The organism is Nocardioides sediminis (genome assembly GCF_003047295.1).
GTDB lineage: Bacteria > Actinomycetota > Actinomycetes > Propionibacteriales > Nocardioidaceae > Nocardioides > Nocardioides sediminis.
Genome location: NZ_PZYZ01000007.1, coordinates 224,785 through 307,240 on the forward strand (window position 1 = coordinate 224,785; position 82,456 = coordinate 307,240).

At 72.4% G+C, this 82,456-nt stretch carries 84 protein-coding genes and 1 tRNA gene; 53 read left to right on the plus strand and 32 right to left on the minus strand.

Going from position 1 to position 82,456, the window contains the following annotated elements:
- Positions 1 to 276: 276 nt before the first annotated feature.
- Both DAI17_RS16770 and DAI17_RS16775 read right to left on the minus strand, forming a co-directional pair.
- A complete protein-coding gene (locus DAI17_RS16770; RefSeq protein ID WP_107774350.1) occupies positions 277 to 1,686 on the minus strand; it encodes an HNH endonuclease in 1,410 nt (469 codons plus the stop codon).
- A gap of 93 nt (positions 1,687 to 1,779) precedes the next feature.
- The gene (locus tag DAI17_RS16775; RefSeq protein WP_159081603.1) at positions 1,780 to 2,256 is read right to left on the minus strand and encodes an NUDIX domain-containing protein; all 477 of its coding nucleotides are present in this window, start codon (positions 2,254 to 2,256) and stop codon (positions 1,780 to 1,782) included.
- A 106-nt stretch (positions 2,257 to 2,362) separates the two neighbouring features.
- Here DAI17_RS16775 and DAI17_RS16780 point away from each other — a divergent pair, with 106 nt between their 5' ends.
- On the plus strand, positions 2,363 to 2,665 hold the full coding sequence (locus DAI17_RS16780) for an MmcQ/YjbR family DNA-binding protein (RefSeq protein WP_107774352.1): 303 nt from the start codon (positions 2,363 to 2,365) through the stop codon (positions 2,663 to 2,665).
- Between the two features lie 22 nt (positions 2,666 to 2,687).
- Here the strand turns inward: DAI17_RS16780 and DAI17_RS16785 are convergent, their stop codons facing one another.
- The 3 genes from DAI17_RS16785 to DAI17_RS16795 are packed head-to-tail and all read right to left on the minus strand — an operon-like array spanning position 2,688 to position 6,853.
- A complete protein-coding gene (locus tag DAI17_RS16785) occupies positions 2,688 to 3,053 on the minus strand; it encodes a cupin domain-containing protein (protein WP_107774353.1) in 366 nt (121 codons plus the stop codon).
- Entirely contained in the window at positions 3,054 to 5,825 is a 2,772-nt protein-coding gene (gene cphA / locus DAI17_RS16790; protein ID WP_107774354.1) for a cyanophycin synthetase, read from the minus strand. It abuts the gene before it with no gap.
- The gene (locus DAI17_RS16795; RefSeq protein ID WP_107774355.1) at positions 5,822 to 6,853 is read right to left on the minus strand and encodes a cyanophycinase; all 1,032 of its coding nucleotides are present in this window, start codon (positions 6,851 to 6,853) and stop codon (positions 5,822 to 5,824) included. Before DAI17_RS16795 ends, cphA begins: the two co-directional genes overlap by 4 nt.
- A 42-nt stretch (positions 6,854 to 6,895) precedes the next feature.
- Between DAI17_RS16795 and DAI17_RS16800 the strand changes: the two genes are divergently transcribed.
- A complete protein-coding gene (locus DAI17_RS16800; protein WP_234412570.1) occupies positions 6,896 to 7,426 on the plus strand; it encodes a SixA phosphatase family protein in 531 nt (176 codons plus the stop codon).
- A gap of 43 nt (positions 7,427 to 7,469) precedes the next feature.
- The gene (locus tag DAI17_RS16805) at positions 7,470 to 8,216 is read left to right on the plus strand and encodes a putative protein N(5)-glutamine methyltransferase (RefSeq protein WP_407669747.1); all 747 of its coding nucleotides are present in this window, start codon (positions 7,470 to 7,472) and stop codon (positions 8,214 to 8,216) included.
- On the opposite strand, the gene serB is transcribed toward DAI17_RS16805, so the two are convergent.
- Entirely contained in the window at positions 8,194 to 9,414 is a 1,221-nt protein-coding gene (gene serB / locus DAI17_RS16810; RefSeq protein ID WP_107774356.1) for a phosphoserine phosphatase SerB, read from the minus strand. The two genes, DAI17_RS16805 and serB, sit on opposite strands and share 23 nt — an antisense overlap.
- 35 nt (positions 9,415 to 9,449) lie before the next feature.
- Entirely contained in the window at positions 9,450 to 10,184 is a 735-nt protein-coding gene (locus tag DAI17_RS16815; RefSeq protein ID WP_107774357.1) for a hypothetical protein, read from the minus strand.
- A 61-nt stretch (positions 10,185 to 10,245) separates the two neighbouring features.
- On the opposite strand from DAI17_RS16815, the gene DAI17_RS16820 reads away from it, so the two are divergent.
- From DAI17_RS16820 to DAI17_RS16835, 4 genes are read left to right on the plus strand one after another with little or no spacing between them, the layout of a single operon-like run.
- A complete protein-coding gene (locus tag DAI17_RS16820) occupies positions 10,246 to 11,046 on the plus strand; it encodes an ABC transporter ATP-binding protein (protein ID WP_107774358.1) in 801 nt (266 codons plus the stop codon).
- Between the two features lie 29 nt (positions 11,047 to 11,075).
- Positions 11,076 to 11,537, plus strand: coding sequence for an NfeD family protein (locus tag DAI17_RS16825; protein WP_107774359.1), 462 nt, complete (start codon positions 11,076 to 11,078; stop codon positions 11,535 to 11,537).
- Positions 11,538 to 11,576: 39 nt separating this feature from the next.
- The gene (locus DAI17_RS16830) at positions 11,577 to 12,761 is read left to right on the plus strand and encodes an SPFH domain-containing protein (RefSeq protein ID WP_456093756.1); all 1,185 of its coding nucleotides are present in this window, start codon (positions 11,577 to 11,579) and stop codon (positions 12,759 to 12,761) included.
- Positions 12,758 to 13,516, plus strand: a complete 759-nt coding sequence (locus DAI17_RS16835) for a sulfite exporter TauE/SafE family protein (RefSeq protein WP_107774360.1) — start codon at positions 12,758 to 12,760, stop codon at positions 13,514 to 13,516. The genes DAI17_RS16830 and DAI17_RS16835 overlap by 4 nt, the downstream gene beginning before the upstream one ends.
- Before the next feature lie 9 nt (positions 13,517 to 13,525).
- On the opposite strand, the gene DAI17_RS16840 is transcribed toward DAI17_RS16835, so the two are convergent.
- Positions 13,526 to 14,482, minus strand: coding sequence for an alpha/beta hydrolase (locus DAI17_RS16840; protein WP_107774361.1), 957 nt, complete (start codon positions 14,480 to 14,482; stop codon positions 13,526 to 13,528).
- 69 nt (positions 14,483 to 14,551) lie between these two features.
- On the opposite strand from DAI17_RS16840, the gene DAI17_RS16845 reads away from it, so the two are divergent.
- The gene (locus DAI17_RS16845; RefSeq protein WP_159081604.1) at positions 14,552 to 15,655 is read left to right on the plus strand and encodes a PP2C family protein-serine/threonine phosphatase; all 1,104 of its coding nucleotides are present in this window, start codon (positions 14,552 to 14,554) and stop codon (positions 15,653 to 15,655) included.
- Between the two features lie 7 nt (positions 15,656 to 15,662).
- On the opposite strand, the gene DAI17_RS16850 is transcribed toward DAI17_RS16845, so the two are convergent.
- The gene (locus DAI17_RS16850) at positions 15,663 to 16,625 is read right to left on the minus strand and encodes an ABC transporter ATP-binding protein (RefSeq protein WP_234412549.1); all 963 of its coding nucleotides are present in this window, start codon (positions 16,623 to 16,625) and stop codon (positions 15,663 to 15,665) included.
- 133 nt (positions 16,626 to 16,758) lie between these two features.
- Between DAI17_RS16850 and DAI17_RS21075 the strand changes: the two genes are divergently transcribed.
- The 4 genes from DAI17_RS21075 (at position 16,759) to DAI17_RS16870 (ending at position 19,734) form a co-directional block, all read left to right on the plus strand.
- Positions 16,759 to 17,520: a hypothetical protein gene (locus DAI17_RS21075; RefSeq protein WP_159081605.1), complete on the plus strand. Its 762-nt coding sequence runs from the start codon at positions 16,759 to 16,761 to the stop codon at positions 17,518 to 17,520.
- A gap of 113 nt (positions 17,521 to 17,633) precedes the next feature.
- Positions 17,634 to 18,257, plus strand: coding sequence for a class F sortase (locus tag DAI17_RS21600; RefSeq protein WP_234412550.1), 624 nt, complete (start codon positions 17,634 to 17,636; stop codon positions 18,255 to 18,257).
- A gap of 158 nt (positions 18,258 to 18,415) precedes the next feature.
- Entirely contained in the window at positions 18,416 to 19,033 is a 618-nt protein-coding gene (locus tag DAI17_RS21080; protein ID WP_159081606.1) for a hypothetical protein, read from the plus strand.
- 53 nt (positions 19,034 to 19,086) lie between these two features.
- Positions 19,087 to 19,734 (plus strand): class F sortase, encoded by a 648-nt coding sequence (locus tag DAI17_RS16870; protein ID WP_234412551.1) that lies wholly within the window; start codon positions 19,087 to 19,089, stop codon positions 19,732 to 19,734.
- A gap of 25 nt (positions 19,735 to 19,759) precedes the next feature.
- Here DAI17_RS16870 and DAI17_RS16875 read toward each other — a convergent pair whose 3' ends face one another.
- From DAI17_RS16875 to DAI17_RS16890, 4 genes are all read right to left on the minus strand, one after another.
- Positions 19,760 to 20,299, minus strand: a complete 540-nt coding sequence (locus DAI17_RS16875) for a CAP domain-containing protein (protein ID WP_159081607.1) — start codon at positions 20,297 to 20,299, stop codon at positions 19,760 to 19,762.
- A 171-nt stretch (positions 20,300 to 20,470) separates the two neighbouring features.
- Positions 20,471 to 21,307 carry an ABC transporter permease gene (locus DAI17_RS16880; RefSeq protein WP_107774366.1) on the minus strand — a complete coding sequence of 279 codons (837 nt, stop codon included), beginning with the start codon at positions 21,305 to 21,307 and terminating at the stop codon, positions 20,471 to 20,473.
- A complete protein-coding gene (locus DAI17_RS16885; protein ID WP_107774367.1) occupies positions 21,300 to 22,097 on the minus strand; it encodes an ABC transporter permease in 798 nt (265 codons plus the stop codon). The genes DAI17_RS16880 and DAI17_RS16885 overlap by 8 nt, the downstream gene beginning before the upstream one ends.
- A gap of 66 nt (positions 22,098 to 22,163) precedes the next feature.
- Positions 22,164 to 22,685 (minus strand): YbhB/YbcL family Raf kinase inhibitor-like protein, encoded by a 522-nt coding sequence (locus tag DAI17_RS16890; RefSeq protein ID WP_107774368.1) that lies wholly within the window; start codon positions 22,683 to 22,685, stop codon positions 22,164 to 22,166.
- An 85-nt stretch (positions 22,686 to 22,770) separates the two neighbouring features.
- Here DAI17_RS16890 and cobA point away from each other — a divergent pair, with 85 nt between their 5' ends.
- Entirely contained in the window at positions 22,771 to 24,009 is a 1,239-nt protein-coding gene (gene cobA / locus DAI17_RS16895; protein WP_107774369.1) for a uroporphyrinogen-III C-methyltransferase, read from the plus strand.
- On the plus strand, positions 24,002 to 24,805 hold the full coding sequence (locus DAI17_RS16900) for a TrmH family RNA methyltransferase (protein WP_107774447.1): 804 nt from the start codon (positions 24,002 to 24,004) through the stop codon (positions 24,803 to 24,805). Before cobA ends, DAI17_RS16900 begins: the two co-directional genes overlap by 8 nt.
- Before the next feature lie 73 nt (positions 24,806 to 24,878).
- Here the strand turns inward: DAI17_RS16900 and DAI17_RS16905 are convergent, their stop codons facing one another.
- Positions 24,879 to 25,673 carry a TrmH family RNA methyltransferase gene (locus DAI17_RS16905; protein WP_234412552.1) on the minus strand — a complete coding sequence of 265 codons (795 nt, stop codon included), beginning with the start codon at positions 25,671 to 25,673 and terminating at the stop codon, positions 24,879 to 24,881.
- Entirely contained in the window at positions 25,670 to 26,284 is a 615-nt protein-coding gene (gene def / locus DAI17_RS16910; protein ID WP_107774370.1) for a peptide deformylase, read from the minus strand. Before def ends, DAI17_RS16905 begins: the two co-directional genes overlap by 4 nt.
- 96 nt (positions 26,285 to 26,380) lie before the next feature.
- On the opposite strand from def, the gene DAI17_RS16915 reads away from it, so the two are divergent.
- Both DAI17_RS16915 and DAI17_RS16920 read left to right on the plus strand, forming a co-directional pair.
- Positions 26,381 to 27,760, plus strand: a complete 1,380-nt coding sequence (locus DAI17_RS16915) for an acyl-CoA dehydrogenase family protein (protein WP_107774371.1) — start codon at positions 26,381 to 26,383, stop codon at positions 27,758 to 27,760.
- A 55-nt stretch (positions 27,761 to 27,815) separates the two neighbouring features.
- Positions 27,816 to 29,030: an acyl-CoA dehydrogenase family protein gene (locus DAI17_RS16920; RefSeq protein ID WP_107774372.1), complete on the plus strand. Its 1,215-nt coding sequence runs from the start codon at positions 27,816 to 27,818 to the stop codon at positions 29,028 to 29,030.
- A gap of 130 nt (positions 29,031 to 29,160) precedes the next feature.
- Here DAI17_RS16920 and DAI17_RS16925 read toward each other — a convergent pair whose 3' ends face one another.
- Positions 29,161 to 29,451, minus strand: coding sequence for a YiaA/YiaB family inner membrane protein (locus DAI17_RS16925; protein WP_107774373.1), 291 nt, complete (start codon positions 29,449 to 29,451; stop codon positions 29,161 to 29,163).
- Positions 29,452 to 29,548: 97 nt separating this feature from the next.
- Between DAI17_RS16925 and DAI17_RS16930 the strand changes: the two genes are divergently transcribed.
- From DAI17_RS16930 to DAI17_RS16940, 3 genes are read left to right on the plus strand one after another with little or no spacing between them, the layout of a single operon-like run.
- A complete protein-coding gene (locus DAI17_RS16930) occupies positions 29,549 to 31,042 on the plus strand; it encodes a pyridoxal phosphate-dependent decarboxylase family protein (RefSeq protein WP_199905173.1) in 1,494 nt (497 codons plus the stop codon).
- A gap of 15 nt (positions 31,043 to 31,057) precedes the next feature.
- On the plus strand, positions 31,058 to 31,672 hold the full coding sequence (locus DAI17_RS16935; protein WP_107774374.1) for a hypothetical protein: 615 nt from the start codon (positions 31,058 to 31,060) through the stop codon (positions 31,670 to 31,672).
- 11 nt (positions 31,673 to 31,683) lie between these two features.
- On the plus strand, positions 31,684 to 33,120 hold the full coding sequence (locus DAI17_RS16940; RefSeq protein ID WP_107774375.1) for a GuaB1 family IMP dehydrogenase-related protein: 1,437 nt from the start codon (positions 31,684 to 31,686) through the stop codon (positions 33,118 to 33,120).
- Positions 33,121 to 33,162: 42 nt separating this feature from the next.
- Here DAI17_RS16940 and DAI17_RS16945 read toward each other — a convergent pair whose 3' ends face one another.
- Positions 33,163 to 34,950 (minus strand): BCCT family transporter, encoded by a 1,788-nt coding sequence (locus DAI17_RS16945; protein WP_107774376.1) that lies wholly within the window; start codon positions 34,948 to 34,950, stop codon positions 33,163 to 33,165.
- Between the two features lie 107 nt (positions 34,951 to 35,057).
- On the opposite strand from DAI17_RS16945, the gene DAI17_RS16950 reads away from it, so the two are divergent.
- Positions 35,058 to 35,612: a nucleosidase gene (locus DAI17_RS16950; protein ID WP_107774377.1), complete on the plus strand. Its 555-nt coding sequence runs from the start codon at positions 35,058 to 35,060 to the stop codon at positions 35,610 to 35,612.
- On the opposite strand, the gene DAI17_RS16955 is transcribed toward DAI17_RS16950, so the two are convergent.
- Positions 35,596 to 36,174, minus strand: coding sequence for a LysR substrate-binding domain-containing protein (locus tag DAI17_RS16955; RefSeq protein WP_234412553.1), 579 nt, complete (start codon positions 36,172 to 36,174; stop codon positions 35,596 to 35,598). The genes DAI17_RS16950 and DAI17_RS16955 overlap by 17 nt on opposite strands.
- 23 nt (positions 36,175 to 36,197) lie before the next feature.
- Here DAI17_RS16955 and DAI17_RS16960 point away from each other — a divergent pair, with 23 nt between their 5' ends.
- Together DAI17_RS16960 and DAI17_RS16965 are read left to right on the plus strand one after the other, a co-directional pair.
- A complete protein-coding gene (locus DAI17_RS16960; RefSeq protein ID WP_107774378.1) occupies positions 36,198 to 36,812 on the plus strand; it encodes an HAD-IA family hydrolase in 615 nt (204 codons plus the stop codon).
- A gap of 30 nt (positions 36,813 to 36,842) precedes the next feature.
- Entirely contained in the window at positions 36,843 to 37,034 is a 192-nt protein-coding gene (locus DAI17_RS16965) for a hypothetical protein (RefSeq protein WP_107774379.1), read from the plus strand.
- A 12-nt stretch (positions 37,035 to 37,046) separates the two neighbouring features.
- On the opposite strand, the gene DAI17_RS16970 is transcribed toward DAI17_RS16965, so the two are convergent.
- Positions 37,047 to 37,886, minus strand: a complete 840-nt coding sequence (locus DAI17_RS16970; protein ID WP_107774380.1) for a slipin family protein — start codon at positions 37,884 to 37,886, stop codon at positions 37,047 to 37,049.
- Between the two features lie 192 nt (positions 37,887 to 38,078).
- A tRNA-Leu gene (locus DAI17_RS16975) sits at positions 38,079 to 38,164 on the minus strand.
- A gap of 78 nt (positions 38,165 to 38,242) precedes the next feature.
- On the opposite strand from DAI17_RS16975, the gene DAI17_RS16980 reads away from it, so the two are divergent.
- Entirely contained in the window at positions 38,243 to 39,592 is a 1,350-nt protein-coding gene (locus DAI17_RS16980; RefSeq protein ID WP_107774381.1) for a M20/M25/M40 family metallo-hydrolase, read from the plus strand.
- A gap of 46 nt (positions 39,593 to 39,638) precedes the next feature.
- Here DAI17_RS16980 and DAI17_RS16985 read toward each other — a convergent pair whose 3' ends face one another.
- Complete coding sequence (locus DAI17_RS16985; protein WP_107774382.1) at positions 39,639 to 39,866, minus strand: DUF5703 family protein; 228 nt, start codon at positions 39,864 to 39,866, stop codon at positions 39,639 to 39,641.
- A complete protein-coding gene (locus tag DAI17_RS16990; RefSeq protein ID WP_107774383.1) occupies positions 39,866 to 40,813 on the minus strand; it encodes an aldo/keto reductase in 948 nt (315 codons plus the stop codon). The genes DAI17_RS16985 and DAI17_RS16990 overlap by 1 nt, the downstream gene beginning before the upstream one ends.
- 77 nt (positions 40,814 to 40,890) lie before the next feature.
- Here DAI17_RS16990 and DAI17_RS16995 point away from each other — a divergent pair, with 77 nt between their 5' ends.
- On the plus strand, positions 40,891 to 41,712 hold the full coding sequence (locus DAI17_RS16995) for an undecaprenyl-diphosphate phosphatase (protein WP_107774384.1): 822 nt from the start codon (positions 40,891 to 40,893) through the stop codon (positions 41,710 to 41,712).
- Here the strand turns inward: DAI17_RS16995 and DAI17_RS17000 are convergent.
- A complete protein-coding gene (locus DAI17_RS17000) occupies positions 41,687 to 42,946 on the minus strand; it encodes an MFS transporter (RefSeq protein WP_107774385.1) in 1,260 nt (419 codons plus the stop codon). The two genes, DAI17_RS16995 and DAI17_RS17000, sit on opposite strands and share 26 nt — an antisense overlap.
- Entirely contained in the window at positions 42,937 to 43,914 is a 978-nt protein-coding gene (gene corA, locus DAI17_RS17005; protein WP_107774386.1) for a magnesium/cobalt transporter CorA, read from the minus strand. The genes DAI17_RS17000 and corA overlap by 10 nt, the downstream gene beginning before the upstream one ends.
- A 76-nt stretch (positions 43,915 to 43,990) precedes the next feature.
- Between corA and DAI17_RS17010 the strand changes: the two genes are divergently transcribed.
- Genes DAI17_RS17010 through mshC form a run of 4 tightly spaced genes read left to right on the plus strand, consistent with a single transcriptional unit; the run spans position 43,991 to position 47,389 of the window.
- Positions 43,991 to 44,719, plus strand: coding sequence for a histidine phosphatase family protein (locus DAI17_RS17010; RefSeq protein WP_107774387.1), 729 nt, complete (start codon positions 43,991 to 43,993; stop codon positions 44,717 to 44,719).
- Between the two features lie 10 nt (positions 44,720 to 44,729).
- Positions 44,730 to 45,311 (plus strand): DUF3090 domain-containing protein, encoded by a 582-nt coding sequence (locus DAI17_RS17015; protein ID WP_107774388.1) that lies wholly within the window; start codon positions 44,730 to 44,732, stop codon positions 45,309 to 45,311.
- 7 nt (positions 45,312 to 45,318) lie between these two features.
- Positions 45,319 to 46,131 carry an SCO1664 family protein gene (locus DAI17_RS17020; protein ID WP_234412554.1) on the plus strand — a complete coding sequence of 271 codons (813 nt, stop codon included), beginning with the start codon at positions 45,319 to 45,321 and terminating at the stop codon, positions 46,129 to 46,131.
- Between the two features lie 19 nt (positions 46,132 to 46,150).
- Positions 46,151 to 47,389, plus strand: a complete 1,239-nt coding sequence (mshC, locus tag DAI17_RS17025) for a cysteine--1-D-myo-inosityl 2-amino-2-deoxy-alpha-D-glucopyranoside ligase (protein WP_107774389.1) — start codon at positions 46,151 to 46,153, stop codon at positions 47,387 to 47,389.
- Between the two features lie 10 nt (positions 47,390 to 47,399).
- Here the strand turns inward: mshC and DAI17_RS17030 are convergent, their stop codons facing one another.
- Positions 47,400 to 48,245, minus strand: coding sequence for a PAC2 family protein (locus DAI17_RS17030; RefSeq protein WP_107774390.1), 846 nt, complete (start codon positions 48,243 to 48,245; stop codon positions 47,400 to 47,402).
- A gap of 416 nt (positions 48,246 to 48,661) precedes the next feature.
- Between DAI17_RS17030 and metH the strand changes: the two genes are divergently transcribed.
- Positions 48,662 to 52,345 (plus strand): methionine synthase, encoded by a 3,684-nt coding sequence (gene metH / locus DAI17_RS17035; RefSeq protein WP_234412571.1) that lies wholly within the window; start codon positions 48,662 to 48,664, stop codon positions 52,343 to 52,345.
- Here metH and DAI17_RS17040 read toward each other — a convergent pair.
- The gene (locus DAI17_RS17040) at positions 52,327 to 53,028 is read right to left on the minus strand and encodes a histidine phosphatase family protein (protein WP_107774391.1); all 702 of its coding nucleotides are present in this window, start codon (positions 53,026 to 53,028) and stop codon (positions 52,327 to 52,329) included. The two genes, metH and DAI17_RS17040, sit on opposite strands and share 19 nt — an antisense overlap.
- A 90-nt stretch (positions 53,029 to 53,118) precedes the next feature.
- Here DAI17_RS17040 and DAI17_RS17045 point away from each other — a divergent pair, with 90 nt between their 5' ends.
- Positions 53,119 to 53,370 carry a three-helix bundle dimerization domain-containing protein gene (locus tag DAI17_RS17045; protein ID WP_159081608.1) on the plus strand — a complete coding sequence of 84 codons (252 nt, stop codon included), beginning with the start codon at positions 53,119 to 53,121 and terminating at the stop codon, positions 53,368 to 53,370.
- A gap of 59 nt (positions 53,371 to 53,429) precedes the next feature.
- On the opposite strand, the gene DAI17_RS17050 is transcribed toward DAI17_RS17045, so the two are convergent.
- Positions 53,430 to 54,626, minus strand: a complete 1,197-nt coding sequence (locus tag DAI17_RS17050) for a hypothetical protein (protein ID WP_107774393.1) — start codon at positions 54,624 to 54,626, stop codon at positions 53,430 to 53,432.
- A 335-nt stretch (positions 54,627 to 54,961) separates the two neighbouring features.
- Between DAI17_RS17050 and DAI17_RS17055 the strand changes: the two genes are divergently transcribed.
- Positions 54,962 to 55,621, plus strand: coding sequence for an HAD family hydrolase (locus tag DAI17_RS17055; protein ID WP_234412555.1), 660 nt, complete (start codon positions 54,962 to 54,964; stop codon positions 55,619 to 55,621).
- Here DAI17_RS17055 and DAI17_RS17060 read toward each other — a convergent pair.
- Complete coding sequence (locus DAI17_RS17060) at positions 55,608 to 56,513, minus strand: RecB family exonuclease (protein ID WP_107774395.1); 906 nt, start codon at positions 56,511 to 56,513, stop codon at positions 55,608 to 55,610. The genes DAI17_RS17055 and DAI17_RS17060 overlap by 14 nt on opposite strands.
- 55 nt (positions 56,514 to 56,568) lie before the next feature.
- Here DAI17_RS17060 and DAI17_RS17065 point away from each other — a divergent pair, with 55 nt between their 5' ends.
- The 4 genes from DAI17_RS17065 to DAI17_RS17080 all read left to right on the plus strand — a co-directional run bounded on the left by DAI17_RS17065 (position 56,569) and on the right by DAI17_RS17080 (position 60,445).
- Positions 56,569 to 57,729, plus strand: coding sequence for a site-2 protease family protein (locus DAI17_RS17065; RefSeq protein ID WP_107774396.1), 1,161 nt, complete (start codon positions 56,569 to 56,571; stop codon positions 57,727 to 57,729).
- Between the two features lie 40 nt (positions 57,730 to 57,769).
- Positions 57,770 to 58,873 (plus strand): lysylphosphatidylglycerol synthase transmembrane domain-containing protein, encoded by a 1,104-nt coding sequence (locus DAI17_RS17070; protein WP_107774397.1) that lies wholly within the window; start codon positions 57,770 to 57,772, stop codon positions 58,871 to 58,873.
- A gap of 171 nt (positions 58,874 to 59,044) precedes the next feature.
- Positions 59,045 to 59,950 carry a hypothetical protein gene (locus tag DAI17_RS17075; protein ID WP_107774398.1) on the plus strand — a complete coding sequence of 302 codons (906 nt, stop codon included), beginning with the start codon at positions 59,045 to 59,047 and terminating at the stop codon, positions 59,948 to 59,950.
- 21 nt (positions 59,951 to 59,971) lie between these two features.
- Positions 59,972 to 60,445, plus strand: coding sequence for an HNH endonuclease signature motif containing protein (locus DAI17_RS17080; RefSeq protein WP_107774399.1), 474 nt, complete (start codon positions 59,972 to 59,974; stop codon positions 60,443 to 60,445).
- Positions 60,446 to 60,664: 219 nt separating this feature from the next.
- Here the strand turns inward: DAI17_RS17080 and DAI17_RS17085 are convergent, their stop codons facing one another.
- Positions 60,665 to 60,961 carry a hypothetical protein gene (locus DAI17_RS17085; protein ID WP_159081609.1) on the minus strand — a complete coding sequence of 99 codons (297 nt, stop codon included), beginning with the start codon at positions 60,959 to 60,961 and terminating at the stop codon, positions 60,665 to 60,667.
- A 125-nt stretch (positions 60,962 to 61,086) separates the two neighbouring features.
- Between DAI17_RS17085 and DAI17_RS17090 the strand changes: the two genes are divergently transcribed.
- The 4 genes from DAI17_RS17090 to DAI17_RS17105 all read left to right on the plus strand — a co-directional run bounded on the left by DAI17_RS17090 (position 61,087) and on the right by DAI17_RS17105 (position 64,833).
- A complete protein-coding gene (locus tag DAI17_RS17090) occupies positions 61,087 to 62,070 on the plus strand; it encodes a tRNA (adenine-N1)-methyltransferase (RefSeq protein ID WP_107774401.1) in 984 nt (327 codons plus the stop codon).
- Positions 62,067 to 62,615, plus strand: coding sequence for a GrpB family protein (locus DAI17_RS17095; RefSeq protein ID WP_107774402.1), 549 nt, complete (start codon positions 62,067 to 62,069; stop codon positions 62,613 to 62,615). Before DAI17_RS17090 ends, DAI17_RS17095 begins: the two co-directional genes overlap by 4 nt.
- 116 nt (positions 62,616 to 62,731) lie before the next feature.
- The gene (gene arc, locus DAI17_RS17100; RefSeq protein ID WP_107774453.1) at positions 62,732 to 64,486 is read left to right on the plus strand and encodes a proteasome ATPase; all 1,755 of its coding nucleotides are present in this window, start codon (positions 62,732 to 62,734) and stop codon (positions 64,484 to 64,486) included.
- Complete coding sequence (locus tag DAI17_RS17105) at positions 64,483 to 64,833, plus strand: hypothetical protein (RefSeq protein WP_107774403.1); 351 nt, start codon at positions 64,483 to 64,485, stop codon at positions 64,831 to 64,833. The genes arc and DAI17_RS17105 overlap by 4 nt, the downstream gene beginning before the upstream one ends.
- Positions 64,834 to 64,977: 144 nt before the next feature.
- Here the strand turns inward: DAI17_RS17105 and DAI17_RS17110 are convergent, their stop codons facing one another.
- The gene (locus tag DAI17_RS17110; protein ID WP_234412556.1) at positions 64,978 to 65,640 is read right to left on the minus strand and encodes a class I SAM-dependent methyltransferase; all 663 of its coding nucleotides are present in this window, start codon (positions 65,638 to 65,640) and stop codon (positions 64,978 to 64,980) included.
- Between DAI17_RS17110 and dop the strand changes: the two genes are divergently transcribed.
- The 4 genes from dop to prcA all read left to right on the plus strand — a co-directional run bounded on the left by dop (position 65,639) and on the right by prcA (position 69,338).
- Complete coding sequence (gene dop / locus DAI17_RS17115) at positions 65,639 to 67,150, plus strand: depupylase/deamidase Dop (protein ID WP_107774404.1); 1,512 nt, start codon at positions 65,639 to 65,641, stop codon at positions 67,148 to 67,150. The two genes, DAI17_RS17110 and dop, sit on opposite strands and share 2 nt — an antisense overlap.
- Before the next feature lie 82 nt (positions 67,151 to 67,232).
- A complete protein-coding gene (locus DAI17_RS17120) occupies positions 67,233 to 67,430 on the plus strand; it encodes a ubiquitin-like protein Pup (protein WP_107774405.1) in 198 nt (65 codons plus the stop codon).
- Between the two features lie 26 nt (positions 67,431 to 67,456).
- On the plus strand, positions 67,457 to 68,257 hold the full coding sequence (gene prcB, locus DAI17_RS17125; RefSeq protein ID WP_107774455.1) for a proteasome subunit beta: 801 nt from the start codon (positions 67,457 to 67,459) through the stop codon (positions 68,255 to 68,257).
- Between the two features lie 34 nt (positions 68,258 to 68,291).
- On the plus strand, positions 68,292 to 69,338 hold the full coding sequence (gene prcA, locus DAI17_RS17130; protein WP_107774406.1) for a proteasome subunit alpha: 1,047 nt from the start codon (positions 68,292 to 68,294) through the stop codon (positions 69,336 to 69,338).
- 20 nt (positions 69,339 to 69,358) lie between these two features.
- On the opposite strand, the gene DAI17_RS17135 is transcribed toward prcA, so the two are convergent.
- Positions 69,359 to 70,831, minus strand: coding sequence for an FAD-dependent oxidoreductase (locus tag DAI17_RS17135; protein ID WP_107774407.1), 1,473 nt, complete (start codon positions 70,829 to 70,831; stop codon positions 69,359 to 69,361).
- Positions 70,832 to 70,922: 91 nt separating this feature from the next.
- Here DAI17_RS17135 and pafA point away from each other — a divergent pair, with 91 nt between their 5' ends.
- The 9 genes from pafA to DAI17_RS17180 all read left to right on the plus strand — a co-directional run bounded on the left by pafA (position 70,923) and on the right by DAI17_RS17180 (position 80,892).
- On the plus strand, positions 70,923 to 72,284 hold the full coding sequence (gene pafA, locus DAI17_RS17140; RefSeq protein WP_107774408.1) for a Pup--protein ligase: 1,362 nt from the start codon (positions 70,923 to 70,925) through the stop codon (positions 72,282 to 72,284).
- Positions 72,285 to 72,409: 125 nt separating this feature from the next.
- Complete coding sequence (locus DAI17_RS17145; RefSeq protein WP_159081610.1) at positions 72,410 to 73,375, plus strand: FKBP-type peptidyl-prolyl cis-trans isomerase; 966 nt, start codon at positions 72,410 to 72,412, stop codon at positions 73,373 to 73,375.
- 64 nt (positions 73,376 to 73,439) lie between these two features.
- Complete coding sequence (locus DAI17_RS17150) at positions 73,440 to 74,459, plus strand: helix-turn-helix transcriptional regulator (protein WP_107774456.1); 1,020 nt, start codon at positions 73,440 to 73,442, stop codon at positions 74,457 to 74,459.
- Complete coding sequence (locus DAI17_RS17155; RefSeq protein WP_234412558.1) at positions 74,456 to 75,457, plus strand: helix-turn-helix transcriptional regulator; 1,002 nt, start codon at positions 74,456 to 74,458, stop codon at positions 75,455 to 75,457. The genes DAI17_RS17150 and DAI17_RS17155 overlap by 4 nt, the downstream gene beginning before the upstream one ends.
- Positions 75,458 to 75,497: 40 nt before the next feature.
- Positions 75,498 to 75,779 (plus strand): twin-arginine translocase TatA/TatE family subunit, encoded by a 282-nt coding sequence (gene tatA, locus DAI17_RS21605; protein WP_234412559.1) that lies wholly within the window; start codon positions 75,498 to 75,500, stop codon positions 75,777 to 75,779.
- A gap of 22 nt (positions 75,780 to 75,801) precedes the next feature.
- Complete coding sequence (tatC, locus tag DAI17_RS17165) at positions 75,802 to 76,638, plus strand: twin-arginine translocase subunit TatC (protein WP_234412560.1); 837 nt, start codon at positions 75,802 to 75,804, stop codon at positions 76,636 to 76,638.
- Between the two features lie 19 nt (positions 76,639 to 76,657).
- Complete coding sequence (locus tag DAI17_RS17170; RefSeq protein ID WP_107774410.1) at positions 76,658 to 77,074, plus strand: hypothetical protein; 417 nt, start codon at positions 76,658 to 76,660, stop codon at positions 77,072 to 77,074.
- 43 nt (positions 77,075 to 77,117) lie between these two features.
- Complete coding sequence (locus DAI17_RS17175) at positions 77,118 to 78,023, plus strand: diacylglycerol kinase (RefSeq protein ID WP_107774411.1); 906 nt, start codon at positions 77,118 to 77,120, stop codon at positions 78,021 to 78,023.
- Between the two features lie 76 nt (positions 78,024 to 78,099).
- On the plus strand, positions 78,100 to 80,892 hold the full coding sequence (locus tag DAI17_RS17180; RefSeq protein ID WP_107774412.1) for a DEAD/DEAH box helicase: 2,793 nt from the start codon (positions 78,100 to 78,102) through the stop codon (positions 80,890 to 80,892).
- On the opposite strand, the gene DAI17_RS17185 is transcribed toward DAI17_RS17180, so the two are convergent.
- Positions 80,882 to 81,802: a 5'-3' exonuclease gene (locus tag DAI17_RS17185; protein ID WP_107774413.1), complete on the minus strand. Its 921-nt coding sequence runs from the start codon at positions 81,800 to 81,802 to the stop codon at positions 80,882 to 80,884. The two genes, DAI17_RS17180 and DAI17_RS17185, sit on opposite strands and share 11 nt — an antisense overlap.
- A gap of 64 nt (positions 81,803 to 81,866) precedes the next feature.
- Between DAI17_RS17185 and DAI17_RS17190 the strand changes: the two genes are divergently transcribed.
- A complete protein-coding gene (locus DAI17_RS17190; RefSeq protein ID WP_107774459.1) occupies positions 81,867 to 82,313 on the plus strand; it encodes an Lrp/AsnC family transcriptional regulator in 447 nt (148 codons plus the stop codon).
- Positions 82,314 to 82,456: the final 143 nt, after the last annotated feature.

Sequence of the window (82,456 nt, forward strand, 5' to 3'; positions counted from 1 at the left end):
TCGACCCGAGACGGGGGGGTCTCAGGGGCGACGGTTGGCGAGGAGAGGGCAAGACGTCCTCACCTGACACATGCACGGGACGACAGGCCACGTCGAGCTTCTGTGCAGCCACGACACGCCTCCGGGAGGGGGACCGGACGGCGTCGACCTGGGCGGCCACGTCACCGCGCATGCCGTCAGAGCCGTCGCGGGTGTCTGTGACCGACGCCTGCGGTGGGCTTGGACATGCCTGTGGCCCCGCCGGTTGTGCTGGTGGCGGGGTGTGGGGCGTGGTGGCTACTGGTCGGGCGGGTGCAGGTCCGGCTTGCCGCGCTGCGGGTCGCCGCTGTCGGCGCCGGGTTCGGGCCAGGCGCGTCCCGTGCATCGACTGCCGGTGTGGTCGCGTCGGTAGGCCCAGCCCAGCGGACTGGTCCACTCGAACACACCCGGCTCGGTCATCCGGTACCGCCAGCGGCCCTTGGTCTTGAGCCGATGGTGCCGGCGGCACAGCGCGGCCAAGTTGTCGGTGCTCGTCTGGCCGCCGCGATCGGGATGCTCGTGGTCGTAGGGGACGATGTGGTCGATGTCGCCGTGCCGGGCGTTGCGGCCGCACCACGGGAAGACGCACGTCCCGTCGCGGACGATCACGTACTCCCGCATCCTCGCGGTGGGCGTGTAGCCCTTGGTCTCCAGCCGTTCACGGAGGTCGATCACCGGCTTGACGACCACCGCGGCGTCGGGACGGCCGCACCAGGCACGGACCTGCTCCACCGACAGCAGCCGCTGGCCGGCCTGCTCCACGCGGGCGCACAGTGCCTCGCCGGCCACGTCGCCGGTCGGGTCCTGGAGGCCGGTGATGGCATCGGCGGACAGGTGGGCGTAGATCACGATCTGCGTCACCGGCGTGGCCGGAGCCGGCGGCTTCGAGGTCTCGACCGCCGAAGAATCCTCGTCGTCGAAGCCGAGGGTCAGCTGGCGGCGGGCGAGGTCGCCCAGCGCGGTGGCCCGGCGGCCGTCGACGGTGTCGGTCGAGCCGAGCCTGGCGAGGTGCTCGGCCCCCGAGGCGACGGCCTCGCGCAGGGCGAGGGCGTCGGGGATCTCCAGGTCGGCCTCGAGGTGCATGGTGCCGTCGAAGGAGACCTGCTGGGTGTCGAAGGTGACGTTGCGCTTGTCCGCCGACTTCTCCAGCGCCTTCTCCACGGCCTCGGGCATGTGACGCACCCGGGCCTCGTCCACCACCCTGCCCAGCGCGGAGGGAGTGAGCCGGTTGGCGCACCAGAACACCTGCGAGTCCACGTACGTCGCCGCTTCGAGCGTCAGGTCCAGGGTGGTCTGCGCGATCACCCGCGCCCGCCAACCCGCCACCAGCCCCGCCTGGACCGCACCCCACAACTGCGGGAGCCGGTAGGCCACCTCCACGCACTCGGTCAGGAACCGCCCCGCACTGTCGCACGTGCGGCCCAGCATGGTCGCGAACTCCGGGACGCAGAACTCATCGATCGACGGGGACCCCTCACCTGCGAAGGTCTTCGGCGAGGTGAAGCACGCCTCCGCGTGCTCCGGGTCGGCCAGGTGCAGGTCGGCCCAGTGCACGCCCAGCCGCATCATCTCGACGTCCTCCGCGGCGGCCCGATCGCGCGACTCCTTCACCGCACGCAACAGCTCGGCCGGGGTGTCCGGCAGAACGGGAGCGGCGGTGTTGGGCATGTACCCATCCCAGCAGGGACCACCGACAACGCAGCCCCGGAAACCGGCCTCCTGTGGACACGAGGTCGAGGAGATCTCCGAGGTCCGCCCTGCTCACAGCGTCAGGGGCGCGCGGCTCATTGCCTCGAAGCGGTCCTGGACGAAGAGGTCCCGCATCAGGCGAGGGAACGCGCGAGGAGCGAACAGGATCGACTCCCGGTGGGCCGCCTCGACGTCCTCGACGGACCACCAACGCATGTCCAGCACGCCGTCCTCGCGAGGGTGGTCGGCCGCGTCCGCCAGCGAGCCCGCCTCCCTCGTGAACGCGCTCAGCGGCACGACGTAGAAGTGGCCGACCACGCCGGAGTAGCCGTGCGGTTCCATCTCGGGGAACCTGTTCGTCTGCGTCCACACGAGGGATGGCGCCGTCCGGTCCTCAAGCACCAGGCCGGTCTCCTCGGACAGCTCACGCGCGAGGGCCTCGACGAGTGTCTCGCCGTCCTCGACTCCGCCACCCGGTCCCACCCATACGGTCGTCCCCTCGTTGATGCGGTGCCGGGCCAGCAGGACCCGCCCCTCACCGTCGAGCACGAGACCACGACACGAGTGGCGCAGGGGCAGATCCGATTCGTTTCACCGCGTCACCATCCCACGTCGGACCGGCATCCTCCGGCGGGCGCGGCCTACGCTGCGATGCATGAGTCCGGACGAGGTCGGTCGCTACGCCGAGTCGCTGCCGGGGGTCAGACGCAAGGGGACCGCGTCGCGTCCGGCCTGGTACGTCCGGGACCGGCTGGTGGTCCGACTGCACGACCCGGACACCCTGGTGGTCCGCGTCCCCCTGGACAGGCGGGAGGCGCTGCTCGAGAGGTTCCCGGACAGCTTCGGCGTCCCACCTCGCATGGAGGCCCACCACAAGGTCGAGGCCTACCTCGATCGCGCACAGCCGGACGCGGTTCGCGCGGCCATCGACCTCGCCTGGGAGATGCAGCAGCGCTGACTCCCGAGCGGGGTGCAACAGATCAGGTGTCGCCCGGGTCCACCTGCTCGCCGGGTGCGGCGAGGTCGAGGTCGCCCTCCACGATCATCGCCAGCAGCCCGGTGGGCGAGCGGGTCTCGTGCATCTCGCCGGGCTCCCAGACGGCTGCCTCGCCGGGCCCGAGGCGGCGTACGACGCCGTCGTGACCAGACACCTCGGCCTCCCCCGAGAGCACGACGAGCAGCTGCCGCCCCGAGGCCGGGTGGCGCCCGACCACGCCGCCGCGGGCCAGCGAGACCGCGACGAGGTGGGCGTCGGCACTGATGCCGAAGGCGCCCACCGAGAAGCCACGGCTCCCGTGCGCCTCGACCGGCCGGTGCGGCAAGTCCGCCAGGGAGATGACCCGCACTCAGGACTCCGTGGGCGGGGCGTAGTCGGGGTCGGCCGCAGGGGTCTCGGACGAGGCGCCGGCGCCGGCCTGGGCCTGCGAGGACCAGTTCTCCAGCTCGGTCATCACCTCGGCGTGCTTGTCCACGCAGACCACGACGAGGTCGCCGCGGTTGGCGCGGTTGAGCGCGTGGCGCACGGCGGAGATCTCGTCGAGCACCTCCTCGGCCTGCTTGCAGCGGGATCCCTCGGCCATCGCCTGCCGCACGCCCTCCAGCACCAGGCCGGCGACCTCGCCGCGCTCGCGGCCACGCAGGGCCACGTCCTCGCGGACGATGCAGACGTCGAAGTGCTGCGCGGCGATCTGGCCCAGCTCGCGCATGTCCTCGTCGCGCCGGTCGCCCGCGGTGGCGATGATGCCGATCCGCGACGGCCGGGCCAGGTCGTGGGAGGACTCCAGCGAGTCGCCGACCCGGTCGACGAAGTCGCCCAGCATCCGCATGCCCGGGGCGTTGTGGCAGTAGTCGACGATGACGTTGACGCCGTTGACCTCGACCTCGTTGAGCCGGCCGGGGGAGAGGTAGTAGTTGGTCGAGAAGGTGCGCAGGCCCTGGCGGATGTCGTGCAGGGGAGCGCCGGCCGCGAAGGCGGCAGCGGCGGCGGCGAGCGCGTTCTGGACGTTCATCCGGGCCTTGCCCCCGAACGTCGCCGGCAGCAGGTGCGTCCACGCGAGCTGCATGTCGCGCCGCCCGTGCCGTACGACGATCATCTCGCCGCGCTCGGACGGGTCGAGGACCAGCGCCTTGCCACCCCGGCGGCAGTGCGCGTCGATCATGTCCCGGGCCTCGGAGCCGGGCTCCTCCATCGAGAACCACACGACCTGCCCCGAGCACCGCCGGCGCATCTCGCGCACCAGCGGGTCGTCGGCGTTGAGCACGGCGTGGCCGTCGCGCGGCACCGCCTCCACGATGACCGCCTTGACGTCGGCGAGCTGCTCGACGGTGTCGATGCCGCGCAGGCCGAGGTGGTCGGGCTGCACGTTGAGCACCACCGCCACGTCGTTGCGCTCGTAGCCGAGGCCCTCGCGCAGGATGCCGCCACGTGCGACCTCGAAGACGGCGGTGTCCACGCGCGGGTTCTGCAGCACCATCCGGGCCGAGCGCGGACCGGAGGCGTCGGCGCGGATGACGAGGCGCTCGTCGATGACCACCCCGTCGGTGGAGGTCATGCCGACCTTGCGCCCCATGCCCTTGAAGATGTGGCTGATCATCCGGCTGGTGGTCGTCTTGCCGTTGGTGCCGGTGACCGCGATGATCGGGATCCGCGAGGTGGCGCCGGGCGGGAAGAGCATGTCGACCACCGGCTTGGCGATGAACTGCGGCTCGCCGATCGTCGGGTGGGTGTGCATCCGGAAGCCGGGCGCGGCGTTGACCTCGCAGATCGCGCCGCCGGCCTCGCGCACGGGCTCGGTGATGTCCGGGCAGATGAAGTCGATGCCCGCGATGTCGAGGCCGACCATGCGGGCCGCCTCCTCCGCGATCTCGACGTTCTCCGGGTGCGCCTCGAAGGTGCGGTCGATCGAGATGCCGCCGGTGGACATGTTGCCGGTCAGTGCCAGCTTGACCATCTCGCCCTCGGCGGGGACCGAGTCGAGCGAGTGACCCTGGGAGGCCAGCACCTCGAGGGCGGCGGCGTCGACCTTGATGCGGGTCAGCACCTTCTCGTGGCCGACGCCGCGGCGCGGGTCGGCATTGGTGAGGTCGACGAGCTTCTCGACCGTCGAGGTGCCGTCACCGGTGACCGACGCCGGGACGCGCTCGGCGATCGCGACCATCCGTCCGTCGATGATGAGGCACCGGTAGTCCTTGCCGGTCACGAAGGTCTCGACGATCACGATGCCGCGCCGCGACTGCTCGCGCGCGATGTCGAAGGCGGCGCGGACGTCCTCCTCGGACTGCAGGTCCAGGCACACGCCCCGCCCGTGGTTGCCGTCCAGCGGCTTGACCACCACGGGGTAGCCGATGCGACGGGCGGCGGCGACCGCGCCGTCGGCGGAGCGCACCGACTCCTGCTTGGGCACCGGGAGGCCGGCCGCACCGAGGAGCTTGGTGGTGAGGTCCTTGTCCGAGGCGATGTCGACCGCGATGGAGGACGTCTCGGAGGTCATCGTGGCCCGGATGCGCTTGGCGTGGACGCCCTGGCCGAGCTGGACCAGCGAGTACTGGTTGAGCCGGATCCAGGGGATGTCACGGGACACGGCCTCGTCGACGATCGCCTGGGTCGAGGGCCCGAAGGCCGTCCGCTCGGCGCGCCGGATGAACGCGTCGCGCTCGGTCTCCCAGTCGAAGTCCGGGTCGCCCTGCACCAGGTGGTTGACCAGCCGCACCGCGAGCTTGCCGGCCTCGAGGCCCACCTGCTCGTCGACGTACCCGTAGATGATGTTGTAGCGGCCCTTGTGGCCCTTGACCGACCGGGTCTTGCCGCGCCGGATGTCGTGCCCGACGACCTGCTGGAGCGCCAGCGCGACGTGCTCGGCGACGTGGCCCAGCCAGGTGCCCTCCTGGAGCCGCTCGAGGAAGCCGCCGCGTCGGCCGCGCGAGCAGGAGTGCTCCCGCAGGCCCGGGAGCATCGAGACCAGCTCGTCGGTGAACCCCGGGAGCGTGTTGGTCGGGAACTCCTCCAGGGAGCCCAGGTCGACGACCAGGTGGACCGACTTGTCGTAGGACCAGACGTTGGCGCCGCGGTAGACACGGGTCTCGACGATCGTCAGGTCGGGGGTCGGGCGCTCGCTCATGCAGGGTCTCCGTCTCGGTCAGGGGCAGGGAGAGGGGTGGTGGCACCGGGGTCACCGGGTGCACCGGTGCGCGGGACGACGGTCTCGGTCGCCCGGCGCGCGCGGGCCAGCCGGCGACGCAGGTTGCTCGGCGAGACGTCACCCGCCGCGATGTCGCGGGCCAGCTTGCGCAGGTCGCGCCCGGCCTCGGCGATCTCCTCGGCCTCGGTCTCGTCGACGACGGGCGGGAGGGGCACGAGCGTCCGGGTGGTGAGGTCGTACGACGACCCGGCCGGCAGGACGTGCAGCGTGACGCCGCTGGCCAGCAGGGGAGCGGAGCGCCGGGCCTCGTGGGCGTTGGACACCATCCGGGCCGGGTCGAGGATGGTGACCGCGCCGCGACCGGCGACGCGGAGCACCTCGTGGCCGTCGACGACCTCGACGACGGCCGCGGTGTCCTCGTCCACGCCGATGCCGAGCAGCTGCGGGCTCTGCGCCACGATCATCAGCAGCCGGCCGTAGCGGTTGCGCTGGTCGAAGTGCTGGTCGATCACCGTGGAGCCGACCAGCCCGAGGCCGGCTGCGACCTGGGTCATCCGTTGCTTGGGGGTCGCCCCGCCGGACCCGAAGGCCACCATGTGCGAGGACTGGATGCTGGCGCCGGCGGAGGTCCCGGCCACGACGGCGCCGCGCCGGTGGGCCGCAACGATGGCGTCGCCGAACGGCGTGCCGCACACGACGCCGGAGAGCTTGAGCTGGTTGCCGCCGGTCATGAAGATGCCCGTCGCGCCCTCCACGGCCGCCACCAGCTCGGCGTCGTGCGCCTGCTCGCGGCTCTCGGGACGGGCCGCGCGCACGTGGCCCGCACCGAGCTTGCTGAAGAGCGCCTCGTAGACCTCCACGATCTCGGGTCCGAGCGACGAGGCGGTGGGGATCACGAGGATGCGGGCGTCGCGGCCGCCGCTCGCGGCGACGAACTCCTTGAGGATCCCGCGCTTCCCGAGCTTGTCCTCGGCGCCGCCGATGATCATGAGGGGTCCAGAGGGCATGACAGGCAGGCTATCGGCTGCGACAGTGTGCCCGTGCAGGAGATGCGAGCCACCCAGACGACCACCATCCGCAGGCTGGTGGTCATGCGCCACGCCAGGGCCGAGTCGTGGGGGGAGTCCGACCAGGGACGCACCCTGGAGCCTCGTGGTCACGGCGATGCGGCCGCCGCCGGACGCTGGCTCGCCGACCTCGGCTTCGTGCCCGACCACGTGCTCGTCTCCACCGCCGTCCGCACCCGCGAGACCTGGGAGGCCGTCGCTCCCGCCGCGGGCTGGGAGCTCGAGCCCGCCTTCGACACCGGCCTGTACGCCGCCGGCCCGGAGGCCGCCCTCGACCTCATCCGCGAGGTCCCGCCGGACGCGACCTCCGTCCTGGTGATCGGCCACAACCCGACCATCGCCTACCTCGCCCAGCTGCTCGACGACGGGGCGGGTGACTCCGAGGCCGCCGAGCGGATGGCGGCCGGCTTCCCGACCTCGGCGCTCGCGGTGCTCGCCGTCGACGGACCATGGGCCGAGCTGGAGCTCGCGGGCGCGTCGCTGGTCGGCTTCCACGTCGGCCGCGCCGAGTGAGGCGACGCTGACAGCTCCCGCGCCGGCCGACCTCGTCCAGCGGCTGAGGACCGCCGGCTGCGTCTTCGCCGAGGACGAGGCCCGCCTGCTGCTCGGGACCGGCCGCACGGGCGCGGCGCTCGAGGACCTGGTGGCCCGACGGGAGGCCGGGGAACCGCTCGAGACCGTGCTGGGCTGGGTCGAGCTCGCCGGCCGGCGGCTCGCCGTCGCCCCGGGGGTCTTCGTGCCGCGGCGCCGCACCGAGCTGCTCGTCCGGGTGGCGGCGTCGTACGCCGGTCCGGGCAGCATCCTGCTGGAGCTCTGCTGCGGGGTCGCGCCCGTCGCGGCGCTCGTCCCGGCGGGCGAGGTGCACGCCAGCGACGTGGACCCTGCGGCGGTGGCATGCGCGCGACGCAACGTCCCGCACGGCACCCTCCACCTCTCCGACCTGTACGACGACCTCCCGGGCTCCCTGCGCGGGCGCATCGACGTGCTCGCGGCCAACGCGCCGTACGTGCCGACCGACCGCGTCCCGCTGATGCCGCCGGAGGCCCGGGACCACGAGCCGACCACCGCGCTCGACGGCGGCCCGGACGGCGTCGGCCTGCACCGGCGCATCGCCGCGGAGGCACCGGAGTGGCTGGCTCCCGGCGGCGTGCTGGCCGTGGAGACCAGCCAGGTCCAGGCGCGCCTCACCGCCGCGGCCATGCACGACGCCGGCCTGGCCACCCGGGTCGAGAGCGACGACGACCTCGCCGGCTGCGTGGTGGTGGGCCGGCGGCGGGGCGTCAGACCGGGGGAGCGGGCGTGACGATCCCGTCGGCCATGTCGGCGGCCTCGATCTCCTCCCGGGAGATGCCCAGCAGGTAGAGGATCGTGTCGAGGTAGGGCACGTTGACCGACGCGTCCGCGGCGTCGCGCACCACCGGCTTGGCGTTGTAGGCGATCCCGAGACCGGCGGCGTTGAGCATGTCGAGGTCGTTGGCCCCGTCGCCGATGGCGATGGTGGCGTCGACCGGCACGCCGATGTCGGCCGCGAACTCCCGCAGCGCGGTCGCCTTGCCGGCCCGGTCCACGACGTCGCCCAGGACCCGGCCGGTGAGCCGGCCGTCGACGATCTCGAGCTCGTTGGCCCGGGAGTAGTGGATGCCCAGCTCGTCGGCCAGCCGGCTGGTGATCTGGGTGAAGCCGCCGGAGACGATCGCGAAGCGGTAGCCGAGGCGGCGCAGCACCCGCACCATGGTCCGCGCCCCCGGCGCCAGCGCGATGGACTCGTAGACCTCGTCGAGCGCGGCGGCCGGGACACCCTCGAGCAGCGCGACCCGCGCCCGCAGGGACTCCTCGAAGTCGATCTCCCCGCGCATCGCCCGCTCGGTCACGGCCGCGACCTCGGCCTCGCACCCCGCGTGGGCGGCGATCATCTCGATCACCTCCCCCTGGATGAGCGTCGAGTCGACGTCCATCACGATGAGCCGCATCGACCGGCGCAGCAGGCTGGCCGGCTGGACGGCGATGTCGATGCCCTGGTTGGCGGCCTCGGCGGCGAGCAGGGGGCGCAGCACCTCCGGCTCCACCCCCGAGATGGCGAGGTCGATGGCCGTGACCGGGTAGCGCGCCATCCGCTCGATGCGGTCGATGTTGGCGCCACAGTCGGCGATCCGGCCGGCGATCGCGGACATCGCGGACGCCTTGAGCGGCGCGCCGAGGACCGTCACGTGGGACCTGCCCGAGCCCCGCTGCCGGTTGTCGCCGACACCGCGGTCGACGTCGACCTGCATGTCCAGGGAGGCGGCGGTCTCCTCGATCGCGGCCCGCAGCTTCTTCCAGTCCCGCGGCGCGGTGATGAGGACCCCGAGCACGAGCCGGCGCCGCAGCACGATCTGCTCGATGTCGACGACCTCCACGCCGGCGGCCGACAGGGTGGCGAACATGGCTGCCGTGACACCGGGCCGGTCCTTGCCGGTCAGGGTCACGAGGAGGGTCCGGGGCTGCTCGTCGACGTCGCTCATCTCGGGGCCGAGGCTATCCCCGCCGGAGGGGGTGGTCAGGACTCCGGCCACACCTCGGGCGAGCAGGCCGCCACGACGGCGCGCCGGGACGCGCGCTCGAGGGGTGCCAGCGCGTCGCGCCGTCGCGCGACCTCGTACGACGACAGGGCGCCGCCGTCGTCCTCGAGCGCCAGGTCGACGATCGCCCACCCCTGCAGGCCGCGGGACGCCAGGTCGGTGCACCGGTGCGGGACCCCGAGCGGGGCCTCGAGGGACGGACGGTGCCGCAGGTTCATCAGCCGGTCGGCGACCTCGGGCCGCCACCGCGCCACGTCCAGGTCGGCGAGCAGCCCGGCCGCCTCGACGAGCGTGGCGCGCATCCCGCGGTCGGCCTCGCCCACGTCGGGCAGCTGGCGCGGCGCCGACGGCAGCGCCCGCCACCGCACCACCTCGCCCACGACCGACGGCACGAGGGCGAAGGACGCCAGCACCACCGCCTCGCCGGAGTCCAGGGCCGCATCGTTGAGGTCGCGCGGCCCGCCCAGCCCCAGCAGGTCACCCTCGACGGGGAGCGCGAGCCCTGCCCGGTCGGCGCCCGCCCGGCGGGCGGCGAGGAAGACGTCGAGCAGCGTCGTGCCGGACGTCCCGGTGACCTCCTCGAGGCCGTCGACGGCGTGCGCGAGGTCGCCGTGGGTGACGGCGTCCAGGGCGTGGTCGGTGACCTCGTCGCCACGCAGCCAGGCGGTCAGCCACCAGGCCAGGCGAGCGGAGAGGGGGAGCTCGAGTGACACGGCTGTCGAGGATACGTCGGGGTCGTCGGGACGCGGGCGCCCGCTGGATAGGGTGAGTCGCATGAGCGCCGTGATCGAGTGTGCAGGCCTCACGGTGCGCCGTGGCACGGCGACGTTGCTCGACGACGTCGACTGGACCGTCGAGGAGGACGAGCGCTGGGTGCTCATCGGTCCCAACGGCGCCGGCAAGACGACGCTGCTGCAGGTCGCCTCCGCCCAGCTGCACCCGACCGCGGGCGTGGCGGGCATCCTCGGCGAGGTGCTGGGCACCGTCGACGTGTTCGACCTGCGTCCGCGCATCGGCCTGACGAGCGCCGCCCTCGCCGACCGCATCCCGCGCGGCGAGCTGGTGCAGGACGTCGTCGTCTCGGCGTCCTACGGCGTGCTGGGACGCTGGCGCGAGGAGTACGACGGCCTCGACCACGACCGCGCCGCCGCGCTGCTGGCCGAGGTGGGGGCGGCCCACCTCGTCGACCGCACCTTCGGCACCCTCAGCGAGGGCGAGCGCAAGCGCGTGCAGATCGCCCGGGCACTGATGACCGACCCCGAGCTCCTGCTGCTCGACGAGCCCGCCGCCGGCCTCGACCTCGGCGGTCGCGAGGACCTCGTCTCCACGCTCAGCGTGCTCGCGCTCGACCCCGACTCGCCGGCCACCGTGCTGGTCTCCCACCACGTCGAGGAGATCCCGCCCGGGTTCACCCACGCGATGCTGCTGCGCGCAGGACGGGTCGTGGCCCAGGGCCCGCTGGAGCGGGTGGTGACCGAGGAGGCGCTCTCCGAGACCTTCGCGATGCCGCTGCAGCTCAGCGTGGAGGACGGCCGGTACGCCGCCCGGCGACGCACCCGGTCGGCTGCCCTGTGACCCTGCGCACCACCGGATAGGGTCGGCGCATGGACTGGCTGCTGCGACACCTCTGGGAGGCCTGGCTGGGCCTGGCCATCGTGCTGGGCGTCGCCGAGATGTTCAGCCTCGACCTGATCCTGGGAATGCTCGCGATCGGCGCCCTCGTCGGCATGGTGCTGGCCATCGCCGACGTCAACGTCGGCCTGCAGGTCCTCGGTGCGGCCGGTGCCTCGATCGCGATGCTGGCGCTGGTGCGGCCGTCGATGGTCAAGCGGCTGCACTCCGGGCCCGAGCTGATGCTGGGCCACGACAAGCTCGTCGGCACGCAGGGGATCGTCACCAGCGAGATGAGCGGCCTGACCACCGGCCGCATCAAGATCGGCGGGGAGGACTGGTCGGCGCGTCCCTACGACGAGACCATGACCATCCCCGCGGGCGAGACCGTCGAGGTCCTCGCCATCAAGGGCGCGACGGCCTTCGTCTACCCGGTCGCCCGGCTCGAGTCCTGACCGCCCACCAATCATCACCATCCACGGGGGAGACACACATTGCCCACAGCACTCTTCGTCCTGTTCGTGCTGCTCGTCCTGTTCGTCGTCGTCATGCTCGCCAAGACGGTCCGGATCGTGCCGCAGGCGCGGGCCGGGATCGTCGAGCGGTTCGGCAAGTACAAGGGGACCTTGCCCGCAGGCCTCAACATCGTGGTGCCCTTCATCGACAGGGTGCGCTACCTCATCGACCTGCGTGAGCAGGTCGTCAGCTTCCCGCCGCAGCCGGTGATCACCGAGGACAACCTCGTGGTCTCCATCGACACCGTCATCTACTTCCAGGTGACCGACCCGGTCGCGGCGACCTACGAGATCGCCAACTACATCCAGGCCGTCGAGCAGCTCACCATGACCACGCTGCGCAACATCGTCGGTGGCATGGACCTCGAGCAGACGCTGACCTCCCGCGAGGAGATCAACAACGGCCTGCGCGGCGTCCTCGACGAGGCGACCGGCAAGTGGGGCATCCGCGTCAACCGCGTCGAGATCAAGGGCATCGACCCGCCGCCGTCCATCAAGGACGCGATGGAGAAGCAGATGCGTGCCGACCGCGACAAGCGGGCACTCATCCTCTCCGCCGAGGGCCAGCGCCAGTCCGCCATCCTCACGGCCGAGGGCAACAAGCAGTCGCAGATCCTCAACGCCGAGGGTGACCGCGAGTCCCAGATCCTGCGCGCCCAGGCCGAGCGGGAGGCGCAGATCCTGCGTGCCCAGGGTGAGGGGCAGGCCATCCAGACGGTCTTCCAGGCCATCCACGACGGCCAGCCCGACCAGTCGCTGCTGGCCTACCAGTACCTCCAGATGATGCCCAAGATCGCCGAGGGCGACGCCAACAAGGTCTGGGTCATCCCCTCGGAGATCACCAAGGCGCTCGAGGGCCTCGGCTCCTCGATCCACGAGATCGCCGGCATCCCCAAGGACGCCACGCCCCGCACGCGGGTCGACATGGGGCCGTCCGAGCCCCAGCTGCCCGGCGGCTCCCAGGACTCCGAGCTGCGGCACACCAGCCAGGCGGTGCAGGAGGCCATCGCGGCCGCCGAGTCCGCCGCGCGTCCGGCGCGGTCCTCGAGCGGGTCGTCGGCCCCGGCGGGCGGAACGACCCCGCCCGTGTCGTCCGAGCCGACCGACCCCACGGTCGGCGAGGGCCCGGTCGACCCGAGCGCTCCGGGGGCTGCCCCGGCGTGAGTCCTGTCGAAGCCGTGCTGATCGCCCTCGCGGGGGTGGCGGCCGGCACCATCAACACCGTGGTGGGGTCGGGGACGTTGATCACGTTCCCGACCCTCCTGGCGTTCGGCGTACCCCCCGTGACCGCCAACGTCTCCAACTCGATCGGCCTGGTGCCCGGGTCGGTCACCGGCGCCGTGGGCTACCGCCGCGAGCTGCGTGGCCAGCGGTCGCGCCTGCTGCACCTGGCCAGCGCCTCGGGGCTGGGCGGCCTGCTCGGCGGGGCGCTGCTGCTGTGGCAGCCCGGCGCGTTCGAGTTCGTGGTGCCCGCCCTCATCCTGCTCGGCCTGCTCCTGGTGGTCGCCGGCCCGCGCATCTCGCTGTACGTCGCCCGGCGCCACGAGGCCAGCGGGGGACTGCCGCACCGCGGCGCGTGGTGGGTGTGGCCCGGGATGTTCGCCTGCGGGATCTACGGCGGCTACTTCGGCGCCGCGCAGGGCGTGCTGATGATGGCGGTGCTGGGCATCGGCATCGACGACTCCCTGCAACGGCTCAACGGCGCCAAGAACGTCCTGGCCGCGCTGGTCAACGGGATCTCGGGCGTGCTGTTCGTCCTCATCGCCGACGTGGACTGGCAGATCGTCGGCCTCATCGCGGTCGGCGCGGTCATCGGCGGCGTGCTCGGGTCCTCGGTCGGGCGTCGCCTGCCCGCGCCGGTCCTGCGCGCCTTCATCGTCGTGGTGGGCGTGGTCGCGCTGGTGGCGTTCCTCGTCTGAGCAGGGCTGTCACCCGCCCGGCACGTAGGCCTCGAGCCAACGGCCGATCTCGTCGTAGACCTGCGCCCGCACCTCGGGCAGCGACAGCACCACGTCGTGGCGCGCGCCGTCGACGGCGATGCTGGTGACGTGGCGGCCCAGGCTGGAGGCCCAACGACGGATCTGCTCGACGTCGAGGACGACGTCGTTGCGGTGCACGTCGTCGCCCATGGTGGTCGGCCAGGCCGACGTCGACGACGAGAGCACCAGGCACGGTGCCGGCACGTCGAGGCCGCGGTGCAGCTCGGCGTGGCCGCGACGGATCGCGCGCAACCACCCGGCGTACACGGCGAAGGACTCGACCGGCTTCCACTCGAGGTTGAAGTCGAACTCGCCGTGGTGACCGACGTGCAGCGACTGGGTGTAGACGCCGCTCACCTTGCGCGGGATGAGCCGCCGGGGCTGGCGTGCGCCCATCCGGTCGAGGGCCAGCCGGGCGGCCGGGGTCCGCAGCCAGGCCGACCCCTGCAGGTCGAACCACGGCGAGTTGAGGAACACCCCGGCCAGCGCCTCCGGGCGCCGGTGGTGCAGCCACAGCGGCAGGGTGAGCCCGCCCGTGGAGTGCGCGGTCGCCACGACCCGCGAGTGCGTGGCGGCGATCCGCTCCCAGGCGGCGTCGAGGTCGGGGAAGTACTCGCCGATGTCCTCGACGTAGTTGGGCGTCTGGTGGTCCAGGATCGAGCGGCCGTACTTGCGCAGGTCCAGGGCGTAGAAGTCGTAGCCGCGGTCGGTCCACCACTCGGCGTACTCGGTGTGGAAGAAGTAGTCGGCGAAGCCGTGCACGTGCAGGACGGCCCGGTCGCCCGGGGTGTCGGCGGGCCGGTGCACCAGGGTCGCGACGACCGGTCCCTCGCTGTCCTCGCCGAGGTCCAAGACCTCCACGGTGTACGGCCGGCCGAGGACGTCGTACGTCGGGTCGCTCGCCATGGCGCGCACGATACGACGACATCGCGCGATCCGCCGACGAAGGCCTCCACCGCGAACTACCCTCTCGTCGTGTCGACTGCTCTCGGGACCGTGCCGCGCCGTGTCGCGACGCACGTGCACGCCCGGGTGGAGGGCTGGCGCACCGGGTCGCGGGAGAGCCAGGCCTACGTCCTGGGCGTCCTACTCGGCGCCTCGGCGGTCAGCCTCGGGGCGTCCTGGGTGGCCTACGACCTCGTGCCGCCGACCGTGTGGTTCGTCTGGTTGCTGCTCGGCGTCCTGCTGCTGCGCACGCTGCCCTTGGCACTCCTGTCGGTCGTCGTCCTGCTCGCCGCCGGGGCGGCGACCGTCCGCGACGGCCTCGACGGACCCGCCGTGGCGGCGCTGGTCACGCTCGCCCTCTCGGTCGGGCTGGCGGTGTTCCAGTCGAGCCGGCAGCGCTCAGGGCTGCCCGTCGCGCTGAGCGAGCCGATGCTGGCGCAGCTGCGCGACCGCCTGCAGCGGCAGGGCGTCGTACCGGCGCTGCCCGAGCCGTGGCACTCGCAGTCGGCCATGCTGAGCGCACACGGGACCGGCTACGCCGGCGACTTCCTCGTGGCGGACCTGCGCGACGACCGGCACCTGGAGATGGTGCTGGTGGACGTGTGCGGCAAGGGCGCATCGGTCGGCCCGCAGGCACTGCAGTTCGCCGGGGCGCTGGGCGGGCTCCTCGGCGCCCTCCCGCCGGACGCGCTGATGCGCGCCGCCAACGCCTTCCTGCTCCGCCAGGAGTCGGACGAGTCCTTCGCCACGGCCGTCCACGTCCGCGTGGACCTGGACACCGGGGACTACACGATCACCAGCGCCGGACACCCGCCGGTGCTCCACTGGCACCCGGTGCGCGGCGCGTGGGACGTCGACAACGCGCGAGGAACCGCGCTGGGCGTCGTCCCCGACCCCGAGCTGACCGCGAGCGAGGGGCGGCTCGGCCCGGGGGAGGCACTCATGTTCTACACCGACGGGGTCATCGAGACCCGCGGCCGCGACCTCGACGACGGGCTCGCCTGGCTGCGCGGGGTGGCCCGCAGCGCGGTGCTCGCCCACGGGTTCCCCGGCGTCGCCCGCGCGGTGCTGCGCCGCGTGCCACGAGGCAAGGACGACCGGGCGGTGCTGGTCCTCGACCTCCGCGACGACTGACGCCGCGTCACACGGTGCGCGAGTAGAGGTCGCGGATGACCTCCTCGATGTCCGGCTCCTGGATCGACAGGTCGGCCACGTCGTACGACGCCGCGACGGCGGCGACGATCGGGGCGGCACTGGCCTCGGCCGGGAAGGACAGCCACTGGCGCGGCCCCTCCACGCGGCGCACGACCGCTCCGGGCACCTCGATGGCCGGCGCCTCGTCCACCAGGTCGACCACCAGGGTGCGGGTCGAGCCGCCCCGCGCGTGCAGACCGGCCAGCGGGCCGTCGAAGACCGCCGTCCCGTGGTCGATCACGATGACCCGGTCGCACAGCGCCTCGATGTCCTGGAGGTCGTGGGTGGTCAGCAGGAGCGTGGTTCGCCGCTCGGCGTTGAGCGCCCGCAGGAACTCCCGCAGCCTGCCCTTGGAGACGACGTCGAGGCCGATGGTCGGCTCGTCGAGGTAGAGGATCTCCGGGTCGTGGAGCAGGGCGGCGGTGATGTCGCCGCGCATCCGCTGCCCCAGGCTGAGCTGGCGCACAGGGGTGTCGAGCTGCCCGCGCAGGTCGAGCAGCTCGACGAACCGCTCGAGGTTGGCGCGGTAGCGATCGGGCGGGATGCGGTACATCTTCTGGAGCAGCTCGAAGGAGTCCCGCAGCGGCAGGTCCCACCACAGTGTGGTGCGCTGCCCGAAGACGACGCCGATGCGCCGGGCGAGCTCGACCCGGTCGCGGCTCGGGTCGAGCCCGGCGACGCGCAGGTGACCGCTGGTGGGCACGAGGATCCCGGTCAGCATCTTGATCGTGGTCGACTTGCCGGCGCCGTTGGGACCGATGTAGCCGATCATCTCACCCGGCTGCACGCTGAAGCTGAGCTCGCGGACCGCCCGCACCTCGTCGCGCACCCGGCGGCGGCCGCCGTCGACCTTGCGCCGGACCACGAAGGTGCGTTCGAGGTCCTGCACGTCGATCAAGGGGTCGGGCACCGCTGGAGCGTACCCGCTAGACCACCCCCCAACATTTGGGTACGTCGTCGTCGATCTCACCCTCGCCAGTGGTGCGTTCATAGCCTCGTGACGGCCGTCTCGGGTGATCGACCACCGACCGAGGGGTTCCGCCATGAAGACACAGAGCTACGCCGCCGCCCTCGCTGTCACCGGCGTGCTGTCCCTCGCCGGCGCCGTCGCCGCGCCGGTGTGGGCCGACGGGCACGGCAACGGCGGTCAGGACAAGGTGGGCGTCTGCCACCGCACTGCGTCGGAGTCCAACCCGTACGTCCACATCTCGGTGCCCGCCGACGAGGCCAACGGCCACATCACCGGCACCGACAAGCAGCACAACCAGCAGGTGACCTGGAAGACCGACGGCACGTGGCGCGGCGTCCCGCACCAGGCGGGCGACCTGCGGCTCGACTACCTCGCGTCCAGCGCGCACGACTGCGAGGACACCACGCCGACGACCACGCCGACGACGACGCCCACCACCTCGCCTCCGACGACCACGACGACCACCCCGACGACGACGACGCCGACGACGGCCGCGCCCACCACCACGCCGCCCGCCACCGCGGCACCGACCACCGCGGCACCGACCACCGCCGCGCCCTCCGCGACGGTGAGCCCGTCGACCGCGGCGACCACGAGTCCCGGCGGGGGCAACGGAGGAGGCGGCGGGGACGGCGGCGGGGACGGCGGGGGAGCCGTCGAGGTCCTCGGACAGCAGGCCACGACGGGCGTGACCGAGCCACAACCGGTACCGTCCGCGATCAACGCCGGCGCCGGCGCGAGCACCACCTGGGACGAGCTGCTCCTTCCCGTGGGCCTGGCGACGTTCGGTGTCCTGTGTAGCCTCCTCGCCGTCGCCGTACGCCGCCGGGTGTGACCGGTCGGCACCGAGCCTCAACGGGGCTCGCGGGCGGGCGGCACCGGGCCCCGACGGGGCTCGCGGGCGGGCGGCACAGGATCTCGAGAGGACGGGACCACAGGCGCGTCCGCGTGCCCGCGGCCGCCCTGGGCGTGCTGTCGTTCGCCGCGGCCGCCGTCACGTGGCCGGAGGGGCCGCAGGCCGAGGACCGGGACTCGGCGGACCGCGCCTCCGCGGTCGCCGCGGTCCTGGCGAGCAGACCGGCCGGTGACGCGCGGACGGCACGACACCCACCTCCGGCGCCCGCCGCGCTTCCCGGGGCAGGCGTGCCGACCCGCGTGGTCATCGAGGCGCTGGGGGTCGACGCCCCCGTCCTGTCGGTCGCGATGCAGGGAAGGAGCCTGGACCCGCCGCCCGACCCACAGGACCTGGGGTGGTGGGCGGCCGGGGCCCGGCCGGGCGACGCGAGGGGGAGCGCCCTGGTCACCGGGCACACCGTGCACGACGGGGGCGGTGCCCTCGACGACCTCGAGGAGATCGTGCGTGGAACCGAGATCCGCGTCCGCACCTCGGGCGGTACCGTCCGCTACGTCGCCGAACGGATCGCCGTGCTCGACAAGCGGGACGTGGCCCGGAGCGCGCCGCAGCTCTTCAGCCAGGAGACCGGGGGACGGCTCGTGCTCGTCACCTGCGAGGGCTGGGACGGCACGGGCTACCGGAGCAACGTCGTCGTGGTCGCCAGCCCGGTCGCCTGACGCACCCGACGCCGGCGGCGGACGCCTCCGAGCGATCCCGTGCGTATCCCCTGAGATGGGGATGTCCGTGACCAAACCGGGTCTCGGCACCGAGCAGCCGCTTTCACTGTGCCGGTAGTGCCGTCGACATCGGGTCACATGCCTTGGGGGGCAGCCACATGAAGATCACCAACCACCTCGCCGCGCTCTCGGTCGTTGCCGTCCTCGCCGTTGCCGGCACGGCCACGTCGCCGGTGTGGGCCAGCGACGACCACGACGACGAGTGCGTCCCGTCGCTGACCTCGCGGAGCCACGACCCGTACTGCCCGGACGACACCGAGCCGCCGTACCCCACCGACACGCCGACGGAGACGACGACGCCCACGCCGACGCCGACGCCGACGCCCACGCCGACGCCCACGCCGACGCCCACGACGCCGCCTCCGACCACCCCCACCCCCACGACGCCGCCTCCGACGACACCGGTTCCCACGACACCGGTTCCCACGACGCCGGCTCCGACCACGCCCGTCGCCACGACGACACCGACCACGACGGTCAGCCCCTCGACGGCGGCGACCAGCTCCCCGACTCCTGAGGTCGAGACCCCGAGCCCCGAGGTCGAGCTGGAGGAGACGTCCAACGTGCCGGTCGTGCAGAACGAGGCCGTGCCCACCTCGATCAACGCCGGCGCCGCCGAGGAGCCCGACGGCCTGGTGGGGCTGCCGCTGGGACTGGCCACGCTGGGAGTGCTGCTGGGGTTGTTCGCCCTCGTCGTCCGACGCCGGCACTCGTGAGTCGCAGGCCCCGACCCGACAGCCCGGAGCGGTCCGGCCGCAGGCGCCTGTGGGTGCCTGCGGCCGTCCTCTCCGTGATGTCGCTGGCCGGGGCCGCCGTCATCTGGGCCGTCGAGCACCCGCCCGTCGGCACGTCATCGGGGTCCGAGGTCCGGACGGGCTCGCCGGCGGCACCGGTCACCTCGCGCCGGGCCGAGAGCGAGCCGGCGACCTCGGCGAGCCAGGGGCAACGGCACCGGACGGCACGCCCCCGTGCCCTGCCGGCCGCTGGAGTCCCGCGGGCGGTGGTCGTCGAGGCCCTCGCGATCGACGTGCCGGTGCTGCCGATCGAGAGCCAGGGGCGCGCCCTCGAGCCGCCCTCCGACCCCCAGGTGCTGGGCTGGTGGTCCGACGGGGCCAGACCCGGATCCGTCCGGGGCTCCGCCCTGGTGACGGGGCACACGGTGCACGACGGTGGGGGAGCGCTCGACGACCTCGAGACGCTGCGGGCCGGGGCCGTCGTGCGGGTCCGGACCGATCGCGGGTCGATCCGCTACGTCGTCGACTCGGTGAGGGTGCTCGACAAGGACACCATCGCCCGCCAGGCGCCGCAGCTGTTCAGCCAGCAGGTGCACGGACGGCTCGTCCTGGTCACCTGCGAGGGGTGGGACGGCACCGGCTACCGGAGCAACGTCGTGGTCACCGCGACGCCGACGTCCTGAGTCGCTCCGGCGCGCTCGGTCGGACTCAGCCGGGGTCGGTGACGTTGAGCACGCCGACGTACTGGCCGCGACCGTCGCGCGCGAAGGCCACGCCGGCGAGGCGGGCGCGCGGCTTCATCATGATCTCGCGGTGGCCGGGCGAGGCGAGCCACGCGTCGACCGCGCGAGCCGGCGTGAGGCGAGTGCCCTTGACCAGGTTCTCACCGGCCCAGCTCTGGCTGCAGCGCCGGAGCACCTGGTCCTGGTTGCGGTGCTCGAGGACGCCGCGGCTGGCGAGGCGGCCGGCCCACTTCTCGGCCATCTTGTCGACGCAGGAGTCGAGCCGGGCGATCTTGCGCAGCCCGGACTGTGCCCGCACGTCGTTGATCCGGTCGAGCACCCGCAGCTCGAAGGACGCGAAGCTCTTCCGGGGGCTCACGTCGGGGCTCGACGCCGGACGGGGCTCGGGCCCGGCGTGAGCGGGGGCCAGGGGAGCCAGCGAGGTCAGGACGACGGCGACCGCGATCAGGCCGGCGGTCAGGCCGGCTGTGAGGCCGGCGGTCAGGCGGGCAGGCAGGAACGACATGGGGACACACTCCAGTTCACGCATCGGGGGGGCTGCGCGGGACGCGACACTAATGGTGGTAGAGGGGCGCCTCCAAACCATCGGCCGCCCGTGTCGAGTCGACTAGTCCGTTGTGACCACGGCCCCGCCGCCCGCACAGCGGGGGAGTGATGGCCCGCTCGGCGGGGTGGGTCAGCTGCCGGTGGAGGTGTAGTGGCGCACCCCGCCGCGCCACACGAGCAGGGCCGCGCCGACCGTCACCACCGCGGCCACCGGCGAGGCGAGCTGGAGCCACTCCGGCATCCCGAACGGGTCCTCGCGGCCGAGGATGTAGAGCGCTGGGTACCAGTTGGCGAAGGCGACCGGCACGACGACGGTGAGCGCGACGACGACCTCGCGCGTGAAGATGCTCAGCGGGTACTGCGTGACGGTCGCCCCGCCGTAGGTGAAGGCGTTGGCGAACTCCGAGGCGTCCGTGGTCCAGAACTGGATGCAGGAGAAGCCGACGAAGAGCCCGAAGAAGATCGCCGCGCCGCTCAGCACCATGGAGACGGCGACCAGCACCCGCAGCGGGGTCCACTCGACGTACGTGCAGGCCCAGCCGAACACCACCGAGGCCTGGGTGATCCGGCCCAGTCGGCGCAGCGTGAACTGGTCGGCGCAGACCTGCACCAGCAGCGGGACGGGCTTGGTCATCATCTGGTCGAGCCGGCCGGTGCGGACGTAGGTGCCGATGCGCTCGACGCTGCCGATCGCGGTGTCGGCGATGCCGAGCCCGAGCGACCCCGCGCCGTACAGCAGGGCGACCTCGTGGAGCGAGAACCCGGCCAGGTCGTCGAGGTGGGCGAACATGATCCACAACCCCACGAAGTCGAGGGCGGTGATCATGCCGTTGCCGACGGCGAGCAGCACGAAGGACAGGGGGTACTGCCAGGCGGCGCGGATCCACAGCCAGGCGATCTGGCCGTAGGTGCGCAGGTGGCCCGCAGCGGGAACCGGTGCCGTCGGGCGCGTCCGGACGTCAGCCACCCTGCACCACCACCTTGCGGGTCGCGGCGCGCAGCAGGGCGTGGCAGCACCCGAGCAGCACCACGATCCAGAACACCTGGAAGGCGAGCGCGGCCAGCAGGTCACTGCCGGTGTGCTTGCCCAGCCAGATGTCGGCCGGGACCTGCACGTACGACGCCCAAGGAAGCGCGTTGGCCAGCGTCCCCAGCCAGCCGGGGAACAGCACGAGGGGGAGCATCATCCCGCTGAAGAAGATGGCGAACGCACCGCTCATCACCTTGACCCCGGACTGGTCGAGCAGCCAGAAGGCCGTGCCGGCCACGAGGAATCGGATCGCGAAGCTCACGACGACGGCCAGCACCAGCGACACCGCGAAGCCCAGGGCAGCGGCGGGCCCGGCCGGGAGCCGGATGTCGAAGAGGAGGAAGCCGATCACCGTGGGCCCGATCCCGCGGGTCAGGAAGTGGTACGCCGCCCGGCCCAGGTCCGAGGCGAGGTACCACCCGACCAGCCCCACCGGCCGGTACAGGTCGATGGCCACGTCGCCGGTGCGGATCCGCTCGGCCAGGTCGTCGGTCGTGCCGCCGCCCCACAGGGCGATCGTCATGAGCAGCGCCTGGCCGAGCCAGACGTAGGTCACCGCGTCGACCTGGTCGTAGCCGCCCGCCGTCGGGTTGGCGTCCCACAGCGCCAGGTAGGCGAAGGAGTAGATGACGCCGAAGACCGAGTTGGTGAAGATCCCGGCCAGCGTGGCCGCCCGGTAGGTGGAGTAGCGGCGGAACGCACGCGTCGCGATGGCGACGTACAGCATCCCGGCCTCCCCGGATCGGCGACCGGGATCCTCTCACACGTCAGCGCTCTGGGGAGCCGGGTCCACTCAGTGCTGGTAGGTGCCGTGGATGACCGCGCGTCCCAGCGTCTTGAAGGCCAGGTTGAACGACACGACCGCGTTGGAGGCGTCGGCGTCGACGCCGAGGGTCTCCTCGCGGACGGCGTGCACCACGAAGAAGTAGCGGTGCGGGTGGTCGCCCTGCGGGGGAGCGGCCCCCATGAAGCCTGCCTCGCCACCGTCGTTGCGGACGTGGAAGGCCTTGCCCGGGAGGTCGCCGGACGCGGCACCCGTGTCGAGCGACGTCACGTCGGCGGGGATGTCGACCAGGCACCAGTGCCAGAACCCGCTCGGGGTGGGGGCGTCGGGGTCGAAGCAGGTGACGACGTAGCTCTTGGTGCCCTCCGGGGCACCCTCCCAGCTGAGCTGGGGCGAGGTGTTGCCGTGCGCGGCGACCTGGTCGTCCTTGAGTGGCCGGCCATCGGTGACGTCGGTGCTGGTGACGGTGAAGGACGCGACCTGCGGGAGGTAGTCGTAGGGATTGGGGGCGACGGGGCGCTCGAGGCTCATACCCCGAACCTAGGAGTCGCACGGTGGGCGTTTCAAGGATGGAACGGCCGCGTCGCCGGTCCCGGGGCACGGGAGGATGGCGTCCATGAACGAGCCCACGCCGTACCTCTCGGGACTCATCCTGCGCGACCGCCGGGTCGTGGTGGTGGGCGGCGGCCACGTGGCGCAGCGCCGGGTGCCGGTGCTCATCGCCGCGGGCGCGCGCGTCTCCGTCGTGTCGCCCGAGGTCACGCCGGCGCTGGAAGGGATGTCCGGGGAGATCGACCTGGTCCTCCGCCGCTTCGAGCCCGGCGACCTCGACGGCGCGTGGTACGTCATCGCGGCCACCGACGACCACGCCGCCAACACCCTGGTCTCCGAGGCGGCGGAGGAGCGGCGCATCTTCTGCGTGCGCAGCGACGACGCCACCGCGGCGACGGCCTGGACGCCCGCCGTCGGCCGGCACGGCACGGCGACCATCGGGGTGCTGGGCAACCGTGAGCCGCGCAAGTCGGCGACCCTGCGCGACGACATCCTCACCGCGCTGCGCGACGGGCACCTCACCGCGTCCGATGCGCTGGACCGCTCGCCGGGGGTCGTCCTGGTCGGCGGCGGCCCGGGTGACCCCGAGCTCGTCACCGTGGCCGCCCGGCACGCGCTCGCCTCGGCGGACGTCGTGGTGGCCGACCGGCTCGCGCCGCGCGAGCTGCTCGACGAGCTCGACCCCGGTGTCGAGCTCATCGACGTCGCCAAGCTGCCGCGAGGTCGCTCGGCGCTGCAGGAGCACATCAACGACGTGATCGTGGAGCGGGCCCGGGCCGGCAAGCGGGTGGTGCGCTTCAAGGGCGGGGACAACTTCGTCTTCGGCCGCGGCTACGAGGAGGTCATCGCCTGCGAGGCCGCCGGCGTCCCGGTCACCGTGATCCCGGGCCTGTCGTCCTCGGTCGCCGTCCCGGGCGTGGCGCAGATCCCGGTCACCCACCGGGGCATCACCCACGAGTTCACCGTCGTGTCCGGGCACCTGCCTCCCGGCCACCCCGAGTCCCTGGTCGTGTGGCCGGCCATCGCCGCGCTCCGCGGCACGGTGGTGCTGATGATGGCGGTGGAGAACGCCCCGCACATCGCCGCCGCGCTCGTCGAGGGCGGCCGTCCCGCCGACACGCCGGTCGCCGTCGTGGTCGAGGGGACCATGCCCGAGGAGCGCACCGTGCTGGCCACCCTGGGCACCTTGGCCGAGGAGCTCGACGCCCACCGCGTCCAGCCGCCGGCGATCATCGTGGTCGGTGAGGTCGTGGCGGTCGCGCACCCGGCGCACTACGGGCGAGATGCTGCACCCCGTGGCTGACCTGATCGAGATCACCGACCCCGCCGACCCCCGGCTCGCGGACTACCGCGACCTGCGCGACGTCGAGCTGCGCAAGCACCTCGAGGCAGAGCACGGGCTCTTCCTCGCCGAGGGCGAGAAGGTCGTGCGCCGGGCGGTCGAGGCCGGCTACGCGCCGCGGTCGCTGCTGATGGCGCCGCGCTGGCTCGACGGGCTCGCCGACGTGCTGGCGACGACCGACGCGCCGTGCTTCGTGCTCTCCGAGGCGCTGGCCGAGCAGGTCACCGGGTTCCACGTGCACCGCGGCGCGCTCGCGTCGCTGGAGCGCCGCCCGCTGCCCTCGGTGGCCGAGGTCCTCGACGGTGCCCGGTCGGTGCTGGTCCTCGAGGACCTCGTCGACCACACCAACGTCGGCGCCGTGCTGCGCAGCGGTGCCGCGCTCGGCTTCGACGCGGTGCTCCTCTCGCCCCGCTGCGCGGACCCGCTCTACCGGCGCGCCATCAAGGTCGCCATGGGGGCGGTCTTCACGCTGCCGTGGACCCGCCTGCCCGACTGGTACGACGCCCTCCCGGACCTCTCGGCCGCGGGCTTCACCACCGTCGCGCTCACCCTGGCGCCGGACTCGACCCCGATCGAGGAGGCGGTCGCCGGGCTGGACCGGATGGCACTGGTGCTGGGGTCGGAGGGACACGGGCTCTCGGCGCGCTGGGAGCAGTCGGCAGACCGGCGGGCGATCATCCCGATGCGCGAGGGCATCGACTCCCTCAACGTCGCGGCCGCCAGCGCCGTCGCCTGCTACGTCGCGGCCCACCGCTGACCGGGCGCTTTCGTCGCGCTGGAAGCTGCCGACCGGGCGCTTCCGTCCCGTTCGACGACCGACGAGGTGGTGGCTACGCCGGGGACCGGCGCTGCCGCGACACCTCGTCGAGCACGATCGACCCTGCGACGGCGGCGTTGAGCGAGCTCGCCGAGCCGGCCATCGGGATGGACACCAGCTCGTCGCAGGCCTCGCGCCAGGCCGCGGTCATCCCGGTCGTCTCGTTGCCGACCACGACGAGCACCGGGCCGGTCAGGTCGGCCGCGCGCAGGTCGACCGTGCCCGTCTCGTCGGTGCCCACGACGCGTACGCCGGCCGGTCGCGCCCAGTCCAGCACCTCACGGTGGGAGGGGGCCCGCACCACCGTGAGGGCGAACAGCGAACCGGTGCTGGCCCGCACGGCGCGGGGGTCGTAGGGGTCGGCGGCGTGCCCGGTGACGACGAGGCCGCTCGCCCCGAACGCGTCGGCCGAGCGGGCGAGGGTCCCGATGTTCCCCGGCTGGGTCGGCCGGTCGAAGACCACGGTGACACCCGCCGGGTCGAGGCGGGTGAGGTCGTCGGCGGGCAGGGCGACGATCGCCAGCAGCTCGGCGGGCTCGTCCTTCTCGCTCAGCTCGGCGACCAGCTCGGGCGCCATCACGACCCGCTCGGCGTCGGTGGACCCCCACAGGCCCGCCGCCCACGCCGACATCCGGGGTCGCCCGTCCGAGACCAGCGCGCGGATCGTCCAGCCGTGCTCGACGGCCAGGCTGACCGGCCGCACGCCCTGGACCACCATCTCGCCCAGGCGGTGCCGCTTGGTGCGGTTGTGCAGCAGCGACTCCCACTGCTGGAACCGCGCGTTGCGGGTCGTGATCCGGACGGTCACGACCCGGCCGGCCAGTCCAGCGGGTAGTCGTCGGCGGCCTTGTCGTGCTGCTTCTGCAGCTTCTTGCGCGCCTTGGTGGGCAGCCGGTCGCCGAAGACGGTGCCGAGCGTGTGGTCGGTCTCGTGCTGCAGGCACCGCGCGAGGAGGCCGTTGCCCTCGAAGTGCACCGGCTTGCCGTCCAGGCCGGTGCCGTCGACCGCCGCCCAGTCGGGTCGCGGGCACTCGACGAAGGCGCCGGGGAAGGACAGGCAGCCCTCGTCGCCGTCGTCGAGGCTGCGGTCGCGCCCCTCGGGCATCGTCAGCACCGGGTTGCAGACGACGCCCGCGGTGTGCGCCCCGCTCTCGTCGGGGCAGTCGAAGACGAACATCGCCACGTCCTCGCCGACCTGGCACGCGGCGAGGCCCACGCCGTCGGCGGCATACATGGTGGCGACCATGTCGGCGGCCAGCCCGCGCAACGCGTCGTCGTACTCGGTCACCTGCTGCTGCGGGCGGTGCATGACCGGGGTGCCCCAGCGGGTGATCGGGCGGATGCTCCCGCCGTCGGGGAGCGCACCGTGCGGCGCGTGGACGGGAGGGCCCGAGGGGGCGGCTGGCACGTCGTTCGACATGCCGCAGATCCTAGTGACGTACGCCGCGACGGCCGACACGCCGACGGGTCCGGGAGGACTGTGGCGCATGGTGTAACTCAGAGTTACATTAGGGCTATGTACCTCACCGCAGACTTCCTCAGGCGGAGGCTCCGACCGGGAGGCCGGCACGGCCTGGCCTCCCACGAGCAGCGCGACCCCATCGGACTGGCCGTCGCCGGGCTCAACCGGCTGGCGGCGAGCGAGGTGCTCGACCGCCTCGGACTGCGCAGGCAGACCGAGCAGGCGGTCCTCACCCTGACGCGCAACGGGTTCCGCACGGCGACGGCAGCCGGGCGGCAGTTCACGCGGGCCGGCAGCCGCGGGACGCCGGGCACGCGGCCGGAGTCGGCCAGGACCGACGGCACCTTCGACCTGACGCCGACCGAGGACGAGCAGATGCTCGTCGACGTGGTGGGGGAGTTCGCGGAGGAGGTCCTCCGCCCCGCGGCCCCGGCTGCCGACGAGGCGTGCGCGGCGCCGGACGACCTGCTGCGCGCCAGCCTGGAGATCGGACTGCCCATCCTCGGCCTGCCCGAGGCGCTCGGCGGCGTCTCCGAGGAGCGGTCGGCGATGGCCGGCACGCTGGTCGCCGAGGCCCTCGCCAAGGGAGACATGGGGCTGGCCGTCGCGGCGCTCGCCCCCGGAGCGGTCGCCACCGCCCTGGGGCTGTGGGGCACCGACGCGCAGCAACGGACGTACCTCCCCGCCTTCACCGGTGACGACGTACCGGCGGCCGCGATCGCGCTCACCGAGCCGACGGTGCTCTTCGACCCGCTCAGCCCCGCCACCACGGCACGACGCGACGGCGACGGCTTCGTCCTCGACGGCCTCAAGTCGGCCGTGCCCCGCGGCGCGGAGGCCGAGCTCTTCGTCGTCGGCGCCGAGCTCGAGGGCCGCCCGGTCCTCTTCCTCGTCGAGTCGTCCGCCGAGGGGCTCACCGTCGAGGCCGACCCGTCGATGGGCATCCGCGCCGCGTCCCTGACCCGGCTGGGCCTGACCGGCGTCCGCGTCCCCGCCGACGCCGTCCTCGGCGAGACCGACGGCTCGACGTACGCCGAGTGCGTGCGGCTCTCGCGCCTCGCCTGGTGCGCGCTGGCGGTCGGCACGGGGCAGGCCGTCCTCGACCACGTCACGGCGTACGTCAACGAGCGCGAGGCCTTCGGCGAGCCGATCAGCCACCGGCAGGCCGTCGCGTTCATGGTCGCCGACATGGCGATCGAGCTGCAGGCCATGCGGCTGGTGACCTGGAAGGCCGCGTCGCGCGCCGCCCGGGGCAAGGACTTCGCCCGCGAGGTCGCGCTCGCGCGCTCGCTGTGCGCCGACAAGGGCATGCGGATCGGCCTCGACGGCGTCCAGCTGCTCGGCGGCCACGGCTTCGTCAAGGAGCACCCGGTCGAGCGGTGGTACCGCGACCTGCGTGCCGTCGGCATCATGGAAGGGACGGTTCTGGTCTGATGAACCACCCCATTCGAATGCTCACTTCGTTCCGCTCCGAACGGGGGCCCCGGTCATGATCAACCTCGAGACCCCCAGGAAGCACCGGACGCTGGTCGACCAGGCCCACCAGGTCGCGATGAACATGCTGCGGCCCATCTCGCGCAAGTACGACCGCGAGGAGCACGCCTACCCCAAGGAGCTCGACATGCTCGCGGCGATGATCGACGGGCTCTCCGAGTCCGGGTCGTCGGAGGGCGCGGGTGCGTCCGGCGTACGTCGCGACGAGGACGAGGTGGACGACGGCGGCGTGCGCAACGGGGCCAACCTCGCCTCGGTCATGTCGGTCGCCGAGATGTGCTGGGGCGACACCGGGCTGCTGCTGTCCATGCCGCGGCAGGGCCTCGGCAACTCGGCCATCGCGTCCGTGGCGACGCCGGAGCAGCAGGAGCGGTACGCCGGCACCTGGGCCGCCATGGCCATCACCGAGCCGACCACCGGCTCGGACTCCGCCAGCATCTCCACGACCGCCCGCCTCGACGGCGACGAGTACGTCATCAACGGCGAGAAGATCTACGTCACCTCGGGCGAGCGCGCCGACAGCGTGGTCGTGTGGGCGACGCTGGACAAGTCGCTGGGTCGGGCGGCGATCAAGTCGTTCGTGGTCCGCAAGGACAACCCGGGGATGAAGGTCGAGCGGCTCGAGCACAAGCTCGGCATCCGCGCCTCCGACACGGCGGCCATCACCTTCACCGACTGCCGCGTGCCGGCCGAGGACCTGCTGGGCTCACCCGAGATCGACGTGAAGCAGGGCTTCGCCGGGGCGATGGCCACCTTCGACAACACCCGCCCGCTGGTGGCCGCGATGGCCGTCGGCTGCGCCCGGGCCTCGCTGGACCTCACTCGCGACCTGCTGGAGCAGGCGGGCGTGAGCGTGGACTACGACCGGCCCGCGCAGGTGCAGTCCGCGGCGGCCGCCAGGCTGCTGCAGCTCGAGGCCGACTGGGAGGGCGCCCAGCTGCTGATGATGCAGGCGGCCTGGATGGCCGACAACCGCAAGCCCAACTCGCTCGAGGCGTCGATGGCCAAGGCCAAGGCGGGGCGCGTGGGGTCCGACGTCACGCTGTCCTGCGTGCAGCTGGCCGGGTCGCTGGGCTACAGCGAGGCCGAGCTGCTGGAGAAGTGGGCCCGGGACTCCAAGATCCTCGACATCTTCGAGGGGACCCAGCAGATCCAGCTGCTCATCGTGGCCCGGCGGCTGCTCGGGCTGACCAGCGCCGAGCTGCGCTGAGGGCGCCCGGGTCGGAATCACCGCTGCAGCGGTGATTCCGACGCATGCTGGCCGATGCAGCGGCCAGCATGCGTCAAGGTCGGCCAGCCGGTGGTGCCGATGGTGCGACCCGCGGTCGGCGCCCGGGGCGTCAGGCGGAGCGGTAGGGGTCGTGCTGGGCGAGCGCCTTGTCGAGGCGGGCCTGGTCGAGGCGGTGCATGACGGTGCTGTCGTCCTGCATGTCCCGCACGACCTTGGCCAGGGTGAAGGTCGAGGTGGTGAGGTAGAGCGTCCCCAGGGCGAGGAAGCCCTTGATCCAGGGGTCGGCGTCCATGAAGTAGACGGCGACGAGCATCGCGAAGAGCGACGCCCCGAAGGAGATCGCGGCCTGGGCAGCGAAGGCGGTGGTGTTCTTGGCGGTGGTGCTGACTGGATTCGGCATGGCAGGAGCCTGCTCCTCGCAGCGCGGCCGGGAACCTGTCGCGCTACCCGATCCGGCCTGAGTACGACGGCTCAGCCGCGGGCAGTACCTTCGGGCCATGCCCGAGAGCCCGACGCCCGAGAGCCCGAGACCCGAGAGCTCCCTGCCCGACGACGGCCCCCACATGTCCCCGGAGGAGTTCCGGCGCCACGGGCACGCGGCCATCGACTGGATCGCCGACTACTGGGCCTCGCTCGACGACCTTCCCGTGCTCGCGCAGGTCGCGCCCGGCGACGTACGACGCTCGCTCCCGGACGCCCCGCCCGAGCAGGCCGAGGACTTCGACGCCCTCCTCTCCGACCTCGACGAGATCGTGGTGCCGGGACTCACGCACTGGCAGCACCCGCGCTACTTCGCCTACTTCCCGGCCAACTCCTCGCCCGCGGCGATCCTCGGGGACCTCCTCTCCAGCGGCATCGGCGCGCAGGGGATGATCTGGGCCACCAGCCCCGCTGTCACCGAGGTCGAGCAGGTCGTCGTCGACTGGCTGGCGCAGGCTCTCGGGCTGCCCGAGCAGCTCCGCCACGCCGCTCCCGGCCCGGGCGGCGGCGTCATCCAGGACACCGCGTCGACGGCGACCTTCACCGCCCTGCTGGCCGCCCTGCACGCCGCCAGCGGCGGCCGGGTGCGCGACGCCGGGCTGGGGGACACCCGCTGGACGGTCTACGGCTCGTCGCAGGCGCACTCCTCGCTGGTCAAGGCGGCAATGATGGCCGGCCTCGGCGCCGAGTCGGTCCGGATGGTCGACGTGGACCCGGCCACCCAGGCGATGGACGTGCGCAGCCTCGAGCGGATGCTGGCCGAGGACATCGACGACGGGTGCCGGCCGGTCTTCGTGCAGGCCTGCGTCGGCACCACGTCCACCGGCGCCGTCGACGACGTGCAGGCGATCGCCGAGGCGCTCGACGGCGTCGGCGCCTGGCTGCACGTGGACGCGGCCTGGGCCGGGGTGGCGGCCGTGTGCCCCGAGCACCGCGAGCACCTGACGCGCGGCCTGCACCTGGCGCAGTCGATCGTCACCAACCCGCACAAGTGGCTGCTCACGACCTTCGACTGCAGCGTCCTGTGGGTGCCCGACCGCGGCTCCCTGACCGGCGCCCTGTCGCTGACCCCGGAGTACCTCCGCAACGCCGCGTCCGACTCCGGCGAGGTGGTCGACTACCGCGACTGGCACCCCCAGCTCGGTCGCCGGTTCCGCGCGCTCAAGCTCTGGGCCGTGATGCGGACCTACGGGTTGGAGGGGCTGCGCGAGCACGTGCGCCAGGGCGTCGAGCTGGCCCGCCGGGTCGAGGAGCTCGTGGAGGACGACGACCGCTTCGAGCTCGTCACCCCGCGCAGCCTCAGCCTCGTGGTGTTCCGGGCGGTGGCCGGCGACGACGCCACGATGGCGCTGATGGACGGCGTCAACGCCTCGGGCGTGGCCTACCTCAGCCACACCCGGGTCGAGGGGCGGGCCGCGATCCGGTGGGCCGTCGGCGGCTGGCGCACCACCGCCCCGGACATCGACCGCACCTGGGCGGCCCTCACGGAGGTGGCCGAGCGGGCCGGGTGATGCTCGGATGGGGGCATGAAGCTCTACGCCGACGCCCCCGGACGCCGTACCGCCCAGATCGTCGCCGACCTGCTGGTCGTGGCCTGGATCGTGCTGTGGGCCTGGGCGGGCACGGCCGTCCACGACGGCACCTCGGCCCTGGCCGCCCCCGCCCGACAGACCGACGAGTCGGCGACCGCCATGGCCGGGCAGCTCCGGGACGTCGGCGGCCGGATCGAGGAGGCCCCGCTGATCGGTGACGAGCTGGCGACGCCCTTCGACCGGGCCGCCGACGCCTCGGAGGGCATCGCGGCCGCCGGCCGGTCCTCGGTCGAGGCAGTAGAGCAGCTGGCCGTGGTGCTGGGCCTGACCACGGCGCTCGTCCCGATCCTCGTCGCCCTCGCCGTCCACCTGCCGCGGCGGTGGCGGTTCGCCCGCGAGGCCACGGCGGGCGCGCGCTTCATCGACTCGGCCGACGACCTCGACCTCTTCGCGCTGCGGGCGCTGGCCAACCAGCCGATGCGCGTCCTGGCCGCGGTGAGCGACGACCCGGCGGGGGACTGGCGGCGTCAGGACGCCGCCGTCGTACGCCGTCTCGCCGAGCTCGAGCTGGCGGACGTCGGACTACGCCCGCGCCACCGACTGACGTAGATTCCCGCTCCGTGCGTTTCCTCCACGACGCGGCCCCGCCGCACGACCTGACCTACGACGACGTCTTCATGGTGCCGCGCCACTCGGCCGTGGCCAGCCGGTACGACGTCGACCTCGCCACCCACGACGGGACCGGCGCCACCCTGCCGCTCGTGGTGGCCAACATGACGGCCATCGCCGGCAAGCGGATGGCCGAGACCACCGCGCGTCGCGGTGGCCTCACGGTCATCCCGCAGGACATCCCGCTCCCGGTCGTGGCCGAGGTCGTGCGGTGGGTGAAGCAGCGCCACCACGTCTTCGACACGCCCATCGAGCTCGTCCCCACGCAGACCGTCGCCGAGGCGCTCTCGCTCATCCCGAAGCGGTCGCACCGGGCCGCCGTCGTCGTCGAGGACGGTCGTCCGGTGGGCGTCGTCTCCGAGGCGGACTGCGCCGAGGTCGACCGGTTCGCGCAGGTCGGCGCGGTGATGCGGCGCGAGCTGGTCACCGTCTCCGCCGGCGCTGACCCGCGGGTCGTCTTCGACCGGCTGGACGCCGCCAAGGCGCCGATGGCCGTGGCCGTCGCCGACGACGGGTCGCTGGTCGGGGTCCTCACCCGGCTCGGCGCGCTCCGGGCCACGCTCTACACCCCCGCGGTCGACGCGGACGGCGGCCTGCGCATCGCGGCGGCGGTCGGCGTCAACGGCGACGTCGCGGGCAAGGCCGAGGCGCTCCTGGCGGCGGGGGTCGACTGCCTCGTCGTGGACACCGCGCACGGACACCAGGACCGGATGCTCGAGGCGCTGCGCGCCGTGCGGTCGGTGTCGCCGGACGTGCCGGTGGTGGCGGGCAACGTCGTCTCCGCGGAGGGGACCCGGGCGCTCGTCGAGGCGGGCGCCGACATCGTGAAGGTCGGCGTGGGCCCGGGGGCGATGTGCACGACGCGGATGATGACCGGGGTCGGTCGTCCCCAGTTCAGCGCCGTGCTCGAGTGCGCGGCCGCGGCCCGCGAGCTGGGCCGCCACGTGTGGGCCGACGGGGGAGTGCGGCACCCGCGCGACGTGGCGCTGGCGCTGGCCGCCGGGGCAAGCGCGGTGATGATCGGCTCGTGGTTCGCCGGCACCCACGAGTCGCCGGGTGACCTGATGCACGACGCCGACGGCCACGCCTTCAAGGTGTCGTTCGGGATGGCCTCCTCGCGGGCCGTCGCCAACCGCACGTCGTCGGAGTCGGCGTACGACCGGGCCCGCAAGGGCCTCTACGAGGAGGGCATCTCCTCGTCGCGGATGTACCTCGACCCGGCACGGCCCGGCGTCGAGGACCTCATCGACCAGATCTGCTCGGGCCTGCGGTCCGCCTGCACGTACGCCGGCGCCTCGACGCTCGAGGAGCTGCACGAGCGGGCGGTGGTCGGCCTCCAGTCCGCGGCCGGCTTCCACGAGGGACGGCCGCTGAGCACCTCCTGGTAGGAGGCGCCCAGCGGCCGCCGGGTCACGCGGGTCGGGCCGGGGTCAGGCCCTCGGGGTCGTTCCGTTGCCGGACCCGTTGCTGGAGGTGCTCGCCGGCCTGTCGTCGGCGGCCGGCTCCTGCTCGACCGCGAGCCGGAAGTCGTCACCGTGCTCGGTGACACCGGCGATGACGGCCTCGTGCACGGCCTCGCGGGCCACGCGCGTGCGGACGATCATCGAGTCCTGGCTGAGGTCCTTCACCAGGGACACGCACAGGCCGATCATGACCAGCACGAACGGGACGGCCGCGACGATGGTGATCGTCTTGAGCCCGTCGAGTGCTGTGTCGCCGCCGACGAGCAGCATGACCGCGGCCACGCCACCGGTCGCGACGCCCCAGAAGATGACCGGGGCACGGCTCGGCTCGATCGCGCCGTTCTGGGACAGCGAGCCCATCACGATCGACGCGGCGTCGGCACCGGAGACGAAGAAGATCGCCACGAGGACCATGACCAGGACGCTGGACACCGTCGCCAGCGGGAACTGGTCGAGCATGGTGAACAGCTGGTCCTCGAGCGCACCGGCGCCGTAGATGTCGGTGCCGTCCATCTGCAGCTTGATCGCCGAGCCGCCGAAGATGGCGAACCAGACCAGGCTCACGAGGCTGGGCACCAGGAGCACGCCGGTCACGAACTGCCGGATCGTGCGACCGCGCGAGATGCGCGCGATGAACATGCCGACGAACGGGGTCCACGAGATCCACCAGGCCCAGTAGAAGACCGTGTAGCTGCTGAGCCACGCGGCCGCGGCCTCGCCGTCGGCGTTGGTGCGGCCGGTCATGGTCGGCAGGTCGCCCACGTAGGAGGCGACCGAGGTCGGGATGATGTCGAGGATGAACATCGTCGGGCCGACGACGAACACGAAGACCGCGAGCAGCAGCGCCAGCACCATGTTGATGTTGGAGAGCCACTGGATGCCCTTGGCGACGCCCGAGACGGCGGAGAGCACGAAGCAGACCGTCAGGACGGCGATGATGCCGACGAGCACGGCGTTGCCGACCTCACCGATGCCGGAGACGATGCGCAGCCCGCTGGAGATCTGAATGGCGCCGAGGCCGAGCGAGGCGGCCGAGCCGAACAGCGTCGCGAAGATCGCGAGGATGTCGATGACCTTGCCGGCCGGGCCACGGGCGTGCTTGCCCAGCAGCGGCTCGAACGCCGCGCTGATCAGCTGCAGACGGCCCTTGCGGTAGACGCCGTACGCGATGGCGAGGCCCACGACGGCGTAGATCGCCCACGGGTGCAGGGTCCAGTGGAACAACGTGTGCGCCATGGCGCTCTCGGCGCGCTGCGGGTCGGCCAGGCCCTCGGTGCCGGGAGGCGCGTAGCCGTCGGTGTCGGCGAAGAACGTGAGCGGCTCGTTGACGCCGTAGAACATCAGGCCGATGCCCATGCCCGCGGAGAACATCATCGCCACCCAGGAGGTGGTCGAGAACTCCGGCTCGTCGCCGTCGCGGCCCAGCGGGATGTTGCCGTACTTGCCCAGGGCGAGCCACAGGGCGAAGACGACGAAGCCCGACGCGGCCAGCACGAACAGCCAGCCGAGGTACTTCATGGTGCCGGTCAGGGCGGTCCCGGACGCGCTCGCCAGGGAGGCGGTGTCGAGGAAGCCCCAGAGCAGGAACGCGACGGCGATCACGGCGGTGACACCGAAGACGACCTTGTCGAGGACCTGGGGCCGCTCGGACTCCGCGCGGGGCTCGACGTCCAGGGCCGGGTGGGGGATCACGCTGTCGGTGGGGCTCTTGAAGCTCTGCTGGATCGTGTGGTCGTTCGGTGGAGCCTGGGTCACGAGCTCGTGACACCTCCTGAGGTTGCTCGAGGGTCGAGTGGACAACCGTTCGACCCTAGGGGGAAGACGTCGGCGTCTGCCAACTCCGGACCGGTTAGCGTGACGAGGTGCACACCCTCGTCGTGGCCGCGACCGCGGCCGAAGCCGCCCACGTCCCCGCCGACCTCCCGCTCGTCGTGACCGGTCTCGGCAAGACCGCGGCGGCCGTCGCGACCGCCCGCGCGCTCGCGGCGTACGACGACCTGTCGGGCCTGACGGTCGTCAACATCGGCACCGCGGGGTCGCTGCGCGACGAGCTCACCGGCCTGCACGAGCCGGGGGTGGTGCTCAACCACGACATCAACGCCGACATCGTCCGGTCGCTCGGCTACGACCCCGAGGAGCGGCTGGTGGTGGGGGAGTCCGACGTCGTGCTCGCGACCGGGGACGTGTTCGTCACCGACCCGCTGGTGCGCGACCGGCTGGCGCTGGCCGCGCACCTGGTCGACATGGAGGGGTACGCCGTCGCGTTCGCCGCGCAGTCCTTCGGCGTGCCCGTGCGGCTGGTCAAGCACGTCAGCGACGCGGCCGACGAGTCCGCGATGGACTGGCCGGCCATGGTGGAGGCCAGCGCGCTGGTGCTCGGCGTGTGGCTGGAGGAGTGGCTCAGCGCGAGCTGTTGACCCGGCGCCCGCGCGCGACGCCCACGAAGGCCTGCGTGACGTCGTCGTCGCGGTCACGCAGCCACACCAGCGCGACGGTGGTGGGCTCGAGGTCGACCACCGGTCGGGTCACGACGTCCTTGCGGTGGTGCAGGCGGGCCACGCTCATCGGCACGATCACCACGCCGGTGCCGGACGCCACGGTCTCGATGGCGTCCTTCTCGCTCATCGGCGGCCAGTCGAGCTGGTCGGCGGCGGGCGTCCACCCGCTGGCGTGCGGGCGCACCAGCTGCTCGTCGGCCAGGTCCGCCAGCTCCACCTCGTCGACCGCGCCGACGACGTGCTCGAGGCCGGCCACGACGACCGGGACCTCGTCGTACAACCGGACGCAGTGGAGGCCGTCGGTGTCGATCGGCAGGCGCACCAGGGCCATGTCGAGGCTGCCGTCCCGGACGCCGCGCAGCTGCTCCGCCTCGTCGACGGGGACCAGCTCGAGCGGCTCACGGCGGCGCTCGCGCCAGGCGCGCGCCCACTTGTCGGGGGTCGCGCCGGTCACGAAGCCGACACGCAGGGGGGCGATCACCCGGCGAGCCTAGGGTGAGGCCCGTGATCACGCACGTGCTGCTCGACGCCGACGGCGTCCTCCAGGACCTGCCCGGCGGGTGGTACGCCGCGATGGAGCCCTTCCTCGGCGACCGGGCGCGGGAGTTCCTGCACCGGACGTGGGCCGACGAGCTGCCCACCCTCGCCGGCGACGGCGACTACCTGCCGATGCTCGAGGCGAGCCTGCGCGAGTACGGCGTGACCACCCCCGTCGCCGAGGTCTACGCCGGCGTGTGGCACCGCATCGACGAGGTCGCCGCTTCGTTCGAGGTCGTCGCAGCGCTGCGCCGGGCCGGGTACGGCGTGCACCTCGCCACCAACCAGGAGCGCCACCGGGGCACCTACATGCACGACGTGCTGGGCTACCGGGACCGCTTCGACGTGAGCGCCTACTCGTGGCAGGTCGGCGTGGCCAAGCCGGACCCCGAGTTCTTCCGCCGCGTGGTGTCGCTGATCGGGGTGCCGGCGGGCGAGGTGCTCTTCGTCGACGACAGCGCAGCCAACGTGGAGGGGGCGCGGGCCGCCGGCCTGGTGGCCGAGCACTGGCACTTCGAGCGCGGCCCCGGCTCGCTGGTCGACCTCCTCGCCGCGCACGGGGTCCGGCTCGACACGCCGTGACCCCGGTCCCCGCGTCGTAGTGTCCGACCCATGCTCTGGCTCCTGCTCGGCGCCCTGGTGGTCTTCTTCACGTGGTTCGGCGTGCTCCTGGAGCGCCGTTGGCGCCACGACCCCGACGGGCCCATGACCACCGACGCCCCCGGGGTGCCGGGCCTGGGCGAGGCGCCGGCGGGTGTGCACCACCGGATGGGCCCCTCGGGCCGGCCGCGCCGCGGCAGCTGACCCTGCCCCGTCTCAGAGTCCCGGTCGTGACGACGGCACGGGCGCCCCGTCGCCGGGCGCGGGGTGTCCCTCGCGAGCGGCCGTGGTCTCGTGGCGCAGGAACGTGCCGATCTCCTCGATCGTGCTCATGAGGGGTGAGGGAAAGACGACGGTCGTGTTCTTGTCCACCCCCAGCTCCAGCAGGGTCTGGAGGTTGCGCAGCTGCAGGGCGAGCGGGTGGGCCATGATGATGTCGGAGGCCTCGCCGAGCCGACTGGCCGCGAGGTGCTCACCCTCGGCGTTGATGATCTTGGCCCGCTTCTCCCGCTCGGCCTCCGCCTCGCGCGCCATCGCCCGCTTCATCGTGTCCGGCAGCTGGATGTCCTTGAGCTCGACCAGGGTCACGTCCACGCCCCACTCGGTCGTCGTGCGGTCGAGGATGAGCCGGATGTCCTCGTTGATGCGGTCGGTCTTGGCGAGGCACTCGTCGAGCGTGTGCTGCCCTACGACGTTGCGCAGCGTCGTCTGCGCGATCTGGTTGATGGCGACCTCGACGTTCTCGATCGCGACCACCGACTTCACGGCGTCCACCACCCGGTAGTAGGCGACCGCGGCGATGTCCACGCTCACGTTGTCCTTGGTGATGATCCCCTGGGACTGGATGGGCAGCGTGACGATGCGCAGCGACACCTTGGTCAGCCGGTCGGCCACCGGGACGATCAGGTTGAGCCCCGGCCGGCGCTCCCCGCGCAGCCGCCCGAAGCGGAACAGCACCCCCCGCTCGTACTCCTTGACGATCTTCAGCGCGGCGGCGAGCACGGCCACTGCGACCACCACCACGACGGCGAGGACGAGGAGTCCCGTGGCGCTCATCGCCGCCTCCCTTCGTCCCGTCCGGTACGACGGCGCGCCCACGGGCGCCCGTCCCCTCGAGTCTCGGCGCGTGGGGGCGAGGTGGCACAGGGTCCAAGGACCCGCGGGGGAGGGCCCGGCGGCACCGGCCGGTCGGTCCCGGGACGGCCCCCGAAATGAACAAAAGGCCCCGTGGAGCCGGGGCCTTCTGAGTGTCCGAGGGGGGACTTGAACCCCCACGCCCTAATACGGGCACTAGCACCTCAAGCTAGCGCGTCTGCCAATTCCGCCACCCGGACGAGTGCTGGAGAACCGTAGCAAAACGCCCGGCCAACTCTCGAATCGGGGTGCCCTCGTCGCTGGGGCAGGATGGGGTCATGGCTGACAACGTCTCGGACACCCCTCGCGACCCCGCCCACGACCCGGCCCACGACCCCGCGTCGGAGGTCGTCGACCTGTGTCGCGAGCTGATCCGGTTCGACACCTCCAACTACGGCGAGGAGGAGGGTCCGGGCGAGCGCAAGGCGGCGGAGTACTGCGCCACGCTGCTCGGCGAGGTCGGCATCGAGTCGCGCCTCTACGAGTCCGAGCCGGGGCGCACGTCGCTGGTCGCGCGGTGGGGCGGGGCGTCCGGGTCGGGCAAGCCGCCGCTGCTCGTGCACGGCCACCTCGACGTCGTCCCCGCCGCGGCGGACGACTGGCAGGTCCACCCGTTCTCGGGCGAGGTGCAGGACGGCTTCGTGTGGGGTCGCGGCGCGGTCGACATGAAGGACTTCGACGCGATGCTGCTCAGCGTCGTACGCGCACGGGCCCGGGCCGGGCGGCTGCCCGACCGCGAGCTGGTCATCTGCCTCACCGCCGACGAGGAGGCGGGCGGGCACAAGGGGGCGCAGGTCATCGTCGAGCAGCACCCGGACGAGATCGCCGACTGCACGGAGGCGATCGGCGAGGTCGGCGGCTTCAGCGCCACCGTCCGCGGCCGCCGGGTCTACCTCATCGAGGCCGCCGAGAAGGGGATGGCCTGGATGCGCCTCACCGCCCGCGGCCGGGCCGGGCATGGCTCGATGATCAACACCGACAACGCCGTCACCCGCCTCAGCGGCGCGGTCGCCCGGATCGGCGCGCACGAGTGGCCGGTCCGACTCACGCCGACCATGGAGGTGCTGCTCGCCAGCGTGGCCGACATCGCCGGCACCGAGGCGACGCCGGACAACGCGGCGGAGCTCATCGACGAGTTCGGCAGCGCCGCCCGCATGCTCGGCGCGGTCATCCGCAACACCGCCAACCCCACCATGCTCGGTGCCGGCTACAAGGTCAACGTGATCCCGACCGAGGCGACCGCGCACGTGGACGGCCGCTTCCTGCCTGGTTACGAGGACGAGTTCTTCGACACCCTGCGCGAGCTGTGCGGCGAGGGGATCGACATCGACTTCCTGTCCCACCAGCAGCCGTGGGAGATGCGCTACGAGGGCCACCTGGTCGACGCGATGACGCGCTCGCTCCTGGCGGAGGACCCGGACGCCGTGGTCGCGCCGTACCTCATGAGCGGTGGCACGGACGCCAAGCACTTCACCAAGCTCGGCATGAGGTCCTATGGCTTCGCGCCCCTGCGCCTGCCCGCGGACCTCGACTTCACCGCCCTCTTCCACGGCGTGGACGAGCGGGTGCCCGTCGACGCGCTGGAGTTCGGGGCGCGCGTGTTCGACCGGTTCCTCGACGAGCTCTGAGCACTGGGTGTGGGATCAGTGCCACCAGGTGACACCGATCCCACACTCAGCCGGCCCAGAGGGTGAGCCGCTGGCGGATGATCTTGCGGCGCAGCACCACGCGGCGTACGCCGTCGTTGCCGATCCGCAGGCGGTCGAGCTCCCAGCCGCCGTGCTCGGCCCGGTCCACGAGCAACCGGGTGACGACGCTGCGGGAGAAGTCGCGGGGGAGGGTGAGGGTCTCGAACTCCCACTCCACCCCGTTCCGCGGCGGACGGCGGTGCACGCGGGTCATCAGTCGCCGCTCACGTCGTCGAGTGCCTCCACGATCTCGCGGGGCAGCGTGAGCTCCTCGACGCCGAGGGCGCCCTTCAGCTGGGTGCCCGTGCGGGCACCGACGATCGGGGCGGTCACGCCGGGGCGGTCGCGCACCCAGACGAGGGCCACCTCCAGCGGGCTCCAGCCCAGCCCGTCGGCGGCACGGGCCACGGCCTCGACGATGCCGCGGGCGCGCTCGTCGAGGTAGACGCCGACGAAGCGCCCGAAGTGCTCGGTCGCGGCCCGGGAGTCCGAAGGGGTGCCCGAGCGGTACTTGCCCGTCAGCACGCCCCGGCCGAGCGGGGACCACGGCAGGACGCCCAGCCCGAGGGCCTGCGCTGCGGGGACGACCTCGTGCTCGACGGCGCGGTTGAGCAGGGAGTACTCGACCTGGGTGGAGGCCAGCGTGGCCCGACCCGGCACCGCACGCTGCCAGGTGGCGGCCTGCGCGGTCTGCCAGCCGGAGTAGTTGGACACCCCGACGTACGACGCCCTGCCGGACGTGATCGCCAGGTCCAGGGCGGTCAGGGTCTCCTCGATCGGGGTCTCGTCGGTCCAGACGTGCACCTGCCACAGGTCGACGTGGTCGACGCCGAGCCTCTTCAGCGATGCGTCGAGCGAGGTGAGGAGGTGCCCGCGGGACGTGTCGGTGACCCGCTCACCCGTGCGCCGGGAGATGCCGGCCTTGGTCGCCAGCACGACCTCGTCGCGCGCCACCACGTCACCGATGAGGGTGCCGATCAGCTCCTCGCTGGCGCCGTCGCCGTAGCCGGCCGCCGTGTCGACCAGCGTGCCGCCCGCCTCGGCGAAGGCGATGAGCTGGTCGCGCGCCTCGTGCTCGTCGGTGTCGCGTCCCCAGGTCATCGTGCCGAGACCGAGCCGGGAGACCTTCAGGCCGGTCGAGCCGAGCGAACGCTGCTGCATGCGGCAGAGATTAGTCATGGCCGCCTCGGCGGGGCCTCCGGCTCGCCGCAGGCGGCGCCCCCGTAGGCTCCTGCGCCGTGGATCTCATCAAGGCCGTCGTCCTCGGCACCATCCAGGGACTGACCGAGTTCCTGCCGATCTCCAGCAGTGCGCACCTGCGCATCTTCCCCGATCTCTTCGGCTGGGGCGACCCGGGCGCCGCCTTCACCGCGGTGATCCAGATCGGCACCGAGCTGGCCGTCCTCATCTACTTCCGCAAGGACATCTGGCGCATCGGCCGGGCGTGGGTGCTCTCGCTGTTCAAGCCCGAGTGGCGCGGCCAGTTCGACGCCCGGATGGGGTGGTTCATCATCATCGGCTCGCTGCCGATCGTGGTGCTGGGCGTGCTGCTCAAGGACATCATCGAGGACGACTTCCGCAACCTGTGGATCATCGGCACCACGCTGATCGTGATGGGCATCGTGCTGGGCCTGGCCGACCGCTTCAGCAGCGACGACCGCGAGATCAGGCAGATCACCATCAAGGACGCCGTCCTGATGGGCATGGCGCAGGCGCTGGCGCTCATCCCGGGCGTCTCCCGCTCCGGGGCGACGATCTCGATGGGCCGCGTGCTGGGCTTCCAGCGCGAGGCCGCGACCCGCTACGCCTTCCTGCTCGCCATCCCCGCCGTCGTCGGCGCGGGCCTGTTCGAGCTCAAGGAGATCCCCGGCGGGGACAACGCCTACGGCTGGGGTCCGACGATCGTGGCCACCGTCGTGTCGTTCCTCGTGGGGTACGCCGCGATCGCCTGGCTGCTGCGCTACGTGTCGACCAACTCCTACACGCCGTTCGTGATCTACCGCGTCGCCCTGGGCACCGCGACGCTCCTGCTGGTCAGCGCGGGCGTGCTGACCGCCTGAACGTCCGCACCAGCAGCACCAGGGCAGCGACCTGGCTGACGGCCACGACCACCACCAGCGCGGTGAGCGACCGGTCGTAGAGCCAGCCCGCCCCGGCACCGCCCACGATCGCGAGCAGGCCCTGGATGCCGGCGAACACGCCGTACGCCGTCGCCCGGCGCGGCGCGTCCACGAGGTCGGCGACCGCCGCCTTGACGGTGGAGTCCTGGACGCCGTGGGCGAAGCCCCACACGACGACGCCGGCGACCACGAGGGCCGGCGTGGGGCCGAGGGCGAGGGCCGGCACGAGGGCGACCAGCACGGGCACCACCAGCAGGATGCGGGCGCCGAGCCGGTCGTAGGTCCAGCCGACGAGCAGCGCGGCCACGGCCTCGACCGCCATCGCGCCGGCGTAGACCAGGGGCACGGCCGCGACCGGGACGATCCCGTCGACCGTGAGGTGGTAGCCGATGATGCCGAAGGTCACCAGGGCGCCGGTCGTCAGGGACGCGGCGACCGCGTAGGCGAAGAAGTCGCGCGGCAGGCCGGCCCCGACTGCGTCGGCCCACCACCCCCGGGACGGTCCGGCGGCCGGGGCGGTCCCCTGCGTCGATCCCTGCGTCGATCCCGGCGTGGCGTCGTACACCGACGGGTCCGGGACCTTCAGCCGCAGGGCGAGCAGCAGCGCCATGGCGACGGCGCCCGGGATCGCGAGCACCGCCATCCCGGCCCAGAGCGTCGACGCCGCCACCACGGCGGCCACCAGCAGCGGTCCCGCGAACGCGCCCACCTGGTCCAGCGCCTTGTGCACCCCGAAGCCGCGCCCCCGTCCCACGGCGCCGGCCACGTGGGCGAGCAGCGCCGACTTCGAGGGCGACCGCACCGCCTTGCCGAGACGCTCGAGCAGGATCATGGTGACCGCGAACGCGAGGCCGGCCGCGCCGAGGCGGGGGCTCAGGAAGAGCAGCGGCACGCACACCGCGGTGAGCCCGTAGCCCACGATCGTGAGGGTCCAGTAGCGCCCCGTCCGGTCCGCCACCGGCCCGAAGACCAGCCGCAGCACCAGCGCCATGGCCTCGCCCGCGCCGGTGACCAGGCCCACGACTGCCGCCGAGGCGCCGAGCGCGGCCAGCACCGGCCCGTACATCGACCGGGCGCCCTCGTAGACCATGTCGGCGGCCAGGCTGACGAACCCGAACCACCACACCACCCGCCAGGCGCCGAGCCGGGGCGGCGACGTCTCGCTCAGAGCCATCCCGACTTCTTGAAGAACCACAGCAGCACCGCCGAGACCCCGACCATCAGCGCGAGGGCGAACGGGTAGCCGTAGGTCCAGTCCAGCTCGGGCATGTGCGTGAAGTTCATGCCGTAGATCCCGGCGATCAGGGTGGGTACGACGACCAGTGCGGCGCCGGCGGAGATCTTGCGCATGTCCTCGTTCTGCTGCACCGAGATGCGGGCCAGGTGGGCGTCGAACGCGGTGGACAGCAGGACGTCGAGGTTGTCGATGACCTCCGAGACGCGCTGGAGGTGGTCGGCGACGTCCCGGAAGTAGGTGGCGGTCTCCTCGTCGATGCCGGTGACCTCTGCCGTGGCGAAGCGCCGCATCGGCTCGCGCAGGGGCATGACGGCGCGGCGCACCTCCGCGATCTCGCGCTTGAGGACGTAGATCCGTGAGGAGTCATCGGTGCGGGCGGGGGAGAAGACCGACTCCTCGACCTCGTCGACGTCGATCTCCAGCGACGCCCCGACCTTCTCGTACTCGTCGACCACCCGGTCGCAGATCGCGTACATGACCGCCATCGGACCGTGCTTGAGCACCTTGGCCCGCTGCTCGAGGTCGCGACGCGCGGTGGCCAGGTCGATGCCCGCGCCGTGGCGGACGGTGACCACGAAGTCGGGTCCGACGAAGAGGTTGATCTCGCCGGTCTCGACCGCGTCCTGCTCGTCGACGTACCAGAGCGTCTTGAGCACGAGGAACAGCGTGTTGCCGTAGCGCTCGACCTTGGGACGCTGGTGGGAGTCGCCGGCGTCCTCGACCGCCAGGGGGTGCAGGTCGAAGGTGGCGGCGATCTGCCGCAGCTCCTCGCCGGAGGGGTCGTGGATCCCGACCCACTGGAAGTCGCCGACGCCGCACGGCACGCGGGCGTGCCCCAGGCTGGGGTCCCCGTCCCCGAGCGGGACCCGGACGCCCTCGTGGTAGAGCGCGTTGTCGACGATCACTGCGTCAGGCTAGTGGCAACGGGCCCTCGAGCGAGCGCCACGGCTCCGCCGCCACGCTGCCGCTACTGTCACCGGCATGGCCACCGTCATCCTCGTCCGCCACGGCCGCACGACCGCCAACGCCACCGGCGTGCTCGCCGGTCGGCTGCCCGGCGTCAGGCTGGACGAGCGGGGCACCGAGCAGGCGGCCGCGACGGCCCAGCGGCTCGCCTCCGTGCGGCTCGTGGCGGCGGTCTCCAGCCCGCTCGAGCGGTGCAAGCAGACGACCCGGGCGATCACCGCCGCGCAGGCCGGCGAGCTGGCCGTCACGACCGACCGCCGGATCAGCGAGTGCGACTACGGCGAGTGGCAGGGGCGCGCCCTCAAGGACCTCGCCAAGGAGCCGCTGTGGAAGGTCGTGCAGTCGCACCCGTCCGCGGCGGCCTTCCCCGGCGGCGAGTCCATGCGCGCCATGCAGGACCGCGCGGTGGAGGCCGTGCGCCGGCACGACCGGCTGGTCGAGGAGGAGCACGGCCCGGGCGGCGTGTGGCTGGCGGTCAGCCACGGAGACGTCATCAAGGCGATCCTGGCCGACGCGCTCGGCACCCACCTCGACCTGTTCCAGCGCATCCAGGTCGACCCCGCCTCGGTCTCCATCGTGCGCTACACCGAGTCGCGCCCCTACGTGCTCGGCACCAACACCTCAGCGGGGGACCTCTCGTGGCTCACGCCCCCGGCCAGGAAGCGGTCCTCGAGGCGCCGTCGTACGTCGGACGCACCGGTCGGCGGCGGTGCCGGACCGGACACGTCCCCGGCCGGGTCCTAGGGTGAGTGGCATGCCTCTCGTCCACGCCTTCGACCCGCCCGAGCGCTTCGTCGCCGGGACCGTCGGCGAGCCCGGCCACCGGACCTTCTTCCTGCAGGCCCGCGACGGCGCCCGCCTCACCAGCGTCGCCCTGGAGAAGCAGCAGGTCGAGGCGCTGGCCGAGCGCGTCGACGAGCTGCTCGACGAGGTGATGCAGGCCTCCGGCGGCAGCACCGTCGTGCCGGCGGTGGCTCCCTTCGACCTGGTCGACAACGACCCCCTCGAGCAGCCCATCGAGGAGGAGTTCCGCGCCGGAACCATGACGCTGTCGTGGGACTCCAGCACCGAGCGCATCGTCATCGAGGTGTTCCCCTTCACCGAGGCCGCCGTCGTCTCGCCCGACCAGCTCGACGAGGACCTCGAGGAGCCGGAGCCGGACGAGATCTTCCTGGTCAGGCTCACCGCCGGCGCCGCCCGCGCCTTCGTCGGCCGGGCGCGGACCGTGCTCGGCGCCGGCCGCCCGGACTGCCCGTTCTGCGGCAACCCGGTGGACCCCGAGGGGCACCTGTGCGTGCGGGCCAACGGCTTCAAGCGTCGAGACCCCCAGGCCTGATCCTCCGGTGTCCGAGCCGACCGTGACCGAGCCGACCGGTGAGCCGACCGGTGAGCCGACCGGTGAGGCCGTGCTGGCCGGGGAGATCACGCTGCACGGACGGGTGCTGCCCGCCTCTAACGCCACCTTCGTCGGCGAGGTGAGCGGCGTCCGCTGCGTCTACAAGCCGGTGCGGGGCGAGCGACCGCTGTGGGACTTCCCCGACGGCACCCTGGCGGCGCGCGAGGTGGCGTCGTACGCCGTCTCCGAGGCCTTCGGGTGGGACGTCGTCCCGCTGACCATCCTGCGCGAGGGTCCCCACGGGCCTGGCATGGTCCAGCTGTGGCGGGAGCCCGACCCCGCGCAGGACGCCGTCGACCTAGTGCCCGCCGGTCGGGTGCCCGCGGGGTTCCGGCACGTCTTCGACGGGCTCGACGAGTCCGACCGTCCCATCTCGCTCGTCCACGAGGACACCGACGGGCTGCGCCGGATGGCGGTCTTCGACGTGGTGGTCAACAACGCCGACCGCAAGGGCGGCCACGTGCTCGCGATGCCGGACGGCCACCGCCACGGCGTCGACCACGGCGTCACCTTCCACGTCGAGCACAAGCTGCGCACCGTGCTGTGGGGCTGGGCGGGGGAGCCGCTCACCGAGAAGGAGGTCGCGGGCCTGGAGAAGGTGCTCGACGCGCTCCGCGGCGACCTGGGCCAACGGCTCGAGGAGCTGCTCGACCCCGACGAGGTCGAGGCGACGCGGCGACGGGTCCAGCGCCTGCTGCGCACGGGGACCCTGCCCGACCCGCAGGGGTCCTGGCCGGTCATCCCCTGGCCGCCGTTCTAGGCCGGATAGGCTGCGGGACATGCGCAGCTGGTCCTCTCCCGACGTCCCCGCCCTCCCTGTCGTCGGGCCCGTCGTGCGGGTGCACGACACCGCGACGGGCGAGCTCGTCGAGACGCGTCCCGAGGGCCCGGCCCGCCTCTACGTCTGCGGGATCACGCCGTACGACGCCACGCACATCGGCCACGCCGCGACGTACGTCGCCTTCGACCTGCTCAACCGCGCGTGGCGCAACGCGGGCCACGAGGTCACCTACGTCCAGAACGTCACCGACGTCGACGACCCGCTGCTCGAGCGGGCCACCAAGGTCGGCGTCGACTGGGTCGAGCTGGCCGAGCGCGAGACCGAGCTCTTCCGGCACGACATGGAGGCGCTGCGGGTGCTGCCGCCCGCCGCCTACGTCGGCGCGGTCGAGTCGATCCCGCTGGTCATCGACCTCGTGCAGCGGCTCCAGGAGCTCGGAGCCGTCTACCAGGTCGAGACCGACCTCTACTTCTCCGTGACCGCGGACCCGGCCTTCGGCGACATCTCCGGCTGGGACCGCGAGACCATGCTGCGGGTCTTCCCCGACCGGGGCGGCGACCCGGAGCGGCCGGGCAAGAAGGACCCGCTCGACTGCATCGTGTGGCGCGGCGAGCGCGAGGGCGAGCCGTCCTGGGACAGCCCGTTCGGCCGCGGTCGCCCGGGCTGGCACATCGAGTGCAGCGCCATCGCGATGGAGCACCTCGGCGCCGCCTTCGACGTGCAGGGCGGCGGCAGCGACCTGGTCTTCCCGCACCACGAGATGTCGGCCGGGCACGCCCAGGTCGCGTTGCCGGGGGAGCCGCTGGCCCGCGCCTACGCGCACGCGGGGATGGTGGGCTACGACGGCGAGAAGATGTCGAAGTCCCGCGGCAACCTCGTCTTCGTCTCGGCCCTGCGCAACAGCGACGTCGACCCGATGGCGATCCGCCTGGTGCTCCTGCGCCACCACTACCGCAGCGACTGGGAGTGGACCGACGCCCAGCTCTGGGACGCCGTGGACACCCTCGACTCCTGGCGCAAGGCGTTCAGCCTCGGCGCCGGCGCCCCGGCCGCCCCCGTCGTGGAGGCGGTGCTGGCGGCGCTGGCCGACGACCTCGACGCCCCGACCGCGGTCGCGGCGATCGATGGCTGGGTCGCCTCGACCCTGGGCGACCTCGGCCTCGCCGACACCAGCGACCGCGACGCGGCGATCACGCTGCTGCCGGTGCTCGACGCGGCCCTCGGGATCGTGCTCTGAGGGGTCTCCCTCAGTCCTGGTCGCGGCGCTTGAGGTAGCGCTCGAACTCCCGGGCGATCGCCTCGCCGCTCGCCTCGGGCAGGTCGGCGGTGTCACGGGTCTCCTCGAGCGCGCGGATGTAGTCCGCCACGTCCTCGTCCTCCTCGGCGAGCTCGTCGACCCCGCGCTCCCAGGCCTTGGCGTCCTCCGGCAGGTCCCCGAGCGGGATGCTGCACTCCAGGAGGTCCTCGAGGGCACCGATCAGGGCCAGCGTCGCCTTGGGGCACGGCGGCTGGGCGACGTAGTGGGGCACCGCCGCCCAGTAGGAGGCCGCCGGGATGTCGAGCTGGATGCACGCGTCCTGGAAGACGCCGACGATGCCGGTCGGACCCTCGTACGTCGACTGCTCGAGCTTGAGCCGGTCGACCAGCTCCGGCTCGGTCGCCGTGCCGGTGACGGGGATGGGCCTGGTGTGGGGGGCGTCGGCCAGCAGCGCCCCGAGGGTCACCACGAGCTCGCCGCCCAGGTCGTCGCAGGCCGCGAGCAGCTCGGCGCAGAACTGGCGCCACCGCATGTTGGGCTCGATGCCGCGGACCAGGATGACGTCGCGGTGCAGGCCCGGGGGAGAGGCGATGGCGATCCGCGTCGTGGGCCAGGTGAGCCGGCGATGGCCGTTCTCGTCGGTGCCGACCATGGGGCGGTTGACCTGGAAGTCGTAGAACTCCTCGGGATCGATCGCCCCGATGACCGTCGCGTTCCACACCGTCATCAGGTGGTCGACCACCGACGAGGCTGCGTCGGCGGCGTCGTTCCAGCCCTCGAAGGCCGCGATCACCACGGGGGACACCAGGTCCTGGACGTCGTCGAACTCGATCACGCTTCCAGCGTAGTCCGGGTTCGTGCCCCACGACGGTGCACGACACCGCCGAGCTGCCGGACCCGCGAGCGCCGCCGCCCCCGTCACGGCGGCGATCGCTCCCCCTGGATCCTCGGCGCCGGGTCCGGCGAGACTCGGCACCACCGACGCTAGGCGCCGTGGCCCGGGATGGGGATCACCCGATGGGAGGGAGTTGGACCACCCGTACGGGCCATGGCGCCCTGCCGTCCGACCGGGGTCGGCCCGCGCCGGGATTTCTGGGGCGTACCCAATGAGTGTCACGATCTGGGAATGCTGTCCACACGGTGGAACGCCGTACCTAGGGTGGCAGTGAGCCGAGAGGAGCCGAGAGGCCTGTGAGTCCCGAGTCCGCGATCCAGCACCGTCCCGACGCCACCGAGGAGCTCGCCGCCGCCATGCGCGAGCGGATCCTGGTGATCGACGGCGCCATGGGCACGGCCATCCAGCGGGACCGGCCCGACGAGGCGGGCTACCGCGGAGAGCGCTTCGCCGACTGGGACAGCGACCTGGTCGGCAACAACGACCTGCTCACGCTGACGCAGCCGCACATCATCGAGGGCATCCACCGCGAGTACCTCGAGGCCGGCGCGGACCTCATCGAGACCAACACGTTCAACGCCAACGCGATCTCGTTGTCGGACTACGGCATGGCCGAGCTGGCCTACGAGCTCAACCTCGAGGCCGCGCGCCTGGCGCGCCGGGTCTGCGACGAGGTCACCGCGGCCGACCCCGGCCGGCCCCGCTACGTCGCCGGCGCCCTCGGGCCCACGACGCGCACGGCGTCCATCTCCCCGGACGTCAACGACCCGGGCGCCCGCAACGTGAGCTACGACGAGCTCGTGGCGGCCTACACCGAGGCGACCCGGGGGCTGCTGGACGGCGGCGCCGACCTGGTGATCATCGAGACGATCTTCGACACCCTCAACGCCAAGGCGGCCATCTCGGCGGTCGACCAGGTCTTCACCGACCTGGGACGCCGGTGGCCGGTGGTCGTCAGCGGCACCATCACCGACGCCTCCGGCCGCACCCTGTCGGGCCAGACCACCGAGGCGTTCTGGAACTCCGTCCGCCACGCGCGGCCCCTGCTGATCGGCCTCAACTGCGCCCTCGGCGCCCGCGAGATGCGCCCCTACGTCGCGGAGCTGTCGCGGATCGCCGACACCTTCGTCTCGGCCTACCCCAACGCCGGGCTCCCGAACGCCTTCGGTGAGTACGACGAGGCGGCCGAGGAGACCGCGGCCGTCGTCGCGGAGTTCGCCGAGAGCGGCCTGGTCAACCTCGTCGGCGGCTGCTGCGGCACGACGCCGGCCCACATCCGCGCCATCGCCGGCGCGGTCGAGGGCAAGGCCCCGCGGGTCCCCGCGGAGGTCGAGCCGGCCATGCGCCTGTCCGGCCTCGAGCCGTTCACGATCAACTCCGAGAGCCTGTTCGTCAACGTCGGCGAGCGGACCAACATCACCGGCTCCGCGCGCTTCCGCAAGCTCATCAAGGACGGCGACTACGACACCGCGCTCTCGGTGGCCGCGCAGCAGGTCGAGAACGGCGCCCAGGTCATCGACGTCAACATGGACGAAGGGATGATCGACGGCGTCACGGCCATGGACCGCTTCCTCAAGCTCATCGCCTCCGAGCCCGACATCAGCCGGGTGCCCGTGATGGTCGACTCCTCCAAGTGGGAGGTCATCGAGGCCGGGCTCAAGTGCGTGCAGGGCAAGGCCATCGTCAACTCCATCTCCATGAAGGAGGGGGAGGACAAGTTCCGCGAGCAGGCCCGGCTGTGCCGGCAGTACGGCGCGGCCGCGGTCGTGATGGCCTTCGACGAGGACGGCCAGGCCGACAACCTCGAACGCCGCAAGGCGATCTGCGAGCGGGCCTACCGGATCCTCGTGGACGAGGTGGACTTCCCGCCCGAGGACATCATCTTCGACCCCAACGTCTTCGCGGTGGCGACCGGCATCGAGGAGCACGCGTCCTACGGCCTGGACTTCATCGAGGCGACCCGCTGGATCAAGCAGAACTTGCCCGGCGCCAAGGTCAGCGGCGGCATCTCCAACGTCTCGTTCTCGTTCCGCGGCAACAACCCGGTGCGCGAGGCCATCCACGCCGTCTTCCTCTTCCACGCCATCGACGCGGGGCTGGACATGGGCATCGTCAACGCCGGCGCGCTGACCGTCTACGACGAGGTCGACCCCGAGCTGCGGGAGCGGATCGAGGACGTCGTCCTCAACCGTCGCCCCGACGCCGCGGAGCGGCTGCTGGAGATCGCCGAGGAGCACAACCGCGCCGGCCAGGCGGCCGAGGTGACCGAGGAGGAGTGGCGTGCCCTGCCGATCGGGGAGCGGATCACGCACGCCCTGGTCAAGGGCATCGACGCCCACGTCGAGGCGGACACCGAGATCCTCCGTGCCGAGATCGCCGAGCGCGGCGGCCGACCGATCGAGGTGATCGAGGGTCCGCTGATGGACGGCATGAACGTCGTCGGCGACCTGTTCGGCGCCGGGAAGATGTTCCTCCCGCAGGTGGTCAAGAGCGCCCGGGTGATGAAGAAGGCGGTCGCCTACCTCATCCCGTTCATCGAGCAGGAGAAGCTCGACAACCCCGAGTACGCCACCGCCAAGGACACCAACGGCACGATCGTGATGGCCACGGTCAAGGGCGACGTCCACGACATCGGCAAGAACATCGTCGGCGTCGTGCTGCAGTGCAACAACTACGAGGTCATCGACCTCGGCGTGATGGTGCCGGCGCAGAAGATCCTCGACACCGCCGCCGAGGTCGGCGCCGACATCATCGGCCTCTCGGGCCTGATCACGCCGTCGCTGGACGAGATGGTCATGTTCGCGACCGAGATGCAGCGCCAGGGCCTCGAGATCCCACTCATGGTCGGCGGGGCCACGACCTCGCGCGCCCACACCGCGGTCAAGGTCGACCCGCGCTACGACGGGCCGGTCGTCTGGGTCAAGGACGCGTCCCGCTCGGTGCCGACGGCGGCCGCGCTGCTCGACGCGAAGCAGCGCACCCGGCTGATGGCCGACGTCAAGGCCGACTACGACTCGCTGCGCACCCGCCACGCGGCCAAGCACGACCGGCCGATGGTGACCCTCGAGGAGGCCCGGGCCAACGCGACGCCGATCGACTGGAGCGACCACGAGCCGGTCGCCCCCGCCCGGTCCGGCGTCCACGTGCTCGACGACTACGACCTCGGCGAGCTGCGCGAGTTCATCGACTGGCAGCCCTTCTTCAATGCCTGGGAGATGAAGGGCAGGTTCCCCGACATCCTCAACAACCCCACCACGGGGGAGGTCGCGCGCAAGCTGTACGACGACGCGCAGGCCATGCTGGACCGCGTCGTGGCGGAGGGGTGGCTCACCGCCCGCGGCGTCTACGGGTTCTTCCCGGCCAACGGCGTCGGGGACGACGTGGAGCTCTACACCGACGACTCGCGCACCGAGGTCCGCACGACCCTGCACCACCTGCGCCAGCAGGGCCAGCACCGCTCCGGGGTCCCCAACCGGGCGCTCAGCGACTTCGTGGCGCCCCGGGAGACCGGGCTCGCGGACCACGTCGGCGGGTTCGCCGTCACCGCGGGCCACGGCACCGCCGAGCGGATCACCAAGTTCAAGGCCGAGCACGACGACTACTCCGCGATCCTGCTCGAGTCGCTGGCGGACCGGCTCGCCGAGGCGTTCGCCGAGCGGCTGCACCAGCGGGTGCGGACCGAGTTCTGGGGCCACGCCGCCGACGAGTCCATGTCCAACGACGACCTCATCGCCGAGCGCTACACCGGCATCCGGCCCGCCCCGGGCTACCCCGCGTGCCCGGACCACACCGAGAAGCTCACCCTGTGGGAGCTGCTCGACGTGGAGGCGCGCACCGGGATCGAGCTCACCGAGTCGATGGCCATGTGGCCCGGCGCCGCGGTCTCGGGCTGGTACTTCTCCCACCCACAGTCGCAGTACTTCGTCGTGGGCCGGCTCGGGCGTGACCAGGTCGCCGACTACGCCGAGCGCAAGGGCTGGACCCTGGCCGAGGCCGAGCGGTGGCTCTCGCCCAACCTGGGCTACGACCCGGAGGACTGAGCCCGGTCGGTGGACTCCTCCGCCTCGTCGGGGTCGAGGTCGCCTCCGGTCGGGTCGGGAGCGGACTCGTCGTCGAGCCAGGCGCCGCCGATGGGCTCGCGGTGCCAGGACGCGATCGTCCACCCGTCGTCGGGGTTGCCGTCCAGGGTGATGCAGCCGGTGTTGTGCAGGCCCTCGTGGATCGGGGCGTGGTCGCCGCTGGCCCGGTGCGTGACCCACGTCCGGATGGCGGCGCCGTGGCTCACGACGAGTGTCACGTCGGCCCCGCGCCGGCACACGCGCTCGACCGCGGCGTCGTACCGGGCCAGGAACTCGGTCCCCGTCTCGCCGCCCGGCATCCGGCGGCTCAGGTCACCCTCGAGCCAGGTGCCGATCGTGCCGAGGAAGCCCTCGAGCGCCTCCTGGTCGCTGCGCATCTCGAAGTCGCCCGCGGCGATCTCGCGCAGGCCGTCGTGCCGGACGGGCGTCAGGCCGAGCGTGCGGACGAGCGGGCCGGCCGTCTGTGCGGTGCGGATCGCGGTCGACACCGCGACGAGGCCGATGCCCTCCGTGGCCAGCGCCCGGACGGCCGCGTGCGCCTGCCGGACCCCGAGCTCGGTGAGCTCGTGGCCGGGGGCCGCGGTGTCGAGGGCGGCGGTCGTGTTGGCGACCGTCTGGCCGTGGCGGAGGAGCAGGAGGCGCATGCGGCAAGGCTAGGCGGGCGCCCCTCGTCGGGCGCACCTCACCCGTTCCGGACGATGCGGCGCCGCGGCGACGCCCTCATCGTGGCGGCCATGACGTTGGAGCTCGAGCAGCCGGGCCCAGGGATCGCGCCGGCCCGGCCGGCCGACGAGCTCCCGGTGATGGCGGCCGTCGCGCTCGAGCTCCACGGCAAGTTCCCATCGGTCCCGCTCGAGCAGGTGTCGATCCTCGTCGAGTGCCTGTGGTCGCACTACGACGGCGCCCCGGTCCGCGACTTCGTCGCGCTGCTGGTCCGCAAGCAGGCCTGGGAAGAGCTCTCCGACCACGTCGGTCCGCAGGCGTGATCTGCCGCGCTGCGTCGCCGGCAAGCCCCCTCGAGCCGGCCGGCGACCGTCGACTCACCTCACGGCGCGTGCCCCTGCTCCGCCGCGACGCGGTCGGCCCCGCGGACGCTGTCGAGCACCGTCTGTCCCTGGCGATCCACCAGTCGGGTGAAGAGCTGCTGGGCATACCCGAACACGAGCGCCCACGCCAGGATCTGGGCGGACGTGTCGAGCGCGCTGAGACCTGGCACGAACTGACCGCGCATGAGCAGCAGGCCGAGAAGGGCCGTGATCGCTCCCGTCGGCAGCTTGAGCACGGCCATCGCGACAGGTAGCCCGTAGCGCTCGGAGGAGCCGCGGATGCCACGGATGGCCCCCGCGGCGGCCACCGCTGCGGCCGCCAAGCCAGCGAGCTCGACCACGAACAGGTCGAAGCTCGTCACCGTCTCGGTGACCGCGTCGTCGATGTCCTGCATGACCGCCGCAGAGTCGGCGTCAGCGCCGGCCCGCGCCGAGGGAACGGGGAAGGGGTCGGACTGTGCCGTCGGGCAGACGACCACCGCCTCGTCCCCGCTCTCGGGCGCGAAGCACAAGGGGATGAGCGTCGGACGCCATGCACCGAGGAGCGCCACGGCGATGGCGAGCAGGGTCATGAGGAGAGTCGTCACGACCAGGACGTTGCGGAAGCTGCGTACCCGGATCTGCTCCCGCACCGCCGCCGAGCCCGCCGCCCGGACCGCGGTGGCGATCTTGCCGCGTTCCTCCTCGATCATCTCCAGCTTGCGGGATCGGTCGAGCCGGGTCGACGAGTGGGATCCGGGTCGGAGGCCCGGAGCGACTCCCAGGGCGACGGACAGGCGTTCGAACTCGATACGACGGACGTCGTCGGGGACCAGGTGCCGCTGGACGTGGGCGAGCAGACCCGGGAGCTGGCCCAGGATCATGGCCGGGGGCGCGAAGTTCAGCAGCTGCGACTCCGCGGCGTCGAGGTTGCTCATCGCGCGCTCGCGCAGCGAGCCGCCACGCCACCGCGGGAACCGCTGCCGCGGATCGGACCTGTCCGAGCGAGCCGCGGCCCGGGCGGCATCGAGGTGGGCCTGAAGGGCCATGGCGAAGATGTCGCTCTCCGGGCTCGTGGACTCCCGCACCGCGTAGGCGCACAGCGTGTCGAGCTCGAGCGCCCGGGTGAGCGTCCCCTCACGCCATCCGGCGGACAACGGTCCGCCCACGCGGTACCGCGACACCAAGGGACTTGCCTGGTCCTCGTCCCCGTTCATGCCCGCCCCCTTGCTGCCGCGGCGTCCTGTCGCACGGACGTCAGGTGGTTTGCACGGTCAGCACCACGAGGCGGTGTCCGTGTCGGAGATCCCCGTGGCCGGGGCCCGGCCGTCGGAGCAACAGGGAGATGTCCGATCCCCCCGAACCAGACGCGTCGTAGCTGCCATCGTGTTCGCGTCGCGACGAACGTGTCAAGGAGCAGTTCCGGTCCCGCAGGCCCTGGAGCAGGGTGACTCGAGCATGCCCGGGCGGTGTGTGGCGCTCGCCACGCGCGCGGCGTACCGGCCTCCGGCGATGCGGGAGGCACCCGCCTCCGCGGATACGCTCGACGACCGTGAGCGCACACCCGGCAGCAGTCCTGTGGGACATGGACGGCACCCTCGTCGACACCGAGCCCTACTGGATCGCGACCGAGTACGCGATGGCCGAGAAGTACGGCGGCACCTGGTCCGACGAGCACGCCCTCAACCTCGTCGGCAACGCGCTGATCGACTCGGGCGCCTACATCCGCGAGCACATGGGGATCGACCGCACGCCCGAGCAGATCGTGGACGAGCTGCTCGACGGCGTCGTCGAGCGCGTACGCCGTGAGGTGCCGTGGCGCCCTGGCGGCCGCGAGCTGCTGGAGGACCTCCGCGCCCACGGCGTGCCCTGCGCGCTCGTCACGATGTCGTGGGTGCGGTTCGTCGAGCCGATCCTGGAGCACCTCCCCGAGGGCACGTTCGCCACCGTCGTCACCGGCGACCGGGTCGAGCTCGGCAAGCCCCACCCCGAGCCCTACCTCAAGGCCGCCGCGGACCTCGGCGTCGAGCCGGGGGAGTGCCTGGCCATCGAGGACTCCAACACCGGCGCCACGTCGGCCGAGTCGGCCGGCTGCACGGTCCTGTGCGTGCCCAACCACGTGCCGATCCTCGAGGGGGAGCGGCGGGTCTTCGCCGACACCCTGGTCGGCCTCGGCGCCGCGGACCTGGGGGGCTTCGTCAGCGAGCGGTGACGCCCTCGTCGGTGTCGAGGTCCCCGGAGGGGTCCGGCACCGGCACGCGCTCGGGCAGCGGCGGGGGAGTGCCGCCGTACGACGGGCAGTAGGGCTTGTAGCTGCACCAGTCGCACAGCCGCGAGGGGCTCGGGCGCCAGTCGCCGGTCCGCTCGCACTCCTGGATCGCGCGCCAGACGGCCTCGACCTTGCGCTCGGTGGCGAGCAGGTCGGCCTCGTCGGGCTCGTAGCGCAGGATCTCGCCGTTGCCGAGGTAGACCAGCTGGAGCACGCTCGGCAGGACGCCGCGGGTACGCCACAGCACCAGGGCGTAGAACTTCATCTGGAAGAGCGCCTTGGCCTCGAAGCCGACGGCGGGAGACCTCCCGCTCTTGTAGTCCACCACCCTGACCCTGCCGTCGGGGGCGACGTCGAGGCGGTCGACGAACCCCCGCAGCAGCAGCCTGCTGTCGAGGACCGTCTCGACGTAGAGCTCGCGCTCGGCGGGCTCGAGGCGGCGCGGGTCCTCGAGGGTGAAGTAGCGGTCGAGCACCTGGCGGCACGACGTCAGCCAGGACGCCACGTCCGGACCCTCGTCGCCGAACATCCCGGCGACCTCCGGCGACGCCTCGAGGAGGGCCTCCCATGAGGGGACCAGCATGTCCGCCGCGACGTCGGGCGTGCGGTCGGGCGCGGGCAGGTCGAAGAGGTCCTCCAGCACCTTGTGCACGACGGTGCCGCGGACCGCGTCCGGTGACGGCTCCTCGGGCAGGCGGTCGATGGTGCGGAACCGGTACATCAACGGGCAGGTCATGAAGTCGCCCGCGCGGCTGGGGGAGAGCGCCCCCAGCACCTCGACGCCGTCGACCGCGGTGGAGACGCGATCGGCGGGGGAGGCAGCGGGAGAGCTCATGCGCCGCACCCTAGGGGAGGCCACCGACACCGGGTGCCGCGGCTAGGCTCGTGGAGTGACCGAGACTCCAACGCCGGCGGATCGACACCGGGGGGACCGCCAGCGGGCCCCGGGGACGTTCCGGGTCGGTTCCGTCTCGGGCATCGACGTGCTCGTCACCAGCTCCTGGTTCCTCGTCGCCGCGCTGATCGCCTTCGCGATCGCCCCGCGGATCGAGCAGGCGGAGCCCGGACTCGGCCTGTTCAAGTACGTCGCCGGGCTGATCTTCGCGGTGATGCTCTACCTGGCGGTGCTGCTCCACGAGGCCTCGCACGCCCTGGTGGCGCAGCGCTTCGGGTACGTCGTCAACTCCATCACGCTGCACTTCCTCGGCGGGATGACCGAGATCGACGGGGCCGCTCGCAAGCCCCGACAGGAGTTCTGGATCGCGGTGGTGGGCCCGCTGGCGTCGATCGCCGTCGGGCTGGTGGCCCTCGCCGCGTGGTTCGTGGTCCCGGAGGGACTGGTCCAGGTGACGATCGAGGGCCTCGCCGGCGCCAACCTGCTCATCGGCGTCCTCAACCTCGTCCCCGGCCTGCCGCTGGACGGCGGGCGCGTCCTCAAGGCGTTCGTCTGGGGCGTCTCCGGCAACGAGCACCGCGGCACCCTGGTCGCCGGCTGGGGAGGTCGTCTGACCGCGCTGGCCGTGCTGGCGTGGCCGCTGGTCCAGCGCGAGGCCTTCGACGTCGAGCCGACGCTGTTCGACTACGCCCTGGTCTTCGTGCTCGCCGTGTTCCTGTGGACCGGGGCGACCGCGGCCATGTCACAGGCGCGCATGCGGCGCCGCCTGCCGTACCTCGTGGCGCGGCCGCTCGCGCGACGTACGCTGTCGGTTCCCGAGGACCTGCCGCTCGCCGAGGCCGTGCGCCGGGCCCAGGAGGCCGGAGCCGGGAGCATCGTCACCACCACGAGCTCGGGCCGCGCGACCGGCATCGTCAGCGAGGCAGCTGTGCAGGCGACGCCGGTCGAGCGTCGCCCCTGGATGGCGGTCTCGGCCGTCGCCCGCACCCTCGAGGACGGGCTGTCGCTGCCGGCCACGCTGGCAGGCGAGGACCTGATCCTGGCGATCAGCCGGCGTCCCGCGGAGGAGTACCTGCTGCTGGAGGAGGACGGCCAGATCTGCGGCGTCCTCGTGACCGCCGACGTCGACCGCGCCTTCCGGGAAACCCCCCATTGACGGTGAGGTGCCCGGCGCAGTGCGGGCCTAGCCTCGAGACGTGAGCGAACCGGACCTCCCGGCGTCGCCCGAGGGCGACCCCGGCAAGCGCATGCCTCCGATGCTGGAGCACGAGGCGACCTCTCCCCGGCAGCGGGCCATCCGGATCACCCTCACCCTGCTGCTGCTCTACCTCATCTTCGGTGTCGTGATCCCGAGCTTCGCCTCGTACGAGGACGTCTGGGACGCGCTCACGTCGCTCGACCCCGTCACGCTGCTCCTCCTGACCGCGCTCACGTTCGTGGTGGAGGGGTGCAAGGCCGGCGCCTTCGCCGTCATCATCGAGCGCCTCCGGTTCCCGGACGCCTTCCTCGCACAGGAGGCGGCCGCCGTGGTCTCGAACACCGTGCCGGGACCCTCCGGCACGGCCGCGCGCTACGTGACCTACCGCAAGCTCGGCATCAGCACCGAGGACTTCGCGACGTCGTACGTCGTCAACAGCTCGGTCAGCTACGTGATGCCGCTCCTCCTGCCGTCGATCGGGCTCATCCTCCTCTCCACGCAGTCCGACGTGCCCGGAGCGGTCTGGACGCTCGCCCTCATCGGCCTCGGTGTCTCCGTCGCGCTGCTCGTCCTCGCCTTCCTCATCATGCGCAGCGAGCAGTTCGCGAGGCGCTTCGGCGCGCGGACGGGCCGGTTCCTCGACTGGTTCCGGGGGATGGCCCGCAGGCCCCCGGGCGCGGACCTCGGGGTGATGGTCGTCGAGTGGCGCAGCGACGTGGTCGAGATCTTCCGCCGGTGCGGGCTGGGCCTCGTCGGCCTCTTCGTCCTCCGCGAGGTCGCCACCTACCTGATCCTCCTCGCCTCGCTCCGCGGGCTGGGCGTCGGGAGCAACGTCCTCACCCCCATCGAGGTCTTCGCGGTCTACACGGTGGTGCGGCTGGCGACGCTGGTGGAGATCACGCCGGGCAACGTCGGCATCGCGGAGGCGCTCTACATCAGCGCGCTCAACTGGGCGGCGGGCGGCCGCGACGCCGACGCCATCGTCGCAGCGGTGTTCGTCTTCCGGATGTTCACCTATCTCGGGCCCATCCTCATCGGCGGCGTGTGCACGATGCTGCTCTCGCGGCGGTTCCGGAAGGCGGGGACGGCGTCGGTTCCCTGATGAGCCGACGGTCCGGTGGCTGAGGCGCGAGCGCAGCTCGCCTGGCTCCGTCCGGTGGTTCAGGTGCGAGTGCAGGGAGGCTCGAAACCCGTCGAAAGTCGTGTCCACAGTGTGGTCGGGAGGCCGGTTTCCGGGGGTCCGTTGTCGGTGGTCCCTGATGCAATAGGACCCATGAAGACGCCCGCCGCTCCCGCTCTGGACACTCCGGCCGAGCTGTTGCGCGCGGTGCGTGAGCGCAAGCAGGCGGCCGACCGCAACGACGTGGAGATGATGCGGCTCGGCGTGCACTGGGCCGACCTCCACCTCGCGGACCCGGAGCACGCGGAGGCGTGCTTCACCTCCCCGAAGACCTTCGCCGGTGAGGGGTCCCCGAGCATCGATGAGTTCTGTGTGCCGGAGTTCGCGACCATGCTCGGTCGCACGTGCGACTCCGCGGGGCGGTTCCTGACCGAGTGCGTGGAGGTGGCCTACCGCCTCCCGCAGCTGTGGGGTGCGGTCCAGGCGGGCCTGGTGGCGGGGTGGCGGGCCCGGGTGATCGCGCAGACCACCCTCGACCTCACCCTCGAAGCCGCGACCTACGTCGACTCGCAGGTGTTCTGGTGCGCCAACCGGCTCACCCCCTCCGCCCTGGGGCGGGTGGTGGACGAGGCCCGGGTGCGCCACATGCCCGACGCGCTCGAGAAGGCGCTGGAGAAGTCGGCGGACAAGCGCAACGTCACCTTCGACACCCAGCAGGTCTCCTTCGACGGCACCATGCACCTCGAGGCAGACCTGGAGATCCCCGACGCCCTCGCCCTGCGCGAGGCCGTCGCGTCGGGCGCGGAGCACCTCGCCAGGCTCGGCTCGACCGACACGGTCGACGGACGTCGGGCCACCGCGCTGGGGGACCTGGCCCGCCGCCAGCTGACCATCGGCTTCGACGACGAGTCCTCGACGGTCGAGACCTCGAAGCCCACGACTCCGGCCACGCCCGTGACGCAGATCGTGATCTACGCGCACCTGTCCGCCGATGCCATCACCGGACTGGATGGGACAGGGTCTGGGACCGGGGAGGCACTGTGTGCGCGGGTCGAGTAGGCCGGCCAGCGGCTCCTGTCGGTGGAGCAGGTCCGCGCCTGGTGCGGCCGTCCCGACGCCGCGGTGGTCGTCAAGCCGGTCATCGACCTGCGCGAACGGTTGGAGACCAAGGGCTACACGCCCACCGCCGCCATGCGGGACTACGTGATCGTCCGCGACGGCACGTGCGTCTTCCCGTGGTGCGGCCGCAACGCCCGCCTCGGCGACATCGACCACATCGTCCCCTACGACCACCAGCATCCCGACCGCGGCGGACCCACGAGCACCGACAACCTCGCCGCCCTGTGCCGCCGGCACCATCGGCTCAAGACCAAGGGCCGCTGGCGCTACCGGATGACCGAGCCCGGGGTGTTCGACTGGACCAGCCCGCTGGGCTGGACCTACCGCCGCGACCACACCGGCAGCCGGTGTACCGGCAGAGCCTGGCCCGGGCACGGGCACGCGGCTGGATCAGAGGAGACGGGCGTGCCTGACCTGCACCCGCCCGACCGGTAGCCAGCACGCCCCACACCCCGCCACCAGCACCCCGGCGGGGCCACGGGCATGTCCGGAGCGGGTTGCTCGTGTGTGCCGGTCGGTCTGGGCGAGGTGAGCGATACTTCCGACGGTCGTGGACGCGATCCGCTGGATCGATGCACCGATGCCCCCGGTCGCGAGCACCTCCGTCGTCCATGAATCGCGGAAGGCGGCAGATCCCGACAGGCAGACGACGACTCAGCTGCCGGCGTCACCGCCGGTGACCTCGACGCCACCGCCCTCGAAGCCGCCTCGCATGCGCTGTCTGCCGTGCAGCTGATCGGGCAGCGGCGAGACGACCGAGTACATCAGCGCGGCTGCGATGCCGACCACGATGAAGCCACCCATCAAGACCAGGCCTGCGCTGGTCGTGCCGTTCGACCGGAGCGTCGCGAAGACGCACGCGCCCACGGCAGTTGCGGCGACAGCCCAGAAGATCGACCACGACCGGCGAAGACGCCACGTGGTTCTGCTGGCGAGTGAGCGTACGGGCATGACGTGAGTGTGCCGCAGCGGCGGCCTTGAGGCATCAGGACTGGAAGAAGCGCTCGTCGCCCGGTCGGGTGGCTGGCGTCGCCGCCGTTTCCGCGCTGACATCCGCCCCGCACTAGGGTTCGCGCATGCCCGAGCAGACCGAAACCGCACCCTCCCCAGACGTCCCCCGAGAGGCGTGGTCGGGTGTCCACCGCGGCCCGCTGCGCGAAGGGGAGTGGGTGCGCCTGACGGACCAGAAGGGCCGTCGCCACAACTTCGAGCTCACGGCCGGCAAGCGGTTCTTCTCCAACCGCGGCCACATCGAGCACGACGAGCTGATCGGTCGCGACGAGGGCTTCACGGTGGTGTCCTCCGCGGGCGGGCAGTACCTCGTCTTCCGGCCGCTGCTCACCGAGTTCGTCGTCTCGATGCCCCGCGGTGCCGCCGTCGTCTACCCCAAGGACGCGGCCCAGATCGTGTCGCTCGCCGACATCTTCCCCGGCGCCCGGGTCGTCGAGGCCGGCGCCGGCTCCGGCGCCCTGACCTGCTCGCTCCTGCGCGCCGTCGGCCCCTGGGGACGCGTCACGTCCTTCGAGCTGCGCGAGGAGTTCGCCGACGTGGCCCGTCGCAACGTCGACCAGTTCTTCTCCGCCCCCGAGGGCCAGACGCACCCGGCCTGGGACCTGCGCCTCGGCGACCTCAAGGAGGGCCTGCCGCAGCTCGAGGGGCAGGTCGACCGCGTCATCCTGGACATGCTCGACCCCTGGAACTGCGTCGACGCCGTCGCCGACAAGCTCGTCCCGGGCGGCATCGTCTGCGCCTACGTCGCGACGACCACCCAGCTGTCGCGCGTCGTCGAGACCCTGCGCGCCCACGGCGGCTTCACCGAGCCGCAGCCGTGGGAGTCCCTCGTGCGCGACTGGCACGTGGAGGGCCTCGCGGTCCGTCCCGGCCACAAGATGATCGGGCACACGGCGTTCCTGGTCACGGCCCGCCGCATGGCGCCCGGGGAGAAGCCGCCGCGCAAGACGCGCCGCCCGGCGCCCGGGGCCTACGGACCGGACTACGCCGGACCGCGTCCCGCCGACATCCCCCCGCTGCCGGAGCCCGAGAGCGCCGACGAGGCGTGAGCATCGAGGTCGTCGACTGGTCCCCGGACTGGGCCGCGCAGTTCGACGAGGTCGCCGCCGTGCTCCGGGAGGCCGTCGCCGGCATCCCCGGCGCCCGCGTCGAGCACGTCGGGTCGACGTCGGTGCCGGGACTCGCCGCCAAGCCGGTGCTGGACATCGACGTGATCGTCGACGAGGCCCACCTGCCGTCCGCCGTCGCGGCACTCGAGCGCGTCGGCTACGTCCACCGCGGCGACCTCGGTGTCGCCGGTCGGGAGGCGTTCCGCGCGCCCGAGGACCGGCCGCGGAGGAACGTCTACGCCTGCGCGGCGGGCACGACCAACGTCCGCAACCACATCGCCGTACGCGACGTGCTGCGACGCCGTGATGACCTGCGGGACGCGTACGCCGCGGTCAAGACCGCGCTCGCCGCCGACCCCGACATGGACATCGACACCTACCTGGCGGGCAAGTCGGCGGTCCTCCAGGAGGCGCTCGCCGCCTCGGGGGAGTTCACCGACGCCGAGCTGCGTGCGATCCACCGCCTCAACGATCCCGCGGCCTGACCAGTCGCGGGCCTCCGATGCCGGCCCGCGACGAAATCGTGACCAACACGGTGGGTTATCCACTTCCGTCCCTCCACGACATGGGTAGTGTCCGAAGGACCAAGGAGGTGACGCACATGTCCGAATCGACATCCACGCCCGCCGGAGCAGGTCGCACGCCCGACGAGCTGGTGCAGCAGGTGCGCTTCCTGGAGGCCGAGGTCGGAGACCTGCGTCGCCGGCTCACCGAGGCGCCCGGGCAGTCGCGCGGCCTCGAGCTCCGGCTCGCCGACACCCAGCGATCCCTCGCCGCCGTCACGAGCCAGAACGAGCGGCTCGCCCAGACCCTGCGCGAGGCCCGCGACCAGATCATGAAGCTCAAGGAGGAGGTCGACCGGCTCGCCCAGCCGCCGGCCGGCTTCGGCACGTTCCTCGCCCGCAACGAGGACGACTCGGTCGACGTCTTCACCGGCGGCCGCAAGCTGCGCGTCAACGTCAGCCCCGCCGTGGACCTCGACGAGCTCGTCAAGGGCCAGGAGGTCATGCTCAACGAGGCCCTCAACGTCGTGGCCGCGCTCGACTTCGAGAAGGTCGGCGAGGTCGTGATGTTCAAGGAGCTGCTCGAGGACGGCGAGCGCGGCCTGGTCATCGCCAACGCCGACGAGGAGCGCGTCGTACGCCTCGCCAAGCCCCTCTTCGACGAGCCGCTGCGCGCCGGTGACTCCCTCCTGCTCGACGCACGAGCGGGCTACGCCTACGAGCGGGTGCCCAAGTCCGAGGTCGAGGAGCTCGTCCTCGAGGAGGTCCCCGACATCGACTACAGCCGGATCGGCGGCCTGATCACCCAGATCGACGCCATCCGCGACGCCGTCGAGCTGCCCTACCTGCACCCCGAGCTCTTCAAGGAGCACCAGCTCAAGCCGCCGAAGGGCGTCCTGCTCTACGGTCCGCCCGGCTGCGGCAAGACGCTGATCGCCAAGGCGGTGGCCAACTCGCTGGCCAAGAAGGTCTCGGAGAAGACCGGCGCCTCGGGGAAGTCCTACTTCCTCAACATCAAGGGTCCTGAGCTGCTCAACAAGTACGTCGGCGAGACCGAGCGCCACATCCGGCTCGTCTTCCAGCGCGCCCGCGAGAAGGCCTCGATGGGCACCCCGGTCATCGTCTTCTTCGACGAGATGGACTCGTTGTTCCGCACCCGCGGCTCGGGGGTGTCCTCCGACGTCGAGAACACGATCGTGCCGCAGCTGCTCAGCGAGATCGACGGCGTCGAGCTGCTCGAGAACGTCCTGGTCATCGGCGCCTCCAACCGCGAGGACATGATCGACCCCGCCATCCTGCGACCGGGCCGTCTCGACGTGAAGATCAAGATCGAGCGCCCCGACGCGGAGTCCGCGCGCGACATCTTCAGCAAGTACCTCACCGCGGACCTGCCGCTGCACGGCGACGACCTCGCCGAGTTCGGCGGCGACCGCGAGGCGTGCGTGGCCGGCATGATCCGCGCGACGGTCGAGCGGATGTACTCCGAGTCGGAGGACAACCGCTTCCTCGAGGTCACCTACGCCAACGGCGACAAGGAGGTCCTGTACTTCAAGGACTTCAATTCCGGCGCGATGATCCAGAACATCGTCGACCGCGCCAAGAAGATGGCGATCAAGGACTTCCTCGACCACGAGCAGCGAGGCCTGCGGGTCCAGCACATGCTCCAGGCGTGCGTCGACGAGTTCAAGGAGAACGAGGACCTGCCCAACACCACCAACCCGGACGACTGGGCGCGCATCTCGGGCAAGAAGGGCGAGCGCATCGTCTTCATCCGCACGCTCATCACGGGCAAGCAGGGCACCGAACCCGGCCGCTCCATCGACACCGTCGCCAACACCGGGCAGTACCTGTGACCCCAGCCGACGACGAGCTGGGGCACGGCGACATCGAGGCGGCACTCGCGACACGTCGCGAGCTCGGGGCCCGCTACGACGCGGAGCTCGTCGACGGCTTCGCCGAGCGCATCGAGCGGGCCGTCGACCGCCGCGCCGCCGAGCAGGTCGCCCTCGCGCACCGGCGTACGGCGGCCGTGGCGGGGGCCGGTGCGCGGCAGCTCGCGCTCGGCATCGTCTCGCTGGTGGCCTTCATCCCGATCAGCATCGTGCTGGGCGTCAACGACCAGTTCCTGGCCCTGCTGGTGACGCTCGCTGGGATCGTCGGCGTCAACGTCGCGCACGCCTGGCAGTCCCGTCAGGCCTGAGCCGAGCGACACCCCCCGACGGGGCTACGCACCGACTCGTCGCGGGGCTAGGTTGGGGCCATGAGAACAATCCTGATCATCGCCGTCATCGTCGTCCTCGTCCTCGTCGTCATGGGGATGCTGCGCCGCCGCCGCTGACCGCGGTCACACGGCGGTGACGACACCCATCGTCAAGTAGGTCCACGGCCTTCCGACCGCCGGTCCGGGCAGGTAGTCCTGCTCCGTCCACACCGTCGCCCAGCCCGTGTCCCGCACCATCGCAGGGACGTCCCGGGTGAGGTGGCACCCTCCGAAGACGCGCCCCTGCGCCGGCTCGAGGCGATGCTGCCACCGCCGGACACGCGCCTCCGGCGCCAGGCCGTGCTCGAGGAGGTGCAGGCGGCCCCCCGGGCGCACCACGCGGCGCACCTCCTGCAGCGCCAGCTCGGGGTCCTCGATGGTGCAGAGGCTGAAGGTCACCAGGCCGCCGTCGTGCGAGGCGTCCGGCACCGCGAGGCGCTGTCCGTCCAGCCCCGCGCGCTCGACGGGAATGCCGCTGACGCGCCGCCGCTGCTCCGAGAGCCGCCAAGCGACGTCGGACGGCTCGACGGCGCTCACCGAGGTCACGGTCGTGGGGTAGACGGGCAGGTTGCGGCCGCTGCCGAAGCCGATCTCCAGGACCCGCCCCTCCAGGCCCCGGCACACCCGCTCCCGCAGCCGCGTCACCTCGGCGCTGCGCAGCCCGGCGTCCGTCAGGTGGGGCACGACGCGGTCGTTCCAGACGCCCATCTCGGCCTCCTCGGGTCCGGCCTCGTACGCTCGTCCCATGAGCGTACGGCGGATCATGGGCACCGAGGTGGAGTACGGCATCTCGGTGCAGGGCCAGCCCGCCGCCAACCCGATGGTGGCCTCGTCCCAAGTGGTCAACGCCTACGCCACCTCCACGATCAAGGCGCGCCGGGCACGGTGGGACTTCGAGGAGGAGTCGCCACTGCGCGACGCCCGCGGCTTCGACATGTCACGGCAGGTCGCCGACCCCAGCCAGCTCACCGACGAGGACCTCGGCCTCGCCAACGTGATCCTGACCAACGGAGCGCGCCTCTACGTCGACCACGCGCACCCGGAGTACTCCACGCCCGAGGTCACCACACCGCTCGACGTCGTGCGGTGGGACAAGGCGGGGGAGCAGGTCATGCTGGACGCCTGCCGCGCCGCCGCCCAGGTGCCGGGGGCGACGCCGATCGTCCTCTACAAGAACAACACCGACAACAAGGGCGCGTCGTACGGCGCCCACGAGAACTACCTGATGCGGCGCTCGACCCCCTTCGCCGACATCGTGCGCCACCTGACGCCGTTCTTCGTGTCCCGACAGGTCGTGTGCGGGGCCGGCCGGGTCGGGATCGGCCAGGACGGGCGCGAGCACGGGTTCCAGATCAGCCAGCGCGCCGACTACTTCGAGGTCGAGGTCGGGCTGGAGACCACCCTCAAGCGGCCGATCATCAACACCCGCGACGAGCCGCACGCCGACCCGGAGAAGTACCGCCGGCTCCACGTCATCCTGGGCGACGCCAACCTCGCCGAGGTGTCGACCTACCTCAAGGTCGGCACCACCGCCCTGGTGCTGGCGATGATCGAGGACGGCTTCCTCACCACCGACCTGACCGTGGACCAGCCCGTTGCGTCCCTGCGCGCGGTGTCCCACGACCCGACGCTGCAGCACCGGCTCACGCTCCGCGACGGACGGACGCTGACCGCCGTGCAGCTCCAGCTGGAGTACCTCGACCTGGCCCGCAAGTTCGTCGAGGACCGCCTGGGCAACGACGTCGACGACCAGACGCGCGACGTGCTGGCGCGCTGGGAGTCGGTGCTGACCCGCCTCGAGCAGGACCCGATGCTCTGCGCCGGCGAGCTCGACTGGGTCGCCAAGCTCAAGCTCCTCGCCCAGTACCGCGACCGCGACGGCCTCGACTGGGACGACGCCAAGCTGCACCTGATCGACCTGCAGTACTCCGACATCCGCCCCGAGAAGGGGCTCTACGCCCGCCTCGTCGCCGCGGGGCGCATCGAGCGGCTCCTCGACGACGCGTCGGTCGAGCGCGCGATGCACGACCCGCCCGAGGACACCCGCGCCTACTTCCGCGGCCGGTGCCTGGAGAAGTACGCCGACAACGTCGCCGCGGCGTCGTGGGACTCGGTCATCTTCGACCTCCCGGGCCGCGAGTCGCTGCAGCGGGTGCCCACCATCGACCCGATGCGGGGCAGCCGCGCGCACGTGGGGGAGCTGCTCGACCGGTGCGACACGGCGCAAGAGCTCTTCGCCGCCCTCACCGCCCGCTGACGCTGCTGCCGACCGGCCCGAGGGTCGGACAACGGCGCCGGGACGGGCCCACTCCTTCGTCGTGCTCGGCTAGGGTCGGGACATGGCACAGGAGCAGAAGCAGCCGCGCAAGTCCTCCCAGGACGAGACGACCACCGAGGAGGTCGTCGAGACCGACGTCGCCGAGCGCAAGGAGGTGCTCGACGACGACGTCGACGCCATCCTCGACGAGATCGACGACGTCCTGGAGACCAACGCCGAGGACTTCGTGAAGTCGTTCATCCAGAAGGGCGGCCAGTGAGGGATCCGCGCCTGCCCGCGTCGTACATGTCGCCGGGGACCTCGAGCTTCGCCGACTTCCTGGGCGACCACCAGCCCGACCTGCTGCCCGGCCGCCGCGCCGTGCCGGCCGGCAACGCCGCCGAGCTCGCGCCGCACGGGACCACGATCGTCGCCGCGACCTTCCCCGGCGGCGTCGTGATGGCGGGCGACCGCCGCGCCACGATGGGCAACATCATCGCCCAGCGCGACATCGAGAAGGTCTTCCCCGCCGACGAGTACTCCGTCGTCGGCATCGCGGGCACCGCGGGCCTGGCGGTGGAGATGGTGCGCCTGTTCCAGACCGAGCTCGAGCACTACGAGAAGATCGAGGGCATCACCCTCTCGATGGACGGCAAGTCCAACCGGCTCGCCACCCTGATCCGCGCCAACCTCGGGCTGGCGATGCAGGGCCTGGCCGTGGTGCCGCTCTTCGCCGGCTACGACCTCGACGCCGACCAGGGCCGGATCTTCAGCTACGACGTCACCGGCGGCCGCTACGAGGAGACCGCTTTCCACGCCGTCGGCTCGGGGTCGCTCTTCGCCCGCGGGGCGCTCAAGAAGCTCTACCGCGAGGACCTCGACGCCGAGGGCTGCGTCACCGCGGCCGTCCAGGCGCTGTACGACGCCGCCGACGACGACTCCGCGACCGGCGGGCCCGACCTGGCGCGCCGCATCTTCCCGGTCGTGCACGTCATCACCGCCGACGGTGGTCGCCGGCTCCCCGACGACGAGGTCGCGGCCATCGCGGACCGGATCATCGCGGCCCGCATGCAGCGGCCCGACGGGCCCGCCGCGGCGCTGACCTGATCCCGACCCCGCTCGACACCCGAAAAGAGCCAGCATGAGCACCCCGTTCTACGTGTCCCCGGAACAGCTGATGAAGGACCGGGCCGACTTCGCACGCAAGGGCATCGCCCGTGGTCGCTCGGTCGTGGTCATCCAGTACGCCGACGGCATCCTCTTCGTCTCCGAGAACCCCTCGCAGGCGTTGCACAAGGTCTCGGAGATCTACGACCGCATCGCGTTCGCGGCGGTGGGGCGCTACAACGAGTTCGAGAACCTGCGGATCGCCGGGGTCCGCCTCGCCGACATGCGCGGCTACGCCTACGACCGCCGCGACGTCACCGGCCGTGGCCTCGCCAACGCCTACGCCCAGACCCTCGGCAGCATCTTCTCCTCGGGCGGCGAGAAGCCCTACGAGGTCGAGATCTTCGTCGCCGAGGTGGGGGAGTCGCCCGCCGACGACCAGGTCTACCGCCTGACGTACGACGGCCAGGTCGCCGACGAGCACGGCTTCGCCGTCATGGGTGGTGCCGCCGACGTGGTGGCGCAGTACCTCCGCGAGCACTACGCCGAGGGTGCCGGCCTCCAGGACGCGGTGCGCCTCGCGGTGTCCGCGCTCGGCCACAGCGAGAGCTCCGACCGGGTGATCCCGACGGGTGACCTCGAGGTCGCCGTGCTGGACCGCACCCGCCAGCAGCCGCGCAAGTTCGCCCGGCTGCGCGAGTCCCGCCTCGTCGACCTCCTCGGCGACCGCGGCCCGGAGCAGGGCGACGTCCCGCAGGCCGAGGACACCGGCGGCGCCACGCCGCCCACCGCGCCGGCGATCGACAACCCCGCCGACCCGACCGACCAGGTCAGCGGCGGCACCCCGCCGCTCGAGCATCCGCTGACCGGCGAGCCGACCCAGCCGCCCGTCGCGCCCCCGGTCGCCCCGCCCGTGGCCCCGCCGACGTCACCGCAGCCCCCGCAGCCGACGCCCACGCCGGAGCCGACCGACCCCGCGGCTCCCGGCGAGCCGCGGCCGCCCGCACCGCAGCCGCCCGTCCCGGACCCCTCGCAGCCGCCGGCTCCGGGGACCCCGGACCCAGAGGACCCGCAGCCCTGAGCGCAGCCTGACGGTCCGCCTCAGGCGCGCGGCGCCAACGGCTCGGTGGTCGGCCCCTCGAGCACGGAGCCGTCGGGGGCGAAGCGCGACCCGTGGAGCGGGCAGTCCCAGGACTTCTCGGCGTCGTTCCACGACACGACGCCGTACAGGTGCGGGCACACGGCCGACACGCGGTGGGTGACGCCGTCGACCGTGCAGGTCGCCACCGGACGCCCGGCGTCGTGGCCCACGACTCCCGAGCCCTCGGCGGGACAGGCGTCGGTGCGCGTGTAGGCGCGCAGCCAGCCCTGCGCCATCCGGAGGCCGACGGAGCCGTTGGCCGCCAGCGCCTTGGGCAGGCCGGTGGCCTCCCACGGCGACCAGCTCTCCAGCGCACCGGCGTCGCGCGCACGTCCCGTGACGCGAGCGGTGAGGAGCCCGGCCGCGGCAGGCGCATTGGTGAAGCCCCACTTGTCGAAGCCGGTGGCCACGAGGAGCTGGTCGTCGCCGGGCAGCAACGGCCCGACGTAGGGCAGCTCGGCCGCCGGGCCGTGGTCCTGCGCCGACCACGTGTGGGTGACCTCGGTGCCGCCCAGCTCGGAGCGGGCCCAGTCGAGGAGGTCGGCGAGGTGCTGCGCCTCGGAGGGCACCCGTCCGGTCACGTGCCCGTGGCCGCCGACCAGGAGGAGCGGGCCGTCGGGCCCCGCGGCGCGCCGGATCGATCGCGAGGGCGAGTCCGCCGACAGGTACATCGCGTCCGGCACCCAGCCCGAGCGCAGCGCGGCGGCGTACGAGCGCTGGGGGACCTGGCGGGCGAAGAACGCGCCACGGTCCAGGACCGGCATGCTGGTCGCCACCACGAGGTGCCGGGCCGTCACCGTGCCGGTGCCGGTCTCCGCCCGCACCCCGGAGGACGTGCGGGACACGTCGTGCACGCGGGAGTGCTCGAAGAGCCGTCCGCCGCCGGTCTCCAGGTCGTCGGCCAGGGCGTCGACCAGCTCGACGGGGTGCAGCTGGAACTGGTCCGCGAGCCGCACCGCGCCGCGGACCGCGAACGGCAGGCCGGGGTCGTCCGTCCACTCGGCGGCCAGCCCGACCTGGCGGGCGACCTCGAGCTCGGCGCGGACGCGCAGCTCGCCCACCCGCGTCGTGGCGTAGGTGACGGCCGGCTGCTCCTCGACGAGCACGCCGTGGGAGCGGCAGAAGTCCACGAGCCACTCCTGGCCCCGGCGGTTGGCCTCGACGTAGGACTCGACGAGGGCGAGGGGGTGGGCGCGACGGATGCGACGCAGCTTGGTCCCCTGGAGCAGGCTCACCTTGGCGGTCGTGTTGCCGGTGGTCGCGGCACCCGCCGTACGCCCCTCCAGGACCACGACGGACAGCCCCGCGCCCGCCATCCGCACGGCGGTGGTGAGACCGGTGATCCCGGCGCCCACGACCACGACGTCGCAGGTGGTCTCGCCGTCGAGGGCGGGTCGGACGGGCCGGGCGCGGTCTAGCCACAACGAGGTCATGCCCCTTGTCTACCCACTCCGACCCGCCACCGTGTGGGATGCCCACCCGAATGTGCGGGTCAGTCGACCGGCATCGGCCTAGTGTGTGGTCATGGACCGGCGGATCTTCGGCATCGAGAACGAGTACGGCGTCACGTGCACGTTCAAGGGCCAACGCCGGCTCAGCCCCGACGAGGTCGCCCGCTACCTCTTCCGCAAGGTCGTCAGCTGGGGACGCTCGTCCAACGTGTTCCTGCGCAACGGGGCCCGGCTCTACCTCGACGTGGGCAGCCACCCGGAGTACGCGACCCCCGAGTGCGACGACATCGTCGACCTGGTGACCCACGACAAGGCGGGGGAGCGGGTGCTCGAGGGGCTCCTCCTCGACGCCGAGCAGCGCCTGCACGACGAGGGCATCGCCGGGGACATCTACCTGTTCAAGAACAACACCGACTCCGCCGGCAACTCCTACGGCTGCCACGAGAACTACCTGGTGGGCCGGGCCGGGGAGTTCAGCCGGCTGGCCGACGTGCTGATCCCGTTCCTCGTGACGCGGCAGATCGTCGTGGGGGCCGGCAAGGTGACCCAGACGCCGCGCGGGGCGTCGTACAGCGTCTCCCAGCGCGCCGAGCACATCTGGGAGGGCGTCTCCAGCGCGACCACGCGCAGCCGCCCGATCATCAACACCCGCGACGAGCCGCACGCCGACGCCGAGAAGTACCGCCGCCTGCACGTCATCGTCGGCGACTCCAACATGAGCGAGACCACCACCATGCTCAAGGTGGCCTCGTGCGACCTGGTGCTGCGGATGATCGAGGAGGGCGTGGTGATGCGCGACCTCACGATGGAGAACCCCATCCGCGCCATCCGGGAGATCTCCCACGACATCACCGGCCGTCGCAAGGTCCGCCTGGCCAACGGCCGCGAGGCCAGCGCGCTGGAGATCCAGTCGGAGTACCTCGGCAAGGCCCGCGACTTCGTCGACCGCCGGCAGATCAGCACCCCGCTCATCGAGCAGGCGCTCGACCTGTGGGAGCGGGGCCTCAAGGCCGTGGAGTCCGACGACCTCGGGCTCGTCGACCGCGAGATCGACTGGGTCATCAAGTGGAAGCTCATCGACCGCTACCGCGCCAAGCACGGCCTGCCGCTGGGCCACGCGCGGGTCGCCCAGCTCGACCTCGCCTACCACGACATCCACCGCGGCCGCGGGCTCTACTACCTGCTGGAGAAGCGCGGGGCGGTCGCGCGGGTCACCACCGACCTCAAGATCTTCGAGGCCAAGAGCGTGCCGCCGCAGAACACCCGCGCCCGGCTGCGCGGGGAGTTCATCCGCAAGGCGCAGGAGCGCCGGCGGGACTTCACCGTCGACTGGGTGCACCTCAAGCTCAACGACCAGGCGCAGCGCACCGTGCTGTGCAAGGACCCGTTCAAGGCGTACGACGAGCGGGTGCAGCGCCTCATCGACGGCATGTGAGAGGGCGCGGGTCACCGCCCGGCCGCCTCTCAGCCCTGCCTCAGCCTCCTCTCGGAGTCGCCGGATAGGGTGACCGCGCCGTCCAGCACGGACTCCCGCACCCGATCGAGAAGGTGACCCCGAACGTGTCTCGCCCCCGCAGCACCCGCACCGGTGCCCGTCGTACCCGTCTCGTCGCCCTCGGCGGCGTCCTGCTCCTCTCCACGGCCGGCCTGGCCGCGTGCGGCGAGGACGACGGCAGCGACGCCTCGGCCGCCGGCCTGGAGGCCGTGTCCGTCGAGGGCGACCCGGGCAAGGAGCCGAAGGTCACCTTCGAGGAGCAGGTCTCGCCCGGCGACGTCGAGGCCGAGGTGATCACCGAGGGCGACGGCGAGGAGCTGGCCGAGGGCGACAACGCCTTCGCCCACATCTGGATGGGCAACGGCTTCACGCAGGAGAAGGCGTTCAGCACCTACGACGCCCAGTCGCCCGAGCTGCTCAGCTGGGCCGACCTCGGCGAGCCGTTCCAGGAGGCCATCGCGGGTCACACCGTGGGCTCGCGCGTCGCGGTCGCGGCCAGCGCCGAGGACACCTACGGCGAGGGCGGCAACCCCCAGCTCGGCATCGGCAACAAGGACGGCATCGTCATCGTGGTCGACCTCCTCGGCAAGGTCGGCACCGAGCCGACCGGCGAGGAGCGCGAGCCCGCCAAGTGGGCGCCGACGCTCGTCGAGGACGGCGGCACCATCACCGGCCTCGACTTCAGCGAGGCCAACAAGCCCAGCAAGAACCTGCTGGACACCACGCTCGTCAAGGGCGAGGGCCCGGTCGTGGAGAAGGGCCAGACCATCGCGGTCGACTACCTCGGCCAGGTCTACGACGCCAAGAAGCCGTTCGACGAGTCCTACTCCAAGCAGCCGACCTCGTTCCCGATCGGCACCGGCTCGGTCGTCAAGGGCTGGGACCAGGCCCTGGTCGGCCAGACCGTCGGCTCGCGGGTCATCCTCTCGATCCCGCCGGAGCTCGGCTACGGCGAGGCCGGCAACGAGCAGGCCGGGATCAAGGGCACCGACACGCTGTACTTCGTCGTCGACATCCTCGGCGCGGCCTGAGCCGAGGGGCAGACTGGCTCGGTCGTCCGCAGGGCGGCGGCCGGACCGGAGAGGGGGAGTGACGATGGCCAGCGACAAGGCGGAGCGGCTGCTCAACCTCTACATCATGCTGCTCGCGCAGACCCGGTTCGTCTCCAAGCAGGACATCCGGCGCGCCCACTACGCGGAGTACGCCGACAACGCCCGCGGCGACGAGGCCTTCGAGAAGGCCTTCGAGCGCGACAAGGAGGACCTGCGCGAGCTGGGCGTGGTCATCGAGGTCGGGTCGCTCGACCCGTTCTTCGACGACGAGCCCGGCTACCGCATCTCCACCGACACCTCGGCGCTCCCCGAGATCCGGTTCGAGGCCGACGAGGCGGCGGTGCTCGGCATCGCGGCCCGGGCATGGGAGCAGGCCACCCTCGCGCGGCGCACGACCGAGGCGATGCGCAAGCTCGCCGCCCAGGGCGTCGAGCTCGACGCGGCCCGGCTCGACCTCGTGCCGCCCAGCCTGCGCGCGGAGGAGCCCGCCTTCGACGCCCTCTGGGAGGCCACCCAGAAGAGGCGCGCCGTCACCTTCGACTACAAGCGCCCGGGGGAGGAGCCGCACCGACGTCGGCTCCAGCCGTGGGGGCTCGTCCGCAGCTCGGGCCGCTGGTACGTCGTGGGGTACGACGTCGACCGCGCCGACGAGCGCGTCTTCCGCCTCTCCCGCGTGCAGGGCAGGGTGAGCGCCGTGGGCAAGGCCGGCGCCTACGACGTCCCGCCCGGCACCGACGTCTCGGCCATCGCTGCCGACCTGGCGCGCCGCACGCCCGACGTGGAGGCCACGGTGCTGGTACGCCAGGGCGCCGGCGTCGGCCTGCGTCGCCGGGCCGACCGGGTGGAGGAGGACGTGACCGGGCCCGACGAGGAGAGCGGCTGGGACCGGGTCGTGGTGACCGGCCCCGGGTCCGACCTCGCCTCCGAGGTGCTGACCTACGGCGAGACGGTCGTCGTGGAGGCGCCCGAGGACCTCCGGTCCGAGGTGCTGGCCCGGCTCCGTGGGATCCTGGAGCAGTCGGAGCAGTCGGAGCAGTCCGAGCGGTCGGGGGCGGCCCGGTGAGCGCGGGGCGCCAGGACGCCGACAAGCCGGTCGTGCACGCCGCCCGCGAGCAGGTGGCGCGGCTCCTCGCCCTCGTCCCGTTCCTGCACTCCCGCGGCGAGGTGCGGCTCACCGACGCCGCAGCGGCGCTCGGCGTCGACCCCGAGCAGCTCGACCGGGACCTGCGCGTGCTCTTCATGTGCGGCCTGCCCGGCGGCTACCCCGACGACCTCATCAACGTCGACCTCGACGCCCTCGAGGGCGAGCGCATCATCCGGGTCGCCAACGCCGACTACCTCGCCCGCCCGGTGAGCTTCGCCCCGTCCGAGGCCGCCGCGCTGGTGGTCGCGCTGAAGGCCCTGGCCGAGACCGCCGCGCCCGAGACCCGCGACGTCGTACGCCGCACCCTCGACAAGCTGGCCGCCGCCGGCCAGACCGTGGCCGCCGAGCGGGTCCACGTCGAGGCGACCCCCGAGCCCGGCAGCGAGCTGGTGCCGCTGCTCCAGGGCGCCATCGACCGCGGTCACCAGCTCGAGCTCGACTACCACGTGGCCAGCCGCGACGAGCACTCCACCCGGGTGGTCGAGCCCCGCGCCGTGACGCGGGTCGGCGACGCCACCTACCTCGACGCCTGGTGCCACACCGCCGGCGGCGACCGCGTCTTCCGGCTCGACCGCATCCTGCGGGCGACCGAGCTCGACACGCCGGTCTCCGACCGGGCCGGGCACGCCCGCGACCTCGGCTCCGGGTGGTTCGAGGGTTCGGCCACGACCGTGACGGTGCGCCTGGCGCCGCCCGCGCACTGGGTGACGGAGTACTACCCGGTGACGGCCACCCGCCCGGGCCCGGGCGGCAGCCTCGACGTCGACATGGAGGTCGCGAGCGAGGCGTGGCTGCGCCAGCTGCTCCTCCGGGTGGCCCCGCACGCGACCGTCGTCGTACCCCGAGAGTTCGCCGACTCGTTCACAGCCAGTGCACGGGCAGCGGTCAGGCTCTACACCGATACCGACGTACGATGACATGACCGGCACGATCCCCGACACACCCTGGAGAGTCCCCATGGTCCACCCCCTGATCGGCATGCCCCAGGGCGCGGAGTGGCTGATCATCCTCGCCATCGTGATCCTCGTCTTCGGCGCGGCCAAGCTGCCCGAGCTCGCGCGGGGCACCGGGCAGGCGCTGCGCATCTTCAAGACCGAGACCAAGGGGCTGCGCGACGAGGACGACAAGCCGGCGTCGCCGACGACCACCAGCGAGCTCCCGCCGGCGGGGGACCGCTCCACGGAGGCCCCTCGCACCGAGGGCACCACCGAGCCGCGCTCCGACAAGCACCCCGGCTGATCGCCGCGCCCGTCGTACGTCAGTGAAGGTCCTCGGACTCACCCGCCTCTTCTCCGCCCGTCCCGCACACCCCGTCGGTCCCGACGGCCGGATGGCCCTGTCGGACCACCTCCGTGAGCTGCGCGCCCGGGTGCTGCGCGTCGCCCTCGTCTTCATCCTGGCGATCGGCCTCGCGCTCTACTTCTTCGACCCGCTCTACGACCTGGTGTACGGCCCCTACGAGGCCGCTGCCGAGAGGCTGGCCGAGGGCAGCACGATCGCCACGACCAGCGGCGCCGGCGGCGGTCTGATGCTCTACCTCAAGCTCAGCGGCTTCACCGCCATCGTGGCCACCGCGCCCTACTGGCTCTACCAGATCTGGGCGTTCATCCTCCCCGGCCTGCACGCCCACGAGCGCAAGTGGACGCGGGTCTTCGTGCTCGTGGCGGGCCCGCTCTTCCTGGTCGGCGTGGTCCTCGGCTACGTCACGCTGCCCAAGGGCCTCGAGGTCCTCATCGGGCTCAACCCCGACGGCGTGACCAACCTCGTGGACTTCAACGAGTACCTCCAGTTCTTCACCCGCACCCTGCTGGTCTTCGGCCTGGCCTTCGAGATCCCCGTCTTCGTGGTGATGCTCAACCTCGCCGGCGTGGTCTCGGGCAAGAGCCTGGGCGCGCACCGCCCGTGGATCATCGTCGGGATCTTCGTCTTCGCGGCCGTCGCGACCCCGTCGGCCGACCCCTTCACGATGACGTTCATGGCGGTGCCGATGGTGCTGCTCTACTTCGTCTCCGAGCTCATCGCCCGGGCCCACGACCGCCGCAAGGCACGCAGCAACCCCAACGCCGGCCTCAGCCCCGACGAGCTGTCGACGATCTGAGGTCTGACAGGCTGGGCGCATGGACGCGCAGCCGGTGGTCGACGTCGACCCCTTCGACCTGCCCGACTGGCTGGGGACCGCCCAGGTGGTCTGGCACGCCGACGGCGGCCTGCGGGGCGGGCCGCTCGTGGCCGGTCGGCTCACCTCGGACGGTGAGCCCGACCTGGTCTGCGACCTGCTCGGCGTCGACGAGGCCTACCCCGCCCCGGTGACCGACGACGCCACCCGCCTGCGCGCCCACCAGGCGTGGCGGCACGAGCAGGTGCTGCTGGGGGAGTACGCCGGACGGCTGACGCTGGCGGTCCCCGGCACCCGCTTCGAGGCGGGCCTGGTGCTCGACGCCCTCGGCCGCCTGGCCAAGGCGGTCGGCGCCTCGCCCGACCGCTACGCCGCCCTCCTGCGCATCGGCCAGGACAAGTCGCGCCGGACCCGGTGACCACGTCCGCGTGACCCCGGGCGCCCGGCGCTAGGGTCGCACCATGGAGCCGGGTTCTGGAGGAGTCGTCGGCGCGGGACCCGGGGAGATCGCCCTCCTCACCAACCCCACGGCCGGCGGCGGCCGCGGGGCCCGCTACCGCGACCTCGCGCTGCGCCGCCTGCGCGACAGCGGCCTGGTCGTCCGCAACATCGCCGGGCGCGACGCCGACGAGGCGGAGGACCTGGCGCGGGCCAGCGTGGCCGACGGCGTCGGGGCGCTGGTCGTGTGCGGCGGTGACGGCCTGGTGCACCTCGCGGTGCAGGCGCTGGCCGGCACCGGCGTACCGCTCGGCATCATCCCGGCCGGCACCGGCAACGACGTCGCCCGCTACCTCGACCTGCCGCGCACGGACCCGGTCGCGGCCGCCGACCGCGTGGTCGCGCGGCGTACCCGCACCCTCGACCTGGCCCGGTGCGGCTCGCGGTGGTTCGTGACGGTCCTGGCCGCCGGGTTCGACGCCGTGGTCAACGAGCGCGCCAACGCCATGCGGTGGCCGCGCGGGCAGATGCGCTACAACCTGGCCACCGTGGCCGAGCTGCGGACCTTCCGCCCGCTGTCCTACACGCTCGACCTCGACGGGGCGACCCGTCGCGTCGACGCCATGCTCGTCGCCGTCGGCAACGGGCCGTCGTTCGGGGGCGGCCTGCGGATCACCGAGGGGGCCCTGCTGGACGACGGCTTGCTCGACGTGGTCATCATCAAGGAGATGTCCCGAGCCAAGCTGGTCCGCACCTATCCCAAGCTCTTCTCCGGCACGGTCGCCACCGTGCCCGAGTACGAGCACCACCGCGTGCGCCGCGTGACCGTCGCCGCGCCCGGCATCGTGGCCTACGCCGACGGCGAGCGCTTCGGCGAGCTGCCGCTGACGGTCGAGTCCGCGCCCGCAGCCCTGGAGGTGCTGGCATGAGCGAGCGCAGCGAGCGAGTCATCCAACACAGCGCGACATGTGCCTCATGCGGGCACGGAGCGAAGCGAGTACCCGCATGAGCGACGCCCAGGGCCCGGCCGAGCGCTACGCGGCGTACGCCCGCGACAAGGCGTACCCCGCCTTCCGCGACTTCGCCGGCCACTACGACTTCCCGCTCGACGACTTCCAGGTGCGCGCCTGCAAGGAGATCGAGGACGGTCGCGGCGTGCTCGTCGCGGCGCCGACGGGCTCGGGCAAGACGATCGTGGGGGAGTTCGCGGTCCACCTCGCGCTCGCCACCGGCCGCAAGTGCTTCTACACGACGCCCATCAAGGCGCTCTCCAACCAGAAGTACAACGACCTCGTCGCCCGGCACGGCGCCGCCAACGTCGGCCTGCTCACCGGCGACAACGTCGTCAACGGCGAGGCACCGATCGTGGTGATGACGACCGAGGTCCTCCGCAACATGCTGTACGCCGGCTCGCGCACGCTGCTGGGACTGGGCTACGTCGTGATGGACGAGGTCCACTACCTCGCCGACCGCATGCGCGGCGCGGTCTGGGAGGAGGTGATCATCCACCTGCCCGAGTCGGTGTCGCTGATCTCCCTCTCGGCGACCGTCTCCAACGCCGAGGAGTTCGGCGAGTGGCTCTCCACCGTCCGCGGCGACACCGCGACCATCCTGGAGGAGCGGCGCCCGGTGCCGCTGTTCCAGCACGTGATGGTCGGACGGCGACTGCTCGACCTCTTCGCCTCCTCCGACGTCGACGCGAGCGCCGGGTTCGTCCGCGAGGGGGCGCCGGTCAACGACGAGCTGGTGCGGATCGCCCGGGACGACTGGGCGAGCTCGCGGCTGATGCGCGACCGGCGCTCGCCGCGCAAGGGCAAGCCCGGGTCGTCGAAGAACCCGCGCCAGGTCGGCAACGGCCGCCGCGTGTGGATCCCCAGCCGGGTCGACGTCATCGAGCGCCTCGACCGCGAGGGGCTGCTGCCGGCGATCGTCTTCGTCTTCAGCCGGGTCGGCTGCGACGCGGCGGTCACCCAGTGCCTCTCGGCCAACGTGCGGCTCACGTCGCCGGAGGAGCGCGACGAGATCCACGCCTTCGTCGAGGAGCGGTGCCGGCACCTGCCGGACGACGACCTGCACGTGCTCGGCTACCACGACTTTCTCGACGGACTCACCCGTGGCGTCGCCGCCCACCACGCGGGGATGCTGCCGACCTTCAAGCAGTGCGTCGAGGAGCTCTTCGTCCGCGGGCTGTGCAAGGTGGTCTTCGCGACCGAGACGCTGGCGCTGGGCATCAACATGCCCGCGCGCACGGTGGTCATCGAGAAGCTGTCCAAGTGGAACGGCGAGACGCACGCCGACATCACGCCCGGGGAGTACACCCAGCTGACCGGCCGCGCGGGCCGGCGCGGCCTCGACGTCGAGGGGCACGGTGTCGTGCTGTGGCAGCCGGGGATGAACCCGCGGGAGGTGGCGGGGCTCGCCTCCACGCGCACCTACCCGCTCCGCTCGTCGTTCCGCCCGTCGTACAACATGGCGGTCAACCTCGTGCACCAGTTCGGCCGGGAGCGCTCGCGCGAGCTGCTCGAGCAGTCCTTCGCTCAGTTCCAGGCCGACAAGGCCGTCGTGGGACTGGCCCGCCAGCTGCACAAGGCCGAGGAGGCCCTCGACGGCTACGCCGAGGCGGCCACCTGCCACCTCGGCGACTTCATGGAGTACGCCGCCCTGCGCCGCCGCATCACCGACGTGGAGAAGGGCGCGGCCCGCGAGCGCCGGCTGGACCGTCGCCACGAGGCGATGGACTCGCTCGGCAAGCTGCGGCCCGGTGACGTGATCATGGTGCCGGCCGGCAAGTTCTCCGGGTTCGCCGTGGTGATCGACCCCGGCCTGTCCGGCCACGAGCCGCGTCCCTACGTGCTGACCGCCGACCGGCAGGCCCGCCGGCTCGCGCCGATGGACTTCCCGACGCCCGTCGAGGCGATCACCCGGATGCGCATCCCCAAGTCGTTCAACGGTCGCAACCCCGCGATGCGTCGCGACCTCGCCTCCGCGCTGCGGTCGAAGACCCACGACTTCACGCCGCCGCCCCGGCGGCGGGACCGGGGTGACGCGTTCGCCGACTCGCCGGTCGACCGCGAGATCGCCGAGCTGCGGGACCGGCTCAAGCAGCACCCCTGCCACCAGTGCCCCGACCGCGAGGACCACGCGCGGTGGGCCGAGCGGTGGTTCAAGCTGTCCCGCGACGCGGAGACCCTCAAGCGGCGCGTGGAGCAGCGGACCAACACCGTGGCGCGGACCTTCGACCGGGTGTGCGAGGTGCTCACCGCGCTGGACTACCTCGAGGGCGACACGGTGACCGAGCGGGGGAGCCACCTGCGGCGGCTCTACTCCGACATGGACCTGGTCGCCGCGGAGTCGCTGCGCGAGGGCCTGTGGGACGACCTCACGCCGTCCGAGCTGGCGGCCGTGCTGTCGGCGCTCGTCTTCGAGGCACGCCGCCCCGACGACGCCTCCGCGCCCCGGGTGCCCGGCGCCCGGATCCGCGACGTGCTGGGCGAGATGGTGCGGCTGTGGGGGCAGCTCGACGCGCTCGAGCGCGACCACAAGCTCGACTTCCTCCGCGAGCCCGACCTCGGCTTCGCCTGGGCGGCCTACCGGTGGGCCGAGGGCGACGACCTCGACGACGTGCTGCGGGAGACCGACCTGGCGGCGGGCGACTTCGTGCGCTGGATGAAGCAGCTGCTCGACCTCGCCGGCCAGGTCGCCGACGCCGCCGGCGACTCCCCGCTGCGTGCGACGGCCCGCCAGACCGTCGGGCTCCTCAAGCGCGGGGTGGTGGCCTACTCGGCGCTCAGCGAGTGACGCGGCCGGCGAGCACGGCGGTGAGCCGCTCGACCGGGCTCGAGAGCCCCCAGCGCTCGGCGAGGGCGGCGAGGGCCTCGGCGTCGGCGGGCTCGGCGGGGAGGGTGTAGTCGCCCTTCCCGAGGTCGATGTCGCGCGCGACGGCCACGACGGTCGGAGCCACCTCGAGGTAGTCCGCCGCTGCGACGATCTTGCCCCGCGGGCCGGGTCCGAGGTCCGAGTCCGGGTCGAGCGCGGCGGCGCGGATGCCGTCGAGGTCGCCGTACGTGAGCAGCAGTGACGCGGCCGTCTTGTCGCCGACGCCGGCCACCCCCGGCAGCCCGTCGGAGGTGTCGCCGCGGAGCGTCGCGAAGTCGGCGTACTGCTGGGGGAGAACGGCGTACTTCTCGACGACCGTGTGCGTGGTGACGCGCTCGTGCTTGCCCACGCCGCGGGCGGTGTAGAGCACCCGCACCTCGGCCTCGTCGTCGACGAGCTGGAACAGGTCGCGATCGCCGGTGACGATGTCGACGGGCATCCCGGCCCCCGTGGCGAGCGTGCCGATGACGTCGTCGGCCTCGTAGTGGTCGGCGCCCACGACCGCGATGCCGAACGCGTCGAGCACCTCCTGGATCACCGGCACCTGCACCTGGAGCGGGTCGGGGACCTCCTCGACGTCCGGGGTGTCGCCCGGGCGCACGGCCACGACGCGGTGGGCCTTGTAGGAGGGGATGAGGTCGACGCGCCACTGCGGCCGCCAGTCGTTGTCCCAGCAGCACACCAGGTGGGTCGGCTCGTACTCGTCCACCAGGCGCGAGATGAAGTCGAGCAGGCCGCGGACGGCGTTGACGGGCGTGCCGTCGGGCGCCTGCACCGAGTCGGGGACGCCGAAGAACGCCCGGAAGTAGAGCGAGGCAGTGTCGAGGAGCATGAGTCGCTGTGCGGTCACTGCGCGATCCTCGCACGGTCTTCTCGCTAGCCTGTCGCCCGTGACGATGTCAGAGGTGGAGTCGACCGACCGCAAGATCCTCGCGCTGCTGGCCGAGGACGGCCGGATGTCCTTCACCGACCTCGGCAAGGCCACCGGCCTGTCGACCTCGGCGGTCCACCAGCGTGTCAAGCGGCTGGAGACCAAGGGCCTCATCACCGGGTACGCCGCGCTCGTCGACCACGAGCAGCTCGGCCGCCCCCTGACGGCGTTCATCTCCATCACGCCCATCGACCCCTCGCAGCCCGACGACTACCCCGAGCGGCTGGTCGACATCCCCGAGATCGAGTCGTGCTGGTCGGTGGCGGGGGAGGAGTCCTACATCCTCAAGATCCGGGTCGCCACCCCGCGCGACCTCGAGGACCTGCTCGCCCGGATCCGCTCGGCCGCCAACGTGTCGACGCGGACGACGATCGTGCTCTCGACGGCGTACGAGAACCGCCCCCTGGGCTGAGGCCCGTCGGAATCACCGCTTCAGCGGGGACTCTGGCGGTTGCTGGCCGGGCAAGGTCGTTCGGTCTAAGCAACGGTTCATGCTGCTGCCGGGTTGGCGAGCAGTCTGGCCAGTCTGTCGGCTGGGGTGTCCATGTCCAAGGT

Coding starts and splice junctions, on each gene's coding strand:
- DAI17_RS17170 (WP_107774410.1), top strand. CDS start 76,658: ATGGACGCGCAGCCGGTGGTCGACGTCGACCCCTTCGACCTGCCCGAC.
- DAI17_RS16885 (WP_107774367.1), bottom strand. CDS start 22,097: ATGCTGTACGTCGCCATCGCGACGCGTGCGTTCCGCCGCTACTCCACC.
- mshC (WP_107774389.1), top strand. CDS start 46,151: ATGCGCAGCTGGTCCTCTCCCGACGTCCCCGCCCTCCCTGTCGTCGGG.
- DAI17_RS17150 (WP_107774456.1), top strand. CDS start 73,440: ATGGCCAGCGACAAGGCGGAGCGGCTGCTCAACCTCTACATCATGCTG.
- DAI17_RS21080 (WP_159081606.1), top strand. CDS start 18,416: ATGAAGATCACCAACCACCTCGCCGCGCTCTCGGTCGTTGCCGTCCTC.
- DAI17_RS16990 (WP_107774383.1), bottom strand. CDS start 40,813: ATGCAGCAGCGTTCGCTCGGCTCGACCGGCCTGAAGGTCTCCCGGCTC.
- DAI17_RS16925 (WP_107774373.1), bottom strand. CDS start 29,451: ATGCCGAATCCAGTCAGCACCACCGCCAAGAACACCACCGCCTTCGCT.
- DAI17_RS17075 (WP_107774398.1), top strand. CDS start 59,045: ATGAAGACGCCCGCCGCTCCCGCTCTGGACACTCCGGCCGAGCTGTTG.
- prcB (WP_107774455.1), top strand. CDS start 67,457: ATGTCGCCGGGGACCTCGAGCTTCGCCGACTTCCTGGGCGACCACCAG.
- DAI17_RS17180 (WP_107774412.1), top strand. CDS start 78,100: ATGAGCGACGCCCAGGGCCCGGCCGAGCGCTACGCGGCGTACGCCCGC.
- DAI17_RS16965 (WP_107774379.1), top strand. CDS start 36,843: ATGCTCTGGCTCCTGCTCGGCGCCCTGGTGGTCTTCTTCACGTGGTTC.
- def (WP_107774370.1), bottom strand. CDS start 26,284: ATGTCGAACGACGTGCCAGCCGCCCCCTCGGGCCCTCCCGTCCACGCG.
- DAI17_RS16800 (WP_234412570.1), top strand. CDS start 6,896: ATGCGAGCCACCCAGACGACCACCATCCGCAGGCTGGTGGTCATGCGC.
- metH (WP_234412571.1), top strand. CDS start 48,662: ATGCGCGAGCGGATCCTGGTGATCGACGGCGCCATGGGCACGGCCATC.
- DAI17_RS16875 (WP_159081607.1), bottom strand. CDS start 20,299: ATGTCGTTCCTGCCTGCCCGCCTGACCGCCGGCCTCACAGCCGGCCTG.
- pafA (WP_107774408.1), top strand. CDS start 70,923: ATGGACCGGCGGATCTTCGGCATCGAGAACGAGTACGGCGTCACGTGC.
- DAI17_RS16840 (WP_107774361.1), bottom strand. CDS start 14,482: ATGGCGAGCGACCCGACGTACGACGTCCTCGGCCGGCCGTACACCGTG.
- DAI17_RS17090 (WP_107774401.1), top strand. CDS start 61,087: ATGCCCGAGCAGACCGAAACCGCACCCTCCCCAGACGTCCCCCGAGAG.
- DAI17_RS16770 (WP_107774350.1), bottom strand. CDS start 1,686: ATGCCCAACACCGCCGCTCCCGTTCTGCCGGACACCCCGGCCGAGCTG.
- DAI17_RS21075 (WP_159081605.1), top strand. CDS start 16,759: ATGAAGACACAGAGCTACGCCGCCGCCCTCGCTGTCACCGGCGTGCTG.
- DAI17_RS16825 (WP_107774359.1), top strand. CDS start 11,076: ATGGACTGGCTGCTGCGACACCTCTGGGAGGCCTGGCTGGGCCTGGCC.
- DAI17_RS17120 (WP_107774405.1), top strand. CDS start 67,233: ATGGCACAGGAGCAGAAGCAGCCGCGCAAGTCCTCCCAGGACGAGACG.
- DAI17_RS17185 (WP_107774413.1), bottom strand. CDS start 81,802: ATGCTCCTCGACACTGCCTCGCTCTACTTCCGGGCGTTCTTCGGCGTC.
- DAI17_RS17040 (WP_107774391.1), bottom strand. CDS start 53,028: ATGCGCCTCCTGCTCCTCCGCCACGGCCAGACGGTCGCCAACACGACC.
- DAI17_RS16890 (WP_107774368.1), bottom strand. CDS start 22,685: ATGAGCCTCGAGCGCCCCGTCGCCCCCAATCCCTACGACTACCTCCCG.
- DAI17_RS16820 (WP_107774358.1), top strand. CDS start 10,246: ATGAGCGCCGTGATCGAGTGTGCAGGCCTCACGGTGCGCCGTGGCACG.
- DAI17_RS17060 (WP_107774395.1), bottom strand. CDS start 56,513: ATGAGCTCTCCCGCTGCCTCCCCCGCCGATCGCGTCTCCACCGCGGTC.
- DAI17_RS16920 (WP_107774372.1), top strand. CDS start 27,816: ATGATCAACCTCGAGACCCCCAGGAAGCACCGGACGCTGGTCGACCAG.
- DAI17_RS17010 (WP_107774387.1), top strand. CDS start 43,991: ATGGCCACCGTCATCCTCGTCCGCCACGGCCGCACGACCGCCAACGCC.
- tatA (WP_234412559.1), top strand. CDS start 75,498: ATGGTCCACCCCCTGATCGGCATGCCCCAGGGCGCGGAGTGGCTGATC.
- DAI17_RS16935 (WP_107774374.1), top strand. CDS start 31,058: ATGAAGCTCTACGCCGACGCCCCCGGACGCCGTACCGCCCAGATCGTC.
- DAI17_RS17110 (WP_234412556.1), bottom strand. CDS start 65,640: ATGGGACGAGCGTACGAGGCCGGACCCGAGGAGGCCGAGATGGGCGTC.
- DAI17_RS17190 (WP_107774459.1), top strand. CDS start 81,867: ATGTCAGAGGTGGAGTCGACCGACCGCAAGATCCTCGCGCTGCTGGCC.
- DAI17_RS17045 (WP_159081608.1), top strand. CDS start 53,119: ATGACGTTGGAGCTCGAGCAGCCGGGCCCAGGGATCGCGCCGGCCCGG.
- DAI17_RS17015 (WP_107774388.1), top strand. CDS start 44,730: ATGCCTCTCGTCCACGCCTTCGACCCGCCCGAGCGCTTCGTCGCCGGG.
- DAI17_RS16930 (WP_199905173.1), top strand. CDS start 29,549: ATGCCCGAGAGCCCGACGCCCGAGAGCCCGAGACCCGAGAGCTCCCTG.
- DAI17_RS16915 (WP_107774371.1), top strand. CDS start 26,381: ATGTACCTCACCGCAGACTTCCTCAGGCGGAGGCTCCGACCGGGAGGC.
- DAI17_RS16980 (WP_107774381.1), top strand. CDS start 38,243: ATGGCTGACAACGTCTCGGACACCCCTCGCGACCCCGCCCACGACCCG.
- DAI17_RS17085 (WP_159081609.1), bottom strand. CDS start 60,961: ATGCCCGTACGCTCACTCGCCAGCAGAACCACGTGGCGTCTTCGCCGG.
- arc (WP_107774453.1), top strand. CDS start 62,732: ATGTCCGAATCGACATCCACGCCCGCCGGAGCAGGTCGCACGCCCGAC.
- prcA (WP_107774406.1), top strand. CDS start 68,292: ATGAGCACCCCGTTCTACGTGTCCCCGGAACAGCTGATGAAGGACCGG.
- DAI17_RS16795 (WP_107774355.1), bottom strand. CDS start 6,853: ATGCCCTCTGGACCCCTCATGATCATCGGCGGCGCCGAGGACAAGCTC.
- cobA (WP_107774369.1), top strand. CDS start 22,771: ATGAACGAGCCCACGCCGTACCTCTCGGGACTCATCCTGCGCGACCGC.
- DAI17_RS16780 (WP_107774352.1), top strand. CDS start 2,363: ATGAGTCCGGACGAGGTCGGTCGCTACGCCGAGTCGCTGCCGGGGGTC.
- DAI17_RS16985 (WP_107774382.1), bottom strand. CDS start 39,866: ATGACCCGCGTGCACCGCCGTCCGCCGCGGAACGGGGTGGAGTGGGAG.
- DAI17_RS17135 (WP_107774407.1), bottom strand. CDS start 70,831: ATGACCTCGTTGTGGCTAGACCGCGCCCGGCCCGTCCGACCCGCCCTC.
- DAI17_RS16970 (WP_107774380.1), bottom strand. CDS start 37,886: ATGAGCGCCACGGGACTCCTCGTCCTCGCCGTCGTGGTGGTGGTCGCA.
- DAI17_RS17175 (WP_107774411.1), top strand. CDS start 77,118: ATGGAGCCGGGTTCTGGAGGAGTCGTCGGCGCGGGACCCGGGGAGATC.
- DAI17_RS17000 (WP_107774385.1), bottom strand. CDS start 42,946: ATGGCTCTGAGCGAGACGTCGCCGCCCCGGCTCGGCGCCTGGCGGGTG.
- cphA (WP_107774354.1), bottom strand. CDS start 5,825: ATGAGCGAGCGCCCGACCCCCGACCTGACGATCGTCGAGACCCGTGTC.
- DAI17_RS17050 (WP_107774393.1), bottom strand. CDS start 54,626: ATGAACGGGGACGAGGACCAGGCAAGTCCCTTGGTGTCGCGGTACCGC.
- serB (WP_107774356.1), bottom strand. CDS start 9,414: ATGAGCGACGTCGACGAGCAGCCCCGGACCCTCCTCGTGACCCTGACC.
- dop (WP_107774404.1), top strand. CDS start 65,639: ATGAGCGTACGGCGGATCATGGGCACCGAGGTGGAGTACGGCATCTCG.